105 protein-coding genes, 1 tRNA gene and 1 other RNA gene (1 of these 107 running past the window's edge) are annotated in these 114,107 nt (G+C 65.2%); 75 read left to right on the top strand and 32 right to left on the bottom strand.

Annotation, left to right across the window (positions count from 1 at the left end):
- The 7 genes from BN60_RS15015 to BN60_RS14985 form a co-directional block, all read left to right on the top strand.
- Positions 1–895, top strand: partial view of an AsmA family protein gene (locus BN60_RS15015; RefSeq protein ID WP_020696911.1) — the 3' portion only. It extends 1,130 nt beyond the left edge of the window; only the last 895 of its 2,025 coding nucleotides appear in the window; the start codon falls outside the window, past its left edge; it ends in the stop codon at positions 893–895.
- A gap of 130 nt (positions 896–1,025) precedes the next feature.
- Positions 1,026–1,754, top strand: coding sequence for an ATP12 family chaperone protein (locus BN60_RS15010; protein ID WP_020696910.1), 729 nt, complete (start codon positions 1,026–1,028; stop codon positions 1,752–1,754).
- Positions 1,751–2,623, top strand: coding sequence for a phosphonopyruvate hydrolase (locus BN60_RS15005; protein ID WP_020696909.1), 873 nt, complete (start codon positions 1,751–1,753; stop codon positions 2,621–2,623). The genes BN60_RS15010 and BN60_RS15005 overlap by 4 nt, the downstream gene beginning before the upstream one ends.
- Before the next feature lie 51 nt (positions 2,624–2,674).
- On the top strand, positions 2,675–4,207 hold the full coding sequence (locus tag BN60_RS15000) for an acyl-CoA carboxylase subunit beta (RefSeq protein WP_020696908.1): 1,533 nt from the start codon (positions 2,675–2,677) through the stop codon (positions 4,205–4,207).
- Complete coding sequence (locus BN60_RS14995) at positions 4,177–4,434, top strand: hypothetical protein (protein ID WP_148283430.1); 258 nt, start codon at positions 4,177–4,179, stop codon at positions 4,432–4,434. The genes BN60_RS15000 and BN60_RS14995 overlap by 31 nt, the downstream gene beginning before the upstream one ends.
- Before the next feature lie 149 nt (positions 4,435–4,583).
- The gene (locus BN60_RS14990; RefSeq protein WP_043285710.1) at positions 4,584–6,536 is read left to right on the top strand and encodes an acetyl-CoA carboxylase biotin carboxylase subunit; all 1,953 of its coding nucleotides are present in this window, start codon (positions 4,584–4,586) and stop codon (positions 6,534–6,536) included.
- Between the two features lie 16 nt (positions 6,537–6,552).
- Positions 6,553–6,834, top strand: a complete 282-nt coding sequence (locus BN60_RS14985; RefSeq protein ID WP_020696905.1) for an acylphosphatase — start codon at positions 6,553–6,555, stop codon at positions 6,832–6,834.
- Here BN60_RS14985 and lipB read toward each other — a convergent pair.
- Positions 6,812–7,606 carry a lipoyl(octanoyl) transferase LipB gene (gene lipB, locus BN60_RS14980; RefSeq protein ID WP_425357824.1) on the bottom strand — a complete coding sequence of 265 codons (795 nt, stop codon included), beginning with the start codon at positions 7,604–7,606 and terminating at the stop codon, positions 6,812–6,814. The genes BN60_RS14985 and lipB overlap by 23 nt on opposite strands.
- Between lipB and BN60_RS14975 the strand changes: the two genes are divergently transcribed.
- The 3 genes from BN60_RS14975 (at position 7,591) to mgtE (ending at position 11,421) form a co-directional block, all read left to right on the top strand.
- A tRNA-Leu gene (locus BN60_RS14975) sits at positions 7,591–7,675 on the top strand. The two genes, lipB and BN60_RS14975, sit on opposite strands and share 16 nt — an antisense overlap.
- A gap of 105 nt (positions 7,676–7,780) precedes the next feature.
- Positions 7,781–10,063, top strand: coding sequence for an NADP-dependent malic enzyme (locus tag BN60_RS14970; protein ID WP_020696903.1), 2,283 nt, complete (start codon positions 7,781–7,783; stop codon positions 10,061–10,063).
- Positions 10,060–11,421, top strand: a complete 1,362-nt coding sequence (mgtE, locus tag BN60_RS14965; protein ID WP_020696902.1) for a magnesium transporter — start codon at positions 10,060–10,062, stop codon at positions 11,419–11,421. Before BN60_RS14970 ends, mgtE begins: the two co-directional genes overlap by 4 nt.
- On the opposite strand, the gene BN60_RS14960 is transcribed toward mgtE, so the two are convergent.
- Positions 11,422–12,321 carry a LysR family transcriptional regulator gene (locus BN60_RS14960; RefSeq protein WP_020696901.1) on the bottom strand — a complete coding sequence of 300 codons (900 nt, stop codon included), beginning with the start codon at positions 12,319–12,321 and terminating at the stop codon, positions 11,422–11,424.
- 70 nt (positions 12,322–12,391) lie between these two features.
- Between BN60_RS14960 and BN60_RS14955 the strand changes: the two genes are divergently transcribed.
- From BN60_RS14955 to BN60_RS14920, 8 genes are all read left to right on the top strand, one after another.
- Positions 12,392–13,150, top strand: a complete 759-nt coding sequence (locus BN60_RS14955; RefSeq protein ID WP_020696900.1) for an enoyl-CoA hydratase/isomerase family protein — start codon at positions 12,392–12,394, stop codon at positions 13,148–13,150.
- Between the two features lie 70 nt (positions 13,151–13,220).
- Positions 13,221–13,673 carry a DUF2059 domain-containing protein gene (locus BN60_RS14950; RefSeq protein WP_020696899.1) on the top strand — a complete coding sequence of 151 codons (453 nt, stop codon included), beginning with the start codon at positions 13,221–13,223 and terminating at the stop codon, positions 13,671–13,673.
- Between the two features lie 30 nt (positions 13,674–13,703).
- The gene (locus BN60_RS14945; RefSeq protein ID WP_020696898.1) at positions 13,704–14,876 is read left to right on the top strand and encodes an isovaleryl-CoA dehydrogenase; all 1,173 of its coding nucleotides are present in this window, start codon (positions 13,704–13,706) and stop codon (positions 14,874–14,876) included.
- A 64-nt stretch (positions 14,877–14,940) separates the two neighbouring features.
- A complete protein-coding gene (locus BN60_RS14940) occupies positions 14,941–15,585 on the top strand; it encodes a TetR/AcrR family transcriptional regulator (RefSeq protein WP_020696897.1) in 645 nt (214 codons plus the stop codon).
- Complete coding sequence (locus BN60_RS14935) at positions 15,582–16,787, top strand: ABC transporter substrate-binding protein (protein ID WP_020696896.1); 1,206 nt, start codon at positions 15,582–15,584, stop codon at positions 16,785–16,787. The genes BN60_RS14940 and BN60_RS14935 overlap by 4 nt, the downstream gene beginning before the upstream one ends.
- 4 nt (positions 16,788–16,791) lie before the next feature.
- Positions 16,792–18,339 (top strand): acyl-CoA synthetase, encoded by a 1,548-nt coding sequence (locus BN60_RS14930; protein ID WP_020696895.1) that lies wholly within the window; start codon positions 16,792–16,794, stop codon positions 18,337–18,339.
- A gap of 8 nt (positions 18,340–18,347) precedes the next feature.
- Positions 18,348–19,022 carry a sulfite oxidase-like oxidoreductase gene (locus BN60_RS14925; protein WP_020696894.1) on the top strand — a complete coding sequence of 225 codons (675 nt, stop codon included), beginning with the start codon at positions 18,348–18,350 and terminating at the stop codon, positions 19,020–19,022.
- A 1-nt stretch (position 19,023) separates the two neighbouring features.
- Entirely contained in the window at positions 19,024–19,500 is a 477-nt protein-coding gene (locus tag BN60_RS14920; RefSeq protein ID WP_020696893.1) for a glutathione peroxidase, read from the top strand.
- 14 nt (positions 19,501–19,514) lie between these two features.
- Here BN60_RS14920 and BN60_RS14915 read toward each other — a convergent pair whose 3' ends face one another.
- Together BN60_RS14915 and BN60_RS14910 are read right to left on the bottom strand one after the other, a co-directional pair.
- On the bottom strand, positions 19,515–20,165 hold the full coding sequence (locus BN60_RS14915; protein WP_020696892.1) for a uracil-DNA glycosylase: 651 nt from the start codon (positions 20,163–20,165) through the stop codon (positions 19,515–19,517).
- 13 nt (positions 20,166–20,178) lie between these two features.
- On the bottom strand, positions 20,179–20,811 hold the full coding sequence (locus BN60_RS14910; protein WP_020696891.1) for a LabA-like NYN domain-containing protein: 633 nt from the start codon (positions 20,809–20,811) through the stop codon (positions 20,179–20,181).
- 144 nt (positions 20,812–20,955) lie between these two features.
- Between BN60_RS14910 and folK the strand changes: the two genes are divergently transcribed.
- The 8 genes from folK to era all read left to right on the top strand — a co-directional run bounded on the left by folK (position 20,956) and on the right by era (position 27,938).
- Complete coding sequence (gene folK, locus BN60_RS14905) at positions 20,956–21,471, top strand: 2-amino-4-hydroxy-6-hydroxymethyldihydropteridine diphosphokinase (RefSeq protein ID WP_215905910.1); 516 nt, start codon at positions 20,956–20,958, stop codon at positions 21,469–21,471.
- Positions 21,472–21,562: 91 nt separating this feature from the next.
- On the top strand, positions 21,563–21,925 hold the full coding sequence (gene rpoZ / locus BN60_RS14900) for a DNA-directed RNA polymerase subunit omega (RefSeq protein ID WP_020696889.1): 363 nt from the start codon (positions 21,563–21,565) through the stop codon (positions 21,923–21,925).
- 80 nt (positions 21,926–22,005) lie between these two features.
- The gene (locus tag BN60_RS14895; protein WP_020696888.1) at positions 22,006–24,189 is read left to right on the top strand and encodes a RelA/SpoT family protein; all 2,184 of its coding nucleotides are present in this window, start codon (positions 22,006–22,008) and stop codon (positions 24,187–24,189) included.
- 35 nt (positions 24,190–24,224) lie between these two features.
- Positions 24,225–24,977: a pyridoxine 5'-phosphate synthase gene (locus BN60_RS14890; RefSeq protein ID WP_020696887.1), complete on the top strand. Its 753-nt coding sequence runs from the start codon at positions 24,225–24,227 to the stop codon at positions 24,975–24,977.
- The gene (gene acpS / locus BN60_RS14885) at positions 24,974–25,375 is read left to right on the top strand and encodes a holo-ACP synthase (protein WP_020696886.1); all 402 of its coding nucleotides are present in this window, start codon (positions 24,974–24,976) and stop codon (positions 25,373–25,375) included. Before BN60_RS14890 ends, acpS begins: the two co-directional genes overlap by 4 nt.
- Before the next feature lie 108 nt (positions 25,376–25,483).
- Positions 25,484–26,308, top strand: coding sequence for a signal peptidase I (gene lepB / locus BN60_RS14880; protein ID WP_020696885.1), 825 nt, complete (start codon positions 25,484–25,486; stop codon positions 26,306–26,308).
- Positions 26,260–27,012: a ribonuclease III gene (rnc, locus tag BN60_RS14875; RefSeq protein WP_020696884.1), complete on the top strand. Its 753-nt coding sequence runs from the start codon at positions 26,260–26,262 to the stop codon at positions 27,010–27,012. The genes lepB and rnc overlap by 49 nt, the downstream gene beginning before the upstream one ends.
- On the top strand, positions 27,012–27,938 hold the full coding sequence (era, locus tag BN60_RS14870; RefSeq protein ID WP_020696883.1) for a GTPase Era: 927 nt from the start codon (positions 27,012–27,014) through the stop codon (positions 27,936–27,938). The genes rnc and era overlap by 1 nt, the downstream gene beginning before the upstream one ends.
- Here the strand turns inward: era and BN60_RS14865 are convergent, their stop codons facing one another.
- Positions 27,939–29,480 carry an alkaline phosphatase D family protein gene (locus BN60_RS14865; RefSeq protein WP_086002726.1) on the bottom strand — a complete coding sequence of 514 codons (1,542 nt, stop codon included), beginning with the start codon at positions 29,478–29,480 and terminating at the stop codon, positions 27,939–27,941.
- A gap of 43 nt (positions 29,481–29,523) precedes the next feature.
- Between BN60_RS14865 and recO the strand changes: the two genes are divergently transcribed.
- From recO to BN60_RS14830, 7 genes are all read left to right on the top strand, one after another.
- Positions 29,524–30,240 (top strand): DNA repair protein RecO, encoded by a 717-nt coding sequence (gene recO / locus BN60_RS14860; protein WP_020696881.1) that lies wholly within the window; start codon positions 29,524–29,526, stop codon positions 30,238–30,240.
- A gap of 53 nt (positions 30,241–30,293) precedes the next feature.
- Positions 30,294–32,534 carry a DNA topoisomerase IV subunit A gene (parC, locus tag BN60_RS14855; RefSeq protein ID WP_020696880.1) on the top strand — a complete coding sequence of 747 codons (2,241 nt, stop codon included), beginning with the start codon at positions 30,294–30,296 and terminating at the stop codon, positions 32,532–32,534.
- A gap of 2 nt (positions 32,535–32,536) precedes the next feature.
- Positions 32,537–33,343 carry an undecaprenyl-diphosphate phosphatase gene (locus BN60_RS14850; RefSeq protein WP_020696879.1) on the top strand — a complete coding sequence of 269 codons (807 nt, stop codon included), beginning with the start codon at positions 32,537–32,539 and terminating at the stop codon, positions 33,341–33,343.
- 91 nt (positions 33,344–33,434) lie between these two features.
- A complete protein-coding gene (locus BN60_RS14845; RefSeq protein WP_020696878.1) occupies positions 33,435–34,541 on the top strand; it encodes a TRAP transporter substrate-binding protein in 1,107 nt (368 codons plus the stop codon).
- 152 nt (positions 34,542–34,693) lie between these two features.
- Positions 34,694–35,800, top strand: a complete 1,107-nt coding sequence (locus tag BN60_RS14840; protein ID WP_020696877.1) for a TRAP transporter substrate-binding protein — start codon at positions 34,694–34,696, stop codon at positions 35,798–35,800.
- Positions 35,801–35,985: 185 nt separating this feature from the next.
- Positions 35,986–37,092, top strand: a complete 1,107-nt coding sequence (locus BN60_RS14835) for a TRAP transporter substrate-binding protein (protein ID WP_020696876.1) — start codon at positions 35,986–35,988, stop codon at positions 37,090–37,092.
- A 296-nt stretch (positions 37,093–37,388) separates the two neighbouring features.
- Entirely contained in the window at positions 37,389–38,492 is a 1,104-nt protein-coding gene (locus tag BN60_RS14830; protein ID WP_020696875.1) for a TRAP transporter substrate-binding protein, read from the top strand.
- 92 nt (positions 38,493–38,584) lie between these two features.
- On the opposite strand, the gene BN60_RS14825 is transcribed toward BN60_RS14830, so the two are convergent.
- The 11 genes from BN60_RS14825 to BN60_RS14780 all read right to left on the bottom strand — a co-directional run bounded on the left by BN60_RS14825 (position 38,585) and on the right by BN60_RS14780 (position 48,400).
- Positions 38,585–40,189, bottom strand: a complete 1,605-nt coding sequence (locus tag BN60_RS14825; protein WP_020696874.1) for a TRAP transporter large permease — start codon at positions 40,187–40,189, stop codon at positions 38,585–38,587.
- Positions 40,186–40,731 (bottom strand): TRAP transporter small permease subunit, encoded by a 546-nt coding sequence (locus BN60_RS14820; protein ID WP_020696873.1) that lies wholly within the window; start codon positions 40,729–40,731, stop codon positions 40,186–40,188. The genes BN60_RS14825 and BN60_RS14820 overlap by 4 nt, the downstream gene beginning before the upstream one ends.
- Before the next feature lie 158 nt (positions 40,732–40,889).
- Entirely contained in the window at positions 40,890–41,624 is a 735-nt protein-coding gene (locus BN60_RS14815; RefSeq protein ID WP_020696872.1) for an arginyltransferase, read from the bottom strand.
- A 78-nt stretch (positions 41,625–41,702) separates the two neighbouring features.
- Complete coding sequence (locus BN60_RS14810) at positions 41,703–42,305, bottom strand: DUF4126 domain-containing protein (RefSeq protein WP_020696871.1); 603 nt, start codon at positions 42,303–42,305, stop codon at positions 41,703–41,705.
- Positions 42,306–42,332: 27 nt separating this feature from the next.
- Positions 42,333–42,926, bottom strand: coding sequence for a recombination mediator RecR (gene recR / locus BN60_RS14805; RefSeq protein WP_020696870.1), 594 nt, complete (start codon positions 42,924–42,926; stop codon positions 42,333–42,335).
- On the bottom strand, positions 42,927–43,256 hold the full coding sequence (locus tag BN60_RS14800) for a YbaB/EbfC family nucleoid-associated protein (protein WP_020696869.1): 330 nt from the start codon (positions 43,254–43,256) through the stop codon (positions 42,927–42,929). It abuts the gene before it with no gap.
- Positions 43,256–45,055, bottom strand: a complete 1,800-nt coding sequence (locus BN60_RS14795; RefSeq protein WP_020696868.1) for a DNA polymerase III subunit gamma/tau — start codon at positions 45,053–45,055, stop codon at positions 43,256–43,258. The genes BN60_RS14800 and BN60_RS14795 overlap by 1 nt, the downstream gene beginning before the upstream one ends.
- Before the next feature lie 96 nt (positions 45,056–45,151).
- An RNA gene (ffs, locus tag BN60_RS29845) (signal recognition particle sRNA small type) lies at positions 45,152–45,246 on the bottom strand.
- A 78-nt stretch (positions 45,247–45,324) separates the two neighbouring features.
- The gene (locus BN60_RS14790) at positions 45,325–46,647 is read right to left on the bottom strand and encodes an LLM class flavin-dependent oxidoreductase (RefSeq protein WP_020696867.1); all 1,323 of its coding nucleotides are present in this window, start codon (positions 46,645–46,647) and stop codon (positions 45,325–45,327) included.
- A 52-nt stretch (positions 46,648–46,699) separates the two neighbouring features.
- Complete coding sequence (locus tag BN60_RS14785) at positions 46,700–47,431, bottom strand: SDR family NAD(P)-dependent oxidoreductase (RefSeq protein ID WP_020696866.1); 732 nt, start codon at positions 47,429–47,431, stop codon at positions 46,700–46,702.
- A 6-nt stretch (positions 47,432–47,437) separates the two neighbouring features.
- Positions 47,438–48,400 (bottom strand): Gfo/Idh/MocA family protein, encoded by a 963-nt coding sequence (locus BN60_RS14780; protein WP_020696865.1) that lies wholly within the window; start codon positions 48,398–48,400, stop codon positions 47,438–47,440.
- Between the two features lie 58 nt (positions 48,401–48,458).
- Between BN60_RS14780 and BN60_RS14775 the strand changes: the two genes are divergently transcribed.
- Entirely contained in the window at positions 48,459–49,643 is a 1,185-nt protein-coding gene (locus tag BN60_RS14775) for an aminotransferase class V-fold PLP-dependent enzyme (protein WP_083856118.1), read from the top strand.
- On the opposite strand, the gene BN60_RS14770 is transcribed toward BN60_RS14775, so the two are convergent.
- The 4 genes from BN60_RS14770 to BN60_RS14755 form a co-directional block, all read right to left on the bottom strand.
- Positions 49,640–50,089, bottom strand: coding sequence for an ester cyclase (locus BN60_RS14770; RefSeq protein WP_020696863.1), 450 nt, complete (start codon positions 50,087–50,089; stop codon positions 49,640–49,642). The genes BN60_RS14775 and BN60_RS14770 overlap by 4 nt on opposite strands.
- Positions 50,090–50,208: 119 nt before the next feature.
- The gene (locus BN60_RS14765; protein ID WP_020696862.1) at positions 50,209–51,315 is read right to left on the bottom strand and encodes an ABC transporter ATP-binding protein; all 1,107 of its coding nucleotides are present in this window, start codon (positions 51,313–51,315) and stop codon (positions 50,209–50,211) included.
- Positions 51,312–52,340, bottom strand: coding sequence for an extracellular solute-binding protein (locus tag BN60_RS14760; protein WP_020696861.1), 1,029 nt, complete (start codon positions 52,338–52,340; stop codon positions 51,312–51,314). Before BN60_RS14760 ends, BN60_RS14765 begins: the two co-directional genes overlap by 4 nt.
- A gap of 42 nt (positions 52,341–52,382) precedes the next feature.
- Positions 52,383–54,146: an ABC transporter permease gene (locus BN60_RS14755; protein WP_202949816.1), complete on the bottom strand. Its 1,764-nt coding sequence runs from the start codon at positions 54,144–54,146 to the stop codon at positions 52,383–52,385.
- 101 nt (positions 54,147–54,247) lie between these two features.
- Between BN60_RS14755 and BN60_RS14750 the strand changes: the two genes are divergently transcribed.
- From BN60_RS14750 to BN60_RS14710, 9 genes are all read left to right on the top strand, one after another.
- Positions 54,248–55,138, top strand: coding sequence for a polysaccharide deacetylase family protein (locus tag BN60_RS14750; RefSeq protein ID WP_043285678.1), 891 nt, complete (start codon positions 54,248–54,250; stop codon positions 55,136–55,138).
- 7 nt (positions 55,139–55,145) lie between these two features.
- The gene (locus tag BN60_RS14745; protein WP_020696858.1) at positions 55,146–56,618 is read left to right on the top strand and encodes a M81 family metallopeptidase; all 1,473 of its coding nucleotides are present in this window, start codon (positions 55,146–55,148) and stop codon (positions 56,616–56,618) included.
- A gap of 78 nt (positions 56,619–56,696) precedes the next feature.
- Positions 56,697–58,277: an ABC transporter substrate-binding protein gene (locus BN60_RS14740; protein WP_020696857.1), complete on the top strand. Its 1,581-nt coding sequence runs from the start codon at positions 56,697–56,699 to the stop codon at positions 58,275–58,277.
- Between the two features lie 22 nt (positions 58,278–58,299).
- Positions 58,300–59,241 carry an ABC transporter permease gene (locus BN60_RS14735; protein ID WP_020696856.1) on the top strand — a complete coding sequence of 314 codons (942 nt, stop codon included), beginning with the start codon at positions 58,300–58,302 and terminating at the stop codon, positions 59,239–59,241.
- 1 nt (position 59,242) lies between these two features.
- Positions 59,243–60,118, top strand: coding sequence for an ABC transporter permease (locus tag BN60_RS14730; protein WP_020696855.1), 876 nt, complete (start codon positions 59,243–59,245; stop codon positions 60,116–60,118).
- A gap of 2 nt (positions 60,119–60,120) precedes the next feature.
- On the top strand, positions 60,121–61,128 hold the full coding sequence (locus BN60_RS14725; RefSeq protein ID WP_020696854.1) for an ABC transporter ATP-binding protein: 1,008 nt from the start codon (positions 60,121–60,123) through the stop codon (positions 61,126–61,128).
- Positions 61,125–62,141: an ABC transporter ATP-binding protein gene (locus BN60_RS14720; protein ID WP_020696853.1), complete on the top strand. Its 1,017-nt coding sequence runs from the start codon at positions 61,125–61,127 to the stop codon at positions 62,139–62,141. Before BN60_RS14725 ends, BN60_RS14720 begins: the two co-directional genes overlap by 4 nt.
- An 86-nt stretch (positions 62,142–62,227) precedes the next feature.
- Entirely contained in the window at positions 62,228–63,571 is a 1,344-nt protein-coding gene (gene gdhA / locus BN60_RS14715) for an NADP-specific glutamate dehydrogenase (RefSeq protein ID WP_020696852.1), read from the top strand.
- 45 nt (positions 63,572–63,616) lie between these two features.
- Entirely contained in the window at positions 63,617–64,243 is a 627-nt protein-coding gene (locus BN60_RS14710) for a DUF1826 domain-containing protein (protein ID WP_020696851.1), read from the top strand.
- Between the two features lie 7 nt (positions 64,244–64,250).
- Here the strand turns inward: BN60_RS14710 and BN60_RS14705 are convergent, their stop codons facing one another.
- Positions 64,251–65,447 carry a pyridoxal-phosphate-dependent aminotransferase family protein gene (locus BN60_RS14705; protein ID WP_020696850.1) on the bottom strand — a complete coding sequence of 399 codons (1,197 nt, stop codon included), beginning with the start codon at positions 65,445–65,447 and terminating at the stop codon, positions 64,251–64,253.
- A gap of 101 nt (positions 65,448–65,548) precedes the next feature.
- On the opposite strand from BN60_RS14705, the gene BN60_RS14700 reads away from it, so the two are divergent.
- From BN60_RS14700 to map, 11 genes are all read left to right on the top strand, one after another.
- Positions 65,549–66,208: a GntR family transcriptional regulator gene (locus BN60_RS14700; RefSeq protein WP_215905908.1), complete on the top strand. Its 660-nt coding sequence runs from the start codon at positions 65,549–65,551 to the stop codon at positions 66,206–66,208.
- Complete coding sequence (locus BN60_RS14695) at positions 66,208–67,197, top strand: Bug family tripartite tricarboxylate transporter substrate binding protein (RefSeq protein WP_020696848.1); 990 nt, start codon at positions 66,208–66,210, stop codon at positions 67,195–67,197. Before BN60_RS14700 ends, BN60_RS14695 begins: the two co-directional genes overlap by 1 nt.
- Positions 67,155–70,118 (top strand): FAD-binding and (Fe-S)-binding domain-containing protein, encoded by a 2,964-nt coding sequence (locus tag BN60_RS14690; RefSeq protein WP_020696847.1) that lies wholly within the window; start codon positions 67,155–67,157, stop codon positions 70,116–70,118. Before BN60_RS14695 ends, BN60_RS14690 begins: the two co-directional genes overlap by 43 nt.
- A 117-nt stretch (positions 70,119–70,235) precedes the next feature.
- Positions 70,236–71,165 carry an NAD(+) diphosphatase gene (gene nudC / locus BN60_RS14685; RefSeq protein ID WP_043283946.1) on the top strand — a complete coding sequence of 310 codons (930 nt, stop codon included), beginning with the start codon at positions 70,236–70,238 and terminating at the stop codon, positions 71,163–71,165.
- A gap of 18 nt (positions 71,166–71,183) precedes the next feature.
- Entirely contained in the window at positions 71,184–72,320 is a 1,137-nt protein-coding gene (locus BN60_RS14680) for an NADH:flavin oxidoreductase/NADH oxidase (RefSeq protein WP_020696845.1), read from the top strand.
- A 199-nt stretch (positions 72,321–72,519) separates the two neighbouring features.
- Positions 72,520–74,682 carry an ATP-binding protein gene (locus tag BN60_RS30145; protein WP_020696844.1) on the top strand — a complete coding sequence of 721 codons (2,163 nt, stop codon included), beginning with the start codon at positions 72,520–72,522 and terminating at the stop codon, positions 74,680–74,682.
- 302 nt (positions 74,683–74,984) lie between these two features.
- Positions 74,985–75,875, top strand: coding sequence for an HlyD family secretion protein (locus BN60_RS31650; protein WP_281015332.1), 891 nt, complete (start codon positions 74,985–74,987; stop codon positions 75,873–75,875).
- Positions 75,876–75,877: 2 nt separating this feature from the next.
- Positions 75,878–77,008: an FUSC family protein gene (locus tag BN60_RS14665; RefSeq protein WP_043283945.1), complete on the top strand. Its 1,131-nt coding sequence runs from the start codon at positions 75,878–75,880 to the stop codon at positions 77,006–77,008.
- A 123-nt stretch (positions 77,009–77,131) separates the two neighbouring features.
- Positions 77,132–78,034 (top strand): DMT family transporter, encoded by a 903-nt coding sequence (locus BN60_RS14660; protein WP_020696841.1) that lies wholly within the window; start codon positions 77,132–77,134, stop codon positions 78,032–78,034.
- A 178-nt stretch (positions 78,035–78,212) separates the two neighbouring features.
- Positions 78,213–78,425, top strand: a complete 213-nt coding sequence (locus BN60_RS14655) for a ParD-like family protein (RefSeq protein WP_020696840.1) — start codon at positions 78,213–78,215, stop codon at positions 78,423–78,425.
- The gene (map, locus tag BN60_RS14650; protein ID WP_020696839.1) at positions 78,422–79,183 is read left to right on the top strand and encodes a type I methionyl aminopeptidase; all 762 of its coding nucleotides are present in this window, start codon (positions 78,422–78,424) and stop codon (positions 79,181–79,183) included. Before BN60_RS14655 ends, map begins: the two co-directional genes overlap by 4 nt.
- 13 nt (positions 79,184–79,196) lie before the next feature.
- On the opposite strand, the gene BN60_RS14645 is transcribed toward map, so the two are convergent.
- A complete protein-coding gene (locus BN60_RS14645; protein WP_020696838.1) occupies positions 79,197–80,489 on the bottom strand; it encodes an RsmB/NOP family class I SAM-dependent RNA methyltransferase in 1,293 nt (430 codons plus the stop codon).
- Between the two features lie 179 nt (positions 80,490–80,668).
- Between BN60_RS14645 and BN60_RS14640 the strand changes: the two genes are divergently transcribed.
- Entirely contained in the window at positions 80,669–82,384 is a 1,716-nt protein-coding gene (locus BN60_RS14640; RefSeq protein ID WP_020696837.1) for an ABC transporter ATP-binding protein/permease, read from the top strand.
- On the opposite strand, the gene BN60_RS28975 is transcribed toward BN60_RS14640, so the two are convergent.
- A complete protein-coding gene (locus BN60_RS28975) occupies positions 82,367–83,293 on the bottom strand; it encodes a hypothetical protein (protein WP_020696836.1) in 927 nt (308 codons plus the stop codon). The two genes, BN60_RS14640 and BN60_RS28975, sit on opposite strands and share 18 nt — an antisense overlap.
- A gap of 95 nt (positions 83,294–83,388) precedes the next feature.
- Here BN60_RS28975 and BN60_RS28970 point away from each other — a divergent pair, with 95 nt between their 5' ends.
- Both BN60_RS28970 and BN60_RS14630 read left to right on the top strand, forming a co-directional pair.
- Positions 83,389–84,021 (top strand): helix-turn-helix domain-containing protein, encoded by a 633-nt coding sequence (locus tag BN60_RS28970; protein WP_020696835.1) that lies wholly within the window; start codon positions 83,389–83,391, stop codon positions 84,019–84,021.
- A 3-nt stretch (positions 84,022–84,024) separates the two neighbouring features.
- Positions 84,025–84,510, top strand: coding sequence for a cupin domain-containing protein (locus BN60_RS14630; protein WP_020696834.1), 486 nt, complete (start codon positions 84,025–84,027; stop codon positions 84,508–84,510).
- On the opposite strand, the gene BN60_RS14625 is transcribed toward BN60_RS14630, so the two are convergent.
- From BN60_RS14625 to BN60_RS14605, 5 genes are all read right to left on the bottom strand, one after another.
- Positions 84,507–84,743, bottom strand: a complete 237-nt coding sequence (locus BN60_RS14625) for a hypothetical protein (RefSeq protein ID WP_020696833.1) — start codon at positions 84,741–84,743, stop codon at positions 84,507–84,509. The two genes, BN60_RS14630 and BN60_RS14625, sit on opposite strands and share 4 nt — an antisense overlap.
- A 35-nt stretch (positions 84,744–84,778) precedes the next feature.
- Complete coding sequence (locus tag BN60_RS14620) at positions 84,779–85,834, bottom strand: 2-oxoacid:ferredoxin oxidoreductase subunit beta (protein WP_020696832.1); 1,056 nt, start codon at positions 85,832–85,834, stop codon at positions 84,779–84,781.
- A complete protein-coding gene (locus BN60_RS14615) occupies positions 85,831–87,705 on the bottom strand; it encodes a 2-oxoacid:acceptor oxidoreductase subunit alpha (protein ID WP_051150133.1) in 1,875 nt (624 codons plus the stop codon). The genes BN60_RS14620 and BN60_RS14615 overlap by 4 nt, the downstream gene beginning before the upstream one ends.
- The gene (locus BN60_RS14610) at positions 87,690–89,504 is read right to left on the bottom strand and encodes an FAD-dependent oxidoreductase (protein ID WP_020696830.1); all 1,815 of its coding nucleotides are present in this window, start codon (positions 89,502–89,504) and stop codon (positions 87,690–87,692) included. The genes BN60_RS14615 and BN60_RS14610 overlap by 16 nt, the downstream gene beginning before the upstream one ends.
- 179 nt (positions 89,505–89,683) lie before the next feature.
- Positions 89,684–90,493, bottom strand: a complete 810-nt coding sequence (locus BN60_RS14605; RefSeq protein ID WP_020696829.1) for an AraC family transcriptional regulator — start codon at positions 90,491–90,493, stop codon at positions 89,684–89,686.
- Between the two features lie 72 nt (positions 90,494–90,565).
- Between BN60_RS14605 and BN60_RS14600 the strand changes: the two genes are divergently transcribed.
- From BN60_RS14600 to BN60_RS14565, 8 genes are all read left to right on the top strand, one after another.
- On the top strand, positions 90,566–91,759 hold the full coding sequence (locus BN60_RS14600) for an MFS transporter (protein WP_020696828.1): 1,194 nt from the start codon (positions 90,566–90,568) through the stop codon (positions 91,757–91,759).
- Between the two features lie 107 nt (positions 91,760–91,866).
- Positions 91,867–93,819, top strand: a complete 1,953-nt coding sequence (locus BN60_RS14595; protein ID WP_020696827.1) for an alkyl/aryl-sulfatase — start codon at positions 91,867–91,869, stop codon at positions 93,817–93,819.
- Positions 93,820–93,907: 88 nt separating this feature from the next.
- Positions 93,908–95,218: an ABC transporter substrate-binding protein gene (locus BN60_RS14590; protein ID WP_020696826.1), complete on the top strand. Its 1,311-nt coding sequence runs from the start codon at positions 93,908–93,910 to the stop codon at positions 95,216–95,218.
- Between the two features lie 58 nt (positions 95,219–95,276).
- Complete coding sequence (locus BN60_RS14585; protein WP_043283943.1) at positions 95,277–96,038, top strand: ABC transporter ATP-binding protein; 762 nt, start codon at positions 95,277–95,279, stop codon at positions 96,036–96,038.
- A 14-nt stretch (positions 96,039–96,052) separates the two neighbouring features.
- Positions 96,053–96,757 (top strand): ABC transporter ATP-binding protein, encoded by a 705-nt coding sequence (locus BN60_RS14580; RefSeq protein WP_020696824.1) that lies wholly within the window; start codon positions 96,053–96,055, stop codon positions 96,755–96,757.
- Between the two features lie 42 nt (positions 96,758–96,799).
- The gene (locus tag BN60_RS14575) at positions 96,800–97,681 is read left to right on the top strand and encodes a branched-chain amino acid ABC transporter permease (RefSeq protein ID WP_020696823.1); all 882 of its coding nucleotides are present in this window, start codon (positions 96,800–96,802) and stop codon (positions 97,679–97,681) included.
- Positions 97,682–97,695: 14 nt separating this feature from the next.
- Positions 97,696–98,652 (top strand): branched-chain amino acid ABC transporter permease, encoded by a 957-nt coding sequence (locus BN60_RS14570; RefSeq protein ID WP_043285660.1) that lies wholly within the window; start codon positions 97,696–97,698, stop codon positions 98,650–98,652.
- A complete protein-coding gene (locus BN60_RS14565; protein ID WP_020696821.1) occupies positions 98,645–100,240 on the top strand; it encodes a GMC family oxidoreductase in 1,596 nt (531 codons plus the stop codon). The genes BN60_RS14570 and BN60_RS14565 overlap by 8 nt, the downstream gene beginning before the upstream one ends.
- Positions 100,241–100,243: 3 nt before the next feature.
- On the opposite strand, the gene BN60_RS28965 is transcribed toward BN60_RS14565, so the two are convergent.
- The 3 genes from BN60_RS28965 to BN60_RS14550 are packed head-to-tail and all read right to left on the bottom strand — an operon-like array spanning position 100,244 to position 102,953.
- Positions 100,244–101,281 carry an adenylate/guanylate cyclase domain-containing protein gene (locus tag BN60_RS28965; protein WP_020696820.1) on the bottom strand — a complete coding sequence of 346 codons (1,038 nt, stop codon included), beginning with the start codon at positions 101,279–101,281 and terminating at the stop codon, positions 100,244–100,246.
- Positions 101,278–102,264, bottom strand: coding sequence for a threonine ammonia-lyase (locus BN60_RS14555; RefSeq protein WP_020696819.1), 987 nt, complete (start codon positions 102,262–102,264; stop codon positions 101,278–101,280). The genes BN60_RS28965 and BN60_RS14555 overlap by 4 nt, the downstream gene beginning before the upstream one ends.
- Positions 102,261–102,953 carry a haloacid dehalogenase type II gene (locus BN60_RS14550; protein ID WP_020696818.1) on the bottom strand — a complete coding sequence of 231 codons (693 nt, stop codon included), beginning with the start codon at positions 102,951–102,953 and terminating at the stop codon, positions 102,261–102,263. Before BN60_RS14550 ends, BN60_RS14555 begins: the two co-directional genes overlap by 4 nt.
- A 63-nt stretch (positions 102,954–103,016) precedes the next feature.
- Between BN60_RS14550 and BN60_RS14545 the strand changes: the two genes are divergently transcribed.
- Entirely contained in the window at positions 103,017–103,307 is a 291-nt protein-coding gene (locus BN60_RS14545) for a hypothetical protein (protein WP_043285654.1), read from the top strand.
- Complete coding sequence (locus tag BN60_RS14540) at positions 103,307–104,269, top strand: aldo/keto reductase (protein ID WP_020696816.1); 963 nt, start codon at positions 103,307–103,309, stop codon at positions 104,267–104,269. Before BN60_RS14545 ends, BN60_RS14540 begins: the two co-directional genes overlap by 1 nt.
- On the opposite strand, the gene BN60_RS14535 is transcribed toward BN60_RS14540, so the two are convergent.
- Entirely contained in the window at positions 104,266–106,449 is a 2,184-nt protein-coding gene (locus BN60_RS14535) for a lytic transglycosylase domain-containing protein (protein WP_020696815.1), read from the bottom strand. The genes BN60_RS14540 and BN60_RS14535 overlap by 4 nt on opposite strands.
- A gap of 80 nt (positions 106,450–106,529) precedes the next feature.
- Here BN60_RS14535 and dapA point away from each other — a divergent pair, with 80 nt between their 5' ends.
- The 8 genes from dapA to BN60_RS14495 all read left to right on the top strand — a co-directional run.
- A complete protein-coding gene (gene dapA / locus BN60_RS14530; RefSeq protein WP_020696814.1) occupies positions 106,530–107,408 on the top strand; it encodes a 4-hydroxy-tetrahydrodipicolinate synthase in 879 nt (292 codons plus the stop codon).
- A 34-nt stretch (positions 107,409–107,442) separates the two neighbouring features.
- Entirely contained in the window at positions 107,443–107,916 is a 474-nt protein-coding gene (gene smpB / locus BN60_RS14525; protein WP_020696813.1) for an SsrA-binding protein SmpB, read from the top strand.
- Positions 107,917–107,938: 22 nt separating this feature from the next.
- Entirely contained in the window at positions 107,939–108,610 is a 672-nt protein-coding gene (locus BN60_RS14520) for an SDR family oxidoreductase (protein WP_020696812.1), read from the top strand.
- A gap of 15 nt (positions 108,611–108,625) precedes the next feature.
- The gene (locus tag BN60_RS14515) at positions 108,626–109,762 is read left to right on the top strand and encodes an acyl-CoA dehydrogenase family protein (protein WP_020696811.1); all 1,137 of its coding nucleotides are present in this window, start codon (positions 108,626–108,628) and stop codon (positions 109,760–109,762) included.
- A gap of 240 nt (positions 109,763–110,002) precedes the next feature.
- A complete protein-coding gene (locus BN60_RS14510; RefSeq protein ID WP_020696810.1) occupies positions 110,003–110,968 on the top strand; it encodes a TRAP transporter substrate-binding protein in 966 nt (321 codons plus the stop codon).
- Between the two features lie 56 nt (positions 110,969–111,024).
- Entirely contained in the window at positions 111,025–112,632 is a 1,608-nt protein-coding gene (locus BN60_RS14505; protein WP_020696809.1) for a carboxyl transferase domain-containing protein, read from the top strand.
- 8 nt (positions 112,633–112,640) lie between these two features.
- Positions 112,641–113,423, top strand: coding sequence for an enoyl-CoA hydratase/isomerase family protein (locus BN60_RS14500; protein ID WP_043285651.1), 783 nt, complete (start codon positions 112,641–112,643; stop codon positions 113,421–113,423).
- The coding region (locus BN60_RS14495; protein ID WP_281015331.1) for a biotin carboxylase N-terminal domain-containing protein at positions 113,423–114,107 on the top strand (685 nt) is incomplete at its 3' end. The genes BN60_RS14500 and BN60_RS14495, both read left to right, overlap by 1 nt.

Raw genomic sequence — 114,107 nt, 5'->3', positions numbered from 1 at the left:
CACGGTCCGGCTGGGCGAGGTGGTGGGTCTCGGCGCAAAAATGCAGAACGCCTCCGTCACCCTGTCGTCGGGCGAGACGCGGTTCACGTTCAGGGCGGCGGGAACGGTCGGCGGTGGCTCGGCCGGCGTCGATCTCGTCTACGATCCGGCGGGGCGGCTCGGGCAGACGACCCTGACGGCGTCGGCCAATCGGGTTTCGCTGGGGGAACTCTCCTCGCTGCTGGGCCTCGATCTCGGCCTGCGCGACGCCGTCGCCGATATCGATCTGCGCCTGCGCGGCAGTGGCCGCACGACGCGAGATGCATTGAACTCGGCAAGCGGTTCGGTCGACATCGCGATCGCCAAGGGCGTTTGGCCGCGTAGTCAACTGACGAGCTGGCCGCTGGAGACCCAGCAGCTTCTGGGCGGGACCGATGCCGGCGTGCCGTTCAATTGCATCGCTGGCCGTTTCGACGTGAGCAGCGGTGTCGCCAACCTCCGGCGGATCGTCGTCGATACGCCGCGGGCGGTGCTGATCGGCGGCGGCTATGTCCAGATGAGGACCGAAGGGTGGGAGTTCATCGTCGCGCCGGAAGCGCGTGATGCCCAGGGGGCCGCGCTTGCCTCGCCGATGCGCATCAAGGGCGGCGCCGGGCGCCCCACGGCGAGTGCGCTCGAACCCGGTCTTTCCAAACTGTTGGTGGGCGGTGGCCCGATACCAAGCCTGGTCGCACAACTCGCGCAGGCGGCGCGCCAGGCCGGTGCAAACGCTTGCGCGGTGTTGGCGCCGAGGCTGGAAGCCCTGCGTCCGGGCCTGCGGGCACAGCTTCCGGTTCCTTCATCCGACGTGCGGCAACGAGCGAGTCGCCCGACGCACTCCCAGACTCCCCGTCCGCAGCGCAGTCAGAGCCGCTGACATCGGCCCGTGTCCCCGTCCGAGGGTCTTGTCGTCGGCAGGGGCAGGCGTGTAATCCCGTCGCCACATGCGGAGCCGGGGAAACGGGATTTCGCATCGTGGCCCCTGACTCTGAACCAAGCCGAGCTGGATGAAGCGCTTCTACAAGGAAACGGCGGTCGACGCTTGCGACGGTGGCTTTCGCGTGCTGCTCGACGGCAGGCCCATGCGGACGCCAGCCAAGGCCGTGCTGGTCGTGCCGACGCGCGCCCTGGCCGAGGCCATCGCCGGCGAATGGGCGGGGGTGCCTGAGAAAGAGGAAATCAAGACCGGCCTCCTGCCGTTGACCCGTCTTGCCGCGACCGGCCTCGATCGCGTGCCAGGGCAGCGCGAGCAGGTGATCGACGACACCGCCAAGTACGCGGGCTCCGACCTGCTGTGCTATCGCGCGTCCGATCCGTCGAGCCTGGTCGAGCGCCAGATGACGACGTGGCAGCCGCTTCTCGACTGGGCGGCCGAACGCTACGGCGCACGGCTTACCGTGGTCGAAAACATGTCGTTCGTGCAACAGCCTGCCGAGGCACTTGTAGCTCTGCGGGCGGCCGTGGCGGCGCATGGCGATATGGCTCTGTCCTCACTCTACAATCTCACGCACATCGCCGGCTCGCTGATCGTGGCGCTCGCCGTCGCGGAGCGACGCCTCACGGCGGAAGAAGCGTTTGCGGCCGCCCAGCTCGACGACCTCTATCAAGTCGAACGCTGGGGCGACGATCCCATTGCGGTCGAGCGGCGGACCGGCGTGCGCAACGACATTGCGGCAGGCGCCCGGTTCCTCGAGCTGCTGGAAGACACGCGGCTGCGCACCAGGGGGGAAGCATGACGCCAGGCAGGAAGTTTCGCGACGTGCTTGCCGAGAAGGGGCTCGTCGAGGCCATGGCATCGCACAGCCCGCTCTCGGCCATGCTTGCCGCGGAAGCGGGCTTCGATGCGATCTGGGCCAGCGGCTTCGAGCTGTCGGCCATGTACGGTGTGCCGGATGTCAGCGTCGTATCGATGACCCAGCACCTCGACATGACACGCGCCATGGCCGATCGCTCCGGCCTGCCGGTGGTGGCCGATATCGACACCGGCTTCGGCAACGCCATCAACGTGCTCTACGCCGTCGAGCAGTATGAGCGCGCCGGCGCCGCCGTGATCGTGATGGAGGACAAGAGCTTTCCCAAGGTCACCAGCCTGATCGCCGGTGGCCGCCAGGACATGGTCCGCATCGAGGAGTTCCAGGGCAAGATCGAAGCGGCGCGCGCCGCACGCCGCGATCCCGACCTGGTGATCGTTGCACGCACGGAAGCGTTGATCGCGGGCCTCGGCCAGGAAGAAGCGCTGAAGCGGGCTCGGGCCTACGAGGCGGCGGGCGCCGACATGATCCTGGTGCACTCCAAGCAGAAGACGCCGGACGAGATCGAGGCCTTCGTGCGCGCCTGGGATGGCAAGGCGCCGATCGCGCTGGTGCCGACGGCCTATCCGCAGATGACGGTGGCGCGCGTGAAGGAGCTGAAGAAGGTCGGCCTGCTGATCTGGGGCAACCATGCAATTCGCGCGTCGGTGGGCGCGATGCGGGCGACCTTTGCGCAGATCCGCAAGGAAGGCGGCATCCATGGCGTGGAAAGCCGGATCGCCACGGTCGACGAGGTTTTCGAACTACAGGGTATGAGCGCGGTCAAGGACAACGAGAAGCGTTTCCTCCGCTAGACGTGGTCGCGATATTGGCCGAAAACTGCTGGCAAGGGGCCGGAGATACGAATGCAGAAGATGTTGGAAGAACTCGAACTGAGGCGTGCCGCGGCGCGCCAAGGCGGCGGCGCAAGGCGCGTCGAGGCGCAGCATGCCAAAGGCAAGCTGACGGCGCGGGAGCGCATCGACGCGCTGCTCGATCCGGGCTCGTTCGAGGAATACGACATGTTCGTCGAGCATCGCTCGATCGACTTCGGCATGGAGACGCAGAAGATCCCGGGTGACGGCGTGGTGACCGGACACGGCACCATCAACGGCCGGCTGGTCTATGTCTTCAGCCAGGATTTCACGGTGTTCGGCGGCGCGCTCTCCGGCATGCATGCCGCCAAGATCTGCAAGATCATGGACACCGCCATGAAGGTCGGTGCGCCGGTGCTGGGGCTGAACGACTCCGGCGGTGCGCGCATCCAGGAAGGCGTGGACTCGCTGGCGGGCTATGCCGACGTGTTCCAGCGCAACGTGCTGGCTTCGGGCGTCATCCCGCAGATCTCGATGGTCATGGGCCCGTGCGCCGGCGGCGCGGTCTATTCGCCGGCCATGACCGACTTCATCTTCATGGTGAAGGACAGCTCCTACATGTTCGTCACCGGCCCCGACGTGGTGAAGACCGTCACCCACGAGACGGTGACGCAGGAAGAGCTGGGCGGCGCGCTGACCCACACGCAGAAGTCCGGCGTTTCCGACTTGGCCTTCGAGAACGACGTCGAGGCGCTGCTGCAGCTCCGCCGCTTCGTCGACTTCCTGCCGTCGAACAACCGCGAGAAGGCGCCGGTGCGGCCGACGCAGGATCCCATGGATCGCGAGGACTTCTCGCTCGATACGCTGGTCCCCGAAAATCCCAACAAGCCCTACGACATCAAGGAACTGATCCTGAAGGTCGTCGACGAAGGCGACTTCTTCGAGCTGTCGCCCGAATGGGCCGGCAACATCGTGGTCGGGTTCGGCCGCATGGCGGGCAAGACCGTGGGCTTCGTCGCCAACCAGCCGATGGTGCTGGCCGGCTGCCTCGACATCGACAGCTCGCGCAAGGGCGCGCGCTTCGTGCGCTTCTGCGACGCCTTCAACATTCCAATCGTCACCTTCGTCGACGTGCCGGGCTTCCTGCCGGGCACGACTCAGGAGTTCGGCGGCATCATCAAGCACGGCGCCAAGCTGCTCTACGCCTATGCCGAGGCGACGGTGCCGAAGGTGACCGTGATCACCCGCAAGGCCTATGGCGGCGCCTACGACGTGATGGCGTCCAAGCACCTGCGCGGCGACGTGAACTATGCCTGGCCGGGTGCGGAGATCGCGGTGATGGGCGCCAAGGGCGCGGTCGAGATCATCTTCCGCTCCGACATCGGTGACGCCGCCAAGATCGCCAAGCGCACCGAGGAATATCGCGAGAAGTTCGCCAATCCGTTCGTCGCCGCCAGCCGTGGCTTCATCGACGACGTGATCATGCCGCACGGCACGCGCCGGCGGATTTGCCGGGCGCTCGCCACGCTCGAGACCAAGAAGCTCGAGAATCCGTGGCGCAAGCACGGCAACGTGCCTCTGTGACGGTTGCCGTGGCAATGTCGGCGGCAGAGCGGGCGAGGCGTGCGCGGATCGTGCGGCTGCACATGATCGCGGGGCTGTTCACGCTGCTCGTGCTGATCGCCGTCAACGCCCTGGTCTCGTCCCGTTACCCCTGGTGGCTCTGGGCGTTCATCGCCTGGATACCCTTGATCGCAGCCCATACCGCCTGGTCGATGGGCATGTTTGAACGCAATAAAAAAGGATCCTGAGAATGGCCGCCAAGAAGAAGGTCGCCAAAGCTGCGCCCAAGGCCGTGAAGAAGCCCGCGACGAAGGCGGCCAAGAAGCCTGTGCCGAAGGCGAAGGTTGCAGCGCCCAAGGCGAAGGCCGCGGCGCCGAAAGCGACGGGCCCCAAGCCGCTGTTCGACAAGATCCTGATCGCCAATCGCGGCGAGATCGCCTGCCGCGTCATCCGCACCTGCAGGCGGCTCGGCATCAAGACGGTCGCGGTCTATTCCGAGGCGGATGCCGATGCGCTGCATGTGCGCCAGGCCGACGAGAAGGTCCTGATCGGCCCGCCGCCATCGGCACAGTCCTATCTGCTGATCGACAAGATCATCGACGCCTGCAAGAAGACGGGCGCTCAGGCGGTCCATCCCGGCTACGGCTTCCTCTCCGAGAAGGAAGCGTTCCAGAAGGCGCTGGCCGCCGCCGGCATCGCTTTCATCGGCCCCAATGCCCGGGCGATCTACGCCATGGGCGACAAGATCGAGTCCAAGAAGCTCGCCCAGAAGGCCGGCGTCAACACCGTGCCGGGCCATCTCGCGGCCATTCCCAATGCCGACGAGGCGGTGAAGATCGCGCAGAAGATCGGCTATCCGGTGATGATCAAGGCCTCGGCCGGCGGCGGCGGCAAGGGCATGCGTATCGCCTGGAACGATGCCGAGGCGCATGAAGGCTTCGGCTCGGCGACCAACGAGGCCAAGGCCTCGTTCGCCGACGATCGCGTATTCATCGAGAAGTACGTCGAGGAACCGCGCCATATCGAGATCCAGCTCATCGCCGACGGTCGCGGCAACTGCGTCTATCTCTGGGAGCGCGAGTGCTCCATCCAGCGTCGTCACCAGAAGGTGATCGAGGAGGCGCCCAGCCCCTTCCTCGACGCCAAGACGCGCAAGGCGATGGGCGAGCAGGCCGTCGCGCTGGCCAAGGCGGTCAAGTACAAGAGCGCCGGCACCGTCGAGTTCATCGTCGACAAGAACCGCAACTTCTACTTCCTCGAAATGAACACCCGCCTGCAGGTCGAGCATCCGGTGACGGAGCTGATCACCGGCCTCGACCTCGTGGAGCTGATGATCCGCGTCGCGGCCGGCGAGAAGCTGCCGTTCGAGCAGAAGGACGTGAAGATGAACGGTTGGGCCATGGAGGCCCGCCTCTATGCCGAGGACCCGTTCCGCAACTTCCTGCCCTCGACCGGCCGCCTCGTGAAGTATCGCGAGCCCAAGGCCGGCCCCGACGTGCGCGTCGACACCGGCGTCTACGAGGGCGGCGAAATCTCGATGTTCTACGATCCGATGATCGCCAAGCTCTGCACCTATGGAGAGACGCGCAACGACGCGATCGACCGCATGCGCCGCGCTCTGGACGAGTTCTACGTCCGCGGCGTGTCGCACAACATACCGTTCCTGGCGGCGCTCATGGCCCATCCGCGATTCGTCGCGGGCAAGCTCACGACCAACTTCATCGCCGAGGAATTCAAGGGCGGCTTCACGACCAAGGACCTGCCGCCACGCGATCCCGCGGTACTGGCCGGCATCGCCGCCGTGATCGACCGCATTCAGGGCCATCGCGCGGGGCTGGTCGAAGACGGCCGCACCGTCATGCTGAACCGCGAACCGATGGCCGTCCGCGTGACCGGCCAGGGAGCGGCATTCGCGGTCGAGGCCGGCGAACGCGCAATCGCCATCGAAACCAACTGGCTGCCGGGCGAGCCGCTGCTTCACGCCGTGGTCGATGACCAGCATATCGTGGTCCAGGTCGATGCCGTGGGCTCGGGCTGGCGCCTGGTTCATGAAGGCGGCCAGGCCGACGTGCTGGTCCTGACGCCGCGTCAGGCCGAACTCTATGCGCTGATGCCGGTGAAGGCCGCGCCCGATACGTCGAAGTTCCTGCTGTCGCCGATGCCGGGCCTGCTGGCGTCCGTTGCCGTTGCCGAAGGCCAGGAGATCAAGGCCGGCGAAGCACTGGCTGTCGTCGAGGCGATGAAGATGGAGAACGTGCTGCGCGCGGTGCGCGACGGCACGGTGAAGACCCTCCATGCCAAGGCCGGCGACAGCCTGCGCGTCGACCAGAAGATCATCGAGTTCGCCTAGGATCGGTGCGACGCCGATGGCATTGCAGGCACGCCTGACGATTACCGGCAGGGTGCAGGGCGTGGGCTATCGCGACTGGGCGGTGGCCACCGGACAGCGGCTTAGTCTCAGCGGCTGGGTGCGCAACCGCCGCGACGGCGCCGTCGAGGCCTTGATCGTCGGCGACGAGGCGGCAGTCGGCCGCATGATCGATGCCTGCCGGGCCGGGCCGGCCCTCGCGCGCGTGGACGGGATCGACGTCGAGCCGGTCGATCTCGATATTCTGCCGGACGGCTTTACGCGGCTGCCGACGGCCTGACGGCCGCTGCGGCCTGGCCGAACACCTCGTCGAAGGTCTCGGCCAGCGCGGCATCGAGATCGGCCAGGGTCACCGGCAGGCCGAGATCGACCAGCGACGTCACGCCATGCTCGGCAATGCCGCAGGGAACGATTCCCGCATAGTGCGAGAGGTCGGGCTCGACGTTGATCGAGATCCCATGAAACGACACCCAGTGACGAATGCGCACACCGATGGCCGCGATCTTGTCTTCACGCGGGCTGCCATCGGGCAGGGCGGGCTTGTCGGGGCGGACGACCCAGACGCCGACCCGGCCCTGCCGCCGTTCGGCCTTCACGTTGAAACGTCCGAGCGTGCGGATGGTCCAGTCTTCGAGGTCGGCGACGTAGCGGCGTACGTCCTGGCGGCGGGCCCGCAGGTCGAGCATGACATAGGCCACGCGCTGGCCCGGCCCGTGATAGGTGTATTGCCCGCCACGGCCGGCGACATGGACCGGAAAGCGCGCTGGCTGCAGCAGATCCTGTGCCTTGGAGCTGGTGCCGGCCGTATAGAGCGGCGGGTGCTCCAGCAGCCACACCATTTCGCCGGCATGACCGGCGCGAATGTCGGCGACACGCGCTTCCATGGCGGCCAGCGCCTCGTCGTAGGGGACCGCGCCATCGGAAATGCGCCATTCGGGGCTGTTCATTGTGGCAAAATCGGTACTTCTCGTCTCTTGTGCAAGGCCGCCTTGCCACTGGTGAGGCGATTTGGTATCCCCCGCGCCATCGAACCGGCGCGGCCATGGCGGAATTGGTAGACGCGCTAGCTTGAGGTGCTAGTGCCGCGAGGCGTGGAAGTTCGAGTCTTCTTGGCCGCACCAAACGCCGGTTCGATCGAAAAGGTAGCCTAAGGCCGCCGCCTGTTGGAAACTCCAACTGGCGGCCCTTTTTGTTTTGGCCGTGGCGCTCGAGAGGGGGAGACGAGCTTGGCGGATGAACTTACCGACGGCGCGCTCCGTTACCATCGCATCCCTCGACCCGGCAAAATCGAAGTCGTTCCGACCAAGCCGTTGGCGACCCAGCGCGACCTGTCGCTGGCCTACTCGCCCGGCGTAGCCGCTGCCTGCAACGAGATCGTGCGCGATCCCGCGACGGCTGCCGAGCTGACGGCACGCGCCAACCTGGTCGCGGTCGTTACCAATGGCACTGCGGTGCTGGGCCTCGGCGCCATCGGCCCGCTGGCTGCCAAGCCGGTGATGGAGGGCAAGGGTGTCCTCTTCAAGAAGTTCGCCGGCATCGACGTGTTCGACCTGGAGCTGGCGGAGCTCGACCAGGAGCGGTTGGTCGAGATCGTCGCCGCTCTCGAACCCACCTTCGGCGGCATCAATCTCGAAGACATCAAGGCGCCGGAATGCTTCTACGTCGAGCAGAAGCTGCGCGAGCGCATGTCGATCCCGGTGTTCCATGACGACCAGCATGGCACGGCCATCATTGTCGGCGCGGCGTTGCTGAACGCCCTGTCGCTGGTCGGCAAGGACATCGCCAAAGTGAAGCTGGTCGTGTCGGGGGCGGGCGCAGCGGCGCTGTCCTGCCTCGGCGTGCTGGAGAAGCTCGGCCTGCCGCGCGAGAACATCTGGGTCACCGACATTGCCGGCGTGGTCTGGAAGGGCCGCAACGAGCAGATGGACCCCTGGAAGGAGCGTTATGCCCGCGACACGCAGGCCCGCACCCTGGGCGAGGTGATCGGCGGCGCCGACGTTTTCCTGGGCCTCTCGGCGGCCGGCGTGCTGAAGCAGGACATGGTAAAAAGGATGGCGAGCCGGCCGCTGATCTTCGCGCTTGCCAACCCCAATCCCGAGATCACGCCGGAAGACGTCACGGCGGTACGCGACGACGCCATCATGGCGACGGGGCGCAGCGACTATCCCAACCAGGTCAACAACGTCCTCTGCTTCCCCTATATCTTCCGCGGCGCGCTCGATGTCGGCGCCACCACCGTCAACGATGAGATGAAGATCGCCTGCGTGCGGGCGCTGGCGGCGCTGGCGCGCAAGGAGCCGTCCGAGGTCGTGGCCCGCGCCTTCGGCGAACAGGCCGGCGGCTTCGGCCCCAACCAGATCATTCCCAAGCCCTTCGATCCGCGTCTGATCGTCGAACTGGCGCCGGCCGTCGCCAAGGCGGCCATGGACAGCGGCGTGGCGACCCGGCCGATCGCCGATTTCGAGGCCTATCGCGACCAGCTCAGCCAGTTCGTGTTCAAGTCCGGTCTGGTCATGCGGCCGGTCTTCGAACAGGCTCGCAGTGCGCCCAAGCGCGTGATCTTCAGCGCCGGCGAGGACGATCGCGTGTTGCGCGCCGTGCAGATCGTGCTCGACGAAGGCATTGCCCGGCCGATCCTGATCGGTCGCCCGGAAATCGTGCGCCGCCGTGCCGAGCGTCTCGGGCTCCGGTTCCAGCCGGGTATCGACGTCGAGCTGATCGATCCCTCCGACGATCCGCGGTACGACAGGTACTGGGGAGCCTATCACGCGCTGATGGAGCGGCGCGGTGTCACCGAGCCGACCGCGCGCAACCTGGTCCGGTCCAGCCCGACCCTGATCGCGGCCCTCGCGGTCCGCCTGGGCGATGCCGATGCGATGATCGCCGGCGCCTACGGCCGTTTCCGCACACACTTCAATCATGTGCGCGACGTCATCGGCCTCAAGGAAGGCGTGAAGAACATGGCGGCGCTCAGCCTGCTGGTGATGCCCACGCGCGCCCTGTTCATCGCCGACACCTACGTGAACTACGATCCCGATCCCGAGACCTTGGCCGAGATCACGCTGCTGGCGGCCGACGAAGTACTGCGATTCGGCATCCAGCCCAAAGTCGGCTTGATCTCGCATTCGAGTTTCGGAAGTTCCGATCATCCGTCGGCGCGCAAGATGGCTGCGGCGGTGAAAATCCTGCACGAGCGGGCGCCGTCCCTCGAAGTCGACGGCGAGATGCACGGCGACGCCGCGCTCGACGTCGACGTCCGCAACAATGTCTTCCCGCGCTCCAAGCTCAAGGAGCCGGCGAACCTCGTCATCTGTCCTTCACTCGACGCCGCCAACATTTCCTTTAATCTCCTAAAGAATGGCGCTGACGGCTTGCATATCGGCCCCATGTTGTTGGGAACCGATTTGCCGGCTCATGTGTTGACCCCGTCAGTGACAGCCCGCGGCATCCTGAACATGACGGCCTTGGCCGTCGTCGAGGCGCAGCGCCTCGCTGAGGCGCGTGGATGAGCGGCGAAAGCGATCTCCTCGATGAAGTGACGCCGGAACTCGTCCGGCGAGTCGAGGCGGCGCTTGCAGAAGAAAGGGCGGAGGAAGTCAGGGCGCTCCTGGCCGACCTCAGTGCCACCGGCCAGGCATCGATCCTCGAGCAGGTAGGAGAGGACGAGCGCGACAAGCTGGTCGGCATCCTCAAGCGCGACCTCGACCCCAAAGCACTGACCGAGCTCGACGAGGAAGTCCTCGAGGACGTTCTGGAGCAGCTCGACAGCAAGGAAATCGCAGCTGCCGCGCGCGAGCTGGAAGCCGACGATGCCGCGACCATCCTCGAAGATCTGCCGGAGGCGGAGCGGCAGGAGGTCCTGGCCGAACTATCGGCCCAGGATCGCGCCGAGATCGAGCAGGCGCTGGCCTTTCGGGAGGACACGGCCGGGCGCCTCATGCAGCGCTCGCTGGTCAAGGTTCCCGATGGCTGGACGGTGGGCCAGGTCATCGACTACTGCCGCGAAGCGACCGATCTGCCCGACGACGTTTACGACATTTTCGTCGTCGATTCCGATGGGCGGCTGCGAGGTTCGGTGCCGCTCGGCCGCATGCTGCGTACCAAGCGCCCGATCGGCATCCTCGATATCGCGGATCCCGACATTCCCTCGGTGCCGGTCACGGCGGATCAGGCCGAAGTGGCGCATCTCTTCCGCGACCAGAACCTGGTTTCCTGCCCCGTCGTCGACGACGAGAATCGGCTGCTGGGCGTGATCATGGTCGACGACGTGGTCGACGTGATCGACGAGGAAGCCGAGGAGGACATGCTGAAGATGGGCGGCGTCGGCACTGACGACATGCACGCGCCGCCCGTGCGCACCGTCCGGCTGCGGGCGCCGTGGCTGCTGGTCAACGTCGCGACGGCGCTCGTGGCCTCGTTCGTGATCGCCCAGTTCGAGGGCACGATCGAGAAGATCGTCGTTCTGGCCGCCCTCATGCCGATCGTCGCCTCGATGGGCGGCAATGCCGGCATCCAGACGGTGACGGTCACCGTCCGGGCGCTGGCCATGGGGGAGCTGACGGCCGCCAACGCCCTGCGTTTCATCGCCAAGGAAGCGGCCGTGGGCAGCATGAACGGGCTGATGTTCGCCTTCCTCCTGGCGGCCGGTGTCGTCATGTTGTTCGGCGACTGGCGGCTGGGCGGTGTCATCGCGGCGGCCATGATCTGCAATCTGTTTGCCGCGGCTCTCGCGGGATCGTTGATCCCGTTGGGCTTGCAGAAGTTCGGCGTCGATCCTGCGGTCTCCTCGACCGTCTTCCTGACGATGGTGACCGACGTGATCGGCTTCCTCACCTTCCTCGGACTGGCGACGATCTTCCTGCTGTAACTACCGGGCGAAGGCCAGGCGGGCATTGCCGCTGCGCTGGCCTGGCCAGGGATGGGCGAGCGCCGTGTCGCGCAACGTCTGCACCAGCTCGTTGTCGGCGTCTGCGCGCCACGCCAGGAAAACGCGCCGGTCGAGCGCCACCTCGCGGATCTCCGCGGTAACCAGACCCGGCCGCAGGAGCGAGCGTGGCATCAGGCTGACGCCGAGTCCCGCGGCGACGGCGGCGGCGCAGCGCTCCTCGTCGGGGGAGCTCAGGACCGCGCGCGGCCGCACGCCTTCGGCGGCGAACAGGCGCAGGGCATCGTCCTGCGCTTCGCAGGCCGCACGCAGGACGAAGACCGTGTCGGCCAGCTCCTTCAGCGACCAGCGATCGCGCGTCGCCACGCGATGCTCGGCGGCCGCGGCCAGTACATAAGGTTCGCGCCACAGCGCGACGGCGTTGGGCGCGTCGAGCGGGCCGCGCGCCGGAAAGAGCGCGGCGTCGCAGCGGCCGCGCCGCCAGCGATCGGCAACGGTGGCGGCCGTGCCCTCGGAGACTTCCGCCTCGAAGCCGGCCTGCTGCTGGGCCGACGCCAGCCAGTCGAGCGCCGCGGGGACGGGAAGGGTCGAGGCGATGGCGACGCGCAGCAGCCGGGCCCGGTGCGTCGATCGCGATTCGGCGCGGGCGAGTTGCCAGGCCTCGACCATGGCGCGGGCATGCGGCAGCAGGCGATGTCCCGCCGCCGTCAGGGCCGCACGCCGGCCGCGGTCGAACAGGCGGGCGCCGATTTCTTGCTCCAGACGGGCGATCCCTGCCGAAAGGGTCGGCTGGGTGACGTGGCAACGGTCTGCGGCCGTGGTGAAGCTTGCCGTCTCGGCCACCGTCAGGAAGTAGCGGATGAAGGACAGGTTCATCGACATAGACAATATCGATGACAATGAGTGAGACAATCGATTTTATCTATGATCTGTCTGCCTCTATGGTCGTGGCATGTCCCATCTCAGATCGACCCTCCACGACGACGGCATTGCCGTCGTGACCTTCGCCCGTCCGCCCATGAACGCCATGGACTCGGAAATGCTCGAAGAGATCGCCGCGCTGTTTGACCGGCTGGCATCGGACCGCGCCGTTCGCGCGGCCGTGCTGACCGGCGAGGGCAAGGCCTTCTCGGCCGGTCTCGACCTCAAGCTGCTGCCGACGCTCGATGCCGGCGCGCAGCATCGTCTGATCGCGGCGATGAACGACGGCTTTGGCACGCTCTACGCCTGGCCCAAACCGCTGGTCACGGCGATCAACGGCCATGCCATCGCCGGCGGCATGGTGGTGGCACTGTGCGGCGACTGGCGCATCGTCGCCGACGTTCCGCTGAAGGCCAGTTTTGCAGAAGTGAAGGTCGGCGTGCGGTATCCCGTGGCCGCCCTCGATGTAGCGCGCAGCGAGCTTGCGCCCACGGCCGCCCGTCGCATGGTCCTGTTCGGCGAGGAGCTCGATGCTGCCGGTGCGGTGGCCCTGCAAGTGTTTGACGAATGCGTGACGCCCGACACCTTGCTCGCGCGCGCGATCGCACGGGCACGCAAGGATGCAGCACTGCCGCCCGACGCTTTCGCCACGATCAAGCGCGAGTTGCGGTCGCCTGCATTGACGCGCATCGCCGCGGCACGCAATGGCCAGGCCGAGCCGCGTTACTTCTCCTGGCTTACCGAAGAGACGCGTGCCGCCGCTGCAGCGGCTTTGCGTGGCGCGGGCTGACGGGTGAGGCCGTCTGTGCGGCTTCGCTTCGGAGCGTGGGCGGGCTATCGTCCAGCCTCGGAGGCCATCGATGCGGGCGTTCAATCGTTTTCTGTGCGCGGTTGCGCTCGTGCTGTTCGCCCTTCCTGCGATGGCGCAGAACAAGGTGCCGCCCGACCGGGCGCTCGAAGCGCTGGTGAAGGCGACGCTGCTCACCTTCAACGATGCCAACGTCAGCGGCAATTACGACATCTTTCACGCCAAGGCCGCCAAGCCGTTCCGCGATCAGTTCACGCCGGAACAACTCAAGGCGACGTTCAACGAGTTCAACAAGAAGAGCATCGACTTCGACATCATCGCCGCCATGACTCCGATCTATGCGCCCAAGGCGGCGGTGGATGGTGACGGCAAGCTGATCGTGAAAGGCTATTTCCCGACGGAGCCGTCACGCCTCACTTTCGAGCTGGAGTTCATTCCGTCGGACGCCCAATGGAAGATGATCCGCATCTACGTGAAGACTGAACCGAAAACCGAAAAGAACTGAAACGACCAACAACAGCAGGCCCGTGACATCATGATTCCCAACGCAATGCCGCCGTTCGATTTCGGCCTGGGCGAGACCGCCGACGCGCTGCGCGAGCAGGTCCAGCGCTTCGCGGCCGCCGAAGTGGCACCGATCGCCGCCGAGATTGACAAGACCGATCGCTTCCCGCGCGAGCTGTGGCCCAAGATGGGTGAACTCGGCCTGCATGGCATCACGGTCGAAGAGGAATATGGTGGAGCTGGGCTGGGCTATCTCGAACACGCCCTGGCGGTCGAGGAACTCAGCCGCGCCTCGGCGGCGGTGGGCCTGAGCTACGGCGCGCACTCCAACCTTTGCATCAACCAGATCCGCCGCAACGGCAGCGATGAGCAGAAGCGGCGGTTCCTGCCGAAGCTCGTTTCTGGCGAGCATGTCGGGAGCCTCGCCATGAGCGAGACGGGGGCGGGCTCCGACGTCGTCTCCATGAAGCTGCGCGCCGACAAGAAGGGCGACCGCTATGTGCTGAACGGCACCAAGATGTGGATCACCAACAGTCCCGACGCGCAGGTGATCGTGGTCTATGCCAAGACCGATCCCGCTGCCGGGCCGCGCGGCATCACCACCTTCATCGTCGAGACCGACCGCAAGGGCTTCAAGGTCGCCCAGAAACTCGACAAGATGGGCATGCGCGGCTCCTCGACCGGCGAACTGGTCTTCGAGGATTGCGAGATCCCCGAGGAGAACGTGCTGGGCGCCGTCGGCAAGGGCGTCAATGTGCTGATGAGCGGCCTCGACTACGAACGCGCCGTGCTCGCGGCCGGTCCACTCGGCATCATGCAGTCGGCGATGGATATCGTGCTGCCCTACGTCCATGAGCGTCAGCAGTTCGGCCAGCCGATCGGCACTTTCCAGCTCGTGCAGGGCAAGCTCGCGGACATGTACACGACCATGAACGCCTGCAAGGCCTATGTGTACTCCGTAGCGCGAGCCTGCGACCGTGGCCAGACGACCCGCAAGGACGCGGCGGGAGCCATTCTCTACGCCGCCGAGAAGGCGACCCTGGTGGCACTCGACGCCATTCAGCTCCTGGGCGGCAACGGTTACATCAACGACTATCCGACGGGACGCCTGTTGCGCGACGCCAAGCTTTACGAGATCGGCGCCGGCACCAGCGAGATCCGCCGCATGTTGATCGGCCGCGAGCTCTTCGCCGAGACCGCCTGACGAAGCAGGGTTTGTTTGACGATGGGGGCGCTTTTTCGTACACGGTGTGTATGGAAAGTGCCCCGTGCCGCGTTATCTGACCGAAAAGGACATCGCGGACTTCCGCGCTGAGCTGTGTCGTGTCGCCACCGAGCGGTTTGCCCGCTTCGGCTACGAAGGCGTCACGATGCGCCAGCTCGCCGAGGCGCTGGGCTGCAGCCCCAAGACCCCATATCGCTATTTCAAGGACAAGGCCGACATCCTGGCGACGGTGCGGGCGCAGGCTTTCGCGGCTTTTTCCGATAATCTCGAAAAGGCTGCGGCATCGGCGGACGATCCGGCAACACGCGGCCGTCAGGTCGGGGCAGCCTATCTGCGGTTCGCAGAAGAGCATCCGCACGCCTATCGCATCATGTTCGAGATCGATCAGCCGATAGACGACAGCCACCCCGAGCTGGGCCCGACGGTGAAGCGAGCGCAGCAGCTCATCACGCGGCAGTCGGAAGAGATGGCTGAGGCCGGCCTGTTGGCCGTCGACCCGCGTCTGTTCGGCTGGGCCTTGTGGGCTGCCACCCATGGAGTGGTCATGTTGCGGCAGGCCGGCATGCTGAAGTCGGGCCCCGGCTACAAGGAGATCAGCCAGTTCATCGGCACGTTGATGCTGAAGGGAGCCTCGCCGCAGGCAGGCAAGAAGCCAGCCGGCGAGAAGAAAGGGAGAAAGAACGGATGAAACGCGGTGTAGTCGCCCTGATCGTGGCGGTTCAAATGGCGACGACGGCAGCCTTTGCTGAGAGTGGCAAGAAGTATGATCCCGGCGCGTCCGATGCCGAGATCAAGCTTGGTCAGACCATGCCTTACAGCGGGCCGGCCTCCGCGTTGTCCGGAGTCGGCAAAGGGCAGGTGGCCTACTTCAAGTACCTTAACGAAACGCAAGGCGGCGTGAATGGCCGCAAGATCAACCTGTTGTCGCTCGACGACGGGTATAGCCCGCCCAAGACCGTGGAGCTCACGCGCCAGCTCGTCGAGCGCGACAAGGTGTTCGCGATCGTCAATACGATCGGCACGGCGACCAACCGCACGACGCACCGCTATCTCAACCAGAAGAAGGTGCCGCAGTTCTTCATCCTGTCCGGCGCCGCGCAATGGAACGATCCGAAGAACTATCCTTGGACCATGATGGGCATGGTCGCTTATCAGACCGAAGGGGCGGTCTATGCGCGCAACATCCTGACCACGACCCCCAATGCGCGGATCGCGCTGCTGCGGCAGAACGACGATTTCGGCAAGGACTATGTCGAGGGCTTCAAGCATGCGCTGGGCGACAAGGCCCGCATGATCGTGGCCGAGGTGTCGTTCGAGACGACCGATCCGACCGTCGATGCCCAGATCATCCAGCTTCGCGCCAGCAACGCCGACGCCTTCTTCGTCGTGGCGACCGGCAAGCACGCCACGCAGGCGATCCGCAAGGCGCACGAACTCGGCTGGAAGCCGCAGATCTACCTGCCGGTCGGCTCAGCGTCGATTCCCGGTGTGCTGAAGCCGGCCGGCGCCGATGCCGCGACCGGGATCATCACCGCAGCGAACAGCAAGAGTGCGGGCGATCCGACCTGGGAAAACGACCCCGGCATGAAGGAGTATTTCGACTGGGCTCAGAAATGGGCGCCCGAACTCAATCCGCACGACTCCTTCGTCGCCGCCGGCTACTCCAATGGTTACATTCTGGCGCATCTCCTGCGCCAGGCGGGCAACGTGTTGACGCGCGAGAACTTCATGCGTCAGGCCACGAGCCTCAAGGGTTTCACGACGCCGCTCACTTTACCCGGTATTGTGATCGAAACCGGGCCCGACGATTATCTGCCCTATCAGTCGCTGCGCCTGCAGCGCTTCGATGGCACAAGCTACAAGCTGATCGGCGATGTGATCCGGGAGTAACGCCATGAACGCGGGTGCGATGGCTGGTGTAACGGCAGGCGATCGCTTCAGGGCCTGGAGCGAGATCCAGGTCAATGCGGCGCGGGCGGCGAGCGGACTCGCCGCGCTGGGCGTCGGCGAGGACAGCAGCGTTGCGCTGATGCTGCGCAACGACTTCCCGACCTTCGAGGTTAACATGGCGTCGGGTCAGCTCGGCGCCTATGCCGTGCCGATCAACTGGCATTTCACGCCCGAAGAAGCGAGCCATATTCTGCAGGACTGCGGCGCCAGGGTGCTGGTGGCGCATACCGATCTGCTGGCGCAGATCGCTGGGGGCGTTCCCGAGGGCGTGAAGGTGCTGGCTGTGCCGACGCCGCCAGAGATTGCTGCGGCCTACAATGTGCCTCCGGAGAAGTGTGCGGCGCCGGCCGGTGTGGAGCTGTGGCAGGATTTCGTCGCCGCCTCGCCACCGCGAACCGAGCCACCGAAGGCAGCGCGCGGCAGCATGATCTACACGTCGGGCACGACAGGGCGTCCCAAGGGCGTGCGGCGTCGGCCGAGTACGCCCGAGCAGCAGGCGGCGGCATCGCAGGAAGCCGCAATGTTCTGGGGCCTGAAGCCCGATCCCGGCGCTGTGATCCTGATGAACGGTCCGATGTATCACTCCGCACCGGCAGCCTACGGCATGGCAAGCGCCCGGCTTGGCCTGCACATGGTCCTGCAGCCGCGCTTCGAGGCCGAGGACATGCTGCGCCTGATCGACAAGCATCGGGTCAGCCACATGCACATCGTGCCGACCATGTTCGTCCGCCTGCTGCGCCTGCCGCAGGAAGTGCGCCAGCGCTACGACGTCTCCTCGCTGCGCTTCATCACCCACGGCGCCGCGCCCTGCGCGCCGGCCGTGAAGCGGCAGATGATCGAGTGGTGGGGGCCGGTGATCAACGAATACTATGGTTCTACCGAGACCGGCGTGGTCGTCTGGCACGGGTCGGAGGACGCGTTGCGCAAGCCCGGCACCGTGGGACGCATCGTGCCCGGCGGCATCCTACGTGTCGTCGACGAGGATGGGCAGGACGTGAAGCAGGGCGAGGTCGGCGAGATCTACGTCCGCGGCCCGCATCTCTCCGAATTCACCTACAACAACGACGACGCCAAGCGTCGGGAGGTCTCGCTGGGGGATCTCGTAACGGTCGGCGACGTTGGCTATCTCGACGCCGATGGCTTCCTGTTCCTGTGCGATCGCAAGCGCGACATGATCATCTCGGGCGGCGTGAATATCTATCCTGCCGAGATCGAGGGCACGCTGATCCAGATGCCGGGCGTGCGCGACTGCGCGGTATTCGGCATCCCCGATGAAGAGTTCGGCGAGCAGATTTGCGCCTATGTCGAGGCTCAGCCCGAGGCCGGCCTGGATGCCGGCCAGGTCCGCGCCTGGCTTGGCGAGCACCTGGCGCGCTACAAGGTGCCCAAGGTGGTAGAGTTCAGTGCGGCCCTGCCGCGCGAAGATTCGGGCAAGATCTTCAAGCGCAAGCTTCGCGCCCCATATTGGGAGAAGGCAGGCCGCAGCATCTAGGGAGTTCCATGGCCGACGACGACGTCACCCTGTTCGGTAAGCTCAAGAACAAGCTGATCGACAGCAAGCAGAAATGGGCCGAGGACGGCCGTCTGTTGACGGGCAAGACGGCGGCTCACTCCCAGCGCCTGCCGCCGGGCCAGCGCAAGGTCGACAACTGGCCGGTGCTCGATCTCGGCATCCAGCCCGAGATCCCCACGCACGCTTGGCGATTGTTCGTCGATGGCGAAGTCGAGAACCCACTGACCTGGAAGTGGGGCGAGTTCACCGACCTGCCGAAGACGCAACTGACCACGGACATCCACTGCGTCACGGCCTGGTCGCGCTACGACAACCGATGGGAAGGCGTGAGCGCCCGCGACCTGCTGGCGATGGTGAAGCCCAAGGCGTCGGCGGAGCATGTCATCTTCCACTCCTACGACACCTACAAGACGAACGTCCCGCTCGCCGACTTCTCGGCCGACGACGTGATGCTGGCCTGGAGCTGGAACGGCGAACCGATCAGCCGCGAACATGGCGGCCCGCTCAGGGTCGTGATTCCCAAGCTCTATTTCTGGAAGAGCGCGAAGTGGATCAAGCGCATCGAGTTCTCGGTGTTCGACAAGCCGGGCTTCTGGGAAGTCCGCGGCTATCACAACTACGGCGATCCCTGGCTGGAGCAACGCTACGACGAGGAGCCCTGACATGCCCGCCCATGATTTCAACTTCACCACGATTGACGGCAAGCCTCTCGAGATGAAGAGCTTGGCAGGGCATCCGGTCCTGCTGGTGAACGTCGCTTCTTATTGCGGGTTTACGCCGCAATACACCGATCTGCAGAAGCTGCATGACACCTATGGTCCGCGGGGTCTCGTCGTGCTGGGCGTACCGTCGAACGACTTCGGCGCGCAGGAGCCGCGCACGGAGCCGGAGATCGCCAAGTTCTGCGAATCGATGTACGGCGTCACCTTTCCGCTTACGGCCAAGCAGAAGGTGATCGGTTCCGATGCCCACGCCCTCTATCAGTGGATCGCGACGGAAGCAGGCGAGGGGGCGGCTCCCAAGTGGAACTTCCATAAGTACCTGATCGGCAAGGATGGCAGCCTGCTCGGCGCCTGGCCGAGCCGCGTGCGGCCAGGGGCGAGCGAGATCACTTCGGCGATCGAGTCGGCCCTCGGCTGAGAATCGTTCGAGGCTCAAGTCTCCAGCGAACTGCGCACGCCCTCGAAGACCTGATGGAACATCTCGGTCGTCAGGCGGCCGGTGTTCGTGTTGTAGCGCGAGCAATGATAGCTGTCGGCCAGCACAAGGCCGGTGGGCAGCTTGTGCAGGCGATTATGGACGAAGGGGTAGGCGCCCGCTGGCCGCACCGTCAGCGCGCGCAGGATCTGGTCGTGCGCGCCCTTGCCCAACGCCACCAGCACCCGCAGGTTCGACATGACGGCGAGTTCGGCCTGCAGGAACGGTCGGCACGCCGTGAACTCGACGGGCAGGGGCTTGTTCTCCGGCGGCAGGCAGCGCACGGCATTGGCGATGCGGCAGTCGACGAGACGCAGCCCGTCGTTCGGGTCGGCACGGTAGGTGCCCTGGGCAAAACCGAACTTCAGCAGGGTGGAGTAGAGCAGGTCGCCGGCATAGTCGCCGGTGAAAGGGCGGCCCGTGCGATTCGCGCCGCGCATGCCCGGTGCCAGTCCGACGATCAGAAGCCGCGCATCCAGCCGGCCGAACGACCGGACCGGCGCATTCTTCCAGTCGGCATGGAGGCCCTGCAGTTCATGCCGGAACCCGACGAGCCGGGGGCAGCGCGGGCAATCGAGCGGCGGCTCTTCGAAAGGTGATGCAACCACAGAAGCGTGCGGCCTAGGCCGAGCGCATCAGAGATTCGGAGGGGGCGTCGTCGTAATCGGCGTCTGCATCGCGTGCACCGCCGGCGGCGGCCGGCCGCGGGGCCCGTTCCGACGGGGTGCGGGCGATCAGCGGGGCGAGTTCCGAAAGCTCGATGAAGTCGTCGGCCTGACGGCGCAGTTCGTCGGCCACCATCGGCGGCGAGGACTTGATCGTGCTGACGACCGAGACGCGCAGTCCGCGCCGCTGTACGGCCTCGACCAGGCGGCGGAAGTCGCCATCGCCGGAGAACAGGATCACATGGTCGAGATGTTCGGCCATCTCGAGTACGTCGATGGCCAGCTCGATGTCCATGTTGCCCTTGATCTTGCGGCGACCCATGGCATCGGTGAATTCCTTGGTCGGCTTGGTGACCATGGTGTAGCCGTTGTAGTCCAGCCAATCGACCAGCGGACGGATTGGCGAGTATTCCTGATCCTCGACCAGGGCCGTGTAGTAGTAGGCGCGGACCAGCCGGCCCTTTTCACGGAACACCTTGAGGAGGCGGCGATAGTCGATGTCGAAGCCCAGGGACCGGGCGGCGGAGTAGAGATTCGCACCGTCGATGAAAAGCGCGACGCGCTCGTTTTCGTAAAAATTGCCCTTCATGGCGGCTATCCCTTTGAGAAATATGCGCATAGGGAGAATGAAAATTTATTCAGCCGGTGGAGTTCTGTAATCCCCGCCTCTCCCACAGCGATTGAAGTTTAGGTCTTTATCCCATAGTTCACAAGGGGTTGGAGGGATTTGCTGGTGGACAAACTGGACGGTGGAACAATCTTTGTGGGTGCTGGGGCCAACATGGCCCATCCAAACTACAGTTCGCCACGCGAGACGCTGGTGGCGGCTCTCCTGGAGCTGGGCCGCCGAAAGGTCGATGTGGTGCGCCATTCGCCTTGGTACCGGACGGCCCCCGTGCCGGTGTCCGACCAGCCTTGGTACGTCAACATCGTGGCCGAAGTTGCCACGGAGCTGCCGGCCGACGATCTCCTGCAGACTTTGCATGCCATCGAGGACGTATTCGGCCGCGTTCGCACGGTGCCGAACGCACCGCGGCTGATCGATCTCGATTTGCTCGATTATCGTGGGGAAGTTGCCCCGCCAGCGCCGGGGAAAGCCACGTTGCCGCATCCCCGGATGGCCGATCGGGCTTTCGTCCTGCGGCCGCTGGCGGATTTGGCGCCGGATTGGCGCCATCCGGTCACCGGGGCGTCCATCCAGGCGCTGCTGGCGGCCTTGCCGCCCGAGCAGGAGGTCCATCGCTTCTAGGGAGGCCCATGCCCTTCCGAAGCCTTTGGCCCCTTGTCTTTTGGCCGTGGGGGCGTATAACCCGCGGCTCCCGGGAATTCAGAGGTCCGCCATGGCGCGTGTTACCGTCGAAGACTGCATTTTGCAGGTGCCGAACCGTTTTGAACTGGTCATGTTCGCCGCCCAGCGCGCGCGTGATATCTCGGCCGGCGCCCAGATCACGCTCGATCGCGATCGCGACAAGAACCCCGTGGTGGCGCTGCGCGAGATCGCCGAGGTCAAGCTCGACCAGGCCACCCTCAAGGATTCGCTGATCTCGGGCATGCAGAAGCATGCCGATATCGACAAGCCCGAAGAGGTCAACGAGATGGCCGAGCTCGAGCAGGAGCTGGCTGCGGCGCTGGCGCAGGGCGGCGCCGAAGCGGCCCAGCCCAAGGCACTGCCGATGACCGAGGAAGACGACGTTACCGAATAGGTCGGGGCAGGGCCGAGCCCTGCTATTTGTGCAAACGTCGTGGAGTGAGCGCAATCGTCCCCATATAATGGGCGATTGCCATGATCCGTCAGTTTGAACTTGTCGAGCGCGTGCAGGCCTACGATCCGGATGCGGACGAGGACGTGCTGAATCGCGCCTACGTTTACGGCCTGAAAAAGCACGGTAACCAGCTCCGGGCTTCGGGCGACCCTTACTTTTCCCACCCCGTGGAGGTGGCGGGCATCCTGGCCGAGATGCGCCTGGATACGGCGTCTATCGTGACCGGCCTGCTGCACGACACCCTCGAGGATACCGACGCCACCCGCGACGAGATCGCCGGCATGTTCGGCGAGAACGTCGCCCGGCTGGTCGACGGCGTGACCAAGCTCAGCCGACTGGAGATCCAGTCCGAAAGCACCAAGGAAGCCGAGAACCTGCGCAAGCTGGTGCTGGCCATGTCGTCGGACATCCGCGTGCTGCTGGTGAAGCTTGCCGACCGTCTGCACAACATGCGGACGTTGCACCACATCAAGGAAGCGGCTCGCCGCAAGCGCATCGCGCGCGAGACGATGGACCTCTACGCCCCGCTAGCGTCGCGCATCGGCATGGAGAAGGTGAAGCGCGAACTGGAGGAGCTAGCCTTCGCCGAGCTCAATCCCGACGGCCGCGCCTCGGTGCTGGCGCGTCAGGGCTATCTGCGCGAGCGCGGCGACAAGCTGGTGCCGCAGATCGAGGCCGAGCTGGTCAGGACACTGGAGGAAGGAGGGCTCGAAGCGCAGGTGTCGGGGCGCGAGAAGACGCCCTATTCGATCTGGCGCAAGATGCAGACCAAGAACGTGTCGTTCGAGCAGCTCGCCGACATCATGGCCTTCCGCATCATCGTGGCCGACATCGCGCAATGCTACCAGGCGCTTGGCCTGCTGCATGGCCGCTATCAGGTGCTGCCGCAGCGCTTCAAGGACTACATCTCCGTCCCCAAGCCCAACGGCTACCGTTCGCTGCACACCGGCGTGATCGGCCCGCTCGGCCAGCGCATCGAAATCCAGATCCGCACCGAGGAGATGCAGGACCAGGCCGAGCGCGGCGTGGCGGCGCACTGGATCTACAAGCAAGGCGGACCCTCGACCGACGCACCGCAATATGCCTGGCTGCGCAGCCTGATGGACATCCTCGACAAGGCGCCCAATGCCGAGGAGTTCCTCGAGCACACCAAGCTCGAGATGTTCCAGGACCAGGTTTTCTGTTTCACGCCCAAGGGCAACCTGATCGCCCTGCCGCGCGGTGCGACGCCGATCGACTTCGCCTATGCCGTGCACAGCCAGGTCGGCGACACCTGCGTGGGCGCCAAGATCAACGGCCGCATGCTGCCGCTCCGAACGCAGCTCTCCAACGGCGATCAGGTCGAGATCGTCACGTCCAAGGCGCAGACACCGTCGCCGACCTGGGAGCGTTTCGTCGTCACCGGCAAAGCCAAGGCCGCGATCCGCCGCTTCATTCGCATTCGTCAGCGCGAGCAATACATCCAGCTCGGCCGGTCCCTGCTGGACAAGGCTTTCCACGAGGAAGGATACGAGGTCACGGAGAAGGGCCTCGACGGTGTGCGCGCCAACTTCAAGCAGGCAACGACCGACGATCTCGTCGCGGCCGTCGGCGCCGGTCTGACCGGCGCTCGCGAAGTGCTGACCGCTGTCTATCCGGGCCTCAAGCAGAATCGCAAAAGCGGCGCCGATGTCGTGCCGATCTCGCGCGCCCGCGCCAAGGCCGGCAAGGCGAGCAAGGCCGACGGTGCACGCGGCCGAGGCGAGCCGGGCCAGATCGCCATTCGCGGCCTGATCCCCGGCATGGCGGTGCACTTCGCGCGTTGCTGCCATCCGCTGCCCGGCGACCGCATCGTCGGCATCATCACCACGGGCAAGGGCGTCACCATCCATACAATCGACTGCGCGACGCTCGAAAGCTTCTCGGAATCACCGGAGCGCTGGATCGACGTCGGCTGGGACTCCGTCGGTGACGGCGAGGGTGGTGTCTATACCGGCCGGCTCAAGATTACGGTGGCAAACCAGCCAGGCAGCCTGTCGAGCCTCTCGACCGTCATTGCCCGCCACGAAGGCAATATCTCCAACCTGCGCATCGTCAATCGGTCGATGGATTTCTTCGACATGGTGATCGACGTCGAGGTTTCGGACGTGAAGCATCTCGCCGACATCACGGCGGCGTTGCGCGCCACGCCCGCCATCAACGCCGTCGAGCGCGCCCGCAATTGACGGCTCTCCCCATCTCCTCCCAGCGAAAGTAGCGTATGTCCGCGCCCAATCCTCTGCGTCTCGGCGTCAATATCGACCATGTGGCCACCGTGCGTAACGCGCGCGGCGGACATCTTCCCGACCCGCTGCGAGCGGCGCGGCTCGCCGAGGCAGCCGGTGCCGACGGCATCACGGCGCATCTCCGCGAAGATCGCCGCCATATCATAGACGCCGACATCGAAGGGCTGATGCGCGAGCTCAAGGTGCCGCTCAACTTCGAGATGGCGGCGACCCAGGAGATGGTCGACATCGCGCTGCGCCTCCGTCCGCATGCCGCCTGCATCGTGCCCGAGAAGCGCGAGGAGCGAACCACCGAAGGCGGTCTCGATGCTGCCGGCCAGCACAACCATCTGAAACCCATGGTCGCCCGGCTGCGCGATGCCGGCATCAGGGTGTCGCTGTTCATCGAGGCCGATCCGCGCCAGCTCGAGGCCGCCGTCACGCTGGGGGCGCCGGTCGTGGAACTGCATACCGGCCGCTATTGCGAGATCGAGGGCGCCGCCAAGCAGGCCGAACTCGCCCGTATCGCCAAGGCCGCAGCCCTGTGTGCCAAGCTTGGCCTCGAATGCCATGCCGGCCATGGACTGAGTTATGCCGATGTCGGCCCGATCGCGGCCATTCCCGAAGTACGCGAGCTCAACATCGGGCATTTCCTGGTAGGCGAGGCAATCTTCGTCGGCCTGGAAGCGGCGATCCGGGAAATGCGCCGGATCATGGATGCGGCGCGTGCGGGAGGGCTGTCCGCGTGATCCTGGGTATCGGCAACGACCTTTGCGATATCCGGCGGATCGAGAAGTCGCTGGAAAGGTTCGGCGACCGATTCGTGCAGCGAATCTTCACCGAGACGGAACAAAAAAGATCTGAAGGTCGCGCGACCCGCGCGGCAAGCTATGCCAAGCGTTTTGCCGCCAAGGAAGCCTGCTCCAAGGCTCTGGGGACGGGCTTGCGACGCGGTGTGTTCTGGCGTGACATGGGCGTCATCAACCAGCGTAGCGGCCGGCCCACCATGGCGCTGACGGGCGGCGCTCTGGCGCGGCTTCAGGAGATGACACCTGCCGGAATGTCGCCGCAAATCGACCTGACGTTGACCGACGAATACCCAATGGCCCAGGCAATCATCATCATTTCGGCGGTGCCGCAAACATGAACCAGGCACCGGGACCACTGGACTGCAGTGCGCAGATGCCTCAACCGGGGCGGGAGACACGGCCGGCCGGCCCTGCTATAGCCGCGGCTCGTTTAAACTGGAATGGCGATGACGGACGTGGCTGAACGGCGGAAGCGGGGGCAGGAGAAGGCCGGTGGCTGGGGCGAGACCGTCCGTACGGTCGTCTATGCCGTCCTGATCGCACTTGTCGTGCGAACGTTCGCCATCGAGCCCTTCAACATTCCCAGCGGATCGATGATCCCGACCCTGCTGGTCGGCGACTATCTGTTCGTCTCGAAGTATTCCTACGGCTACAGCAAGCATTCCTTCCCGTTCTCGCTTGGCGTGTTCTCGGGCCGCATCTTCGGCTCGCCGCCGGAGCGGGGCGACGTCGCCGTCTTCAAGTACCCGGGAGATCAGGGTCAGGGCGTCAACCGTACCGACTACATCAAGCGCATCGTCGGCATGCCGGGCGATCGCATCCAAGTCACGAACGGTATCCTTCACATCAATGGCAAGGCGGTCGATCGGCTTCGCTCCAGCGACTATGTGAAGGGCACGAACGGGCACTATCAGAAGGGCACCCTCTATCGCGAGACGCTGCCCAACGGCCGCAGCTACACCGTGCTCGAATATATGGACAACGGCATGGCCGATAACACGCCCGAGTTCCTGGTGCCGGCCGGCAATTACTTCGTCATGGGCGACAATCGCGACGATTCACTCGACAGCCGGACGCGCCTCATGCTGCGCGACTTCTCCGGTTCGACGCGCGATCGCGACCAGCTTGGCTGGTACGTGCCTTCGGAGAATCTCGTCGGTCGGGCCGAGTTCATCTTCTTCTCGCACGATCCATCGGCCGCGGGTTGGCTGGAGCCGTGGAAATGGCCCGAGGCAATACGCTGGAACCGCTTCTTCATGGCCATCCACTGAAGCCGACCGACGCCGATCTGGCGGCGTTGTCGGAAGGTCTGGGGCACGTTTTCGCACGTGCCGAATTCGCCGCCGAAGCGCTTACCCACCGCAGCGCACTCGACCGCCGTCCCGAGTTGAAAGCGGCCTTCCCGCAAGGGAACGAGCGGCTCGAGTTCCTGGGCGACCGTGTCCTGTCGCTGGCAATGGCGGACCTTCTGCTGAAGCGTTTTCCGCACGAGCGTGAGGGTGGTCTGGCGCGGCGACACGCGGCGCTCGTCAGAGCGGAGGCGCTGGTCGAGATTGCGACAGAAATCGATCTCGGTCCCCGTCTCCGGCTGGGCGATTCAGAACGTGCCCATGGTGACAGCATTCAGCCCAACATCCTGGCCGACGCCCTCGAAGCATTGCTGGGCGCCGTCTACCTCGATGGCGGATTTGAAAGCGCCGCCGCCTGCGTGCAGAAATTGTGGGGCAACCGGCTCAGCCAGCAAGGCGTGGCGCCGCCACGCGACGCCAAGACGGCCTTGCAGGAATGGGCTCAGGCGAGGCGCCTGCCGCTGCCGAGCTATCGTGAAATCGATCGCGAAGGACCGGCGCATGCGCCTGTCTTCGTCGTCGACGTGGCGATCAAGGGCCACGAGCCGGCACGTGGCCGCGGTGGCAGCAAACGCGAGGCCGAACGGCTGGCGGCTTTAACTCTTCTCGAACGGCTGGACCGGTGATGAGCGAACTTCCTACACGTGCTGGCTTCGTTGCCGTGGTCGGCGCCCCCAATGCCGGCAAGTCGACCCTGGTGAACGGGCTGGTCGGTTCGAAGGTGAGCATCGTCTCGCCCAAGGTGCAGACCACGCGCATGCGGGTGATCGGCATTGCGATGGCGGACATGCCCGATGGCACTCGCGCCCAGGTCGTGCTGGTCGATACGCCCGGCATCTTCCGCGTGGCCAAGCGCCGTCTGGAGCGGGCCATGGTTGCCGCGGCCTGGCAGGGTGCCGAGGATGCCGACGTCGTGGCGCTGGTGGTGGACGCCGAGCGCGGCATCGGGCCGGAGACCGAAGCCATCATCGAGCGGCTGAAGCAGTCGCGTGCGCCGCGTTATCTTGTCTTGAACAAGATCGATCTCGTGCATCGCGAAAAGCTCCTGGCGCTCACGGCCGAGCTCAACGCCCGCGTGCCCTTTGAACGCACCTTCATGGTGAGCGCGCTGAAGGCCGACGGCATCAACGATCTGCTGACGGCACTGGCTGCCGCCGTGCCGGCCGGGCCGTTCCTATATCCCGAGGACCAGGCAGCGGACCTCCCGTTGCGTCTCCTGGCGTCCGAGGTGACGCGCGAACAGGTCTTCCTGCAGCTTCATCAGGAGCTGCCCTACGAAGCCGCGGTCGAAACCGACAAATGGGAGGATCGGCCCGACGGCAGCGTGCGGGTCGAACAGACGATCCATGTCCAGCGCGACGGCCAGCGCGCTATTTTCCTGGGCAAGGGCGGGGCACGTATCAAGCAGATCGGCGCACGGGCACGCCACGAGCTCGGCCAGATGCTGGAGCGGCCCGTGCATCTCTTCCTGCATGTGAAGGTAAGCGAGCGCTGGGCCGACGATCCCTCGCACTATCGCGCCATCGGATTGGACTACGAGCCCAAGCGATAACTAGCTTGGCGCCAGTTCGAGCGTGTGCAGGATGCCGCCCGCCGCGTCGCGGTGGGTGACGGTCATCAGGCCCGTGCGGCCCTCGATCTTGACGTGGCCAAAATGGCAGGAGCCTTCCAACGGGGACAGGTCGATCCGGCTGGGCGTTTTCTGAAAGACGATCTGCGGCCCGAATGTACGATCGAACGCATTGGGGCCGAAGCCGCCGGCGCAGAGCGGCCCCGAGACGAATTCGTAGAACGGCGTGAAGTCCGAGAAGGTGGCCCGGGCCGGATCGTAGCGGTGCGTGGCGGGGTAATGCACGTCGGCAGTGATCCAGTGCACGTTATGAATGCCCTCGCGCTTGATGAAGGCCAGCAGGCCGGCGATCTCGAGTTCGCGCCCAAGCGGCGGCCCATCGTCGGCATTGGCCAGACCGTCGGCGCCGGTCTTTGTGCGCCAGTCGTCGTAGACGACGAGGCCCAGGGGCATGTCGGCGGCAACGATCTTCCAGGTAGCCTTCGAAGACTTGAGGGCGTGCTTCAGCCACGCGAGCTGCTCGTCGCCGAGATAGGCGGTGTTCGAGGCGGCAACCGTGTTGGGGCCGCGGAAGCTGCGCATGTCGAGGCGGAAGAGGTCGAGATGCGGGCCGAACGAGAAACGGCGATACAGCCGCATCGGTCCGTCGAGTCCGTCGGCCAGGGGCATGTATTCGCGAAAGGCGCGCTCCGACGCGATCGCAAGGGTGCGGGCGTCCTTCACTTTGTAGCGCGGGTCGGCGTCCAGCCGCCTTTCCCAGGTCCAGTTGTCGACCACCTCGTGGTCGTCCCACAGCGCGATCATCGGCACTTCGGCGTTGAAGCGGCGCAGGTTGTCGTCGAGGAAATTGTAGAGATGGTTGCCGCGGAACTCGGTCAGGCTTTCGGCGACCTTCGACTTTGCCTCCGTGACGAGGTTCTTCCAGAGGCGGCCATCGGGCAGCTTCTTCTCCGAGGCGAGGGGGTTGTCGGCGTAGATCGTGTCGCCGCAGTGGACGAAGAAATCGGGCGCGAGGCGGCGCATCGACTCGTAGATCGTCATGCCGCCGATGTCGGGGTTGATGCCCCAGCCCTGGCCCGCCGTATCGGCCGACCAGACGAAACTCGCGTCGGTATTGGACGCGGGGGCGCCGGACGCGGGCGGCATGCGGAAACGGCCGACGACCGGCTCGCTCAGGGTCTTGAGGTCGCCGAGGTCGAGGTACGCGACGCGATAGAAGACGGTCTGGCCCGGAGGTAGATCGCCGAGGCGGATACGGGACGTGAAGTCCGTCGCCTCCAGGGCCGACGGTCCTTCGACGCGCCGCGCGTCGGTGAAGTGCTCCGTCGTCGCATAGTCGACGATCATGCGAGCCGGCCGGTCGGCGCGGCTCCAGATCGTCGCCCCATCGGCCCCGACGTCGCCAGCCTGCACGCCCTGCAGGAGGCGCGGCCGGCTGGCCGTGGCGATCTGGGCGTAGAGCCGGGGCGGGAAGGCGGCGAGGGCACTGGCGCCCAGGATCGTGCGCCGTCTCAATCGGGACATGACCCAACCTAGCGCGATTTCGCCAAACGCGGCATACACGCGCATGGATTGGACCGACGACGGCATCGTGCTCACGGCGCGACCTCATGGCGAGAGCGGTCTCGTCGTGTCGCTGCTGACGCGCGAGCATGGTCGCCACGCGGGCTTCGTGCCGGGCGGCATCTCGCGCCGCGCCCGTCCTGTTTGGCAGTCAGGCAATCTCGTCGAGGTTGCCTGGCGGGCGCGGCTTTCCGAGCAGCTCGGCAACTATTCCGGCGAGCTGCGGGAAGCCCATGCCGCACAGGTACTCGACAGTGCAGTCGAACTGTCGGGACTCGCGGCCGCCTGCGCCGTCGTGGACGCCGCTCTTCCCGAGCGCGAACCACATCCGGCAATGTTCGATGGTTTTCGCGCCTTTCTTGGTGTCCTCGGCCATCCTGGCTGGCCGGTTCTCTATGTGCGGCTGGAACTGGGCCTGCTGCAGGAACTGGGCTTCGGACTCGATCTCGAGAAATGCGCAGCCACCGGGACAACGGAGGACCTGGCCTACGTCTCGCCCAAGACAGGCAGGGCAGTGTCGCGAGCGGCGGCAGGACCCTACAGGGAGAAGCTTCTGGCGCTGCCCGGGTTTCTTTCCACCGGCGGATTACCGTCCGATGACGATGAGTTGCGCCAGGGTCTCGACCTGACCGGCTATTTCCTCGAACGGCACGTGTTTTGGCCACACAACAAGCCCTTGCCTCCCGCGCGGTCGAGATTTATGGAGTCGCTCCAACGCTAGAATAACAATGGCCGTGGCGAAAATTTACGGCCGGTTCCCCTCACGTCCGGTAAATGGCAAAGCGCAACAACGTCGTCCCTCTCGCGGCGGTCAAGCCGGTCCAGTTCGGGCAAGCGCTCCAGGAGCGCTACCTGTCCTATGCACTGTCGACCATCATGTCGCGGTCGCTGCCCGATGTGCGCGACGGGCTGAAGCCGGTGCATCGCCGGCTGCTCTATGCCATGCGCCAGCTCCGGCTCGACCCCAACAGCGCCTTCAAGAAGAGTGCGCGCGTGGTCGGCGACGTGATCGGCCAGTATCACCCGCACGGCGACCAGTCGATCTACGACGCGCTGGTGCGGCTCGCGCAGGACTTCGCCGCCCGCTATCCGCTGATCGAGGGCCAGGGCAACTTCGGCAATATCGACGGCGATAACCCGGCGGCCATGCGTTACACCGAGGCGCGCCTCACCGCCGTTGCAGAGGCGCTGCTGGCGGGCATCGACGAGAATGCCGTCGACTTCCGGCCCAACTACGACGGTTCGACCGAAGAGCCGGTGGTGCTGCCGGGCGGCTTTCCCAACCTGCTGGCCAACGGTGCGGCCGGCATCGCCGTCGGCATGGCGACCTCGATCCCGCCGCACAATGCCGGCGAGCTGTGCGACGCGCTACTGCATCTCATCAAGACGCCGAACTCGCGCATCGAGACACTGGTCGACCTCGTGAGGGGACCGGACTTCCCGACCGGCGGCATCCTGGTCGAGCCGCGCGAGTCGATCGTCGAAGCCTACAAGACCGGCCGCGGCGCCTTCCGCCTGCGCGCCAAATGGGAAGTCGAGCAGCTTCCGCGCGGCCAGTACCGGATCGTCGTCACGGAGATTCCGTATCAGGTCCAGAAGGGCAAGCTGATCGAGCGGATCGCCGAGATCATCAACGCCAAGAAGCTGCCGATCCTCGAGGACGTGCGCGACGAGTCGGCCGACGACGTGCGCATCGTTCTGGAGCCGCGCACCGGCAACGTGCCGGCCGAGCTGCTGATGGAACAGCTCTTCAAGCTCAGCGACCTCGAGATCCGCTTCCCGCTGAACCTCAATGTCCTCGACAAGGACAACACGCCGCGCGTGATGAACCTGCGCGAGGCGCTGCAGGCCTTCCTGGATCACCGCCGCGAAGTGCTGGTGCGGCGTTCGACCTTCCGCCTGGCCGAGATCGAGCGGCGGCTGGAGATCCTGGACGGCTACCTGATCGCCTATCTGAACCTGGACAAGCTGATCAAGATCATCCGCGAGGAGGACGAGCCCAAGCCGAAGATGATCAAGGCGTTCGGGCTTACCGACCTGCAGGCCGAGTCGATCCTGAACATGCGGCTGCGCGCGTTGCGCCGGCTCGAGGAGTTCGAGATCCGTGGCGAGCACAAGAAGCTCACGGCCGAGCGCAAGGATCTCAAGGCGCTGCTGAAGGACGAAGGCCTGCAGTGGGAACGGGTCGCCGACGAAGTTCGGGAAACCAAGAAGAAGTTCGGCGGCAAGACCGAACTCGGGCGTCGCCGCACGGAGCTGGCCGATGCGCCGGCCGAGATCGAACACGCGATCGAGGACTTCGTCGAGCGCGAGCCGATGACGGTGATCCTGTCGGAGAAGGGCTGGATCCGCGCCGCCAAGGGCCATCTCGACGAGAAGGCCGCGGCGGACCTGAAGTTCAAGGAAGGCGATGGGCCACGCTTCGCCATCCACGCGCAGTCGACCGACAAGGTGCTGGTGTTCGGCACCAACGGTCGGTTCTACACCCTGGGCTGCGACCGGCTGCCCAGCGCGCGCGGCCATGGTGAACCGATTCGCCTGATGATCGAACTGGGCAACGAGCAGGACATCGTGCAGCTCATCGTCCTGAAAGGCGGCCGCAAGTTCTTCGTGGCGTCGGATGCCGGCCGCGGCTTCATCGTGCCGGAAGACGACGTGGTGGCGCAGACCAAGAACGGCAAGCAGGTCCTGAATCTCGCCGACAAGGAGAAGGCGCAGGCTTTCTCCATCGTACCCGAGGGGGCCGATTCGGCCGCAGCTCTCAGCGAAGGCCGCAAGCTGCTGATCTTCCCGCTGGATCAGGTTCCCGAAATGGGCCGTGGCCGCGGCGTGCTGCTGCAGAAATCCAAGGGCGACCACCTGTCGGATGCACAGGCCTTCAAGCTCTCGGAGGGGCTGCCCTGGGGCAACCGTGTGATCCCGGCCAGCGAACTGAAGTTCTGGCGCGGTGAACGTGCGCAGGCGGGGCGCATGCCAGAGAAGGGCTGGCCGCGGGCCAAACGGTTCAAGGACTGAGAATGGACCTGACGCTGATCTGGAAGGCGCTGCTGATCGGCGTTGTCGAAGGCCTTACCGAGTTCCTGCCGGTTTCGTCGACCGGCCACATCATCCTCGCCGAGGCAGTGCTGGATTTCCAGGGACCGCCCGGCAAGGTGTTCGAGATCGTGATCCAGCTCGGCGCGATCCTGGCGGTCTGTCTGCTCTACCGCCGCAAGATCTGGTCGACCGCAACCGGCGTGATCGAGCGCGAGAAACCTGCGCTACGCTTTGCGACAGCCGTCCTGATCGCCTTCCTGCCGGCGGCAATCGTCGGCGCCTTTGCGCACAAGTACATCAAGTCGCTGCTGTTCGATCCCATGGTGGTGGCGATCGCGCTCATCGTGGGCGGGATCGCGATCCTGGTGATCGAACGGTATGCGCAACGCCCGCGCATCAAGTCGCTCGACGAAGTCGATTTCAAGACCGCACTGCTGGTCGGGCTTTGCCAGTGCCTTGCCATGATCCCGGGTGTCAGCCGTGCCGGCGCCACGATCATGGGGGCGCGTGTTTTTCGCGTGGATCGTGCGACTGCGGCGGAGTTCTCGTTTTTCCTGGCGATGCCGACCATGCTCGGCGCGACCGTCTACGATCTCTACAAGAACTGGTCGCTCTTGAGCTGGGACCATGGCGGCATCATCGCCCTGGGCTTCATCTCGGCCTTCGTAGCCGCGTTCCTGGTGGTCGGCGCCTTCGTGCGTTTCATCAGCCGTCACGGCTTCACGGTCTTCGCCTGGTATCGCATTGCAGTGGGCGCATTGGCGCTCGCGTTATTGCTCATGCATTGAACCTTTTGCCTCGGGTGGCCTGCGTGTCATAAGGCGCGCAATTCGGGCGGCATGTCTTGCCGTTCCGCCACACGAGTGGAGTCCAGGTTCAATGCAACGTCGTAAGTTCATCCGCACGGCCGGCATCGGCACGGCCACTGTGGCAGCCGCCGGCACGCTGGCCGCGCCCGCCATCGCTCAGTCCTCGCCCGAATTGAAATGGCGTATGGCGTCGAGCTTCCCCAAGGCGCTCGACACGATCTTCGGCTCGGCCGAGATCTTCGCCAAGTACGTTTCCGAAGCGACGGACGGCAAGTTCCAGATCCGCCTGTTCGCGGCCGGCGAAATCGTCCCCGGCCTGCAGGTGGCGGATGCCGTGCAGAACGGCACGGTCGAGATGGGCCACACCGCGTCCTACTACTATGTCGGCAAGGACCTGACGTTCGCGCTCGACTGCGCGGTGCCGTTCGGTCTCAACGCGCGCCAGCAGGATGCGTGGATGAACTGGGGCGGCGGCCGCCAGCTCATGAACGACTTCTTCAAGGACTACAACATCTACGCCATTCCCTGCGGCAACACCGGCGCGCAGATGGGCGGCTGGTTCCGCAAGGAGATCAAGACCGTCGATGACCTCAAGGGCCTGAAGTTCCGCGTCAGCGGTTTCGCGGGCGAGGTGCTGACGAAGCTTGGCGTGGTGCCGCAGCAGATTGCCGGCGGCGATATCTATCCGGCGCTGGAGAAGGGCACGATCGACGCTGCCGAATGGGTCGGCCCCTACGACGATCAGAAGCTCGGCTTCAACAAGGTCGCGCCGTACTACTACTACCCCGGCTGGTGGGAAGCCGGCCCGCAGCTCTCGGCCTACGTCAACACCGCGAAGTGGGCGGAGCTGCCGAAGTCATACCAGGCGATCGTAGAAGCGGCTGCCGCCAAGGCGCACACCTCGATGCTCGCCAAGTACGACGCGCAGAACCCGAAGGCCGTGCGCGAGCTGGTTGCCGCCGGCACCAAGCTGATGCCGTTCTCGCCGCAGGTTCTGGAAGCCTGCTTCAACGCGACGAACGAAGTCTTCGCCTCGCTCAACGAGAAGAACCCGAAGTTCAAGAAGATCTTCGAATCGTGGAAGCCGTTCCGTGGCGAAGAGGTTCTGTGGTTCCGCGTTGCCGAGAACACGCTGGACAACTTCATGGCGCGCCAGTCGGCAGCCAACAAGCTCTGATCGGCCTGGTCCGAGACGACCCTGGAAACCCCGCTTCGGCGGGGTTTCTTTGTTTTTGGCCTCGTTGCGCCATGCGATAATTCTCCCACGCCAATAAGCGAACCCGCTTCGAAGAGGCGGGCCAAAGCAAGAAGTCCTAGGGAGAATCCAAGATGCGACGTCGCAAATTTCTGCGCACGGCCGGCGTCGGCGGCGCAACGATGGCCGCGGCCGGCACGCTCGCAGCGCCTGCCATTGCCCAGTCCATGCCCGAGGTGAAGTGGCGGATGGCGTCGAGCTTTCCGAAGTCGCTCGATGCGATCTACGGCGCCGGCGAGTTCTTCACCAAGCGCGTCGCGGCGCTGACCGACAACAAGTTCCAGATCCGCTCCTTTGCCGCCGGCGAGATCGTTCCGGCCCTGCAGGTCGTCGATGCCGTGCAGAACGAGACTGTCGAGTGCGGCCACACCGGCGCCTACTACTATGTCGGCAAGGATCCGACTTTCGCTTTCGACACGGCGTTGCCGTTCGGGCTGAATACCCGCCAGCACAATGCCTGGGTCTATCATGGCGGCGGGCTCGAGCTGATGCGCGAGTTCTACAAGGACTACAAGATGACGTCCTTCCTCGTGGGGCATACCGGCGCGCAGATGGGCGGCTGGTTCCGCAAGGAGATCAAGACGCTCGACGATCTGAAGGGGTTGAAGTTCCGCGTCGGCGGCTTTGCCGGTCAGGTCCTGGCGAAGCTCGGCGTGGTACCGCAGCAGATCGCGGCCGGCGACATCTATCCGGCCCTGGAGAAGGGCACGATCGACGCTGCCGAATGGGTCGGCCCCTACGACGATCTGAAGCTCGGCTTCTACAAGGTGGCGCCGTACTACTACTATCCGGGGTGGTGGGAAGGCAGTACGGCGATCTCGCTTTACTGCGGCGACAAGGCGTTCGAGGCCCTGCCAGCGGCCTACAAGGAGGCCATCTCGGTCGCGGCCGGCGATACCGTGGGCTGGTCCCTTGCCAAGTACGACGCGCAGAACCCACGCGCGCTGCGGGAGCTGATTGCGGGCGGCGCGAAGGTCCTGCCGTTTTCCCAGGCAATGATGGAAGCAGCCTTCAATGCCGCCAACGAGATCTATGCCGAGACGAGTGCGAAGAATCCGAAGTTCAGGAAGGTCTACGAGTCCTGGAAACCGTTTCGCGCCGAGGAAGTCCTCTGGTTCCGTGTCGTCGAGAACACCTTCGATAACTTCATGGCGCGTCAGTCGGCAGCCGGAAAGCTCTGATCGCAGGCCTTTGAAAAATAAGCGTAAAGTACGCTGGCTGCAGCCGTTCTCCGTTTGTCTTCAGGGGGGCGGCAACTAGCTTTCCATCCCCGTTGCGCTATGCGATAACCCGCCCATCGCAGAAGGCGGTTCGCGATGCAGAAGGCACGCGCTCAAAAGTAAGAAATCTAGGGAGTTATTTTCAGATGCAACGTCGCAAGTTCATGCGCACCGCCGGCATTGGTGGTGCGACAGTAGCCGCTGCAGGTGCGCTTGCGGCGCCTGCCATTGCCCAGTCCATGCCCGAGGTGAAGTGGCGCATGGCCTCGAGCTTTCCGAAGTCGCTCGACACGATCTTTGGCGCCGGCGAGTTCTTTGCCAAGCGCGTCGCGGCGCTGACCGACAACAAGTTCCAGATTCGCGTTTTCGCGGCCGGCGAAATCGTCCCGGGCCTGCAGGTCGTCGATGCCGTGCAGAACGAGACGGTCGAGTGCGGCCATACGGCGGCTTACTATTATGTCGGCAAGGATCCGACCTTCGCCTTCGATACGGCGCTGCCTTTCGGCCTGAACACCCGTCAGCACAATGCCTGGGTCTATCACGGCGGCGGGCTCGAGCTGATGCGCGAGTTCTACAAAGACTACAAGATGACGTCCTTCCTGATGAGCCACACCGGCGCGCAGATGGGCGGCTGGTGGCGCAAGGAGATCAAGACGCCCGAGGACATGAAGGGCGTGAAGATGCGAATCGGCGGTTTTGCCGGCCAGGTGATGACGAAGCTCGGCGTGGTGCCGCAGCAGATTGCCGGCGGCGACATCTATCCGGCGCTGGAGAAGGGCACGATCGATGCCGCCGAATGGGTCGGTCCCTACGACGATCAGAAGCTCGGCTTCAACAAGGTCGCGCCGTACTACTACTATCCCGGCTGGTGGGAAGGCTGCGCGGCGCTGTCGCTCTACTGCGGCGACAAGGCGTTCGACGCGTTGCCGGCGCCTTACAAGGAAGCCATTGCCGTGGCGTCTGGCGACACTGTGAGCTGGTCGGTCGCGAAGTACGATGCGCAGAATCCCAAGGCGCTGCGCGAGCTGGTCGCGGCCGGCACGAAGTTCCTGCCGTTCCCGCAGTCGGTGATGGAAGCCTGCTTCAACGCCGCCAATGAGCTTTATGCCGAGACGATCGCCAAGAATCCGAAGTTCAAGAAGGTCTTCGATTCCTGGAAGCCGTTCCGGAACGAAGAAGTCCTGTGGTTCCGTGTGGCCGAGAACACCTTCGACAACTTCATGGCGCGCCAGTCGGCTGCCAACAAGCTCTGAAACTTCCGGGCCCGGCCCGGTGAAAAGCCCCGCTTCGGCGGGGCTTTTTGCTGCCGCCGTTCTCGACGGCGCTCCATGAGACCTGTTTCGACGTGTCACGGCCGGAGTTTACGGGGCCGGAAAAGTGTAAAATCGAACCTTTGCGCAACTCTGCGCCCGGCGGACGCGGGGTTGCAAACATTGAATAGATTTAAAGGTTTTCGCAGGGGGGCGGCGCTTTTCAAACGGAATTCCGCGTGTCAGTCTCGCCTCGCAAAGGAAGGCCATGAGGGCCTTCTTATGGGAGGAAAAAAGAGATGAAGCGTAGAAAATTCATCAAGACCGCGGGCGTGGGTGCTGCGGGTGTTGCGGCCGTGACGACCGTCGCGGCGCCGGCCATCGCTCAGAGCATGCCCGAGGTGAAGTGGCGTCTGACGTCGAGTTTCCCGAAGTCGCTCGACACGCTGTATGGCGGCTCCGAACTCTTCGCCAAGATCGTCGGCGAGATGTCCGACGGCAAGTTCCAGATCCGGCCGTTCGCGGCAGGCGAGATCGTCCCCGGCCTGCAGGTCGCCGATGCGGTGCAGAACGGCACAGTCGAGGCCGGCCAGACCGCGGCCTACTACTATTTCGGCAAGCATCCGAACTTCGTGTTCGAGACCGGCCTGCCATTTTCGATGAACCAGCGCCAGTACTACGCCTGGCTGGAGTTCGGCGGCGGCCACGAGCTGATCAACGACTTCTACAAGGAGTACAACTTCCGCTCGATCACCTTCGGCGGCACGGGCTGCCAGATGGGCGGCTGGTTCCGCAAAGAGATCAAGTCCATGGAGGACATGAAGGGCCTGAAGTTCCGCGTCGGCGGTTTCGCGGGCCTCATCCTCACGCGACTGGGCGTGGTGCCGCAGCAGATCGCCGGTGGCGACATCTATCCGGCGCTGGAGAAGGGCACGATCGATGCCTGCGAATGGGTCGGCCCGTACGACGACGAGAAGCTCGGCTTCAACAAGGTCGCCAAGTACTACTATTACCCCGGCTGGTGGGAAGGCGCGTCGGTCGGCTCGCTCTACATCAACAACAAGGCATGGGACGAGTTGCCCAAGCCCTACAAGGCGATGGTCGAGGCGGCAGCTGGTCGCGTGACGGCCTGGATGGTGCCCAAATACGATGCCGGCAATCCGCCGGCGCTGCGTCGCCTGGTGGCGGCGGGCACCGAGCTGCGCCCATTCCCGCGTTCGGTCCTCGAGCCGTGCTTCCTCGAGGCGTACAAGTTCTACGATGAGCTCGCGGCCAAGGATCCGAAGTTCAAGAAGATCTACGACAGCCTGAAGGCGTTCCGCACTGACGAGAACCTGTGGTTCCGCGTCGCCGAGAATACCTTCGACAACTTCAATTTCTCGATGTCGGCTCAGGGGCGTTAAGCGTCGCGCGCGACGGAGCGAACCGGAAAAGGAAAGCCCCGCCTGAAAAGGCGGGGCTTTTTCTGGTCTTGCCCGGCGCGTTCCAGGCCCGGCTAGTTCTTGGGGGGAATACTGAAAACCGGCGGCGCCGTATCGTCCGAGGGCGGTGCCTCGATCTCGATCTTGACCTTGCTCGGGTCGATGCCGCTCGGCTTGTCCAGGAAGAAGGTCACGGTCTGCGGCACGAAGATCACGATCGCCACCATGACGAGCTGCAGCACCACCCAGGGGATCGAACCCCAGTAGATATCCGAGCTCTTCACTTCCTTCGGCGCGACACTGCGTAGATAGAAGAGGGCGAACCCGAACGGCGGGTGCATGAACGAGGTCTGCACGTTGACGCAGATCATGACGCCGAACCAGATCAGCGCGGCATCGGCACCGACCACCGGCGTCAGCAGCTTCTGCGCCACCGGCGCCAGCATCGGGATGATGATGAAGGCGATCTCGAAGAAGTCGAGGAAGAACGCCAGGAAGAAGACGAACAGGTTGACGACGATCAGGAAGCCCCAGACGCCGCCCGGCAGGTTCGACATCAGGTGCTCGACCCACTGGTTGCCGTCGACGCCCTGGAAGGTGATCGAGAAGCAGGTCGCGCCGACCAGGATGAAGGCCACCATCGCCGTGATGCGCATCGTCGCCTGGAAGGCCTGCACGATCAGGTCGCGCAAGTCCTTTACCTGCCAGGCTCGCCAGCACAGCCAGATGATGGCCGCGAACATGATGGTGAAGGCGATCTTGAAGGGGATCGACTTGAACGCGACCATGCCGATCAGGGCACCGATGATCGCCGCAGCGCAACCCGCACCGAACGTGATCCGGTCGAACTTGGTGAGCGGTGCGTTGCGTACGACGGCCAACACGATGGCGCCGATCGTGCCCATGGCGCCGGCTTCCGTCGGCGTCGCGAGGCCCATCATGATCGTGCCCAGCACCAGGAAGATCAGGACGGCGGCGGGAATGATGCCCCAGGCGCACTTGATTAGCAGGGCCTTGCCGAACAGCGTGCGCGGCACGGGCGGCAGGGCCTCGGGCTTTATCATGGAGAGGTAGAAGGTGTAGATCGCGAACAGGGCGATCTGCAGGAGCGACGGCCCCCAGGCGCCGAGATACATGTCGCCGACCGATCGGCCGAGCTGGTCGGCCAGCACGATCAGCACCAGCGACGGCGGCACGAGCTGCGTGATGGTGCCCGATGCGGCCAGCACGCCGGTCGCATAGCGCATGTCGTACTTGTACCGGATCATCACCGGCAGGGTGATGAGCGCCATCGCGATGACCTGCGCGGCTACGGTGCCGGTGATGGCACCGAGGATGAAGCCCACGATGATGGTCGAGTAGCCCAGCCCGCCCTTGATGGGGCCGAAGAGCTGACCCATCGATTCGAGCATGTCCTCCGCCAACCCGCATTTCTCCAGGATGGCGCCCATGAAGGTGAAGAACGGGATGGCGAGCAGAAGCTCGTTCGACAGGATACTGCCGAAGACACGCCCAGGGATGGCCTGCATGAAGGCCAGCGTGAAGTAGCCCATCTCGATCGACAGGAAGCCGAAGAAGAACCCGACCGCGCAGAGGGAGAAGGCGACCGGGTAGCCGATGATCATGAAGACCACCAGGCCGCCGAACATCAGCGGCGGCATCCACTCCAAGGGGATCATTGCGTGGGCCTCTCGTAGTGGGCTTCGAGACTGTCGACGGCATACCCATTGAGGAAGGCCACGCGCTTGATGAGTTCGGAAAGGCCCTGCAGGGCGACCAGGGCGAAGCCGACCGGCAGCACCAGCTTGATCGGCCAGCGCAGGAGGCCGCCGGCATTCGAGGAGTGTTCGAACACCTCGTAGGACTGCATGAAGAACGGCCAGCTCAGCCAGGCCAGGATGGCGCAGGTCGGCAGGAGGAAGATCAGCGTGCCGAGGATGTCGATCCAGAGCTGCCCGCGGCGGCTCAAGGTCATGTAGAAGAGATCGACGCGCACATGCTCGTTACGCTTCAAGGTGTACGAGGCGCCGAACATCACGATGACGGCGAACATATACCATTGCACTTCGAGCCAGGCGTTCGAACTGGTGTCGTATGCGTAACGCACCATGGCATTGCCTGCGCTGACCACACAGGCCAGCAAGACAAGCCAGTTGCAAATATACCCTATCTTCTCGTTTAACGCGTCGATCAGCGCGCTGAACTGCAGCAACAAGCGCATCCGTCCCCCTGCGTGCGAGTTATTTAATTTTCGACCGTCATCCGCTCTCGCTCACGGATGGCTTTTCTTAGCTTGGTCCGCCTAGCGACGCCAGCGGTCGGGAGTTTTTTCTGTTTTCCAAGGAGGTGCGTCAAGTTGCGCCACCGCCGTTGCACTGCCTATGTCGCAGGCAGTTCCATCCAGCCTTCGGGACCGAAGAACTCCAGCGGCCGGAAGGCCCGCTTGTAGGCCATCTTGCTGGAATCGGCGATCCAGTAGCCGAGATAGACGTAGGGCAGACCGCGTTTGGCCGCAGCATTGGCCAGCCACAGGATCATGTGCGTGCCGAGACCGCGGCGCGGGTCCTGTGGGTCGAAGAAGCTATAGACGGCCGAGACGCCGTTCGACAGCCAATCGACCAAACAGGCGCCAACCAGCCGGCCCTCGGCCGAATCGTCCCGGAATTCGACGATCGCCGTCTCGACGGGGCTCTCTTCGACCATGGCGCGATAGTCGTCGAAGTCCATGTCCGCCATGTCGCCGTCACGGTGACGCGTCAGTACATAGCGTGAGAAGAGCGAGAACTGCTCGCCGGTCGCCAGGGCCTGGGTTTCCACGGCATGGACATGCTCGTTGCGGCGCTGGATGCGACGCTGGGCACGGCTGGGATCGAAGTCACGAACCCGGATGCGCACCGGCACGCAGGCGCGGCAGCCATCGCACAGGGGTTTGTAGACGAAGTGGTGCGAGCGCCGGAAGCCGGCGTCGGTCAGCGTGTCATGCTGGGAGATCGCGTCCGGTCCGCTCAGTTCGGTGACGAGTTTCGTCTCCAGCCGGTGCGGCAGATACGGGCATCGCATCGCCGGCGTCGTGCGGAAGAACCGCAGGGTCTGGATGTTCTGGCGGATGAACATGTGCTGCCGGGAGTTTACCCCTCAGGCGGGCGAAGGAAAGCGGCAGTTGTTCCGCCAAAAGTCGAAGTCGTTGCCAATTCAGGGGCCCTGACGGCCTCGCGCCAGTCGGCGAAAGGGTGTCATTGCGAGCCTGATCAGCCGCGGCAGCATCCATATGAGGAGCACCACGAAGACAGCAAGCAGGCACAGAAAAGTGATTGGGTAAGCAATCGCGAGAGCCAGCCCGCCGATGACCGTTACGTCTTCGCCAAGCGATGCGGCGACGTTGCTGAAGGGTTCGGGCGAGGTGTTGATCAGGGCACGCGAGCCGGTCTTGGCGACATGTGTGCCGACGGCCAGCGTTCCGCCCAGCAGTCCCGCAATGACCGCAATTTCCGGACTGAGGCCGGTAGCCGCTGCATAGGCCAGCAGGAAACCCGCAGGGATGCGCACAAAGGTCTGAAGTGCATCGTTGATGCTGTCGACATAGGGGATCTTGTCGGCAAGGAAATTGAGCGCAAACAGCATAGCCGCCACGCCCATGACCCAGGGCGAGGCCAGCACCTGGAGGTCCTGGGGCAGGGCGACGAAACCCAGCCACTGGGCCACGCCCAGAACGAGGACTGCGGCATAGGTGTTGAGCCCACTTGCCCAGCCGGCGCCGAGCGCGACGGCGATGGCGGCCAGGGTTTCGGCGCTCATCGTGTTTCGGCGCTCATTGCTGGTGCTTCACAGGGCCCGCCGCGCCTTCAGCGCGGTCGCGAGCGTCCCGTCGTCCAGCCAGTCGAGTTCGCCCCCGACCGGCACGCCATGCGCCAGACGCGTCAGCGGCACGTTGAGTTCGCCCAATCTCTCCGCCAAGTAATGAGCAGTGGTCTGGCCATCGACGGTGGCGTTGGTCGCCATGATGACTTCGCGCACGCCGCCCGCCGCCACACGCTTGACGAGGGTTGCGATGTTGAGTTCGTCGGGCCCGATGCCGTCCAGCGCGGACAGCGATCCTCCAAGGACGTGATAGCGGCCCTGGAAGATCTTGCCGCGTTCCATGGCCCAGAGGTCGCCGACATCCTCGACGACGCAGATCAGGCCGGCGTCGCGTCGCGAGTCGGCGCAGATCGAGCAGGGATCGATGGTGTCGAGGTTGCCGCAAACCGTGCAGGCGCGAATGGCGCGCGCGGCATCGGCCAGCGCCGTACCCAACGGCTGCATCAAGGTCTCGCGTTTCTTCAGAAGATGCAGCGCCACGCGGCGAGCGGAGCGCGGACCCAGGCCGGGCAGGCGGCCCAGAAGCTGGATCAGCCGCTCGATCTCGGGACCATTCATCTAGAGCTTGAAGCCTGGAGGCAGGGGCAGCCCGCCGGTGATGTTGCGCATCTGCTCCTGCACGGTCTGTTCGACCTTGCCGCGCGCATCGTTGGCGGCCGCAACGATCAGGTCTTCGACCACGCCCTTGTCTTCCGCCTTGAACAGCGAGGCGTCGATCTCGACGCGCCGCGTCTCGTTCTTGCCATTGACTGTCACCTTGACCAGTCCGGCGCCCGAGGAGCCCACGATCTCCAGACGCTCCAGTGCGACCTGCAGCTCCTGCATCTTCTGCTGCATCTGCTGGGCCTGCTGCATCAGGCCGCCGAGGTCCTTCAACTTGTCGAACATCAGAACTCACTTTCGGGAATGTCGTCGTCGGCTGGATACTCATCGGCGGGTGGCGGCTCTTCGCCGACGAACTCGCCGAGACCGGCAACGAGGGATGTCTGGTCGCCCTTACGCCGGACGGCGTCGAGTTTGGCGCCCGGGAAAGTCTTGAAGATGGCCTGCACCACGGCATGGTTCTCTGCCGAGGAGCGCAGATCGTCAGCCTTGGTGGCTTTCTGATCCACGAGGGTCGGCTTGCCCTGGGCATTGGATACCGAGGCAAGCCAACGCCGTCCGGTCCACTGCGTCAGCAGTTCGCCAAGCCGGGCCGCGAGATCCGTCGGCGCCTTGGGCGTGGGCCGGAACTCGATCACGCCGGGCTCGCAACGCACCTCATGTACGTAGTGCATGAGGCTGTGCACCAGCCGGGCCTCTCTCTTGCTTTCGAACAGCGCGACAACTTCGGTGAAGGAGCGCGGCGCGGGCATTGCCTGCGCCGGCTGGGCAGCGACCGCCGTGGCGGGCTGTGTCGCAAGTCGCGCTGCTGCGCCACCACCACCACCACCACCACCACGCGGGGCCGGTGTGCCGACAGCCGCTCCATTTGTTGTCGCGGCGCCGCTCTGCAAAGCCTTGATGGCATCGGAGGGCGAGGGCAGGTCGGCGACATAGCAGAGCCGGATCAAAGCCATCTCGGCGGCGCGCTGCGGCGAAGGCGCTGCCAGCGTTTCCTGCAGGCCCTTCAGCAGCAGGGTCCAGGCGCGCGTCAGCGACGCCATGGAGAGCTTGCCGGCCATGGCGAGGCCCTGGGCGCGTTCGCTGTCCGCCGAGGCGGCGGCTGCTTCTGGCGCAATCTTCAGGCGCGTTACCCAATGGGTGAATTCGAGCAGGTCCTGCAGTACGACCACGGGGTCGGCACCGGCATCGTGCATCTCGCTGAGCGCCGCAAGCACGGCCGGCGCGTCGCCGCGCATCGTCTTTTCGAACAGTTCGAGCACGCGGCTGCGGTCGGCCAGCCCCAGCATGTCGCGCACCTGCGCGGCATCGACGACACCGCCGCCATGGGCGATCGCCTGGTCGAGCATGGACAGGCCATCGCGTACCGAGCCGTCGGCAGCCCGCGCCAGCAAGGTCAGCGCCTCGGGGGAGATTTCGACCTTCTCTTCCTGGGCGATGTGGCTGAAGTGCTGGACCAGCGTTTCCTGCGGCACGCGCTTCAGGTCGAAGCGCTGGCAGCGCGACAGCACCGTCACCGGCACCTTGCGGATCTCGGTGGTGGCGAACAGGAACTTCACATGCGGCGGCGGCTCTTCCAGCGTCTTCAACAGCGCGTTGAAGGCCTTCTCCGACAGCATGTGCACTTCGTCGATGATGTAGACCTTGTAGCGCGCCGAGACCGGGCGATAGCGCACGCCTTCGATCAGCTCGCGCACATCGTCGATGCCGGTGCGCGAGGCGGCGTCCATCTCGATCACGTCGACGTGGCGGTCCTCGGTGATCGCCGTGCAGTTGGCGCAGACGCCGCAGGGATCGACTGTCGGGCCGCCGGTGCCGTCGGGACCGACGCAGTTCAGAGCGCGGGCGATGATGCGCGCAGTCGTGGTCTTGCCGACGCCGCGCACGCCGGTGAGCATGAAGGCATGGGCGATGCGGCCCGTGGCGATGGCGTTGCGCAGGGTGCGCACCATCGCTTCCTGGCCGACCAGCGTGGTGAAATCGACGGGACGGTATTTGCGGGCGAGGACACGGTAGGGAAGTGCGGGTGCCGCGACGTCCTTGGTCCCAGTATCGGCACCAGTGCCTTTGGAGGCTTTCGCCATGGCGGTCCTACCCGGTGGTGCGCCGTGGCCCCTTCAGGCCCGGCGGTCGTCGCGCCTAGGCCGCCCGCCTTTCGCGGCGGCGCGCGCAAAAGAACGGGTGAGAGACCGGCATGACCCGAAGCGAATTCGTTACGGCTGCTTCCTTCCGGATCTGACCGGGTTGGCGACTGCTCCGCCCACACCGGCCCCTCGAGGGGGTTATATCAGGAGTCGGATGGCATCGCGCAAGGGCTGAGATGCGGCGTTTTCCCTACCCCGGCAACAAACGATCAACACCTTGATTCAGTGGAGAAATTTGCGGAATGGCTGCGTCGGTCGGAGACACGCCGCAGGCCCAGATGATCGCGTAGCGTCGTGCCGGTGTAGTCGGCGCGGAACAGGCCGCGTTCCTGGAGGATGGGAACGACCAGATTCACGAAATCGTCGAACGGACCGGGAAAGAAGGGCGGCATCACGTTGAAGCCGTCGGCCGCGCCGCACCGGAACCAGCGCTCCAGCACGTCGGCAATCTGTTCGGGCGTGCCGACGGGCAGGAGATGGCCGCGGGCCGCGGCCACTCGGTGGAAGAGTTCCCGGAGCGTGAGGTTCTCGCGTCGCGCCATCTGCAACAACAGGGCGGCCCTGCTCTTGAGATGTTCGGTTTCGGGGACGTCGGGAACGGGGCCGTCGAGAGGATAGACCGACATGTCGGCACCCAGTCGCTCGGAAAGAACGGTGAAGGCCTGCGCCGTGTCGATGTTGCGGTTCAACTCGGCAAAGATCTCGCGAGCCTCGTCCTCGGTACGACCGACGACGGGCATCACGCCGGGCATGATCAGCGCTTCGTTGGCACTGCGGCCCTGTTGGACAAGCTGCGCCTTCATGCTGGCGTAGAACGCCTGAGCTTCGCCCAGATCGTTCTGCGCCGTGAAGACGACGTCGGCGATGCGTGCGGCCAGCGCCTGACCGGGGCCGGAGGAGCCGGCCTGGATCAGCACCGGATGGCCCTGCGGCGAGCGCGGTACGTTGAGCGCGCCTTCGATGGTGAAGTACTTGCCCCTGAAATCCGGAATGTGAAGGCTGCCGGGACGGACGAACTGGCCGGCCTTCTTGTCTCCGATGAACGCGCCGTCGTCCCAACTGTCCCACAGGAGCCGACATGCCTCGACGAACTCCTCTGCGATCGCGTAGCGCTCGGCATGGGGCGGATGCCGGCGGCCGAACACGGCACTCGACTTGGCATAGGCCGTCGTCACGACGTTCCAGCCCGCGCGCCCACCGGAGATATGGTCGAGCGACGCGAAGCCGCGCGCCACGTGATAGGGCTCGGCATAGGTCGTCGAGGCAGTGGCGGCGAGGCCGAGCTTCTTCGTTCCCATGGCGAGTGCTGCCAGCAGGGTCAGCGGCTCGAACTTGCCGATGGTCGAGGGATGCTCGCCGTATCCCGTCGCGAAGCCGTCGCCCAGGAAGAACATGTCGAACTTGCCGCGCTCCGCCGTCGCCGCGATGTGCTGCATCAGGCCGAGATTGGGCCATCCTTCCACGGTCGCGTCGGGATGCCGCCAGCCGCCGACATGATGGCCGGGCGTCTGCACGAAGACGCCGAGCCGCATTTGGCGGTCTTGTGGTGGTTGGATGTCCCGTTTCATCTTTCAGCCTGTCCGATCAGTGTGCGAAGTAGTGCATACCGCCGTCGACCGGGATCACGGCGCCGGTGATGTAGCGCGCCGCAGGTGAGGCGAGGAAGGCGACGAGGCCCGCGACGTCTTCCGGCTCTCCGAAATAGCCGATCGGGACGTTGCGCTCGATGAAGCTGCGGCGAGCTTCCTCGGTCGGGTGCAGCTTCTGCAGGATCTGCTCGGAATTGATGCGGCCGGGCTGGATGGTGTTCACGGTCACGCCGTCGGCCGCGACATCGCACGACAGGCCCTTGGCCCAGAGATGAAGGGCGGCCTTGGCCGCGATGGCGGCATTCAGGCCGCGTGGCTCCATCGAGCCGCTGATGTTGATGATGCGGCCCCATTTGCGCGCCCGCATCGCCGGCAGCAGCGCCTTGGTGAGGAGCCGCGCAGCCGTGAAGTTCAGGGCAAACGCCTCCTCCCAGACATCTTCGCCGGCATCGGGTCCCGTCGGCCGGGAGCCGCCGGCGCAGTTGGCCAGAATGTCGATTGGACCCAGGGTCTTCGTGGCCTCGTCGACGATGCGTGCAATGTCCGTCGCACTGGTGACGTCGCCTGCGATGGAGGTCACGCCGTCGAGGTGGGCGATCTTGTCCGCACGCCGTGCTGTCGCGGCAACGCGGGCACCCTGTTGGGCGAGAAGCCGTGCGACGCCGGCGCCGATTCCGGAGCTTGCCCCGGTGACAAGGCAGGTCTTGCCGCGAAGTTCGTAGTCCATGTCACTTTAGAGCGTGACCGACTGGCCCCCGGCAAGGGCGCGTTGCGTTGCGAGGGACAGGTCGAGCGCTTCGATGGCTCGGTCTGCATCGAGGAAAGCGGGATCGGCGGTACCGTCAATGCAATCGATGAAACGGCGCAGCTCAGCGTCATAGGGATTGCGGCCTGCTATGGGCACTTCGGTGGGCGGCGTGCTGGTGGTTGCCACCGTGAAGGTGCTGTCTGGAACCGTGCCGACGAAGATGGTCTGCAACGTGAACACCGCACGCTCGAAGAGGGCTCTGAAACCGACCGTGAAGGGCGAGCCCGGCGGCATCAAGCCGCTTGCCGTGACGGTGGCATGTCGACCGTCGGCATAGTCGAGCAGGGCGGTGACGTCGCCGCCACCCGTGGCGGCCAGCCGCGCGGGACGGCCCATCAACCAGAGCAGGACATCGAAGTCGAACGTCATCAGTTCGATTGCGGGATCTGAATAGTGGGCTTTGCGTCCCGGCGCATCGGGATGCAGGTAGGAGCCCAGCCGCCAGGTCGAGAGTGTGACCAGGTGGCCGTGCTCGCCCGACAGTGTCGACGCCTTGACGTGCTCGTAGGCACCGACCGACCGCATGAGCAACCCGACCTGCAGCAGGCGCTTTGCCTTGCGGGCGGCGGCGCGCATTTCCTGCGCCCGATCCATCTCCAGGGCCATCGGCGTCTCGCAGAAGACGTGCTTGCCCTGGTCCAGCGCAGAGACGACGAACTCAGGGTGGAGTGCGCTGGGCAGGCAGACGTCAATGGCATCGACGTCGGGCCGGCCGATCAGGGAGCGGGCATCGTCGACAGGTTCGGACTTGCAGATCTCGGCGACCCGACGGGCACGGTCGAGGGTGCGCGCAAAGACGCCGACAACCTCGACGTCGGGCATGCCGGCATAGGCGCTTGCATGCACGGCGCCCATCGTCCCCGCGCCCAGGAGGCCGATCCTGATCATTGGCAAGGAGGCTATCGCAAATTGCCCTGTCCGGCGCCTCTTGCGCTAAGGTCGGTCGATGATAGGAATAGATCCCTACGCGGCGCTGGATGTACGGCGTCGCATCAACGCTGCGGGTGCGCTGACGCGGCTGGGTGGTGCGATAATGGCACCGGAAGTGGTCGAGGCGATGTCGGCGGCGTCGCGCGCGTCGGTCGATATCGGCGAGTTGCAGGATGCCGCGAGCCGGCGCATTGCCGAGGCGACCGGCGCAGAGGCCGGAATGGTGACGACGGGCGCTGCGGCGGCACTCACCTTGGCCGCGGCAGCAGCCATCGCGCGCTGGGACGTGGCCAAGATGGCGGCTCTGCCACACGCTGACGGCTTTCCGCGCGACATCCTGGTGCCGCGCACACAGCGCACCGGCTATGCCCATGCCTTGGCAGCGTCCGGCGCGCGGCTGGTCGATATCGGCCATAACGACCGCGGCACAGGGGCGGGTGTACGCGGCCTCGAAGCCTGGGAGATCGAGACGGCGCTCTCGCCCTCGGTGGTCGCGGTGTTCTTCTCGGTCAATGCCACGAGTCTCGCCGACCTGCCAACGGCGGCATCGGTCTGCAAAGCGCAGGGTATTCCTTTGATCATCGACGCGGCGGCGCAGTTGCCGCCCAAGGAGAACCTTCGCCGCTTCATTTCCATGGGCGCCGATCTGGTGGCTTTCTCCGGCGGCAAGGCGTTGGGCGGGCCGCAAGCCTCGGGCATTCTGGCGGGCCGGCGTGACCTCGTGGCCTCGGCGCTGTTGCAGCAGCTCGACATGGACGTGGCCCCCGACACCTGGACTCCGCCCAGGCTGGTCGATCGCGCCAACCTGCGGGGCGTGCCGCATCACGGCATCGGACGCGGGTTCAAGGCCGGCAAGGAGGAGATCGTCGGGCTGTTGACCGCGCTCGACCGGTTCATCGCGGCCGACGACGGAGCGGCCAATGCGGCTCTTCAAACGCGGCTCGAAGCCATTGCCGCTTCGTTGAACGGCTTCGACGTGACCCTTGTTCCTGCTGCGAGGACGGGCCGTGTGCCCGTGCTGGAGATCGCCGTGCGCGATGCGCTGGCGCTCAGCGCCCGCTTGCAGAAGGGCGATCCACCCGTGCATCTCTCCGAACGCCATGCCGCGCGGGGCGTGTTGACGCTCGATCCGCAGGTTCTGCTGCCCGAGCACGATGCGCCGCTGGCGGCGGCGCTTCGTGCCGGGCTTCAGTCAGGCTAGGCCGCTCGCAGGATGCCGAGCTGCTGCAGGGCGGTTACGCCGTCGTCGAGACCGATTTCCTCGGCGACCTTGCCGTCCTTGATGCGCAGGACGGTCGTGCCGGTGAAGCGCATCTCGCGACCGGAGGCCGCCGGCAGCGATCCGATCAGGAAATCGCTGAAGGCCGGGCCGGTGTGGGTGCCGCCGCCCTTCCATTGGCCGACGACATAGTCGCCTTCGGCGATGAGATCGGCCGCGCCGCCGAACTCCAGGTCGGGGAAGGCCTCGCGAAAGCCGACCATGAAGTTCTTCACGTCCTCGCGGCCACGACGGGGTGCGTGCAGCGAGTACTGCAGCAGGATGTCGGGAGCGGCGAGTTCGTCGACGATCTTGGGATTCCAGGGATTGCCCCAGAATTCCGCGAACCAGCGTCCGACGATTTCCTTGTTTTCCTGTTCCTTGGACATGATGACGATCCTTCGCGCTGTTGCGACCACGATTGGTCCGTGGCCGCACCATGTCCGTCGGAAGGGTTCGCCAATATCCGCCGGCGTCCGCGAATAAATTTCGCGGACGCGCTCGCGATTCAGTCGATCGCGGATTGACCTTCGTCGCGATAGGCCCAGCAGGTATCGGGCGGCAGGGTAAGAGCGACTTCGCCGTCCTGATGGCGGGCCGCCGTGCCGAGTTCCAGCACTTCGAGCTTCTGGCCGCCGAACTCGACGTCGTAGACCGTCTGCATGCCCTGGTAGCGGCGTTCGACGACGCGGCCGGTGAAGGCGTTTGTGGGGCCGCGCTCGCCGAGGCGGATATTCTCGGCGCGCAGGGCCACGCGCGCGCGATCGCCGGCGGCGAGGGTCTGCGGCGTCCAGGCTTCGATTCGGCCGGCCGCGCCGAGATCGATGGTCGCGCGTTCGCCCTGGCGTTCCAACACTTTGCCCAACAGCACGTTCGACGCGCCGGTGAAGTTGGCGACGAAGGAGTCCGCCGGCCTATTGTAGATCTCTCCGGGCGGAGCCATCTGCAGCAGCTTGCCGTCGCGCATGACGCCGATGCGGTCGCCCAGTACCACGGCCTCGGCCTGATCGTGCGTGACGTAGAGTCCGGTCATGCCGGTCTGCTTCAAAATGCGCCGCAGTTCGTCGCGCAGCCGGATGCGCAGCTTGGCATCGAGATTGGAGAGCGGCTCGTCGAGCAGCAGGAGCTGCGGCCGGTAGACCAGGCTGCGCGCCAGCGCAACACGCTGCATCTGGCCACCTGACAGCGACGTCACAGGCCGTTCGGCATAGTCGCCGAGACCGACCAGCTCGAGCGTCTCGTGCACTTTCGTGTCGACGTTCCCACTGCCGTTGCTGCTGCGACGGTGCTTCAGTGGATAGGCTACGTTCTGCTTCACCGTCATGTGCGGCCAGACGGCGTAGGACTGGAACACCATGCCGATGTCGCGCTCGCGCGGTGACACCAGCAGATTGCGCTCGGGTTCCGACACGACCCGGCCGCCGATCGAGATGCGGCCGCCGGTTGGGTGTTCGAGACCGGCGACGCAGCGCAAGGTCGTGGTCTTGCCGCAGCCCGAAGGCCCCAGCAGCACCACGATCTCGCCGGCCGGTACGTCGAAGTTCACCCCGTCCACGGCGGGTTTGCCCGCCGCGAACCGCTTTACGAGGTTCTCGATGAGAAGAGCGGAGCTCACTGGCGATAACCGTAGGTCTTGTTCCACTCCTCGATCCAGGTCGCGCGCAGCTTGGAGAACTGCTCGAAGTTCGGCACCCAGACCTTGATCTTCTTGGGGTCCCAGCCCTTCGGGAAGGCCGGCGGCTCCTTGAGAGAGGTGATGTTGCCGAGCTTGTTGATCATGAACGCCTGACCTTCCTTGGAGAGACGCCAGTTCATGAACAGCTTCGCGGCATTCGGGTTCTTCGACGCCTTGGTGATGCCGTCGGCGTAGGGGACGATGGGCACGCCTTCGGGGGCGAAGATGGCTTCGGCCGGAGCGCCGTCGACGATCTTCGTGTAGATGATGTTGTAGAGCAGGGGCGCGATCGAGACTTCGCCGCGCACCAGCGCGTCGGAGAGCGGGGCGCCCGACGGATAGAGCGCGATGCCGAGTTCGGCCTGCTTCTTCCAGTAGTCTTCGCCCATGACCTGACGCTCGAACATGATGCGCGTCCAGGTCGTGCCACCCGACGGTCCGATCACCTGACCGATCTGCTTGTTCTTGTATTCGGGCTTCAGCAGGTCGGCCCAGCTCTTGGGTGGGTTCTTCACGAGCTGCGTGTTGTAGGCGATGGCCCAGCCCAGGGTGACGCCCGGCCACAGCTTGGGCGAGACCAGTGCGTCGGGGCGATAGTCGGCAGCGTTCGGCGGGGCATAGTCCTGGAAGAGGTCGGCGAGCTCCAGCATCAGGCCGCGGTCGGAATGGTTCACGACGTCGGCGCCGAGCTTGCCGGCGGCTGCCTCGGTCTTGATGCGGGTGATGAGCTGGCCGCCCGGTGCGCGGACCATGGCTACCTTGATCTTCGGGAAGGTCTTGTTGAATTCCTTGATGACTTCCTGCTGCGTTTCCGCGAAGTCGGCCGTGTAGAGCGTGAGCTGGCCTTCCTTCTCGGCCGCCGCGATCAGCTCCTTGGAGCCGAACTGGCTCTGCGCCACTGCCGGCAGGCCGACAAGGCCTAGCGCCAACCCGATGGCGGTTGCGGTCATGGTCCTGCGATACATAGGCATATCCTCCATTGTCTTTAGTTTCGTCAGTTGAGTTGATCAGCCGGCTTTCGCAGTGCCCTGCGCGGCGTCGCGGGAAAGCCAGGTGGTGATTCCGAGCAGCACGGCCAGCAGTACCGTCTGCACAAGACTGAAGGCGGCAGTCTTGCCGACGTTTCCGCCCTCGTAATAGTCGAGCAGCAACACCGCCATCACGGTCGTGTCGCTGGTGTAGAGGAAGAGCGACGAGCCCAGCTCGCGGATCGCCAGCACGAACAGCAGCGTCATCGAGGCCACGACACCCGGCCGTGCCAACGGCAGCACGATGGTGCGGATGGTGCCGAGCATGCCGCGGCCGCAGATCCAGGCGGCTTCTTCCAGTTCCTTGTGGATCTGCATGAAGGAGGTCGAGAGCGCCTTCACGGTGTCCGGCATGAAGCGCGCGACGAAAGCCAACGCCAGAATCCAGATCGTACCGTAGAGGCCGCCGGGCAGACCGATCCAGGCCCAGAGATAGGCGACGCCGACGACGAGACCGGGAATAGCCACGGGCAGGGTCGCCAGCAGGTCGATCGAGCGGCGGCCGGAAACCTGGGTGCGGTTGACCGTATAGCCGATGGCAAAGGCCAGCGCGCCACCCACCAGGGCGGTCAGCACACCGACCTTCATGGTGTTCCAGATCGACAGCATGGTCAGCGGATTGTCGAACACGCTGTTGAAGTGCACCCAGCTATAGGCCCTGGCGTCGAACAGCGCGTCGAAATCCTTGATGAACAGGAACTTTCGGAAGGCGGCGATGATCAACGCGAGGGTCGGCAGCACGACGACCACGAAGATGTAGAGGAGCGCCAGGCTGAAAGTGAACCAGCGCCAGCGGCCAAGCTGCAGGGCACGTGGCCGGAAAGCCTTGCCGGCCACGGTGGCGAAGCTCTTGCCCGAAAGCACGCGCTGTTGCGCCCAGACGAGGATCGCCGTCACCACCATGAGAAGGATCGCGACTGCGGCGGCGGTGTTGTAGAGCGGCGGGCTCCAGGCAGTGAGCTTGAAGATGTAGGTCGTGAGGACGCTGATGTTGGCCGGCGCACCGAGGGCCGCGGGCACGCCGTAGATGCCCAGCATCACGACGAAAGAGAGCAGCGAACCCGCCAGGATCGCCGGCGCAATCAGCGGGAAGGTGACGGTGAACAATGTCGTGAAGGCCGAGGCGCCGGAAACTTCGGACGCTTCCTCGAGGCTCGGGTCCATGTTCCGCAGCGCCGAGGCGGTGAACATGTAGACGTAAGGCGCATAGTAGATGCCGAACACCAGGATCAGGCCCGACATCGAGTAGAAGTCGAAGCGGAAATCGATGCCACTCCACTTCAGCACGGTGTTGAGCAGCCCGGTCTTCGGCGAGCCCAGGATGCCCCAGGCGACGCCGGCGACCAGCGGTGGCACGAAGAGTGGGATCATGCTGGCGCCGGCGATGAAACCCTTGAAGGGCGTGTCGGTGCGCACGACGATCCAGGAGAAGGCGAGTCCGATCACCACGGCAAGGATCGTGCCGCCACCGCAGGCCGCCAGGGCATTGAAAAAGGCGAGGTGGACGTTCTCGTTGCCCAGAACGTCAATGAAGTGCTTCGCCGAAGGCCGGAAGGCGCCGAAGCCGTCGACCACCGGATTGGAGTCGCTCAGCGCGCCGAAGACAAGCATCAGCAGTGGATAGAGGACAAGGAAGGCGAGGACGATCAGAAGCGCGCCGACCCACAATGGCGCCCCCCACCGGCGGGGCGCCGGACGGACCTCTTCAGACGCAGGCAATGCAGCAGCACTCGTCGCCGTCAACGCTCGATTCCCTCCCACAATCGTCCGCAGGCGAGGCCGGCGGCTTCTTCATCGTTGGTGAAATCGTAGCCCATCGGCAAATCAGACGCTACGTTTTGCTGATGAAGCTTCGTTCTCACGATCGCTACGACTACGTACCCCTGCGCGGACGCAAGGATTACGCGTGGCCAGATAACCGCAGGCTGGCTGTTTATTTCGCCTTGAATCTCGAACATTTCACCTTTGGCGAAGGCCTGGGCGCCGAGCTGGTGCCGGCCGGACCTCAGCCCGACGTCCTCAATTATGCTTGGCGGGACTACGGCAATCGGGTCGGCGCCTGGTATATGCTCGACGCCTTCGATCAGCTCGATCTGCCAATGGCGGCGCTCGTGAACAGCGCCATGTACGATCATGCGCCGCAGCTCGTGGCCGCTTGCCGCGCCCGCGGCGACGAGATCGTGGGGCACGGCCGCACCAATGCCGAGCGTCAGGGCATCCTGGGCGAGGCCGAGGAGCGCCAGCTCATTGCGGAAGTGACCAGCCGCATCGCGAACGAAGAGGGGAAGGCCCCGGAAGGCTGGCTGGGCCCCTGGATATCGCAGAGCCGCGCAACGCCCGACGTGCTGGCCCATGCCGGCTACAGCTATCATCTGGACTGGTGCATGGACGATCAGCCCGTCTGGTTCCGCTGCCGCGACGGCAAGAAGATCCTCTCTGTGCCCTATCCACAGGAAGTGAACGACATTCCCTCGATCGTTGTCCGCAAGGATGGCGCCGAGCAGTTCGCCGATATCATCGTCGACCAGTTCGACGAAATGATGGAGCTGTCGCAAGCGCGGCCGCTCGTGATGGGCGTGGCATTACACGCCTATATCGTCGGTCAACCGCACCGGCTGCGACACCTCAAGCGCGCGCTCCGGCATATCGCCGCCCAGCGCGACGCGATCTGGCTCACCACCCCGGGCGCCATCGCCCGACACTGCATTTCCCTACCAGCCGGCACTGTCCCCTAGGAGTTCCATGCGTCTGTTCACGGCCACGCTCGCCACCGAGACCAACACCTTCTCTCCGCTCCCCACCAGCATCGAAAACTACCGCGAGTCGGTCTTCTTCCGGGCCAGCGAACATCCCGCCGATGCGCCGCGCATGTGTACGGCACCACTGTTCGTAGGGCGTGCCCGCGCCAAGGCGGAAGGGTTCGAGCTGATCGAAGGAAGCTGCTTTGCCGCCAGTCCCGCCGGCACGACCAACCGCGCCGACTACGAGACCATGCGCGACGAGATCCTGGACCAGCTCAAGGCCGCCCTCCCGGTCGACGGGCTGCTGCTCGGCCTGCACGGCGCCATGGTGGCGCACGGCTACGACGACGTCGAAGGCGACATCATCGAACGCGCGCGCGCCATCGTCGGTCCGAAATGCGTGATCGGCGTGGAACTGGATCCGCACTGCCATCTCACGCTGAAGCGCATCGCCGGCGCCGACATCGTCGTGCTCTACAAGGAGTTTCCGCACACCGATGTGGTCGAGCGGGCGGAAGACGTCCTCGATCTCGTTCTCGCCACGCTGCGCGGCAAGGTGAAGCCGGTGATGTCGGTCTACGACTGCCGGCAGATCCAGAGCTATCCCACGACCCTCCAGCCCATGCGCGGCCTGGTCGACCGCATCAAGGCGATGGAGGGCAAGAACGGCATCCTGTCGGTCTCGATCGCCCACTGCTTTCCCTACGGCGACGTGCCTGAAATCGGTACGCGCGTGCTGGTGATTGCGGACGGCGACAAGAAGAAGGCCGATGCGCTGGCGACAACCCTTGGCGAAGAGCTGGTGAGCCTGCGCGGCAAGACCCAGCCGCCGTCGTTCGACGTGGCTGCCGGCGTGAGCGAGGGTGTCGCCTTCAACGACCTGCCGGTGGTCATCGCCGATCCCGCCGACAATGCCGGCGGCGGCGCACCGTCGGACAATACCGATATCCTGCGCCATCTGATCGAGAAGAAGGTCGAGAATGCATGTCTCGGCCCGATCTGGGATCCGATTGCCGTGCGCCTGTGCTTCGACGCCGGCCTCGGCGCGAAGATAGGCCTCCGCTTTGGCGGCAAGATCGCGCCGAGTTCGGGACAGCCGGTCGATGCTGAGGTCGAGGTGATCGGACTCAAGCGCAATGCCTGGCAGAGCTTCGGACCGACACAGGTCTCGGTAGGCGATTGCGCCGCCGTGCGTATCGACGGCGTGGAGGTCGTACTGATTGCGAATCGCACGCAGGCAACCGGCCTCGAACTCTTCACCAACCTCGGTATCGATCCGCGCGAGCGCAAGATCGTGGTGGTGAAGTCGACCAATCACTTCATGGCGGCCTACGGCCCGATCGCCAAGAAGGTGATCTATGTCGAATCGAGCGGCCCGCTCCGACGCGATCATCGTAAGGTCCCTTACCAGAAGGTCGAGCGCCCGATCTGGCCGCTCGATCCCGATGCAAAGCCGCGCGGGCTGATCTTCTGACCCCGGCAACGTCGTCGTGCTGGACAAGGACGACGGCGGCTTTGCATACTCGGTGAGGGGAGTAAGGGAGACTTTCGTATGTTCAGGCGTATTCTCGCCGGTGCGCTCGCGCTGGCCGTGCCTTTTGCCGCCGCCGACGTGCAGGCGCAGGAAAAGGTGCTCAAGGCGGTGATGCACGCCGATGTGCGCGTCATCGATCCGGTGTGGACCACTCAGACGATCGCCAACATCCATGGCGCGCTGATCTACGACACGCTGTTCGGCAACGACGGCAACCAGAAGCCGCAGCCCCAGATGGTGGGCAAGTACGAGATCAGCCCCGACCGGCTCACCTATACCTTCACCCTGCGCGACGGGCTCAAGTTCCACGACGGCTCGCCGGTTACGACCAAGGACGTGATCGCCTCGCTGAAGCGCTGGGGCGCCAAGGATGGCGTCGGCCAGCGTCTGATGGGTTTCGTCACCAAGATGGAGCCGGTCGACGACAAGACCTTCACCATGGTCCTGCGCGAACCCTACGGCATGGTGCTGGAGTCGCTGGGCAAGAGCCAGAGCTCGATCGCCGCCATCATGCGCGAGAAGGATGCGCTTACCGACCCGCAGCAGCAGGTCAAGGAAGCAGTCGGCTCCGGTCCCTACATGTTTGCCAAGGATCAGTGGGTCCCGGGCAGCAAGGCCGTCTATCTCAAGAACAAGGACTACGTGCCGCGCACCGAGGCGCCGTCCTCCTTCGCCGGCGCCAAGATCCCCGGGGTCGATCGCATCGAACTGGTGTGGATTTCCGATCCGCAGACCACCATGTCGGCGCTGATCAACGGCGAGATCGACTTCTACGAGCAGCCGACCAACGACTTCCTGCCGATGCTCGAGAAGGCACGCGGCGTGAAGCTGATGAAGACCGGCAAGATCGACAGCACGCAGGGCATGATCCGGCTGAACCATCTCCACCCGCCGTTCGACAATGTGAAGGCGAGGCAGGCGATGTACTACCTGATCAACCAGGAAGACTTCCTGCGCACCATCGTCGGCGATCCGAAGTTCTACCGGGTCTGCAAAGGACTGCTGACCTGCGGCGGCCCCTACGAGAACGACGGCGGCAGCTACCTGATGAAGGAGTACAACCCGAAGAAGGCGCTGCAACTCCTCAAGGAGGCCGGTTACAAGGGCGAGCCGATCACCGTGCTTTCGGCTACCGATCACGCCACCATCACGCCGGCCACGCAGGTGCTGGTCCAGGCGATGCGCGAAGCCGGCATCAACGTCGACGCGCAGTCGATGGACTGGGGCTCGGTCGTGACGCGTCGCGCCAAGAAGGAGCCGCCCGCACAAGGCGGTTGGAACATCTTCGTCACGACGTCGGGCGGCGTCGGCTCGTCGAATCCGGTCCTGCACACCTGGATCGGCGCGGCCTGCGAGAAGGGCCTGTTCGGCTGGCCGTGCGATCCCGAGGTCGAGAAGCTGCGCAATGCTTTCGGCATGGCGGCGACCGAGGAGGAGCGCAAGAAGATCGCGAAAGAGCTGCAGACCCGCGCGATGGAGCAGGTCGTGTTCCTGCCGTTCGGTCAGTGGGATACGCCGATCGCCTTCCGCAGCGACAAGATCGACAACGTCGTGCCGAACACCGGCCTCGCCGTGCTCTGGGGTATTACCAAGAAGTGAAATCCGCTAAGCGTAACGGCGCATGACCTCCTATATCGTGCGCCGTCTCTTCGCCACCCTGCCGGTGATGGCGGTGGTGGCGCTGTTCGTCTTTTTCCTGCTGCGGTTCGCGCCGGGTGATCCCGCTGCGATCATCGCCGGCGACGACGCGACGGCCGAGTCGATTGCGGCCGTGCGCGCCAAGCTCGGACTCGACCGGCCGATGGTCGAGCAATTCGTCGTCTGGGTCGGGCAACTCCTGCAGGGCGACATGGGCGTGTCGATCTTCTCGAATCTCGCCGTGACCCGCCTGATCGCCCAGCGGCTGGAGCCGACGGTCGCGCTCACGCTCTCGACCCTGTTCGTGGCGGTGGCATTGGCCGTTCCCATCGGCGTCGTGGCGGCCTGGAAGGCGCGCAAGCTGGTCGATCGCCTGGCCATGGCCTTCGCCGTGCTGGGCTTCGCCATGCCGACCTTCGTGCTGGCCTATATCCTGATCTACTTCTTTGCCGTGCAATGGCAGCTCCTGCCGGTGCAGGGCTATTCGCCGATCCGGGAGGGCTTCTGGCCCTTTGTCGAGAGCCTGATCCTGCCCTCGGTGGCGCTGGGCATCACCTACATGGCGCTGATCGCCCGCATCACGCGAGCCTCGATGCTCGAAGTTTTGGCGCAGGATTATATCCGCACCGCCAACTCCAAGGGGCTGGCGACCGACCGCGTGCTGCTGCTGCACGCCTTGAAGAATGCCGCGGTGCCCATCGTGACGGTGATCGGCATCGGCATCGCGTTGCTGATCTCGGGCGTCGTCATCACCGAGACGGTGTTCAACATTCCGGGCCTGGGGCGCCTCACGGTCGATGCCGTGCTAAAGCGCGACTATCCGGTGGTGCAGGGGCTGATCCTGGTCTTTGCCGGCGCCAAGGTGCTGGTGAACCTGATCATCGACATTTCCTACGCTTTCCTCGATCCGCGGATTCGGTACTGACATGGCCGTTATCGCCGACGATCTCGACCTGCCGGTTGCCCGCCGCTTCTCGCTGTGGACGGCGGTGCGGCGCAATCCCACCATTGCCTTCGGCGCCACCCTGCTCGTGGCGTTGATCGTCATGGCGGTCTTCGCCCCCTTTATCGCGCCCAACGACCCGTTGAAGCTCTCGCCCGTGAACCGGCTGCGTCCGCCGTCGGAGCGCTGGTGGTTCGGCACCGACCAGTTCGGCCGGGACGTCTTTTCCCGCACGATCTACGGCGCACGCGTCTCCCTGATCGTCGGCCTCTCGGTGGCGGCCTTTTCGAGCGTGCTGGGCCTCGCGCTGGGCCTCGCCTGCGGTTACTTCCGCAGGGTCGACGGGTTTGTCATGCGCATCATGGACGGGCTGATGGCGATCCCCTCGATCCTGCTCGCCATCGCGCTCATCACCCTATCGCGGCCCGGCCTCGGCATCGTGATCGTGGCCATCGTCATCCCCGAAGTGCCGCGCATCGTGCGTGTGGTGCGCGCCGTGGTGCTGTCGATCCGGGCCCAGCCCTATATCGAAAGCGCCATCGCCGGCGGCACCAAGAACCTGAAGCTCCTACTGCGCCACGTGCTGCCCAACACGCTGGCGCCGCTGATCGTACAGTCGACCTATGTCTGTGCCTCGGCCATGCTGATCGAAGCGGGTCTGAGCTTCCTGGGCGCCGGCGTGCCGCCGGAAATTCCGAGCTGGGGCAACATCATCGCCCAGGGGCGCACCTACTTTCAGATCGCCCCCTGGACCATCCTGATCCCCGGTGCGTTCCTGGCCGTCACCGTGCTGGCAGTGAACCTGCTGGGCGACGGCCTGCGCGACCGGCTCGATCCGCGGCTGGCGAGGCGGCTCTGACCATGGCCGGAACCTCCATCCTCGAAGTCCGCGACCTGCACACGCAGTTTCGTACCCTGGACGGCATCGTCCGGGCGGTCGACGGCGTGTCCTTCCACGTCGAGCGCGGCGAGACCTTGGGCATCGTGGGCGAGTCGGGCTGCGGCAAGTCGGTGACGGCAATGTCGATCCTGCGGTTGATCCCGCCGGAGACCGGCCGCATCGCCTCGGGCTCGATCAAGTTCGAGGGCGAGGAACTCACGACACTCTCCGAGGAGGAGATGAAGCGCCTGCGCGGGCATCGCATCTCCATGATCTTCCAGGAGCCGATGACCTCGCTCAATCCGGTGCTTACGGTCGGCACGCAGATCGCCGAAAACGTCGTGCGCCATCTCAATGTGCCCTGGTCGGCCGCGCGCGACCGGGCGCGCGAGATGCTGGATCTGGTGCGCATCGCCGATGCCCGCCGCCGCCTCGACGAATATCCGCACCAGCTTTCCGGCGGCATGCGCCAGCGCGTGATGATCGCCATGGCGCTCTCCTGTGATCCGCAGGTGCTGATCGCCGATGAGCCCACGACGGCGCTCGACGTCACCATCCAGGCGCAGATCCTCGATCTCATGATCGAGCTCAAGGAAAAGACCGGCACGGCGATCGTGCTGATCACCCACGATCTGGGCGTCGTCGCCGAGACCACGGAGCGCGTCGTGGTGATGTATGCCGGCCGCAAGGTCGAGGAGGCGCCGGTCGAAGCGTTGTTCGCCGAACCGCTGCATCCCTACACGCGCGGCCTGATGCGGGCGATCCCGCGCCTCGATGTCGAGGCGGATGCCGCCGGCACGCGGCCGCGCCTGCAGGAAATTCCGGGGTTGGTGCCGATCCTCACCAAGCCGATCGTGGGCTGCGCCTTCGCGCCCCGCTGCGGCTTTGCCACCGATCGGTGCCGCCGCGACGCGCCGCCGCTGGTCGAGGGCGGCGCAGGCCACACCGTGGCCTGCTGGGAAGTCGAGCGCGTGAGAGCCTCGACATGAGCGACAAGTTCGATAGCCAGCCCGTCCTTCAGGTCGAGGGCCTCGTAAAGCACTTTCCGATCCACGGCGGCCTGCTGCAGCGCCGTGTCGGGGAGGTGAGGGCGGTCGACGGTGTTTCCTTCTCGATCCGTCGCGGCGAGACGCTCGGCCTGGTGGGCGAGTCCGGTTGTGGGAAGTCGACAATCGGCAAAGTCGTCCTGAAGCTGATCGAACCGACGGCCGGGCGCATCGCGCTGGGCGGCGAGGACATTACCCATCTCAAGCCGGGCGCCATGTGGCCGCATCGCCGGCGCATCCAGACGATCTTCCAGGATCCGTACTCCTCGATGAACCCGCGCCTGCCGTCGGGCACGATCGTGGGCGAGCCGCTGGAGAACTTCGGCATCGCCCGGGGCGCGGCGCGCGACGAGAAGGTGGCGCAGCTCTTCCGGCGGGTGGGGCTCCGGCCCGAGGCGATGCGCAAATTCGCGCACGAATTTTCCGGCGGCCAGCGCCAGCGGCTCGGCATCGCCAAGGCGCTGTCGGTCAATCCCGACGTGATCGTGGCCGACGAGCCGGTCTCCGCGCTCGACGTGTCGGTGCAGGCGCAGGTGCTGAACCTGCTGATCGACCTGCAGGAAGAATACGGGCTGGCCTATCTCTTCATCAGCCACGATCTCGCGGTGATGCGGCACATCAGCCACCGCATCGCCGTGATGTATCTCGGGCGCATCGTCGAGCTGGCGCCCAAGCGCACGCTCTTCACGCAGCCGCTGCATCCTTACACCGAGGCGCTGCTTTCGGCGGCGACCGCGCCTGACCCCAAGCGACGCCGCCAGCGCAAGCGCATCGTGCAGGGCGACGTTCCGAGCCCGGCCAAGCCGCCGCCCGGCTGCCATTTCCATACGCGGTGTCCCTACGCGGTCGCCGAGTGCAAGGTGACGGTGCCGCCGCTGATCGAAGTCGCGGAAGGCCATCACGTCGCCTGCCTGCGTCGTCCGGTCGGCGGCGATCCCGGTCCTCTCACGCCGTAGGTTCATTTCTGTGCGTCGTTGTGTCTCTTGCTTGAGCACATCTGCGGATGCTCCTCGGCCCCATGTCGACAGGAGTGCCAAGAGAAATGCTCGATGAGAAGCTGGAGCCGATTTTCGCCGATGTACTGCGCCGCAATCCCGGCGAAGAGGAATTTCATCAAGCGGTTCGCGAGGTGCTCGATAGTCTTGGCGCAGTGATCGCGAAACATCCCCACTATGCCGAGGACGCGCTGATCGAGCGCATCTGCGAGCCGGAGCGGCAGATCATCTTTCGCGTGCCGTGGGTCGACGACCGCGGCCACGTTCAGATTAACCGCGGCTTTCGCGTCCAGTTCAATTCTGCGCTCGGGCCCTTCAAGGGCGGGCTGCGCTTTCATCCGACGGTCTATCTCGGCACGGTGAAATTCCTGGGCTTCGAACAGGTCTTCAAGAATGCGCTGACGGGCATGCCGATCGGCGGCGGCAAGGGCGGCTCCGACTTCGATCCCAAGGGCCGCTCGACCGGCGAGGTCATGCGGTTCTGCCAGTCGTTCATGACCGAGCTGTCCCGCCATCTCGGCGAGTATACCGACGTGCCGGCCGGCGACATCGGCGTGGGCCAGCGCGAGATCGGCTACATGTTTGGCCAGTACAAGCGCATGAGCAATCGCTACGAGTCCGGCGTGCTTACGGGCAAGGGCCTGGCCTGGGGTGGTTCGCGGGTCCGCACCGAAGCCACGGGCTACGGCGCGGTCTACTTCGTCGAGCGCATGCTCGGCACGCGCGGCCAGAGCTTCGACGGCAAGAAGGTCATCGTTTCGGGCGCTGGCAATGTTGCCATCTACACGATCGAAAAGGTGGCGGAACTGGGCGGCAAGGTCGTCGCCTGTTCGGACTCCAACGGCTATGTCCTCGACGAAGCCGGCATCGACCTCGACCTCCTGAAGGAGATCAAGGAAAAGCGGCGCGGCCGGGTGGAGGATTACGCCAAGCAGCGCCGGGCAGGTGCGACCTACGTTCCCGGCGGTTGCATCTGGGACGTGCCCGCGGATATCGCCATGCCGTCGGCGACGCAGAACGAGCTGACGGGACGCGACGCGCGCACTCTGGTGAAGAACAAGGTGCTGGCGGTCGGCGAGGGGGCGAACATGCCCTGCACGCCCGAGGCGGTGCGGCTGTTCCTCGAAGCCGGTGTGCTGTTCGGGCCGGGCAAGGCGACCAACGCCGGCGGCGTGGCGACCAGCGCGCTCGAAATGCAGCAGAACGCCTCGCGCGATTCCTGGACTTTCGAGGCGACGGAAGAGCGCCTGGCCGGCATCATGAACGGCATCCACGACCGCTGCGCCGAAGTCGCCGACGAATACGGCTCGCCCGGCAACTACGTGCTGGGCGCCAACATCGCAGGCTTCATCCGCGTTGCCGAAGCCATGCGGGCGTTCGGCGTGGTCTGATGGGTTGGTTGACGGTACATGATGTTATAATGTACCAAATATCGGATGAACCTGGGATCCGGTTCGCCGATCGTCGAGGCTGGCGAAGAAGCCGTCCTCGACCGCATCGTCGATCAAGATGTTGCCCTTGCGGTGTGGGCACGGCCCGCTCCGTCGGGGCTTGCGGCATGGCTCGACGCTCTGCCGCCGGAGAAGCTGCCTGACGGCCGCTTCGTTGCCACGCCAGCCGAGGTGCCGGCGCAGTTCGCCGCGTTATGCGACGACGCCGATCTCGGTGACTGTCCCGCGCGTGCTTGCCTGATCGACGATGTGGCTGGTCTCGCGGCCAGCTTCGGCCGGATCTCCGGCGCGGCGCGTGTGGATCTCAGAATCGAAGCCCTCGACCATGACGGCTGCTGGCGCTTCCACCGCGACTATGTCGGTTTGCGCCTGAATGCGACTTATCGGGGCCCCGGTACGCAGTGGCCGCCGCTCGAGCAGGCCGCGCGGGCGTTGCGCGCGCAGCGGCGCTATCGCGGCGCGCTGAACGAGCTGCCGCGCTTTGCCGTGGGCCTGTTCAAGGGCGTGCAGCGGGCGAAGGCCGTGTCCGTAGTGCATCGTTCGCCGCCGCTTTCCGGCAGCGGCGTGACGCGGCTGTTCCTCTGCATCAACGAAGAATTCAGCGACGACTGAGGTTGCCTTAGTCGCGGCGTGCGCCCGGCGCGGTGTCGCGGAGGTAGGTGAGGGCAGCCTGGGCACCGCCCGTCTTGTGCGGGACCTTGGCCAGGCCCAGCGCCATCTCGACGCCCGACAGCGTGCCCATCAGCATCAGGTCGTTGAAGTCGCCGAGATGGCCGATGCGGAAGACCTTGCCCGCGACCTTGGTGAGGCCCTGGCCGAGCGACAGGTTGAAGTTCTCCAGGGCGACCTTGCGGAAGGCGTCGGCGTCGTGGCCTTCGGGCATCACGATGGCGGTCAGAGAGCCCGAATAGGCTTTGGGATCGCTGCACAGGATCTCCAGCCCCCAGCCGGTGACCGCGGCGCGCGTCGCCTCGGCATGGCGGGTGTGGCGGGCGAACACGGCGCCGAGCCCTTCCTCCAGCAGCATGTCGCAGGCTTCGTTGAGGCCATAGAGCAGGTTGGTGGCGGGCGTGTAGGGGAACCAGCCGTTGGCGTTGGACGCCAGCATCTCGTCCCAACCCCAGAAGGCCTTGATCATCTTGGAGGACTTCGAGGCTGCGACTGCCTTCTCGCTCACCGCATTGAAGGAGAGGCCGGGCGGCAGCATCAGGCCCTTCTGCGAGCCCGCGACCGTGACATCGACGCCCCAGGCGTCGTGACGGTAGTCGATCGATCCCAGCGAAGAGATCGTGTCGACCAGCAGCAGGGCGGGATGCTTGGCGGCGTCGATCGCGCGCCGGACGGCGGAGATGTCGCTCACGACACCCGTCGAGGTCTCATTATGGACGATACAGACCGCCTTGATGGCGTGGCCGGTGTCTTCCTTCAAGCGCTTCTCGATGGCCGCGGGATCGGCCGGCTTGCGCCAATCGCCACCCATAAATTCTGATTTGATTCCAAGCTTGTCGGCCATCTTCTTCCACAAGGAAGCGAAGTGGCCGGTCTCCCACATCAGCACCTGGTCGCCGGGCGACAGGGTGTTCACGAGGGCGGCTTCCCAAGCTCCCGTACCAGATGCGGGATAGATGATAACCGGTTGTTTTGTCTGGAAAACTTGCCGGACAGATCGCAGGATTTTCTTGGCCAACGCGTTGAACTCGGGGCCGCGATGATCGATCGTCGGATGATCCATCGCACGAAGAACGCGGTCTGGAACGTTGGTCGGCCCAGGAATTTGCAGGAAGTGACGGCCGCTCGGATGGGAGTTCAGGCGCATGATTTCAGCCTTTCCAACTGTTCACTTGCATTTTGTATACAATATGCCAAGTTGAGTCCAGACACATGGATGGCTCTTCCTTCCCCATCGCCCGATCGAGCTTGCCGGAGGCGGCGGCCGAGCGGCTGCGCACCCTGATCATCGAAGGCGGGTTGCAGCCGGGCGCCAAGCTGAACGAGCGCGAGCTCTGCGAACGGCTGGGCGTCTCGCGCACACCACTCCGCGAAGCCTTCCGTATGCTGGCCGCCGATGGGCTACTGGTTCAGCTTCCCAATCGCGGCGCGCAGGTCGTGGCCCTGTCGCCGGACGATGTACGGGATGGCTTCGAGGTCATGGCGGCCCTGGAGGGGCTGGCGGGGGAACTCGCTGTCGCCCGGGTGACCGATGGCGATATCGTCCATTTGCGCGCGTTGCAGGCGGAAATGGAGGCGGCGCATGCCCAGCACGATCTTCCAGCTTACTATCGCATCAACCGCGCCATCCATGACCGCCTGAATGCCATCGCCGGCAATGCGGTGCTGGGCCAGACCTACCGGATGCTCAACGCGCGCCTGCACGCGCTCCGCTTCCGCTCCAACCTCAATCGCGCGAAATGGGATCAGGCGGTTGCGGAACATCGTTCCATGATCGCAGCCCTTGCCGCGCGCGATGGCGCTGCGCTACGTGATCTCCTCATCCGGCACCTGCGGGCGAAGCAGCAGGCGGTGCTGGCTACGATGAATAATCAAGACAGTGAGATCCTTGAGGGAGGAAACGAATAATGACGTCGACTTTTTCCACGCGCCGCAATGCGCTGAAGCTCGGGCTTGCCGCCACCCTGGCGGCACCCGCGGTGGCGCGTGCCCAGCAGGGCTGGCCACCGCAGACGATCACCTGGGTCAACCCGTTCCCGGCCGGCGGCGGCACCGATGTCTTCGCGCGGCCGCTGGCTGCCCAGGTCGGTGAGCAGCTCGGCTGCCAGATCATCATCGACAACAAGGGCGGGGCAGGCGGCACGGTGGGCGCCTCGCAGGCCGCCAAGATGAAGCCCGACGGTTCCGTCTTCTTCGTCGGCGCCATCCACCACACGATCGCCCCGTCGATCTACAAGAACCTCGACTACGATCTGGAGAAGAACTTCGAGCCGATCACCATGGTGGCGCTGGTGCCGCAGGTGATCTCGATCAATCCCAGCAAGGTGCCGGTCAATACGGCCGCCGAGTTCATCGCCTACGTGAAGGCCAATCCCGGCAAGGTGAACTACGCCTCGGCCGGCGCCGGCACGGCGCATCATCTGGCGGGCGAACTGTTCAAGCTCGAAACCAAGACCGAGATCACGCACGTACCCTATCGCGGTGCGGGCCCCGCGATGCAGGACCTGCTTGCCGGCAATGCCGACATGATGTTCGACGGCATGGGCACCTCGGCGCAGCAGATCAAGGCAGGCAAGCTGAAGGGCCTTGCGGTGGCGACCCAGAAGCGCGTGCCGGAGTATCCGGACATGCCGACGGCGGCCGAGATCGGCGTGCCGAATTGGCTCGTGTCGACCTGGTACGGCCTGTGGGCCATCAAGGGCACGCCGCAGCCGATCGTCGATCGTATGTACGCAGAGGTGGTCAAGGCGCTGGCCAATCCGAAGCTCCAGACCATCTGGAAGGATCAGCTCGCGCAGGTCGGCGGCGAGAAGCCGGCTGACTTTGCCAAGCGCATCCGCACCGAAATCGAGAAATGGCAGAAGGTCGTCGCGGCGGCCGGGGTGAAACTAGACTGAGCACGCTCGAACAGAATCTTAAACGCACTCTCAAAGGCGAGGTCCTCTTCGACAGGGCCTCGCGTGGGCGCTACTCGACCGACGCCTCGATCTACCAGGTCGAGCCGGTGGGCATTGTCGTGCCACGCGACGAGACCGATCTCGGGCTTGCCATCGACGTGGCGCGCGATGCCAAGGCCGCGATCCTGCCGCGCGGGGCGGGGACCTCGCAGTGCGGCCAGACGGTCGGCGAAGCGCTGGTCATCGATTGCTCGAAGTACCTGCGCGAGATCGTGGGGTTCGACAAGAACAAGGCGCAGGTCACGGTGCAGCCCGGCGTGGTGCTGGACCAGCTCAACGCCTGGCTGAAGCCGCACGGGCTCTGGTATCCGGTCGATGTCTCGACCTCGGCGCAGTGCACGCTGGGTGGCATGGCCGGCAACAATTCCTGCGGCTCGCGCTCCATCCGCTACGGCAACATGGTTCACAACGTCGCCTCCATTGATGCCATCCTGGCCAGCGGCGAGCGGGCGCGCTTCGGTTCGGCGCGGCCCGAGGACATGCCGGCATCGGTCCGTGCCATTGCCGACAAGGTGGCCGAGCTTGCCTTTGCCGAGCGCGACGAGATCGAGCGCATGTACCCCAAGGTGCTGCGGCGGGTCGGCGGCTACAATCTCGATATCTTCTTTCCGCAGTCGGAGCGGCCCTACACGACCGACAATTCGGTCAATCTCGCGCATCTCCTGGTTGGCAGCGAAGGCACGCTCGCGGTCACCGAGCGGCTGACCTTGAAGCTCGCGCCAGTCCCGAAGCACAAGACGCTGGGCGTCGTGAACTTCACGAGCTTCTACAAGGCGATGGACAGCGCCCAGCACATCGTGAAGCTGAAGCCGGCGGCGGTGGAACTGGTCGACCGCACCATGATCGAGCTCGCGCGTGCCAATCCCGCCTTTCGCCCCGTCATCGAGCGGGCGCTGATCGGCAAGCCTGAAGCGATTCTGCTGGTCGAGTTCGCCGGGGAGGAGCGCGAGGACCAGCTTCGCGATCTCGCGCGGCTGGTCGAGCTGATGGGCGATCTCGGCATGGCGGGCAGTGTCGTCGAGATGCCGGAGCCCGGTCCGCAGGCCGCGCTCTGGGAGGTTCGCAAGGCCGGTCTCAACATCATGATGTCGATGAAGGGCGACGGTAAGCCCGTCTCCTTCATCGAGGACTGCGCCGTACCGCTGGAGCATCTCGCGGACTACACGCAGCGCCTCACCGATGTCTTCGAGAAGCACGGCACGAAGGGCACCTGGTATGCCCACGCCTCGGTCGGCACGCTGCATGTGCGGCCGATCCTCGACATGCGCCGCGAGGGTGCCACCAAGATGCGCGCCATCGCCGAGGAGGCGTCGGCCCTCGTGCGCGAATACAAGGGCGCTTATTCCGGCGAGCACGGCGACGGGCTGGTGCGCTCGGAATGGGTGGGATGGCAGTTCGGTCCGCGTCTCACCAAGGCCTTCGAGACGGTCAAGGACCTGTTCGATCCCCAAGGCATCCTCAATCCCGGCAAGATCGTGCGGCCCTCGCGCATGGACGATCGCAACCTCTTCCGCTTCAAGCCGGGGTACAAGACCATCGACTATACGCCCGCGCTCGACTGGTCGGCATGGAACGTCCAGAACGATCCGCGCACCGAGGCCCTGACCGAACCCGGCAGCGGCGGCGACAGCACTGGCGGCTTCGCGAAGGCTGCCGAGATGTGCAACAACAACGGCCATTGCCGGAAGTTCGACGCCGGCACGATGTGCCCGTCCTTCCGCGTGACCCGCGACGAGAAGCATCTGACGCGCGGCCGTGCCAACACGCTTCGGCTTGCGCTCTCCGGCCAGCTCGGGTCCGAAGCGTTGCGCTCCGACTATGTCGCCGCGGCGATGGACCTTTGCGTGAGCTGCAAGGGCTGCAAGCGCGATTGCCCGACCGGCGTCGACATGGCGCGCATGAAGATCGAGGTGAAGTCGGCGCGGACCATGGCGCGCGGCCTCACCTGGCGCGACCGGATGATCGGCGCCGTGCCGTCGATGGCACCGTGGGCGCGGCGGCTCCCCTGGCTGTTCAACGCGGCGTGGTTCGTGCAGAGCTATCTGGGCTTTGCGAAGCAGCGCCGTCTGCCGCAATGGCGCGGCGACACGTTCCTTACCACCACCGAGGTCGACGATCGTGACGCGACGGTGGTGATCTTCGCCGATACCTTCTCGAACAATTTCGAGCCGGAGATCCTGCACGACGCTCGCCGCGTGCTCACGGCTGCCGGCCACAAGGTGGCGGTGGCCTGGCCGACCCTGGGGGCGCCGGCGCTTTGCTGCGGTCGCACCTATCTTTCGACCGGCCAGGTCGAGCGGGCGAGGAGCGAGGGCAGGCGACTCCTGAACGCGCTCCGTCCCTTCGCCGTCAAGGGCGTGCCCATCATCGGGCTCGAACCCTCGTGCCTGTTCACCTTGCGCGACGAGTTCCTGGCGATGAATCTCGGCGAGGACGCCAAGGTCGTGGCCGACAACGCCGTGCTGTTCGAGGAATTCCTTGCCCGCGAGAAGCGGGAAGGCCGGCTGGCGCTCGATCTCAAGCCGCTGCGGGAAAAGACGGCGCTGCTGCACGGCCACTGCCATCAGAAGGCCTTTGGGGCGATGAGCGCGGTACAGGAAGTGCTGGGCCTGGTGCCCGATCTCAAGGTGACGCCCATCGAGTCGAGCTGCTGCGGCATGGCCGGCAGCTTCGGCTACGAGGCCGAGCATTACGAAACCTCGATGGCCATGGCCGAGCTGTCGCTGCTGCCGGCCGTGCGCAAGGCCGATGCCGATACGCTGGTCGTGGCCGACGGCACCTCCTGCCGCCACCAGATCGCCGACGGCGCCGACCGCCAGGCGCTGCACGTCGCCCAGGTCCTCGCCGCCGCGCTGGAGTAGAGGACCGCGCGCCGGCCCGTGGCAGTTGGTTGCGCAGGCCGGCATTGCGTCCCCTCGCGATGCAGAAGGCCCGGATTTATTGCGGTCCCGCCCTCGCTGTGGCACCGTCCGCGCCCTATGCAGAGACCAAGAAACCCCTATTCCAGCGCCGAAATCGACCGCTCTTCCCATGAGCGCGAGAACGACGAGCGCATGATCGAACTGGCGTCGTCAGGCGCGGCGCGGTTCGTCCCGATCGATACCGAGAGGAACCTGGTGAAGACCGGGGGCAACCCGGAGCCGGTGTTCCTCCAGGGCATGATGGCCAGGGCCGTCGTCAGTTCCAGCGAGACCAAGATCTTCCTCGGCTATGTCGAAGGCACGCCCTATTTCGCCGTCGACGTGACCGGCCTCGAAACGCCCCTGACCGAGATGGGCGAGTTCGTCGATCTGCGCCAGGTGGGTGCGCTGCTGTTCGCGCGCGAAGGATCGATCCTCGCCTATGCCCGCGGCATGACCTACTGGCATCGCCGCCATCGCTTCTGCGGCGTCTGCGGGTCGCCGACCCGCATCACGCGCGGCGGTCACGTGCGCATGTGCACCAACGAGTCCTGCAAGACGGAGCATTTTCCGCGTACCGATCCGGCGGTGATCATGCTGGTCCATCACGGCGACAAGTGCCTGCTGGGCCGCGGCAAGCAGTTCCCGCGCGGCATGCATTCGACCCTCGCGGGCTTCGTCGAGCCGGGCGAGAGTTTCGAGGATGCCGTCGCGCGCGAGGTCTACGAGGAAGTCCGGGTCAAGGTGAAGAACGTGACGTACCGTTCCTCGCAACCCTGGCCGTTCCCGGCCTCGGTCATGATCGGCTTCCACGCCGAAGCCGAGTCGCTGGACTTCACCGTCAACGAGGACGAGCTGGCGAGCGCGCGCTGGATGAGCCGCGAGGACCTCAAGCCGGAGAACCTGCCCAAGGACGGCTCCTTCTTCATGCCGCGCCGCGATTCGATTGCCCGCCGCCTCATCGAGGAATGGCTGGGTCACGAGGCCGGCCCTTCCATCAACGGCTGATCACACCGGGATAACAGCATGACCGCCCAACTCTTCACTCCTGTCGAGCTCGGCGGCGTCACGCTGCCCAACCGCATCGTCGTCTCGCCGATGTGCCAGTACTCCGCCGTCGACGGCAGCGCGCAGCCCTGGCATCAGGTGCACTACGGCATGCTCGCCATGTCCGGTGCGGGCCTGCTGTGCCTCGAAGCGACGCATGTCGAGCGCGAGGGCCGCATCACCCAGGGATGCCTCGGCCTCTACAGCGACGAGAACGAGGCGGCGCTGAAGCCGGTGATCGACTGGGTGAGGGGCTGGATGCCCGGCGTGAAGCTCGGCGTTCAGTTGGCCCATGCCGGGCGCAAGGCTTCGGCGCAACGGCCCTGGAAGGGCGGCGGACCGCTTACGCAGGCCGATGCCCCTGACCTTCCCTGGACCACCTATTCGGCCTCGGCGCTGCCTTACGATCCGGCCGCCAAGTGGCACACGCCGGTGGCGCTCGATAGCGTGGGCCTGAAGCGCGTGAAGCAGGCTTTCGTGGCGGCGGCGGAGCGCAGCGCCCGGCTGGGCTTCGACGTGATCGAGCTGCACGGTGCCCACGGCTACTGCCTCAGCCAGTTCCTCTCGCCGCTCAGCAATCACCGCACCGACGAATACGGCGGCACGATGGAGAAGCGGCGCCGCTTTCCGCTCGAAGTCTTCGAGGCTGTTCGCAGGATCTGGCCGGCCGAAAAGGCGCTGGGCATCCGGCTGTCGGCCGTCGAGTGGGTCGAGGGCGGTGTCACGATCGAGGATACGGTCGAGACCGCGCGCCAGTTGAAGGGGCTGGGCTGCGATTTCGTCGACGTGAGTTCGGGTGGCAACGCGCCGGGACAGAAGATCAAGATCGAACCCGGCTACCATGTTCCGTTTGCGGCCCGCATACGCCGCGAAGCCGGCATCAAGACCTGGGCGGTCGGGCTGATCACCGAACCGGAGCAGGCGGAACGGATCATCGCCAACGGCGAGGCCGACTGCACCGCGCACGCGCGGCCGTTCCTGCTCGATCCACGATGGGCCTGGAATGCCGCCCGCGCCTTGGGCGTCGAACCGCCGTCCCTGCCGTTGCCGGCGGTGCGCGCGACGACGATCCTGCCGTTCAAGCCTCAACACAGCGTGGCAAAGGCGGCGGACTAGCCGCGGATGTCGAATGCTCTCGCAGAGGGTTCATTTCTGATCCGGCCTGTCCCGGTCGATGCACAGGGGGATTGTCGGAAGTGCCACGCCGCGGGCGTGGCGGATGTCCATTCGTTTCCCAGGCCCTATAGTGCCGCCCGACTTTCGAAGTTCGTCTCGTCTCTGGTTGGGGCAGGGCCTTAGGTTCGATATGCGACGGATGCTGAAGCTGCGGACTTGGACGTTTCGCGGGACCACGGCTGCCGAAGCGTCGCTCGTGCTGCTGGCGGCAACGGTCGTCGTCCCGGTTTTCCTGTTCGTGGGGGCAAGCTGGCTCACCTACAACGACGTCCGCGAGCAGGCCGAGGAGCGTATGGCGCGTACGCTCGACCTGCTCTATGTGAACGTCGCAACGACGTTCGAGACCGGCTATCTCGTCGCGGCGAATGTCGCCGAGATCGTCGACGACTTCAGCAACGAAGCCATCAGGACAAACGAGCAACGGCTCCACGACCGTCTGCGCCGGCTGGTCGAGCCGCTGCGCCAGATCCAGAACGTCTTCGTAATCGACGAGCAGGGCGCGCCTCTGGTATCGGCGCGTAACTTTCCGCTGCCGACGGGGCTGATTGCGGCCGACCGTAGTTATTTCATCGCTCATCGCGACCGTGCCGAACGGCGGCACATCAGCGAGCCGATGAGGGGTCGGGTCAACGATGGGTATTTCTTCCAGTACAGCGAGCGGCGTGAAACGCCGGACGGCCGGTTCAACGGTGTCGTCGCGGTATCGATTTCGCCACGGTACTTCGTCGAGCGATTTGCCGAGGCGGCGGACACCAACCTCTTTACCGCTGCGCTGGTGAAGTCGGACGGCGAAGTGCTCGCCCGTTATCCTGCGGAAACCGAAACGCATCGCCTTGCGTCCGACAGCGGGTTCATGAAGGCGATAGCGGCGTCGCCGGAAAGCGGCGCCTATGCCACGCCGGCCTCTTCCTTCGACGGCCTCCGTCGTATCGTGATGTACCGCAAACTCGCGGATCTGCCTCTGTATGTCGTGCATGGATATGGCGAAGAGACGGTTACGAGAACCTGGCTCCGTCGCATGGCCTCTCACCTGGTCTTCGGGCTGCCGGCGACAATCGCCCTTTTCATTCTGGCATTGGTGGCCTCGCGCCGTGCTATCCGGCAGGACGAGGCGCTTGAGCAGCTTCGCACCGAGCAGATTCGTCGGGCGACTGCCGAGGAGAGCCTGCGGCAATCGCAGAAGATGACGGCGGTCGGCCAGCTGACGGCCGGCATCGCGCACGATTTCAACAATCTGCTGACGGGTATCGGCGGCGCCATCGAGATGGTGGGAAGGCGCGTGCCACAACCCACGCCGGACGTGACGCGCTTCCTCGACCTTGCCAGGACGGGCGTCTCGCGTGCGGCGTCACTGACGCAACGCATGCTCGCTTTCGCGCGCCAGCAGCCGCTGCAGATAGAAGCGATCGACGCGAACCGCATCGTTTCCGGCATGTCGGAGCTGTTGCGCCGGACAATCGGTGAGAAGATCAAGATCGAGACTGTCCTCGCAGGCGGGCTTTGGCGCGCGAAGGCCGACGTCGCGCAGCTCGAAAGCGCCATCCTCAACCTCGCGATAAATGCACGCGATGCAATGCCCGAGGGCGGCACGCTAACAATCGAGACAGCGAACAGTCATCTCGACGACGCCTATGCTGCAGCCAACGCCGAAGTAGTGCCCGGGCAGTACGTTATGATCGCCGTCTCGGATACCGGGACCGGCATGCCGCCGGAGACGGTTGCACGTGCCTTCGAACCGTTCTTTACGACCAAGGAGCGAGGGCAGGGGACTGGTCTGGGTCTCAGCATGTCGTTCGGCTACGTGAAGCAGGTCGGTGGGCACCTCAAGATCTACAGCGAGGTCGGGCGGGGCACGACGGTTAAGATCTACCTGCCGCGCGAGATGGGCGAGGCCGCAGCCGAGGTCGAACTGCAGCCACTCGCGCCCGAGACGGGAACGGGGACGGTCGTTCTTGTGGTCGAAGACGATCCGATCGTGCGCGAATTCGCCCTGGCGGCCTGCCGTGAACTCGGCTGCGTCGTCTACCAAGCGGCCGACGGCGAAGAGGCGTTGCGCGTGCTGGCGGCGCATGACGACATCCAGCTGCTGTTTACCGATGTCGGGCTGCCCGGCGGCATGAATGGCCGTCAGATCGCGGGCCTTGCAACGGAACGCCGGCCGTCGCTCAAGGTGCTGTTCACGACGGGCTACACAGCCAACGCCATTGTTCATCACGGTGTGCTCGATGCGGGCGTCAACTTCATCGGCAAGCCATTTTCCGTATCGGCACTGGCGGCCAAGATGAAGAGCATGGGCTTGTAAGCCCGGCTGCGCTATTTTCCCGAGCGATGCCGCCTGACAGTACCCCACCGCAACCACCGGCACCTGCCGAGGTATCTCGGAAACCTGAGCCACCCGCGCCGGTTGTCACTGCGCCCGCGTCAGCTCCCGAACCTGATCCGACACCGCAACCAAATCCGGTACCTCCGCCACCAGCGGATTTCGCGCCGACCGCCCCGCCGACCGGCCTGACGAAGCGCGAGACCAGCCGGTTGCACCGGCTGCTCCTTGTCGGAGGAACAATTCTTGCCCTTTTCATAATCTGGGAAGTCTTCACCTCCTACGTGGTCTACACGGACGACGCCTATGTGCGCTCCGATCTCGTCGCGCTGGCGCCGGAAATCACAGGCCGGATCGTCGCCGTCCATGTCGTCGACAACCAGACGGTCAAGAAGGGCGACTTGCTCGTCACCATCGATCCGGTGCCGTTTCAGCTCGTCGTCAACCAGACCAAGGCGCAGATCGAGCAGGCCAGGGCACTGCTGAAGTCTTCCCAGGAGGAGCTCAGCACGGCGCAGGCCGCCCTTGCGGCCTCGACCTCGGCAAACGTCTACGCAGCGCAGGAACAGGCGCGCTACGCCGATCTGGCCAAGAACGAGTACGCGCCGCGCGCCGAGCTCGATCGGGCCAACGACGAGCTGCGCCGCTCCCAGGCCGAGATGACGATCAGCCAGATCGCTATATCCAAGGCGCAGACCGGCATCGTGGCGCACCAGGCCGCCCTGGAGGTCGCCATCGCCGAGAACGCCACGGCACAATGGAAACTGGATCGCACGCGGGTCTTCGCGCCGGTCAACGGCACGATCACCAACCTGACCTTGCAGCCCGGTGACACCGCCAATATCGACGTGCCGATGATCGGCATTGTCGATTCCGATGCTTGGCGCATCATGGCCAACTACAAGCAGTACTACATCCGCGACTTCAAGATCGGCCAGACCGCCTGGGTGTGGCTGGACAGCGAGCCCTGGCGTTGGCATCGCGCAAAGATCACCGGCATTGCACGCGGCATCAGCCGCAATCCGGGGCCGGACATGCTTCTGCCCTATGTCGCGCCGACCACGGACTGGATCCGCCTGCAGCGCCGCATTCCCGTAACCATCGTCCTCGTCGACAAGCCGGACGAGTTCAAGCTCTACATGGGCGCCGATGCGCGGACGGTGATCTTCCCGTGAAGATGTCCTTCGCGCGTGGCGTGATCGAGGATTTCGCCGAAGGCGGCCGGATGGTCGATAAGACGCTCTCCGGCTTCTGGAAAGAGCTGAAGGAGCTGGGAACGAATCCCGCGCAAACGCGGCAAGGTTTCGTTGCCGCGGCTTCGGTGATCCTGTCGACGACCCTGGCGCTCGCGCTTCAGCTGGAGGCGCCGTGGTGGGTGGCGATCAGCGGATTCATGTCGTTGATGTCGACGGGCGCCGCTTCCGTGCGGCGCGGCCTCTTGCGCCTGACGGGGACGATTGCCGGTGCGGCGATCGGCTTCGTCATGGCGCGCTGGTTGCCGTACGATCACCTCGCCCTTTGTATATTCCTTGCCGCGATGACGGCGTTTGGCGTCATTGCCATGCAGGTCAGTCCCCATGGGCTGGCCTGGATGTTCATGTCGATCACGTCGAGCCTGGTGCTGCTCTCGAGCCTGAACGATCCGACGCAGGCCTTTCAGCTTGCCGTCTATCGCGTGATCGACGTCGCGGTCGGTGTCGGTTCCGCCATTGTCGTCGCCAATGTCCTGCAGGACTGGCATGCCGATCGCCCGCCCACTGCACCAGGGTGGCGCCATCTGCTGGGGGCGCAATGGCCCTCGGTGCTGCACGGCGTCCGGTCGGCGATCGCCGTCGTCGTCGTGCTGGAACTCTGGATCCTGATGAACCTGCCGGACGTGACCGAGATGGCGATCACCATTGCTGTCGTGATGGCCGCCCCGCTGATTGCCGACTCCGGCGTCAGCACCAGACATCAGGTTGCCGAGAAGTCGCTGCATCGATTCATGGGCTGCCTGTTCGGCGGTGTCGTCGCGCTGGCCTGTCTTGCCCTGCAGGTCGAGTCGTTCATCTGGTGGCTTGCGATGATCGCCGCGGTGGTCTGGGTCGGGATGCACATCCAGGTCGGCAGGCACGGCGTGGGCTATGTCGGCACGCAGTTCGCCTTCGTCTTCGTCATCACCATGATCCAGGGCGCCTCGCCGCCTGCCAGCATCATGCCGGGTATCGACCGGTTTGCGGGCATCACCGGCGGGCTCGGCATCCTAATGCTCGTGTCCCTGCTCCTGTGGCCGAGCGCGGAAGAGCTGAAGGAAGAACAGAAGCCTTAGCGCCACCGCTGGCACACTGCTTGCACGATGTCTGTCGTTTCGGAGCGCGATCTATGCAATTGGCAGGAGGGCGTAGTCCGATGCTGCACTTGCTCACGCGACGCCAATCGTTAGGTTGCAAAGATGAAGAGCGACGCGCCCCCGCCGGTGGACCGGACCCTGCGGGCCATTCTTTCCATCATCTTTTCAGTTCTTTGTTTTTCGGTCCTGAATGCAATCTCCAAGACGCTGAGCCAGACCTTTCCGGTCATCGAGGTCATCTGGGGCCGCTACGCCTTTGCCTTCATCTTCATGCTGGTGTTGTTTCTGCCGCAGAGCGGGATGAACCTGTTTCGCTGGCACAACGTGCCGAGCCAGATTGTGCGCGGCCTGCTGCTGTTCGCCTCGTCGTTCCTGTACTTCCACGGCATCGTCTATCTGCCCTTGGCGACGGCGGCGTCGATCTCGCTGACCAGCCCGCTGGTGGTGACGGCGCTCTCGTCGAAGTTCCTCGGCGAGCCGGTCGGCCCGCGTCGCTGGGCGGCCTGCGCCGTCGGCTTCGTCGGCGCACTGATCGTGGTGCGGCCGGGGCATGCCCATTTCGAGTGGCACTCGCTGCTGATCGTCGCCAGCACGCTCTGCAGTTCGCTCTACCAGCTCTTTTCGCGGCGCTACGGCCAGACCGAGCGGCCAGACGCATCGGCTACCATGGCGACGATCGTCGGCACGGTGGCGGCGGCTCCGCTGCTGCCCTTCGATTGGGTGACGCCGACGCTCGGCTGGCACTGGCTGCTGTTCGCCGGCATGGGCGTGATGGCGGGCGTGGGGCACTACTTCCTGACGATCGCCTACAGCCAGGCGCCGGCCGCGGTCGTGGCGCCGTTCAACTACATGCAGCTCCTGGGAGCGGCGCTCCTCGGCTACCTGGTGTTCCAGGACATTCCCGATTTCTGGACCTGGATCGGCGCTGCGGTGATCGTCAGCTCCGGCCTCTACCTCGGCCACGTCGAGCGTCAGAAGTATCGCGCGTTGGCCCGTAAGAAGTAGCGCTCAACCAGCGAGCGCGTTGACATCAGTTGGGTAAGCCGCCCGCTCAGGCCGCGGCCGCCATCGGGAGAATGGTCGAAGGCGGTGATCGCGGTCGTCACGGTCATTCCTGAGATTTTCCAATTTTGCATTGAATTCTTCATATATGAAACGTATACGATTCATATAGCGAGGAACGATGGGCATTGTGAACATAGAGGATGATCTGCACGAACAGGTGCGCCGCGCGAGCAAGGTGTCGTGCCGGTCGATCAACGCGCAGGCAGCCTACTGGATCAAGATCGGCATGCTCTGCGAAACCCATCCGACCATCCCGTTCACCGAGATCATCGAGCGTGAGTTGCGCGCGGCGGGCGTTGCCGCGCCCTCGCTGGCGGTGAACGATAGATGACCAAGCGGCCGGAGGAGGTGGCATTACTCGCCGAGTCCGGCCGCCTGCTGGCGTCGGTGTTCGTGATGCTCGATCGTACGCCGCTAATCGGCAAATCGACGCTCGAGATCGACGCGATGGTCGAGCGCTTTATCGTGCACGATCTCCAAGCGCGGCCGGCGAGCAAGGGCCAGTATGGCTACCGCTATGTGCTGAACGCGTCGGTGAACGACGTAGTCTGCCACGGCATGCCGTCGGCGACGGTGGTACTGCGTGAGGGCGACATCGTGAACTTCGACATTACGCTGGAGAAGAACGGCTATATCGCCGACTCCAGCAAGACGTATCTGGTGGGCGAAGTCGAGCCCGCGGCCAAGCGGCTGGTCCAGACGACCTACGATGCGCTATGGCGCGGTATCCGTGCGGTGCGGCCGGGTGCGCGATTGGGCGACATCGGCTTTGCCATAGAACGACACGCCAGTCGGTATGGTTATTCGGTGGTGCGCGAATATTGCGGCCACGGTATCGGCCGCGAGATGCACGAGGAACCGAACATCCTGCACTTCGGCCGCCCGGGAACCGGCCTCGCGCTCCGCGAGGGCATGGTCTTCACCATCGAACCGATGCTCAACCGCGGCCGACGCGACGTGCGCACTGAAGCCGACGGCTGGACGGTCGTGACAGAAGACGGCTCGCTGTCGGCCCAGTTCGAGCACACCGTCACCGTGACGGCGTCAGGTGTGTCAGTGCTGACGTTGCGGCCTGACGAACGCGGCTGAGAAACGCCGCGTCCTAAACCCGAACGGCTCTTCCGATGAAGAACCCATCGAGCCCGCCGCGATCAGGCCACATCGACGGCAGCGTTCGGACGTCGCCGTCCCGGGTGATCGCCGCTTCGAGCCCCGGCAGTTCTACGGGTTCGACCGGCACGCGGCGCAGGCGCTTGTCGCGGCCCAGCAGAGCCTTGAAACGAGCGGGGCCTTCGTCTTCCTGCAGCGAACAGACGGCATAGACCAGCATGCCGTCGGGCTTCAGCAGCTCCGTGGCATGCATCAGCAATCGATCCTGGGTGAGGGTGAGACGGCCCACATCCTCTTCGTCCTTCAGCCAGGCGATGTCGGGATGACGGCGCAGGGTGCCGGTGCCGGAGCAGGGAGCGTCGAGCAGCAGGGCATCGAAGGTCCGGCCGGGCGCCCACTTGCTGGCGTCGGCCGTCACCAGTTCCGCCGTCAGCCCGGCACGCGCCAGGTTCTCGCCAAGCCGCGTCATGCGGCGCGCGGAAATGTCGACGGCGGTAACGGTGGCGCCGGCAGCGCAGAGCTGCATCGTCTTGCCGCCGGGCGCAGCGCAGAGGTCCGCGACGCTCTTGCCGGCAATGTCGCCCAGCAGGCGCGCGGGCAGGGTCGCGGCGGCGTCCTGCACCCACCATGCGCCCTCGGCGAAGCCCGGCAGTTCGGTGATCGCGCCCCCGCCGAAGCGGCGCAGGGTGCCGGTCGGCATCTTCTCCGCCTCGAGCTGGCCCGCCCAGAAATCGGCATTGGAGCGCGGCGTCAGGTCAAGCGGTGCCTCGATCAGATGCGCGGCCGCAATGGCGCGGGTTTCCGCTTCGCCATAGGCGTCGGCCCAGCTCTCCCACAACCATTGCGGCGTGTTGAGATGAGCGGGGTCGCGATCGCCCATGAGGGCCGAGCCGTCGCGGCTGATCCGGCGCAACACGGCGTTGATCAGGCCCTTGAGGTGCGGCAGGCGGGCATCCTCGGCCAGGCGGACGGAGGTATCGACGGCGGCATGCGGCGGCGTGCCAAGGAAAAGGAGCTGGGCCGCGCCCAGACGCAGTATCTGCCGGCCGGCGGCGTTGGCACCTCCTAGCGGCCGCTCGATGAGGCCGGCCAGCGCTTCCTCGATTTCGCCCAGCCGGCGCAAAGTCGTGGCCAGCAGGAGGCGTACGAAGGCGCGGTCGCGCGGATCCAGGCCGGCAAAGCCCTGATGCCGCGACAGTGCGTCGTCGAGCGGTTGCCCCTTGTCGAGGCAGGCGACCAGCACATCGAGTGCGGCGCGGCGGGAGGCGAGCGAAGTAGCGTCCATTGTGCCGCGCTATAAACCCAGCCGACGCGCTTGTCATGGGCCAGTATGAAACAGTGGCCGGTTGCCGACGTCGCCCTTGCATCGCTCTGCGACGGATTGGCCGCGCGGCTATCCCTCTGATCGCGCTCTGGCTGCCCAGCGGGGTGTGAGGTTACTGTGCCGGCCGAAAGGATCTCGGCATGAAAAGCGTTGGCTCGTTCTTCGGGGATTGGTGGCGGCTCACCATCCCCTATTTCCGCTCCGAGGAGCGCTGGATCGCGCTGATCCTGCTGGCAGGAGCCATCGGGCTGACCTTGGCCAGCGTCTCGGTGAACGTGGCCTTCAGCGAATGGAACCGGCGCTTCTACGACTCCCTGCAGAACAAGAACGAGGCGGCGTTCTGGACCGAGATGATCGCGTTCGGCTGGATCGCGGCGCTCGCCATCTTCTTCGGCGTGGCGCGCGGCCTGGTCAGCCCGTATCTGCGGCTGCGCTGGCGACGGTGGCTGACGCGGCATTATCTCGGCCATTGGCTGGACGGCCGCGGCTACTACCGCATCGAGCTTGCACGCAAGGTCGACAACCCCGACCAGCGCATCGCCGAGGATCTGCGCCTGCTCGGCTTCTACACGATGACCCTGCTGCTGGGCTTCATCAGCGCAGTCGCCACGCTCGTGTCCTTTCTGATCATCCTCTGGATGCTGTCGGGGCCGCTGTCGCTGGCGCCCATCGGGATCGACATCACGATACCTGGCTACATGGTCTGGGCCGCGCTCATCTACGCCTTCTTCGGCACCTACTTTGCCAACCTGGTCGGGCGGCGCCTGATCCCGCTCAACTTCATGCAGCAGCGCTACGAGGCGAACTTTCGCTTCAGCCTGATCCGCGTGCGCGAGAACGCCGAGGGGATTGCCCTTTATCGCGGCGAGCCACGCGAAGCCGAAGTGCTCGACGCCCGTTTCACCGATGTCTTCAACAACACCTGGCGCGTGCTGGTGACGGAGCTGCAGCTCGTCTTCTATCAAATCGGCTACGGCCAGCTCGCCATCATCTTCCCGTACATCGTGACGGCACCCAAGTTCTTCGCCGGCGCGATCACGCTCGGCGTCGTGATGCAGACCGCCCAGGCCTTCGGCCAGGTTCAGTCGGCGCTGTCCTTCTTCATCGACAACTACACCAATGTGGCCGAGCTGAAGGCGGTGATGGAGCGTCTGCGTGGCCTGCAGGCCGCCATTGATGACAAGCCGACCGATGCCATCGCCGTCAAACCTACGACGGGAAGTGCGGATGTCGGCACCGCCGGCGTCGATCTAGCCTTGCCCAACGGTCAGAAGCTGCTGACCGACCTGAACCTCGTCCTGCCCAAGGGCACCTCGACGTTGATCACGGGCACCAGCGGCTCGGGCAAGAGCACGCTGTTCCGGGCGCTGGCCGGCATCTGGCCGTTCGGCAAGGGTGAGGTGCGGGTACCCGCGGGCGCCAGGGTGCTGTTCCTGCCGCAGAAGGCGTACATCCCCATCGCCACCTTGCGCGACGCGGTGAAGTATCCCGACGTCGAGTCCAAGGCGAGCGACGCGGAGATCGTCGACGCATTGAAAGCGGCCCAACTCGGCCATCTCGCCAGCCGGCTCGACGAAGAAGCGCATTGGAGCAACACGCTCTCCGGTGGCGAGCAGCAGCGGCTGGCCATCGCCCGCGCGCTGGTGTTCAAGCCCGACTGGCTGTTCCTCGACGAGGCCACCGCCTCGCTCGACGAGGCCAACGAGACGGCGGTCTACGGCGTGCTGAAGGAGCGATTGCCCGCCACCACCATCGTTTCCATCGGCCACCGCCCGTCGCTGAAGCAGTGGCACCAGCGCCAGCTCGTGCTCAATCGCAAGCCCGGCGAGACGGGAACCTTAAGCGTCGTGACCTGAGGAGCGGTTGAAGGTCAGGCCGGGCACGCGTTCCAGTGCGCGCTCGGCGTCGGCGATGGAGCGGGACTTCCAGGCATCGCGCACCCACCAGTGCCCGATATCGATGGTGGCCGAGCCGCCACCGCGTGCCGGCTCGAGCTGGGTGATGCGGACGAGGGACGTATCCGGCCCGCCCAGCACGATCGTATCGGTGCGCGTCGAGAGGTGCCAGCGCGCGCCGGTCTGATCGCTCCAGAGCGCGAAGCGCTTGTCGTCGAGCTGCCGGGCAATCGGTTGCGGCGTGTCGAGGATTTCGGGCGAATTCAGGCAGAGATCGTTGGCGCGCTTGGGGTCGTCCTGCGGGAAGACCCGCGTGTCGTACTGCACCGAGAAGAGCTGGACCTTGCCGGGGTTGAGCGCGGCTTGCGCCAGCGCGGCGTTGGCGGCAAGCCACGCCGGTTTCCACGGGGCCGCGGCGGCATCGAGGTCCCCCCAGCTTACATAGAGCTTGCCGATGCCGTCGCCGAAGGCCGACTCGCGGGGCGCACCGTAGAAAGAGACGCCGATCGGTCGGCCTCTTTTCTGCCAGCTGGCGTAGAGCACGACGTGACTCGACGAATGGATGTAGTCCGACGTCTCGTCGCGCTCGATCTCGCCCGGCATGCCGAGCTTGATCACGAGCTGGGCGAACAGGTCCTTGATCGGCACGCCGGTGTCGGCGAGTTCGTAGGCCACGGTGAGGATCGGCCGGTCGGGCCGCGGCGCCGTTACTTCAAGGCAGCGCGTGGTAAAGCCATAGGCTGCGACGCAGGGCAGGTCGCGGCTCGCGTAGCCGGTGCTCTCGAAGTCCGTCACGACCTCGTCGAAGCGCGTGCCCCAGGACACCAACGTGCCGTCGCCCAGGCGGAAGCCCTTTGTCATCTCGTCCATGGGGAGTGAGCTTACGCAGGAACGGCTGGGATAACGAGCTTTCCTAAAGAGAAAGAAAACTTGCCTTATATGAAAGACAGGCTCATCCTCCACGCATGGACAAGATTGCCCGTACCACCCAGGACATCGGCCGCCGGCTCCGCGCAGCGCGTGTGGGGGCGGGGCTGACCTTGGCTTCGGTGGCCCGTCAGGCTGGCGTATCGGAGGGCTTTCTCTCCAAGCTCGAACGCGGCCAGGCAGCGGCCTCGATTGCCAACCTGATCCAGCTTGCCGACGTGCTGGGGCTTGGCCTGCACGAACTGTTCCCGAGCGACAGTGCGCCTGCCAAGACGCGGGTCGCCGTGCATCGTGCCGACACAGGCGATCTCCAGGAGGTGGCGGCGACCGGGTATCGCTGGCGCCACCTCGGTGGCGGCGCGCCGCTCGATCGCATGGAAGTGTTTCATCTCGTGTTCCCGCGCGCGAAGGGGATGGCGACCACGGTTTCCCATCCCGGCCAGGAGCATTGCTACGTGCTGTCGGGTGAGGTGCTGTTTCATGTCGGGGATGCCCAGTACCGCCTGAAGGCCGGCGACGGCATCCTGATCGATTCCCAGCAACCGCACCGTGCCGAGAATGCCGGCCGTGGCCAGGCACAGATGCTGATGACGGTGGCGCGGCCGGCCGACGCCTCGGACGTGCCGGATTGGTGGCGTCTTTCTGCGACAACGACCAAGGAGGAAACATAAGCCATGAGCAAGCATGTTCCCGACACTACCCAGACCAACGCCGCACTGGGCACGGAACGAGAGGCCTCGCGGCGCGATCACAAGCCCTATCAGGTACGCCACCTCGACGAGATCGACTGGGAAACGATCCGCTGGCCCGGCGAGACCGGCAAGATGCTGTTCCATCCGCGGCCCGAGAGCCCGACCGAGCCCAACGCCGGTATCCTGCGACTTGAGCCGGGTGCGTATCACCCCGAGCACTATCACGGCTTCGCGCAGGTCTGGTTCGTGCTGAAGGGCGAGTTCAAGATCGACGGCCGGCTCTGCCCGCCCGGTACGATGCTCTATCATCCCGATCCGCATTTCGAGGGCGAGTTCCATACCGACACCGGCGGCGAGATCCTGATCGTGCAGTATCCCGGGCCGTCCACCGGCGAGCGGCCGATCTATGCCGGCCGCTTCAACATGGACAAGCGCAAGTCGGTCGCCGAGGAGCGGGTCGACCTCTAACTGACGGGCGGCTTGGGCGCTGGCTTCCAGAAGTGCAGGACCAGCCAGCCTCCGATTACGAATCCCGCGATGGCGCCGAGCGGCAAACCGACGGTGACGCCGCCCATCGCGGCCGAGCCTTCGAAGCCGCCCCAGACCGCCGTGAAGATGATGGCGAGCGCCATGGCGAGCAGGCCAGCGCCGACGACTGCGCCCAGAAGAGCGGCGGCAATCGCCAGAAGAACGCGGCCCATTGTTGGCCCTATCACTGCGGTGGCAGTGATGAGCGTCAGCGCAGCCCGGCGTTGATGCGGTCGAGCGCCGAGGTGCCGGGGCAGAGGTCCTTTGCCTCCAGCGTGTTCAGCGGCGCATCGACCGTGTTCAGGTTGTCGTGCAGGTCCTTCGGGCTCGGATCGACGTAGAGAAGGCCGGTCACGACCTCGCCGGCATGCATGCCTTCCTGGACACGCTTCATGGCGGCGACCTTGTCGGACGGGTCGTAGTCCTCGCCGAGCTTGCGCAGGCGCAGCAACGAACCGTCATGCTGCTGCACCGTGGTGACGGTGCCCGGTTCGTAGGCGGTGGTGATCTCCTCGCGACCCTCGATGAAGTCGACGCGGTTCAGCGCCTCGTTGTGTTCGCGCACATAGTCGTAGCTCTTGGTCGAGCCGGCGTGGTTGTTGAAGGCCACGCAGGGGCTGATGACGTCGAGGAAGGCCGCGCCCTTGTGCGCCATCGCCGCCTTGATCAGCGGCACGAGCTGGTGCTTGTCGCCGGAGAAGGAGCGGCCCACGAAGGTGGCGCCCATCAGGATGGCCAGCGACACCATGTCGATCGAGGAGTCGGAGTTGGCGACGCCCTTCTTGCTGATCGAGCCCTTGTCGGCAGTCGCCGAGAACTGGCCTTTGGTCAGGCCGTACACGCCGTTGTTCATGACGATGTAGGTCATGTTCACGCCGCGGCGCATGATGTGCGCGAACTGGCCGAGGCCGATCGAGGCGGAGTCGCCGTCGCCGGAGACACCCATATAGATCAGGTCGCGGTTGGCGAGGTTGGCGCCGGTCATCACCGACGGCATGCGGCCGTGCACGGTGTTGAAGCCGTGGCTGGCCCCCACGAAGTAGGTCGGCGCCTTGGACGAGCAACCGATGCCGGAGAGCTTGGCGACCTGGTGCGGCAGGATATCGAGCTCGTAGCAGGCCTGGATGATCGCGGCGCTGATCGAGTCATGGCCGCAGCCGGCGCAAAGCGTAGAGACGGCGCCTTCATAGTCGCGCCGCGTGTAGCCGGCCTTGTTCTTGACCAGCGAGGGATGATGAAGCCGGGGCTTGGCGATGTAGGTCATGACGCCGCCTTTTCGAACGAGACTACCTTGAATTGACTGAGCTTCTTGCCGATGTCGCCCGCGATGAAGCGCGCCGTGATCGGCGTGCCGTCGTAATGAAGGACGGGAACCAGCTTGCGCGCGTCGAGCGTGAATTCGCTCATCAGCATGGTGCGGAGCTGGCCGTCGCGGTTCTGTTCGACGACGAATACCTTCTCATGCTCGTGGATGAACTCCTCGACCGTCTGGGCGAAGGGGTAGGAGCGGACCCGCAACGCATTGACGTGGTTGCCGTCGGCCTCGAGATGGTCGAGCGCCTCGGTCATGGCCGGGCTGGTCGAGCCGAAGTAGATCACGCCGTAGCGCGTCGGCTTGGGCGAGGAATAGCGCAGCGGCTGCGGCGCGATCTTGGCGGCGGTGTGGAACTTCTTCTGCAGCCGCTCCATGTTGCGCACATAGACCGGGCCTTCCTCGCTGTAGCGCGCGAACTCGTCCTTGGTCGTGCCGCGCGTGAAGTAGGAGCCCTTGGTCGGGTGCGTGCCCGGATAGGTGCGGAAGGGGATGCCGTCGCCATCGACGTCGAGATAGCGGCCGAAGGTCTTGCCGGCGTCGAGGTCGGCGGCGGTCATGACCTTGCCGCGATCGAGCACGCGGTTCTCGTCCCAGGCGAACGGCTTGCAGAGGCGATGGTTCATGCCGATGTCGAGGTCGGTCATGACGAACACCGGCGTCTGCAGGCGGTCGGCGAGGTCGAGCGCGTCTGCGGTGAACTCGAAGCACTCGCGCGGGTCCTCGGGGAACAGCAGCACATGCTTGGTGTCGCCGTTCGAGGCGTAGGCGCAGGAGAGGAGATCGGACTGCTGCGTGCGTGTCGGCATGCCTGTGGAGGGGCCGCCGCGCTGCACGTTCACGATCACCGCCGGCACTTCGGCGAAGTAGGCGAGGCCGATGAACTCCGTCATCAGCGAGATGCCGGGACCCGAGGTGGCCGTGAAGGCACGCGAGCCATTCCAGCCCGCGCCGATCACCATGCCGATCGAGGCCAGTTCGTCCTCGGCTTGCACGATGGCGTACTTGGCCTTGCCGGTTTCCTTGTCGTGGCGGAGCTTCTTGCAATGGGCCTGGAAGGCCTCGGCCAGCGACGACGAGGGCGTGATCGGATACCAGGCGCAGACCGTGGCCCCGCCATAGACGGCGCCCAGTGCGGCGGCGCTGTTGCCTTCGACGAAGATGCGGTCGCCGACATTGTCGGCCTTGCGGACCTTGAGCTTCACCAGGTCGAGATCGACATGCTGCTTCACCCAGTCCCGGCCAAGGTTCATCGCCTTGACGTTGGAGTCGATCAGCTTCTCCTTGCCCTTGAACTGTTCGCCGAACAGCCGCTGGATCTCCTTCTCGTCGATGTCGAGCAGCACGGAGAGCGCGCCGACATAGATGATGTTCTTGAAGAGCTGGCGCTGGCGGGCGTCGGTGTAGGTGGCATTGGTGATCGCCGTCAGCGGCACGCCAATCACGTTGATGTCCTCGCGGAACATCGACGAGGGCATGGGCTTGGTCGAATCGTAGAAGAGATAGCCGCCCGGCTCGATCTCCTTGACGTCCTCGGCCCAGGTCTGCGGATTCATCGCAACCATCATGTCGACGCCGCCGCGCCGGCCGAGGTAGCCCTTCTCGGTGACGCGCACTTCGTACCAGGTCGGCAGGCCCTGGATGTTCGACGGGAAGATGTTGCGCGGGCTGACGGGCACGCCCATGCGCAGGATCGAACGGGCAAACAGTTCGTTGGCGCTGGCCGATCCCGAGCCGTTGACGTTTGCGAACTTGACGACGAAGTCGTTGACGGCAGCAATTGCCTGCGGTTTCACAGCGATTGGCCCTACATCTTGCGGCATGATTGCCCCGCGTGAGTCATTTCCATGTAGTACTTGCGCATATCCCACGCGCCGGTCGGGCAGCGCTCCGCGCACAACCCGCAGTGCAGGCAGACATCCTCGTCCTTGACCATCGCGCGGCCGGTCTTGAGGTCGTTGCCGATATAGAGGTCCTGCGTCGGATTGATCGCCGGCGCGTTGAGCCGGGTCCGCAGATCCTTTTCCTCACCGTTCTCGGTGAAGGTGATGCAATCCATCGGGCAGATGTCGACGCAGGCGTCGCATTCGATGCAGAGGCTGCCGGTGAAGACGGTCTGCACGTCGCAGTTCAGGCAGCGCTGCGCTTCCTTGAAGGCGAGCTGCGGATCGAAGCCGAGTTCGACCTCAGCCATGATGTCCTTGAGCGCTTCCTGCTTGGGACGGTGCGGGACCTTGAAGCGGTGGTCGATGGTCGGCGCGTTGTCGTAGCTCCACTCGTGGATGCCCATCTTCTGGCTGACCACGTTGACGCCGGGCGCCGGCCGTTCCTCGACATTCTCGCCCTGCAGGAACTTGTGGATCGAGATCGCCGCATCGTGGCCATGGGCCGCGGCCCAGATGATGTTCTTCGGGCCGAAGGCCGCATCGCCGCCGAAGAAGACGTTCTTCTTGGTGCTTTGCAGCGTCGTCTCGCCGAGCTGGGGCAGGCCCCACTTGTCGAACTCGATGCCGGCATCCTTCTCGATCCAGGGGAAGGCGTTCTCCTGGCCGATCGCCACAAGCACGTCGTCGCATTCGTAGAATTCGTCGGGCTCGCCCGACGGGACCAGCGAGCGGCGGCCCTTGGCGTCGTATTCCGCCTTCACCTTCTCGAACAGGACACCCTTGATCTTGCCACCCTCGTGCCGGACTTCCTTGGGCACCAGCATGTTCAGGATGGGGATGTCCTCGCCCATCGCATCTTCCTTCTCCCACGGCGAGGCCTTCATTTCCTCGAAGCCGGAGCGGACGATCACCTTGACGTCCTCGCCGCCGAGGCGGCGTGCGGTGCGGCAACAGTCCATCGCGGTGTTGCCACCGCCCAGGACGATCACGCGCTTGCCGATCTTGTCGATGTGGCCGAACGAGACCGACGATAGCCAGTCGAGGCCGATATGGATGTTGGCGGCGGCGTCCTTGCGGCCCGGTACGTCGAGGTCGCGGCCGCGCGGGGCGCCGGAGCCGACGAACACGGCATCATAGCCATCGCCCAGGATCTTCTTCATCGAGTCGACGCGCTGGTGGCGGAACTCGATGTTGCCGATGTCGGTGATGTAGCCGACTTCCTCGTCGATCACCGATTCCGGCAAGCGGAAGTGCGGGATCTGGGTGCGGATGAAGCCGCCGAGCTTGGGATCCTGATCGTAGATCACGATCTCGTAGCCCAGGACGGCGAGGTCGCGCGCGACGGTAAGGGAAGCGGGGCCGCCGCCGATGCAGGCGACGCGCTTGCCGTTCTTGGCCGGCGCCTTGGGCATGCTGGCCTTGATGCCGTCGTCGTCCTTGTAGTCGGCGGCGACACGCTTCAGGCGGCAGATTGCGACCGGCTCTTTCTTGCCCTTCACAAGGTTTTCGTCTTCGACGCGGCTGCGTCGGCACGCGGGCTCGCAGGGGCGGTCGCACGTGCGGCCGAGGATCCCCGGGAAGACATTGGACTTCCAGTTGATCATGTACGCGTCGGAGTACCGTCCGTGCGCGATCAACCTGATGTACTCGGGGACGGGCGTATGTGCGGGGCAGGCCCACTGGCAGTCGACTACTTTATGGAAGTAGTCGGGATTGGCGATATCGGTCGGCTTCAACAGGAACTCCAAGCGGCGGCGGAGCAACAGAACTCAGATAAATGACAGTTCAGATTACCCTAAATGGGGGCGGCATTGGGGGATTATTACCACTCAGCGTCAAGAACTGTGTGAGCTAACCACTTGCAACGTCGCATTAAATCCCCTCACGGGCCGGAGGGGTTTGTGGCGAGTTTCCCCTAGCGGGACGGCCTGTAGGCGCTGGGCGAAACGCCTGAGGCCCGGCGGAACATCGCGCTGAAGGCGCTGACGCTGTCGTAGCCGAGATCGAGCGCCACATCGGTCACCGTTTGGCCACCGCCCAGGCGTCCCATCGCCTCCAGGACCCGTGCCTGCTGGCGCCAGGCGCCGAAGGTGAGGCCGGTCTCGGCGACGAACAGGCGAGCCAGGGTCCGCGGGCTGGCGTTGGCCGACTGCGCCCACTCTTCGAGGGTACGCGGATCGCCCGGCTGCTCCAGCAAGGTCGTGCACAGACGCCGCAACCGCCTGTCGCGCGGCATGGGCAGGTGCAACGGCAGCGACTGCTCGTGATGCAGCTCGTCGAGGATCAACGCCACGACATGACCGGCCGCGCCTCGCTCGTCGTAGTGCATCGGGAGTTCCGTCGCGCGCACGATCAGCTCGCGCAGCAGCGGCGAGACCTTCAGCACGCGGCAGACCTCGGGCATGCCGGCGGCGGCATCGTGCCGGAGATAGAGCGTTCGCATGGTGACATTGCCCGACATGACGATGGAATGGCGGACACCGGCCGGCATCCAGAGCGCGCGCTGCGGCGGCACCACCCAGACGGCAGCATCGGTCGAGACGCGCATCGTGCCGACGGTCGCATAGATCAGCTGCGCGCGGGCATGGCGATGTGGCGCGATCTCGTGGCCCGCGGCGAAGTCCTTGGGCATGGCCGCGACCGCCCGCGGCACCCGCTGATAGTCCTCGGGATTCGTCGAGCGGGCGACTGCGAAGCGCAGGGCGGCTTGGCGATTTTGCGACATAAGTTGGCACTCTAGCGCAAGACAGCCAGCACAACCATGCCTACTCTGGTAGGTACCGGAGGAAGCGTAAAAATGAGTCACGGAAGCCCGACATCCATTCTGCTGAACATCGGCCATGCCATGGATCACTGGATCCTGGTGGTCTTCGCCTATAGCTGGGGCGTGATCGCGGGCGTCTGGGGCGTCGAATGGACGGAGCTGACGCCCTTCAACTACGGCGCGCTGTTCATGTTCGGCGCGGGCTCGCTCGTCAGCGGCCGCTTGGGTGACCTGTGGGGCCGCTGGATCATGATGGTGATCTTCTTTGCCGGCATGGGCGTCTCGGCGCTGATCATCGCGCTCTGCACCAACAAGTGGCAGATCGGCGCGGCGCTGACCCTGATGGGCGCCTTCGCCTCGATCTACCATCCGGTCGGCATTCCCATGCTGGTGCAGAAGGCGAAGAATCCCGGCTTCACGATCGGCGTGAACGGACTGGCCGGCAACATGGGCATCGCCATCGCCGCCGGCGTCTCGGTCTATATCGCCCAGCGCTTCGGCTGGCAGATGGCGTTCGTGATCCCCGGCGTCATCTGCCTGGTCTCCGCCGTGGCCTTCGTCCTCCTTGTGCCGCGCGAGGAAGAGGCGCCGGCCAAGCGCAAGGCCAAGATGCTCGACCTGCCGCCGTCGGTCATGGCGCGCGTCTTCAGCATCATGACCTTCACCGCGGTGACGGGCAGCATCATCTTCAACTTCACGACCAACGGAAACGGCGAGCTGCTGCGCGAGCGCGTGAAGGGTGCCGTGCAGGATCCCGCCGAGCTGGCGATGATGCTGTTCGTGATCTTCTCGCTGGCCTCTCTGGCGCAGCTTGTGGTCGGCAAGCTGATCGACCGCTATCCGCTGAAGAACATCTATCTGCCGATCGTGCTCCTGCAGGTGCCGCTGTTCCTGATCGCCTCGCAGGTGACGGACTGGGCCCTGTTCGTGACGGCGATCCTGTTCATGCTGCTGGTGTTCGGCGCCATCCCGTTCACCGACGCCATGATCGTGCGCTACATCGACGACCGCATGCGCAGCCGCGTCACCGGCGTGCGCCTGGCCATCGGGTTTGGCGTCAGCTCCATCGTCGTCGCGTTGATCGGCCCGGCGGTGAAGGATGCCGGCTTCCCGATCCTGCTGATGGTGCTGGCGGGCGTGGCCTTCAGCTCGTTCCTGGCGTTGTCGCTGCTGCCCAGCGAGCGCGACGTGCACAAGGCCTCTTCGTCGCTAAAGCCTGCGGAGTAGACGCCGCCCCGCGAGACCGGAGACTGGACCGGCGGGCCGAAGCGCAACAACATCGCGACCTCTTCCTCCGCGGACGTGGAGGAGGGACGTCATGAAAGGTTGTTGCTATGGCCGCTGGTTCCGCCGTTCCCGTTCCCGCCTCCCATCTCGACGTCGCGCGTGATGCCGAGCCTGCGACCCGAGCGGCAAATGCCGCGATGGCGGCGCGCCTGCCGTTTTCGGATACTGCGGATTTCGAGGCGGCCCAGCGCGGGCTGATCGCGCCAGTGCCCGGCGGCATGGTGCGTACGGCGGGCGGCACGGTGCTGTGGAACCTCGGCGAATACGCCTTCATCGACGGGGAGCTGGCGCCGGCCACGGTCAATCCCAGCCTGTGGCGCATCGCCCGGCTCAATCTCGCCAACGGCCTGTTCAAGGTCACCGACCGTCTCTATCAGCTGCGCGGCTTCGACATCGCCAACATGACGGTGATCGAAGGCGACAGCGGCCTGATCCTGATCGATCCGTTGACCACCGCCGAAGTGGCGAAGGCGGCGCTGGAGCACTACTGGGCGCATCGGCCGAAGAAGCCGGTGGTGGCCGTGATCTACACCCACAGCCACGTCGATCACTATGGCGGCGTGAGGGGCGTGGTCGACGAGGCCGATGTAAAGGCGGGCAAGGTCGAGGTGATCGCGCCGACCGGCTTCATGGACGCGGTGTCGGGCGAGAACGTGCTGGCCGGGCCGCCGATGATTCGTCGCGCGCAGTTCCAGTTCGGCTCGCTCTTGCCGCGCGGCGCGCGGGGCCAGGTCGATGCCGGCCTTGGCAAAGGGGTGGCGCGCGGTACGCCAGGTCTCATCGCGCCGACCCGGTCGATCGTGAAGCCGGTTGAAAAGCACACGATCGATGGCATCGAAATCGTGTTCCAGCTTGCGCCGGAAACCGAAGCACCGGCCGAGATGCACATGTTCTATCCGCAGCTCAGCGTGCTCAACATGGCGGAAAATGCCTGCCCGCTGCTGCACAACTTCATCCCGCTGCGCGGCGCCGTCGTGCGCGATCCCCGCATCTGGGCGAAGTATGTCGACGATGCGATCGCGCTTTACGGGCCGCAGACCGAGATCTTGATCGGCCAGCATCACTGGCCGACCTGGGGCCGTGAAAAGGTGATCGACTACCTCGAGGCCCAGCGCGATCTCTACAAGCACATCCATGACCAGACCCTGCGCTACATGAACAAGGGCTGGCGGCCGGCCGAGATCGCCGAGCAGATCGACCTTCCGCCGGGCCTGGCCGAGCGCTGGTCGGTGCGCGGTTACTACGGCACGGTGAGCCACAATGTGAAGGCGGTCTACCAGCGATACCTGAGTTGGTACGACGCCAACCCCTGCAATCTCCATCCGCTGCCGCCCGCACCGGCGGCGCGGAAGTTCGTCGAGTACATGGGCGGTGCCGCAGCCGTAATCGCGCGCGCGCGCGCAGACTTCGCCAAGGGCGAGTATCGCTGGGTCGCGCAGGTCATGAAGGAGGTCGTCTACGCCGAGCCGGGCAATCTCGAAGCGCGCGCGCTTTGCGCCGATGCACTGGAACAGATGGGCTATCAGGCCGAGTCGGCGACCTGGCGCAATGCCTTCCTCTACGGTGCGCAGGAACTGCGCCACGGCGTCTTCCAGGTGCCGGCGCGATCGACCATGGGCGCCGATACGCTGGCGGGCCTTGCGACCGACGTCTTCTTCGACCTGATGGCGATCCGCCTCGACGCTGCGAAGGCGGCAGGGCAGGCGATGGTGATCAACTGGCACTTCACCGACCGCCAGGAACGATTGGCGCTCACGCTGAAGAACTGCACCTTGACCCACCGCATGGGCGAGGAGGCGCCGGATGCCAGTGCATCGGTCACGACGACGCGCGCGACGATGGACGGCATCATCCTGCGTCGCACGACCGTTGCCGATGCGCTGGCAGGCGGTGCGATGAAGCTCGAGGGCGACATGTCCAGGCTCGCCGCGCTGTTTGCGATGATGGACCAGCCTGCCGGTATGATGTTCGACGTCGTTACACCAGGCGAAGGGCGCTGATAACGCGGAGATCGCTTGACATTATCCGTGCCGACCCTTGTGATGCGCACAACAAATGCACGCACAAGCGCGCTTGGGAGGAACGGAAATGTCCTGGACGATGGGTCGGCGCCTGCTTGGCGCGACGGTGGCGGCTGCGGCCGCCTTGGGCTTTGCGGCTTCGGCCGTAGCTCAGGAAAAGAAACTCAAGATCGGCGTCATCTACGACCTCACCGGCCCGCTGGCCGGCGGCGGCTCGGAGCTGCAGTACACCGGCGCCAAGATCATGATCGACGACTTCATCAAGAAGGGCGGGGTCGAAGGCTACAAGATCGAAGCGATCTATGCCGACGCCCAGAGCAAGCCGGACGTCGCGATCAACGAATCGGTCCGCCTGATCGAGCAGGAGAAGGTCGACATCCTGCTCGGCTTCTTCTCTTCGGCGCAGTGCGTGCCGGTGGCCGCCCGCGTCGAGCAGCTCAAGAAGTTCATGTGGATCACGACCTGCATCTCCTCGGCGGTGCTGGAGAACAAGAACTACAAGTACATCTTCCGCCCTCAGGCCAGCGGCAACCAGTTCGGCTTGATGACCATGGACTTCATCGCCAACAACGCGAAGGCCAAGTTCGGCAAGGAGCCCAAGGACCTGCGCGTGGCGATCATCCACGAGGACGGCGCCTACGGCGTGGACGTCTCCAAGGGTAACGAGGCCGGCGCCAAGAAGGCCGGTTTCAATGTCGTGCTGAAGGAAGGCTATGCCGCGACCGCGCCCGACCTGTCGTCGATGGTCACCAAGCTGAAGCGTGCCCGGCCGGACGTGATCTTCCACACCGGCTACAACCCCGACATCACGCTGTTTGCCCGCCAGGCGCGCGAGCAGGGGTTGAAGTTCGGCGCTCTCGTCGGCCATGGCGCGGGCTACGGCGTCTACGAGAAGCTCAAGGAAGGCATGGGCAGCGACGTCAACTACGTCTTCAACACTGACCCGATCTCGATCTGGCTCGCCAAGCCGGAAGGCCTCGATCCCAAGCTGCCGCCGGTCATCAAGATGGTCGGCGAGGAGTTCGACAAGGCCAAGCCCGGCATGGCGATCCGATCCGCCCATGTCGGCATGGCGGCCAGCAACGTCTATGTGCTGCTGACCGAAGTCGTGCCGCGCGCCATCAAGAAGTATGGCGGCGTCGATCCGGAGGCGCTGCGCAAGGCCGCTCTTGAGGTCGATCTGCCCGAAGGCGGCACCATGCTGGGCTTCGGCGTGAAGTTCCCGGCCGACGGTTCGATGGCCGGCCAGAACGAGCGCTCGTTTCCGGTCGTGATTCAGTACATCGACGACAAGTCGTACGTGGTGTGGCCGAAGAGCCAGGCGCAGCGCGAAGCCGTGCTGCCGCTGCCGAAAGGCACGACCTACAGCAACCAGTAGGGCGGGGCTGCCAGACTGCCGATCGGACGTAAACGTCGCGTCAGCGAGGGTATCGACAGTGCTAGTCGTAAATGGGCTGGTGAAGCGCTTCGGCGGCTTCACCGCCGTCAACAACGTGTCGTTCAAGGTCGAGAAGGGCGAGATTCTCGGTCTCATCGGCCCGAACGGCTCGGGCAAGAGCACCATCTTCAACATGCTCTCGGGGACCTTTCCGCCATCGGCGGGATCGATCTCCTTCGAGGGGCGCGAACTCTCGGGCCTGGCGCCGCATCGCATCATCAATGCCGGTGTCGGCCGTACTTTCCAGATCCCACGGCCGTTCCGCCGGCTCTCGATCTTCGAGAACGTGGCGCTGGCAGGCTACTACGGCCAGGGCAGCCATAGCGCCGCCAAGGCCAGCGAGGCGGCCGAGCGGGCGCTGGCCATGGTCGGGCTGCCGACCGATCGTGCCGCCAGCGTCGACGGGCTGGGTGCGGCCGGCCTCAAGAAGCTGGAGCTCGCCAAGGCTCTGGCGACGGCGCCGAAGCTTTTGCTGGCCGACGAAAGTCTCGGCGGACTCGACGAGAGCGAGATGGATCAGGCCGCCGACATGCTGCGCAAGATCCGCGACGAGCTCGGCATCACCATCATATGGGTCGAACACATCATGGGCGTGCTGATGCGCGTGGTCGATCGCGTCATGGTCCTCGACCATGGCGAGAAGATCTCCGAGGGCCTGCCGAGCCAGGTATCGAACGATCCGCGCGTCGTCGAAGTCTATCTCGGCACCGACGCCCATTCGACGCAGGCAGCCGCCGCCGCTGCCGAAGCGCGGCGCTGACGGGGATACTGGATATGCTCGAACTCAAGTCCGTCGATGCGGGCTACGGCAGCTTCCATGCGCTGTTCGGCGTCAATCTCGACGTCAAGGCGGGCGAGGCCGTCGGCGTGATCGGCCCCAATGGTGCGGGCAAGACGACGCTGATGCGGGTGATCTCCGGCCTGATCCGCCCGACCAAGGGCAGCATCGCGATGCAGGGCGCCAACGTGCTCACCACGCCCGCCCACAAGATCGTCGAACTGGGCATCGCCCATGTCCCCGAGAATCGCCGGCTGTTTCCACGGCTGACCGTCGAGGACAACCTCAAGATGGGCGCCTATATGCCGGCGGCCCGCGCCCGCTACGCCGAACGGCTGGAGTTCGTGTTCAACCTGTTCCCGCGCATGAAGGAGCGGCGTCATCAGCTTGCCGGCACCATGTCCGGCGGCGAGCAGCAGATGTGCGCCATCGGCCGAGCGCTGATGAGCGATCCGAAGCTGCTGCTGCTCGACGAGCCGTCGGCCGGTCTGGCGCCGGTCGTGGTGCAGCAGGTGTTCGAGCTGGTAAAGCGCATCCGCGCCGGCGGCCTGACGGTGCTGATCGTCGAACAGAACGTGCAGCAGGTGCTGCAGGTCGTTGATCGCGCCTATTTGCTGGAGGCCGGCTCGATCCGCACCTCGGGCACGTCGGCCGAGCTCCTGGCCAGCGACACGATTCGGCAGGCCTACCTCGGTGTCTAGTTCAAGCGGGTCGCGCGCCCGCGCTCCGATCTGGAGAAGGTGATGGGTTCATTTCTCGAAATCTTCGACATCTACCTCCTTGAAGCGGTCCTCAACGGCATCTTGCTGGGCGGCGTTCTGGCGTTGCTGGCGTTGGGCCTCAACCTCATCTTCGGCGTGATCGACGTGACATGGATCTGTTACGCCGAGCTGGTGATGATCGGCATGTACGGCATGTACTATCTCGTGCAGTACTACGGCCTGTCCTATTACGCTGCGGCGCCGCTTGCGATCCTGCTGGTGGCGGCGCTGGGCGCACTGCTGCACTTCCTGGTCATCGCGCCACTGCTCTCGTCTCCGCCGATCAACCAGCTCCTCGCGACGGGCGGCGTGCTGTTCGTGTTGCAGAGCTTCGCCACGGTCGCCTTCGGCATCGACTTCCGCAATCTCGGCATCCGTCTGCCGATCCTGACCCTGGGCGACATGCACCTCAGCTACTCGCGGCTGCTCGCCTTCGGCGCGGCGCTCATCGGCATGATCGTCGTCTATCTCTTCATGACGCGCACCTTTACCGGCACGGCCATCCGCGCCATCGCCCAGGATCGCCAGATCATGGCGCTGATGGGGGTCGACGCGAAGAAGATCTATGTCGTGACCTCGGCTCTGGGCGGGGCCCTGGCCGGGCTCGCGGCCTGCCTGCTGGTGCTGCAGTACGACGTGCATCCCTTCGTCGGCCTGTCGTTCGGTCCGATCACCTTCCTGATCTGCGTGCTGGGTGGGCTCGGCAATTTCGTCGGCGGCTTCGTTGCAGCCTTCCTGTTCGCCGAGATCATCTCGCTCGGCGGTCTCTTCTCCGACCTCGAGTGGGGTTACGTGCTGGCCTTCGCCTTCTTCATCGTGATGATGTTCGTCCGGCCTGCCGGTCTTCTGGCGAGGCGCTCGTGAACCTGCGCCAGTACATGCCCTGGATCGTCGGCGCGGCTCTGATCGCGCTGCCTTTCGTCTATCGCGATCCCTATCACCTGCACATCCTGATCCTCATCCTGATCTGGTCGTTCGCCTATACGTCGTGGGCGGTGATGGGGCGGTTCGGCCTGGTCTCGCTGGGCCATGGCGGGTTCATGGGCGTCGGCGCCTATGTGACCGTGCTGTTGTGGAACCACTTTGGCCTGACGCCCTGGCTCGGCATTCCGGCGGCGTTGCTTTGCTCCGGCGCCCTGGCAATGGTGGTGGCCTATCCCTGCTTCCGGTTTCGCATCACCGGACACTATTTCGCGCTGGTGACGCTCGCCCTGTCGGGCATCGTGCTGCAGGTCATCACCGCCACACGCAACCATACCGGCGGTTCGCTGGGTTACACGCCGGAACGTACCAAGGGTAACCATATCCTGGCATTGCAGTTCGACGACAAGGTCGTCTGGTACCTGATCGCCCTGGGCGTGTGGGCAGGCGGCCTGCTGATCTGGCACTGGATAGATCGCAGCATGAGCCGCTACGCCATGGAAGCGATCTCCGAGGACGAGGACGCGGCGGCGGCGGCCGGTGTTAACGTGACGGCAGAGAAATTGCGCATCACTGTCATTAGCGCGCTGATGACGGCGATGGCCGGTGCCCTTTACGGTCAGTATCAGATGTTCATTTCGCCCGACACGGTGAGCGGAATCGGCATTTCCCTGCAGATGGTCTTCGCGGCGGTCGTCGGCGGTATCTACGTGGCGCTCGGACCGACGGTCGGCGCGATCATCACCATTCTCCTCGCAGAGGCCCTGCGCATCGGTTTCGGCACCAAGGCCGTCGGCTGGGACAATCTCGTTTACGGCGTTCTGCTGGTCGTGTTCATCATCTTCCTTCCCAAGGGCATTCTTGGTAGCTTGCTGGCGAGTATCAAAACTCCCAGTAAGCGGCAGAATGGATGAATTCGACTTCGTAGTTGTCGGGGCAGGGTCTGCGGGCGGTCCGCTGGTCGACCGCCTGACTGAAAGCGGGCGATACAGTGTCCTTTTGCTCGAAGCAGGGCCGAACGACACCAGCCGCTGGATTTCGATGCCGCTCGGGTTTGCCAAGACCTTTCTCGATCCTGCGGTCAATTGGAAATACGTGACGGCGCCAGAGCCACGGCTCGACGGGCGGCGTATCTACTGGCCTCGCGGCAAGGTGGTGGGCGGCAGCAGTGCCATCAACGGCATGGTCTACATCCGCGGCCTGCCGTCGGACTACGACGGCTGGCGGCAGATGGGCAACGAGGGGTGGTCGTTCGACGATTGCCTGCCGTATTTCAAGCGGCTCGAGAGCTATCCTGGCGGCGAAACCGATCTGCATGGCGGCAACGGCCCCGTAAAGATTACGCAGGGCGAGTATCGCAACGAACTGAGCGACAGTTTCCTCGCCGCCTGCGCCGAAGTCGGCCTCCAGGCGACCGACGACTTCAATGGCGCCAGCCAGGAGGGCGCGGGCTACTATCACGCCACCATCAGCAGCGGCCGGCGCAACTCGACCGGCCGCGCCTACATCGCCGAGGCCCGCAAGCGCCCCAATTGCCGGGTGATCACCGACGCGATGGCCGAGCGCATCCTCGTCGAGAACGGCCGGGCCACTGGAATCGCCTACCGTACGAACGGCGAGAGCCGGACGGCGCGCGCGCGTCGCGAAGTGGTGCTGTGTTCGGGCGCGATCGGATCGCCGCAGCTCCTGCAGCTATCTGGCATTGGACCAGGGGCGCTGCTGTCGCAACTCGGTATCCCGGTGGTGCGCGACGTGCCGGGTGTTGGGGAGAACCTGCAGGATCATTGGGGCATCCGTTCCACCTACAGGACCTGGTGGCGACTCACCATCAACGACGACATCAATATGATGCATCGACGGGTGAGTGCCGCCGTCGAGTACATCTTGATGAAAACGGGGCCGCTGACGGCCAGCCCGGCCTTTGCCGGCGCCTTCACGCGCCTGATGCCGCAGTCGGCCGAAGCGGACACGCAGTTTCATTTCTTCCCCTGGTCGACCGACCGGATCGACCGGGGCCCCCACAAGTTCTCGGGATTCACCATCCTCGCGAACCAGTCGCGCCCAGAGAGCCGGGGTCATGTCCGTGTCGTTTCGCGCAATCCCGAGGACCATCCCGAGATCGTCGCCAACTATCTGTCGACGCCGAACGACCAGAACGCCGCTGTCGCGGCGATCAAGTTCACGCGCGTGCTGAGCCGCACGCCCGCTTTGTCCCGCATCATCACGGAAGAGCTGCTGCCCGGCTCCGAAGCCTGGACCGACGGCGACTTTCTCGACTACGCGAAGCGGGAGGGGCAGTCGGCCTATCACCCGGTCGGGACCTGTCGGATGGGGCACAATGCGGACTGCGTCGTCGATCCCCAGTTGCGCGTGCACGGGATCGAGCGCCTGCGCGTCGCCGACGGGTCGATCATGCCAACACTCGTGTCGGGCAACACCAATGCCGCTTGCATGATGATCGGTGAGAAGGCGGCCGATCTGATTCTGGCCGACGCGCGATAGATTTTAGTCGACGCGCGATAGCGCCGAGATACGGAGGGGTGCCGTCCGGCCGCGAATGGCCAGGGTCGGCAGCGGTGTGGCCTTGAGCCCGGCCGGCAGCTCGACGATTTGCAGCAGGTCCTGCGAGACGAGGGTGTCGTGCCCCAGGGCTTTCGCCGCGTCCAGCAGTCGGGCGGCGACGTTCAGCGTGTCGCCGACATAGGCGATCTCGCGCCGCACGTCGCCGATCTCGCCGGCGACGATCTCGCCGCAATGAAGCGCGGCGCGGAACGTCGGGACGACGCCATAGCGCTGGCGATAGTGCTCGGCATTGCGGGCAATCAGGTCGCGGGCCAGGAAGGGACAGGCGAGGCACTCGCCCTCGGCCAGCGCCGTATCGATCGGCCAGGTCAGGATCGCCTCGTCGCCGACGTACTTGTGGATTTCCGCTTCGCTCTCGAACGCCGCTTCGGCGATGTCGCGAAAGAAGCTGTTGAGCAACTCGTGGAAGCGGATAGAGCCCAGCGACTCGGCAAGACCCGTCGAGTCGCGCATGTCGATCAACAGAAACGCCCTTCGTTCCCGTCGCGGATGTACGTAGCGGCCGGTCAGTATGTTCTTCAAGGTCGAGAAGCCGAGCAAACCGCCCGTCTCGACGATCAGGTTGGCGAACAACGACATCGCGACGCCGAAGGCGATCGAACCACGAAAGGCCGGCGTGAGGGCGAAGGGATCCTCGTCCGGAGCGTGCGTCAGCACGCGCATGATCAACAGTCCGCCGACGATGACGACGACGTAGAACAGCGCCTTGATGGTGAAGAATGCCGCCCACGGCAGGCGCCGCAGGCGGCGCAACAGAGCGATGCGGCGGCCGCGGACTTCGGTGAAAGTGATCGGCGTGGCGATCAGCAGCGAAGCGAGGACGCCGTGCCATGCCCCCCTTATCGCCGACTCGTCCTCCGCCCCGACCGCATATCCGAAATAGGCGCTGATGACGGCGCTCGCGACGCTGAACCAGAGGAAGAACCGCCACTCGCGGCGGGCGCGCCGCGACAGGGTCATGCCTTGGCGCGGCCGAGAGCTCGCTTGAAGGTCTCGTGATCGACATTGCCGCCGGAGCAGACGACCGCGACGGCGCGGCCTTTGACCGGCAGCTTGCCCGTGAGTGCCGCCGCCAGCGCCACGGCGCCACCGGGTTCGACCACGAGCTTGAACTCGCGGAAGGCCAGTTCCATCGCGTCGAGCACCTCGTCGTCGCTGACGACAAGGCCCGGCCCCAGCACTTTCTGGGCGAGCGGGAAAGTGACGTCACCCGGCGTCGGCGCCAGCAGGGCGTCGCAGATCGAGCCCGACAGTTTCGCGTTCCTCTGCTTGGTGCCGGTGGCCAGCGAGCGCGCCAGGTCGTCGAAGCCCGCCGGTTCGCCGGCATGCACCGACGTCGTTGGGCTGATGCCCTTGACCCCGAGCGCGACGCCGGTCGCGAGGCCGCCACCCGAGCAGGGCGCGGCCACAGCATCGAGCGTGACCCCCAGCGCCTTGGCCTGCTCGGCGATCTCGATGCCCGCGGTGCCCTGGCCGGTCAGGATCCAGGGATGGTCGTAGGGCGGCACGATGGTGGCGCCGGTCCTGGCGGCGATGCCCTGGCCGATCTCCTCGCGGCTGTCCTTGACGCGATCGTAGAGGATCACTTCCGCGCCGCTGGCTTTGGTATTGGCGACCTTGAGGGCCGGTGCGTCGGACGGCATCACGATCGTTGCCTTCACGCCCAGCAGCCTGGCCGCTTCGGCGAGGCCCTGCGCATGATTGCCCGACGACCAGCCGACGACGCCCTTGGCGCGGTCGGCCTCGCTCATGGCGGCCAGGAAGTTGTAGGCGCCGCGCAGCTTGAACGAGCCGGTCCGTTGCAGGCACTCCGCCTTGATGAAGAGCCGGCCGCCCAACGCGCGGTTGACCCGCTCGTTCTCGAGCAGCGGCGTGCGGATCGTCACTCCGTCGAGGCGGCGGGCAGCGGCTTGAACATCGGCAAAGGTCGGCAACGAACTCATCGCGGAACACCTATCAGGTCGGGAAGCTCGGAAAGATCGCGGATTTCTCCCGCGAGGGCACCGGGCAGATTGTCGTTGGGCGCACCCGTCCGGTTCACCCACACGGCGCGAAAGCCGAACTGCGCCGCACCGTGGGCATCCCAGCAATTCGAGGAGAGAAAGCAGACCTTTGCTGGAGGCACGCCGCAACGCGCCTCGACCAGCCGATAGACGCGCGGGTCGGGCTTGAAGATGCCGACCTCGTCGACGCTCAGGACGGCTTCGAAGGCATCGGCCTGGCCGGATGCCGCCACCATCGGATCGAGCATCTCGGGATTGCCGTTCGACAGGATCGCCATCCGCATGCCGCCGCGCTTCAGGCAGGCGAGCATGCCGGGGACCTCCGGAAAGGGGGCGAGCGCCAGGTAGGCGCCCATCAGTTTCTCGCGCACGGCGGCGTTGCTGATGCGGTGCGCGGCCAGGCAATGATCGAGGGCCTCGCCCGTGACCTGCCAGAACTTGGCATAGGTGCCCATGCTGTTGCGCAGCCAAGTGTACTGGATCTGCTTGGTCCGCCACATCTCCGAGAGTGCCTCGGCGGACGGTCCGATCGCGCCGCGATGGCGGGCCACGGCCGAGTTGAAATCGAACAAGGTGCCGTAGGCATCGAAGACGCAGATCTCGATGCCGGCAAGGTCGGCGCCCATCATTGCTCTCCGGAGGTGAATGGACGTAGGCTCACTCGCATGTTTATCGCCATCGTTCAAATCCCCATGAGCAAGCGTCCGCGCGACGCCGTCGTCGATGCCGCGCGCAAATCCGCCCCAACCTATACGGCGCTCGGTGCCAAGGGGCTTCTGAAGAAATACTACCTCAACGGCGATGCAGGCGGTGGCGGCGTCTATCTCTGGGAATCCGAGGCCGCGGCCCGCGCCTGGTACACGCCGGAGTGGGAGAAGCGCATGGCGGCCGCCTTCGGTGCGACGCCGACCGTGACCTACTACGACAATCATGTTGTCGTGGACAACGAAGCGGGCAAGGTCCGCATCGAGGGTGAGTCCTGATGCAAAGGCGGCGTCTCGGACGCACCGGCCTCCAGGTCTCCGTTCTGGGTTATGGCGCCGGCGCGGTTGGCGGCCTGTTCACCAAGGGCGCTGCCGCCGACCAGGAACGCGCGATGGCGCGCGCGATCGAAGCCGGCATCAACTATTTCGATACAGCGGCGATCTACGGCAACGGCGAATCGGAGCGCAATCTGGGCCGCGCCCTGAAGGCGCTGAAAGCCAATGTCGTGGTCGGTACCAAAGTGCGTCTTGGCGCCGAGCATCGAAAGGACGTGGCGGGCGCCATCGTGCGCGGCATGGAAGAGAGTCTGAAGCGCCTGGGGCGAGACCATGTCGATCTCTTCCAGCTTCACAATCCGCTGGCGGCTCAGGACGCCGGCGACAAACTCGCGGTGGACATTGCCTTGGAGCAGGTCGTGCCCGCGATGGAGAAGCTTAAGGCGTCCGGCAAGACACGCTTCATCGGCTTCAGCGGTGTCGGCGAACCGGCGGCATTGCTGCGTGCCGTCGACTCGAAGCTCTTCGACACGGTGCAGGTCGTCTATAACGCGCTCAATCCCAGCGCCGGCGGACCAATGCCGGCCGGCACGCCAGGGCTCGACTATGGCCGTCTGCTCGACAAGGCGAAGGCTGCCGACGCGGGCACCATCGTCATCCGCGCCCTGGCCGGCGGTGCGTTGAGCGGCACGACGGACCGTCATCCGCTTGCCATGCAGGACGTGCCGCCGATTGGCTCGGCACCCGACTTCGCCTCCGATGTTGCGCGTGCCAAAGGGCTGGAACCGCTGGTGCGCGAAGGCGTGGCGGGCAGCCTGACCGAACTCGGCGAGCGCTTCGTCATCTCCCATCCCGCCGTGTCGACGATGCTGATCGGCTATTCGACCCTCGACCATCTCGAAGCCGCCATCGCGGCGGTCGAGAAGGGGCCGTTGCCTGACGCGGCGTTGAAGCGTTTGCGCTAGGAGCGGCCCAGCGCCGGCGGCACGGTGCGGACCTGGCCGTTCAGGCGATCGCGGTAGACGGTAGTACCTTCCATGATGCGCTGAACGTAGTCGCGCGTCTCGCGGAAGGGGATGCTCTCGATCCAGTCGACCATATCGATCTTGCTGGTGCGCGGATCACCCATGGACTCCATCCAGCGCGCGACGCGGTTGGGACCCGCATTGTAGGCGGCGAGCGCAATCTCGTAGGAGCCGCCGAAGCGTTGAAGCATCTCCGCGAGATACTGACTGCCGAGCTGGACGTTGTAGGCGGGATCGCGCGTCAGCCTGTCCTGGATGAAGGGCACGCCGAGCCGGCCGGCGACGTCGCGGGCTGTGCCGGGCAGGAGCTGCATCAGGCCGAGGGCGCCGGAGGACGAGACGGCGGCAGCGTTGAACGAACTCTCCTGCCGCGTCAGCGCCAGGGCGAGGGCGCGCTCGACCGAGCCGGTGGCACCGAGATCGACCACGGGGAAGGCTGCATCGAACAAGGTCACGCCGTTCTGCGGCGCGCGACGGGCGATGGTCAGGCCGACATCCGGACGCTTCAGGTCGAGGGCGAGCTGGGCCAGCAGCGCGGTTTCACCCGGTGCCTTCACCAGCCGGGCGAGCTGCAGCAGGAAGGGCGGCGTACGCTCGAAGTCGCCCGCCTGGCCGAGATAGCGCGCCATCGTGGCAAGGTCGCGCCCGTCGAGCGACTGGCGTTCTGTGGCTGTCGCGACCGGATCGCTGGGCAGCTTCGTGCTGCCGGCCGCTGCCTTGCGCGCGGCAAGCTGGCCGTAGAAGGTCTGGCCGTAGCCCGCGGCGCGGGCGTACCAGTTGCCCGCCTCCTTGGCGCGGCCGGCGGCTTCGTGCGCGCGGGCGAGCCAGTAGGCGCCGCGGCTCTTGGAAATGTCGGTCGTGACGCCGTCATGCAGCTTCTGGAAATGCTTCACCGCGTCGGCCGGCTTCTTGAGCTGGCGGAGCGCTACCCAGCCCGCGAGAAACTCCGCATCGGCGAAAGCGACGCCCTTGGTGAGGCTATGGCCCGACGCGACCGCGTAGGCATCGGCAGGCCGGTTCGCTGTCAGCAGATCGCGCGCGAGTTGATTGCGCTCGTTCCACCAGGCGTCGGGCAGATTGGTGGTGGGGCCGGCAAACGCCGCCTTGGCCTCGTCGAGATTGCCGGTGCGCCGCAGCCACTGCACGCGCTCCAGTCGCAGCGTGGGCTCGTTGAGCTTTGCGGCTGACACGTTGCGCAGGAGCTTTGCCGCATCGGCCGCCCGCGTTGCCATCGCGAGCCGCGCGCTGGCAACCGGCTGATAATCCGGCGGCAGCTTCGACAGAAGCTCGCGCGCCACCTCGACGCGACCGCTGCGCAGAATGCGGTCGAAGCGTGCGATATGGTCGGGCCCGGTCAGGAGCTGGGCGTAGCGGTTGAGGAAGTCGTTCTCGTCCGAATTGCGCAGGGTCGCATTCTGCCAAGTGTCACGCGCAAACTTGGTCACGTCGTTGGGGCTCGCGGCCTGTGCGGCTTCGAGACGGCGCATGTGGCCGTTGCTGGTGAGCGGCGGGAAGGCGGTGAAGTAGCGGACGATTTCCTGTGCAGGTGTTTCCGCCGCGATCCGCTCCTCGGCCTGGCGGCGCAGCACTTCGGGCTCCGGCCAGTCGCCATTCTCCCGCAGGAAGCGCCAGGTCGAAGCGAAATCGGCATCGGTCTTGGGAGCGGCGCGCAGGATGCTCCAGGTGATGTAACGGTCGAGCAGAGGCTGGCGGAAATTGGCAACCGCCGCGCGCGCATCGCTCCAACGGTTCTCGTCGATGGCCTTGAGAGCGGCGGTGAAGGCCGCAGCCTCGGCCGGGCTCAGCGGCTTGGCCGGCGTCGCAGCCTGGGCGACATCGCTGCTTTCGACCTGCGGCGGTGCGGCTTGCCGGGAGATCGGCGCAGGGGCGGTGGGGGTTGCCGGCGCCGGAACCGACGGAGGCGTGCTGCCATGGTCGGTCGGTACGCGCCGCAGGCCGGTGTTGGGGGCGCCGGAGACGGGCTGATCGCTGCCCTGGTCACGCAAATTCTGCGCGCTGGCCATGGAAGCCAGAGCAGGCGTTGCTGTCAGAAGAGCCAGCAGGAGGAGGGAGGACTTGTTCTTCTTCACCCAGGAATCGTAGGCAGGGAGTTGGGGCATCACAATGGCAAGTTGCTCACCTTGCGGGGGCCTAACCCGGGGCTTAGAGTGAATTTATCAAGGCAAAATCGGAGGAAGCCATGTTCACCGGGTCGCTCGTCGCGCTGATCACGCCGTTCAAGAACGGGTCGGTGGACGAGAAGGGATTCGAGAAGTTCGTGGCCTGGCAGATCGCCGAGGGCACCGACGGGCTGGTCCCGTGCGGCACGACCGGCGAATCGCCCACGCTCTCCATGGAAGAGCACAAGCGGGTCATCGACATCTGCATCCAGACTGCCAAGGGCACCGGCGTTCCGGTGATCGCCGGCACCGGCTCGAACTCGACCGACGAGGCGATCGAACTCACTCGCCACGCCAAGCAGGCCGGCGCCGACGCCGCCATGCTGGTCGTGCCCTACTACAACAAGCCGACCCAGGAAGGCCTGTTCCAGCATTTCAAGGCGGTGGCCGAAGCCGTCGATATTCCGATCCTGCTCTACAACGTACCGCCGCGGACCGGCGGCGACATGCAGGTCGACACCGTGGTGCGCCTGTCGCAGGTCCCGAACATCATCGGCATCAAGGACGCCAGCTACGACATGGCGCGGCCGACCCTGACCAAGCTCAAGGCCAAGAAGGGCTTTATCCAGCTTTCCGGCGAGGATGCGAGCGCCGTCGGCTTCCTGGCGCAGGGCGGCGATGGCTGCATCTCGGTGACGGCCAACATCGCGCCGCGCCTGTGCGGCGACATGCACGATGCCTGGAAGAAGCGCGACCTCGACAAGGTGTTCGAGATCCAGGACCGGCTGATGCCGCTGCACAAGGCGCTGTTCGTCGAGACCAGCCCGGGCCCGGTGAAGTACGGTGCCGAGCTGCTGGGGCAGTCGGCCGCCAAGATGCGTCTGCCTCTCGTCGAATGCACCGAGGCGACCAAGAAGCAGGTGCGCGAGGCGATGATCCACGCCGGCCTGATCAACTAGCCGATCTCCAGAGTCCCGATAGCACGAGCGTCCTGTGGCCAAGAAACCGGAACTGGACCGCACCGTTGTGGCCCAGAACCGCAAGGCGCGGCACAACTACTTCATCGAGGAAACCTTCGAGGCCGGCCTTGCTCTGACCGGCACCGAAGTGAAGTCGCTGCGCGGCGGGCGCAGTACGATCGCCGAGTCCTATGTGACGGAAGAAGGCGGCGAGGCCTGGCTGGTCAACGCCAACATCCCGGTCTACGCCTCCGGCAATCGTTTCAACCACGAGCCGCGGCGGCCGCGGAAGCTGCTGCTGCATCGCAAGCAGATCAACAAGCTGATCGGCGCCATCCAGCGCGAAGGCCGTACCGTCGTGCCGCTGCAGGTCTATTTCAATCCGCGCGGCCGCGCCAAGATCGAGATTGCCCTCGTCACCGGCAAGCAGGCGCACGACAAGCGCCAGTCCATCAAGGATCGTGATTGGCAACGCCAGCGCGCGCGGTTGATGTCAACCCGCCGCTGAACCTCCGAAGGAGAGTCCCCGCATGAGTACCGTTCTGATCACCGGCGCCGCGCGTGGCCTTGGCCTCGACTTCGTGAAGCAATACGCAGCCAAGGGCTGGAAGATCCACGCCTGTGCCCGCAAGCCTGAAGCGTTGAAGGACGTCGAGGGCGACATCCACGCCCACAAGCTCGAAGTCACCGACTACGCGGCGGTCAAGGCTCTGGCGGAGAAGCTGTCGGGCGAGCCGATCGACGTGCTGATCTGCAACGCCGGCATCTCTGCAGGAAGAGCCTCGGCTCTAGGCGAGATCGACCCGGCGACATGGCGCGAAGTTTTTGAGGTAAATGCCCTGGCGCCGTTGATGATGGCGGGAGCCTTCGTCGATCACGTCGCGCGGTCGAAGGATCGCAAGCTGGTGGCCATTTCGAGCCGCATGGGCAGCATCGCGAACAATGGCGGCGGCAGCTACGCCTACCGCGCCAGCAAGACAGCGTTGAACATGGAATGGAGCTGCGTCGCGCGCGATGTGGCGGCAAAAGGCGTGACCTGCGTGGTGCTGCATCCCGGCTGGGTGCAGACCGACATGGGCGGCGCGCAGGCCACGCTCACCATCGCCGAGAGCGTGCCGTCCATGGTGAAAGTGATCGACGGGCTGAAGCCCGCCGACAATGGCCGGTTCATCAATTACGATGGCAGCGCGATCGACTGGTAACCCGGGCGGAAGCCGATGCTGCTCAGCGAAGAACAGACCCTGATCCGCGACACTGCCCGCGCCTTTGCGCAGGAGCAGGTGCTGCCCAATGTCCGCGCCTGGGAGGCTGCGGGCGAGATCCCACGTGCGCTTCTCGCCGAGATGGGCCGCATGGGCTTCATGGGCATGTGTGTGCCGGAGGAATGGGGCGGTGCCGGCTCCGACATGGTCTCCTACGTCTTGGCGTTGGAGGAGATCGCAGCGGCAGACGGCGGCCTGTCGACGGTGATGAGCGTCAACAACTCTCCCGACTGCGCGGCGCTGCAGGCCTACGGTTCGCCCGAGCAGAAGGAGCGCTGGCTGAAGCCGCTGGCCCGCGGCGAGATGTTGGGCGCCTTTTGCCTGACCGAGCCGCACGCCGGTTCTGACGCCTCCAATCTCAAGACGCGCGCCGAACGCCGCGGCAACGGCTGGGTGCTGAACGGTGTGAAGCAGTTCATCACCTCGGGCCGTACCGCCGATGTCGCGCTGGTCTTTGCCGTGACCGATCCGGCGGCGCCCAAGCGCGGCATCTCCTGTTTCATCGTGCCAACCAAGACGGCCGGCTATCGCGTCGCCTCGGTGGAAAAGAAGCTCGGTCAGAAATCGTCCGACACCTGTCAGATCGCCTTCGAGAATTGCATGGTCGGGGCCGATGCTCTGCTCGGCGCGGAAGGCGAGGGCTATCGCATTGCGCTGGCCAATCTGGAGGCCGGCCGCATCGGTATCGCCGCCCAGGCCGTCGGCATGGCGCGGGCGGCGTTCGAGGCCGCACGCAACTACGCCAACGAGCGTGTAGCCTTCGGCACGGCGATCGCCAACCATCAGGCGGTGCAGTTCCGGCTGGCCGACATGGCGACCAAGGTGACCGTCGCCCGGCAGATGGTTCTGCATGCGGCAACGTTGCGTGCCGCTGGGCGCCCATGCCTCACCGAAGCCGCAATGGCCAAGCTATATGCTTCAGAAATGGCCGAGGAGGTGTGCTCGGCCGCCATTCAGATCCACGGCGGCTACGGGTACGTTTCCGACTACCTTGTGGAGAAGATCTGGCGGGATGTTCGCGTCTGCCAGATCTACGAGGGTACCAGCGACGTTCAGCGCATCCTGATCGGCCGCGGATTGGGTTCTTTGTAAGGCCCGTCTTTTCCTTGTTCCTGGCCCCGACGCGTGCAAAGCTTATCGGGTGTGTGAATAAGGCCGCAGAAGCGGTCGGGGGAGCTGGGAGAGCCGGGCGACGGATGGTCGGTCGTGCGCCGTAACTTAGTGAAAGTCATTGGCCTCGCCGCAGTGCTGGTTGCGGCGGCGGGACTTTTTGTCGCCCAGGATAAAGCCCAACCGCCTGGAAAAACTGGCGAATATGGGCGCGTCATCCAAATGCAGACAGCCTTCAGCCCGGCGCTTCCAGGCTCCGGCGATGGCGTTCGCGTCTTCACACGTACTGTCAAACACATGTCGGGCGGGGCCCTGGCCATCAAGATCATCGAGCCGGGGCGGGTGACGCCAACTGCCGATATGGTCGATGCCCTGCAGAATGGCGACCTCGAGGCCGCCTTCACCTGGTCAGGCTATGCCGCCGCCAAGGCGCCGGTATTCGGGGTCTTCGCCACGGTGCCGTTCGGCCCCGGCCCGGAGGACATGACCTCGTGGATGCTGGAGGGCGACGGCAGCCGCATCCACCGCGAGGCCTACGAGAAGCTGGGCATTGCCGGCATTCCGTGCGGGATCCAGGGTCCCAAGGGTGGCGGCTGGTTCCGCAGCGACGTCAACACGGTGGCCGACTTCAAGGGCCAGCGTCTGCGCTATGGCAAGATGGCTGCAGAAGTGATTGCCCGCATGGGCGCCGTGCCGGTCCCGCTGCCGCCGGGCGAGTTCTTTTACAAGTTGCAGCAAGGCGTCGTGGATGGCGGCGAGATGTCGACGCCCGCCATGGACGCCGCCCTGGGCTTCGACAAGCTCGGCCTGCCTTACTACATGCCGGGCTGGCAGCAGCCCTCGGCCGTGCTCGATTTCCTGATGCGCAAGGACAAATGGGCGGCGCTGCCGGCGGCGTTGCGGGTGCAGATAGAAACCGCTTGCCGGGCAAATATCGCCTGGATGCTGGGCCGCTCGCCCAATGTGCAGGCCATCGCGATGGAAAAGCTCAAGGCGTCGGGCGTCGTGATCCGCGAATGGTCGGCAGATGTGCTGGCCGCCTTTCGCAAGAACACCGAAATCGTGCTGAAGGAGCAGGCCGAACGCGATCCTGATTTCGGCGCGGCCCTCGCCAATCAGCGGGCTTTCGTCCAGCAGTCCGCGAGTTGGCGGGTCATGTCCCGCCTGCCGAACCCGCAGCAGCCCTAAACGAGCATAAGCGCTCGCTTGCACGGGGCCGCCGGTCCGGGCAGTTTTGCTCGGACATGACTGTACTTTCTTCCCAGATCGACACCCGTTCCGACACCTTCAAGCGCAATGCCGAGGCGATGCGCGCACAGCTCTCGGATTTGCGCCAGCGCACCGACCGGATCCGCCTGGGGGGTGGTGAGGACTCGCGCAAACGCCATGTGGCACGCGGCAAGCTGCTGCCCCGTGAGCGGGTGCGGGCGCTGCTCGATCCCGGTTCGCCGTTTCTCGAACTGTCGCCGCTGGCGGCGCTCGACATGTATGACAACGAAGCGCCCGGAGCGGGCGTGATCACCGGCATCGGCCGCGTCAGCGGCGTCGAATGCGTGATCGTCTGCAACGACGCCACCGTGAAGGGCGGCACCTACTATCCGATGACGGTGAAGAAACATCTCCGCGCCCAGGAAGTGGCGATGGAGAACCGGCTTCCCTGCATCTATATGGTCGATTCAGGCGGCGCCAACCTGCCGCAATGGCCCGAGGTCTTTCCGGACAAGACCCACTTCGGCCGCATCTTCTACAATCAGGCCAACATGTCGGCGCAGGGCATCCCGCAGATCGCCGTCGTGATGGGCTCCTGCACGGCCGGCGGCGCCTACGTGCCGGCGATGAGCGACGAGACCATCATCGTGCGCAAGCAGGGCACGATCTTCCTGGCCGGCCCGCCGCTCGTGAAGGCCGCGATCGGCGAGGTGGTGAGCGCCGAGGATCTCGGCGGCGCCGACGTCCATGCCCGCACCTCGGGCGTCGCCGACCACTATGCCCAGAACGACAGCCATGCGCTGGGCATGGCGCGGCGCATCGTGGCCAATCTCAACTGGAAGAAGAACCCCTCGGCATCGCTGCTGCCGCCGCGCGATCCGCTCTATGCCGCCGATGAGCTTTACGGCGTGGTGCCGCCGGACAGCCGCACGCCCTACGACATGCGCGAGGTCATTGCGCGCCTGGTCGACGGCAGCGAGCTCGACGAGTTCAAGCACCTCTACGGCACGACGCTCGTGACCGGCTTCGCCCGCATCTGGGGCTATCCGATCGGCATCGTCGCCAACAACGGCATCCTGTTCAACGAATCGGCGTTGAAGGCCGCGCACTTCATCGAACTGTGCGGCCAGCGCGGCATTCCGCTGCTCTTCCTGCAGAACATCACGGGCTTCATGGTCGGCCGCAAGTACGAAGCGGGCGGCATCGCTCGTGACGGCGCCAAGATGGTGACGGCGGTTTCGACCGTGAACGTGCCGAAGTTCACGGTGATCGTCGGCGGCAGCTATGGCGCGGGCAACTACGGCATGTGCGGCCGCGCCTACAGCCCGCGCTTCCTCTGGATGTGGCCTAGTGCGCGCATCTCGGTCATGGGCGGCGAGCAGGCCGCCAGCGTGCTCGCAACGGTGCGCCGCGACAATATCGAGGCCAAGGGCGGCGCCTGGTCGAAGGACGAAGAAGAGAAGTTCAAGCAGCCGATCCGCGACCAGTACGAGCGCGAGGGCCATCCCTACTACGCCACGGCGCGGCTGTGGGACGACGGCATCCTCGATCCGGCCGACACCCGCATGGCGCTGGCGCTGGGGCTCTCGGCGGCGATGAACCAGCCGATCGGTCAGACGAAGTTCGGCGTCTTCCGGATGTGATGCGGACCATGACGTCTTCCATCCTGACCAAGGTCGAAGGAGGCGTGGCGACGCTCACCCTCAACCGGCCGAAGGAAATGAACTCCTTCGACGGCGACACCGCCCGCATCATCATTGACACCCTCGAAGCGTTCGCGGCCGACGAGACCGTGCGCGTGCTGGTCGTTGCCGGCGAGGGGCCAGCCTTCTCGGCCGGCGGCGACTTCAACTGGGTGCTGACCTGGCCCGAACTCGACGCCATCACTCGGCGGGTCGGTGCCGATGCCATGATGGGCGCGGTGCAGGCGGTCTACGATTTTCCCAAGCCGTCGATTGCCCGCGTGCAGGGCGCAGCGGTGGGCGGCGGTGTCGGCCTGATGCTGGCCTGCGATTTTGCCGTGGCCTCGTCCACGGCCCGCTTCGGCTTGACCTCGGCGCGCAACGGCCTGCTGGCCGGTATCGCCATTCCGGTGTTGATCCAGGCGGTGGGGCCGCGCAAGGCGCGCCAGCTTCTGATGCATGGCGGGATCTTCGACGCCGCGACGGCCTTGCGGATCGGCCTGGTCGACCAGGTGGTGGATGCCGATGCGCTCGATGCCACCGTGGCGGAACTGGCTGGGGAGCTGAAGCGCGGGGCGCCGTCGGTACAGACGCTGGTCAAGCAGCTCGTCACCGAGATCGACGGCATGACGCACGACGCGCGGGTCGCCGACCTGATCGGCGAGCATGTTGCCGCGCAATGCATGACCGTAGAAGCGATCGAGGGCATGAGCGCCTTCCTGAACAAGCGTAAGCCGAGGTGGGCTGCCTGATGTTTTCCAAGATCCTGATCGCCAACCGTGGCGAGATCGCCTGCCGTGTCATCAAGACGGCGCGCCGGCTCGGCATCAAGACGGTAGCCGTCTATTCCGATGCCGACCGCAATGCCCGGCACGTCGCGATGGCTGACGAGGCCGTGCATATCGGCCCGTCGGCCGCCCGCGAGAGCTACCTCGTCGCCGAGAAGATCATCGACGCGGCCAAGCGGACGGGCGCGCAGGCCATCCATCCCGGTTACGGCTTCCTGTCGGAGAATGCCGGCTTTGCTGATACCTGCGCCAAGGCCGGCATCGTCTTCATTGGCCCGCCGCCCGCCGCCATCCGCGCCATGGGCTCCAAGAGCGAGGCCAAGAAGATCATGGAGAAGGCCAAGGTGCCGCTGGTGCCGGGCTATCACGGCGACGACCAGTCTCCCGAGCTGCTGGCCAAAGAAGCAGGCCGCATCGGCTTTCCCGTGCTGATCAAGGCGTCGGCCGGCGGCGGCGGCAAGGGCATGCGCGTGGTCGAGAGCGCCGACAAGTTTGCCGACGCGCTGGCGGGCGCTAAGCGCGAAGCGAAGGCCGCCTTCGCCGACGACCATGTGCTGGTCGAGAAGTATCTCACGCGGCCGCGCCACATCGAGATCCAGGTGTTTGCCGACAGCCAGGGAGGCTGCCTCTATCTCTTCGAGCGCGACT

Source organism: Reyranella massiliensis 521 (genome assembly GCF_000312425.1).
GTDB classification, from domain to species: domain Bacteria; phylum Pseudomonadota; class Alphaproteobacteria; order Reyranellales; family Reyranellaceae; genus Reyranella; species Reyranella massiliensis.
The sequence above is the reverse complement of the archived record's forward strand: the minus strand, read 5'-3'. Positions and strand labels throughout refer to the sequence as shown.

Excerpts from the sequence above, each read along its gene's own strand:
- BN60_RS14815 (WP_020696872.1), bottom strand. The coding sequence starts at position 41,624 with ATGTTCATCCGCCAGAACATCCAGACCCTGCGGTTCTTCCGCACGACG.
- BN60_RS14655 (WP_020696840.1), top strand. The coding sequence starts at position 78,213 with ATGGGCATTGTGAACATAGAGGATGATCTGCACGAACAGGTGCGCCGC.
- BN60_RS14690 (WP_020696847.1), top strand. The coding sequence starts at position 67,155 with ATGGCAGAAGGTCGTCGCGGCGGCCGGGGTGAAACTAGACTGAGCACG.
- BN60_RS14910 (WP_020696891.1), bottom strand. The coding sequence starts at position 20,811 with ATGAAGGGCAATTTTTACGAAAACGAGCGCGTCGCGCTTTTCATCGAC.
- BN60_RS14595 (WP_020696827.1), top strand. The coding sequence starts at position 91,867 with ATGGCCGCTGGTTCCGCCGTTCCCGTTCCCGCCTCCCATCTCGACGTC.
- BN60_RS14695 (WP_020696848.1), top strand. The coding sequence starts at position 66,208 with ATGACGTCGACTTTTTCCACGCGCCGCAATGCGCTGAAGCTCGGGCTT.
- recO (WP_020696881.1), top strand. The coding sequence starts at position 29,524 with ATGGATTGGACCGACGACGGCATCGTGCTCACGGCGCGACCTCATGGC.
- BN60_RS14935 (WP_020696896.1), top strand. The coding sequence starts at position 15,582 with ATGAAACGCGGTGTAGTCGCCCTGATCGTGGCGGTTCAAATGGCGACG.
- BN60_RS14955 (WP_020696900.1), top strand. The coding sequence starts at position 12,392 with ATGTCCCATCTCAGATCGACCCTCCACGACGACGGCATTGCCGTCGTG.
- mgtE (WP_020696902.1), top strand. The coding sequence starts at position 10,060 with ATGAGCGGCGAAAGCGATCTCCTCGATGAAGTGACGCCGGAACTCGTC.
- BN60_RS14620 (WP_020696832.1), bottom strand. The coding sequence starts at position 85,834 with ATGACCTACATCGCCAAGCCCCGGCTTCATCATCCCTCGCTGGTCAAG.
- BN60_RS14705 (WP_020696850.1), bottom strand. The coding sequence starts at position 65,447 with ATGCGCCTGAACTCCCATCCGAGCGGCCGTCACTTCCTGCAAATTCCT.
- BN60_RS14600 (WP_020696828.1), top strand. The coding sequence starts at position 90,566 with ATGAGTCACGGAAGCCCGACATCCATTCTGCTGAACATCGGCCATGCC.
- nudC (WP_043283946.1), top strand. The coding sequence starts at position 70,236 with ATGCAGAGACCAAGAAACCCCTATTCCAGCGCCGAAATCGACCGCTCT.
- rpoZ (WP_020696889.1), top strand. The coding sequence starts at position 21,563 with ATGGCGCGTGTTACCGTCGAAGACTGCATTTTGCAGGTGCCGAACCGT.
- BN60_RS14520 (WP_020696812.1), top strand. The coding sequence starts at position 107,939 with ATGAGTACCGTTCTGATCACCGGCGCCGCGCGTGGCCTTGGCCTCGAC.
- BN60_RS28975 (WP_020696836.1), bottom strand. The coding sequence starts at position 83,293 with ATGGACGAGATGACAAAGGGCTTCCGCCTGGGCGACGGCACGTTGGTG.
- BN60_RS14830 (WP_020696875.1), top strand. The coding sequence starts at position 37,389 with ATGAAGCGTAGAAAATTCATCAAGACCGCGGGCGTGGGTGCTGCGGGT.
- BN60_RS28965 (WP_020696820.1), bottom strand. The coding sequence starts at position 101,281 with ATGACCCTGTCGCGGCGCGCCCGCCGCGAGTGGCGGTTCTTCCTCTGG.
- BN60_RS14820 (WP_020696873.1), bottom strand. The coding sequence starts at position 40,731 with ATGCGCTTGTTGCTGCAGTTCAGCGCGCTGATCGACGCGTTAAACGAG.
- BN60_RS14515 (WP_020696811.1), top strand. The coding sequence starts at position 108,626 with ATGCTGCTCAGCGAAGAACAGACCCTGATCCGCGACACTGCCCGCGCC.
- BN60_RS14920 (WP_020696893.1), top strand. The coding sequence starts at position 19,024 with ATGCCCGCCCATGATTTCAACTTCACCACGATTGACGGCAAGCCTCTC.
- BN60_RS14750 (WP_043285678.1), top strand. The coding sequence starts at position 54,248 with ATGAAGCTTCGTTCTCACGATCGCTACGACTACGTACCCCTGCGCGGA.
- BN60_RS14840 (WP_020696877.1), top strand. The coding sequence starts at position 34,694 with ATGCGACGTCGCAAATTTCTGCGCACGGCCGGCGTCGGCGGCGCAACG.
- BN60_RS14730 (WP_020696855.1), top strand. The coding sequence starts at position 59,243 with ATGGCCGTTATCGCCGACGATCTCGACCTGCCGGTTGCCCGCCGCTTC.
- dapA (WP_020696814.1), top strand. The coding sequence starts at position 106,530 with ATGTTCACCGGGTCGCTCGTCGCGCTGATCACGCCGTTCAAGAACGGG.
- BN60_RS14510 (WP_020696810.1), top strand. The coding sequence starts at position 110,003 with ATGCAGACAGCCTTCAGCCCGGCGCTTCCAGGCTCCGGCGATGGCGTT.
- BN60_RS14735 (WP_020696856.1), top strand. The coding sequence starts at position 58,300 with ATGACCTCCTATATCGTGCGCCGTCTCTTCGCCACCCTGCCGGTGATG.
- BN60_RS14825 (WP_020696874.1), bottom strand. The coding sequence starts at position 40,189 with ATGATCCCCTTGGAGTGGATGCCGCCGCTGATGTTCGGCGGCCTGGTG.
- BN60_RS14605 (WP_020696829.1), bottom strand. The coding sequence starts at position 90,493 with ATGTCGCAAAATCGCCAAGCCGCCCTGCGCTTCGCAGTCGCCCGCTCG.
- BN60_RS14760 (WP_020696861.1), bottom strand. The coding sequence starts at position 52,340 with ATGTATCGCAGGACCATGACCGCAACCGCCATCGGGTTGGCGCTAGGC.
- parC (WP_020696880.1), top strand. The coding sequence starts at position 30,294 with ATGGCAAAGCGCAACAACGTCGTCCCTCTCGCGGCGGTCAAGCCGGTC.
- BN60_RS14925 (WP_020696894.1), top strand. The coding sequence starts at position 18,348 with ATGGCCGACGACGACGTCACCCTGTTCGGTAAGCTCAAGAACAAGCTG.
- BN60_RS14930 (WP_020696895.1), top strand. The coding sequence starts at position 16,792 with ATGAACGCGGGTGCGATGGCTGGTGTAACGGCAGGCGATCGCTTCAGG.
- BN60_RS15010 (WP_020696910.1), top strand. The coding sequence starts at position 1,026 with ATGAAGCGCTTCTACAAGGAAACGGCGGTCGACGCTTGCGACGGTGGC.
- BN60_RS14505 (WP_020696809.1), top strand. The coding sequence starts at position 111,025 with ATGACTGTACTTTCTTCCCAGATCGACACCCGTTCCGACACCTTCAAG.
- BN60_RS14540 (WP_020696816.1), top strand. The coding sequence starts at position 103,307 with ATGCAAAGGCGGCGTCTCGGACGCACCGGCCTCCAGGTCTCCGTTCTG.
- BN60_RS14645 (WP_020696838.1), bottom strand. The coding sequence starts at position 80,489 with ATGGACGCTACTTCGCTCGCCTCCCGCCGCGCCGCACTCGATGTGCTG.
- lepB (WP_020696885.1), top strand. The coding sequence starts at position 25,484 with ATGACGGACGTGGCTGAACGGCGGAAGCGGGGGCAGGAGAAGGCCGGT.
- BN60_RS14590 (WP_020696826.1), top strand. The coding sequence starts at position 93,908 with ATGTCCTGGACGATGGGTCGGCGCCTGCTTGGCGCGACGGTGGCGGCT.
- BN60_RS14985 (WP_020696905.1), top strand. The coding sequence starts at position 6,553 with ATGGCATTGCAGGCACGCCTGACGATTACCGGCAGGGTGCAGGGCGTG.
- BN60_RS14740 (WP_020696857.1), top strand. The coding sequence starts at position 56,697 with ATGTTCAGGCGTATTCTCGCCGGTGCGCTCGCGCTGGCCGTGCCTTTT.
- BN60_RS30145 (WP_020696844.1), top strand. The coding sequence starts at position 72,520 with ATGCTGAAGCTGCGGACTTGGACGTTTCGCGGGACCACGGCTGCCGAA.
- BN60_RS14945 (WP_020696898.1), top strand. The coding sequence starts at position 13,704 with ATGATTCCCAACGCAATGCCGCCGTTCGATTTCGGCCTGGGCGAGACC.
- BN60_RS14890 (WP_020696887.1), top strand. The coding sequence starts at position 24,225 with ATGTCCGCGCCCAATCCTCTGCGTCTCGGCGTCAATATCGACCATGTG.
- BN60_RS14895 (WP_020696888.1), top strand. The coding sequence starts at position 22,006 with ATGATCCGTCAGTTTGAACTTGTCGAGCGCGTGCAGGCCTACGATCCG.
- BN60_RS14710 (WP_020696851.1), top strand. The coding sequence starts at position 63,617 with ATGAACCTGGGATCCGGTTCGCCGATCGTCGAGGCTGGCGAAGAAGCC.
- BN60_RS14545 (WP_043285654.1), top strand. The coding sequence starts at position 103,017 with ATGAGCAAGCGTCCGCGCGACGCCGTCGTCGATGCCGCGCGCAAATCC.
- BN60_RS15005 (WP_020696909.1), top strand. The coding sequence starts at position 1,751 with ATGACGCCAGGCAGGAAGTTTCGCGACGTGCTTGCCGAGAAGGGGCTC.
- BN60_RS14835 (WP_020696876.1), top strand. The coding sequence starts at position 35,986 with ATGCAACGTCGCAAGTTCATGCGCACCGCCGGCATTGGTGGTGCGACA.
- BN60_RS14570 (WP_043285660.1), top strand. The coding sequence starts at position 97,696 with ATGCCCTGGATCGTCGGCGCGGCTCTGATCGCGCTGCCTTTCGTCTAT.
- BN60_RS14575 (WP_020696823.1), top strand. The coding sequence starts at position 96,800 with ATGGGTTCATTTCTCGAAATCTTCGACATCTACCTCCTTGAAGCGGTC.
- BN60_RS14535 (WP_020696815.1), bottom strand. The coding sequence starts at position 106,449 with ATGCCCCAACTCCCTGCCTACGATTCCTGGGTGAAGAAGAACAAGTCC.
- BN60_RS14865 (WP_086002726.1), bottom strand. The coding sequence starts at position 29,480 with ATGTCCCGATTGAGACGGCGCACGATCCTGGGCGCCAGTGCCCTCGCC.
- BN60_RS14845 (WP_020696878.1), top strand. The coding sequence starts at position 33,435 with ATGCAACGTCGTAAGTTCATCCGCACGGCCGGCATCGGCACGGCCACT.
- BN60_RS14770 (WP_020696863.1), bottom strand. The coding sequence starts at position 50,089 with ATGTCCAAGGAACAGGAAAACAAGGAAATCGTCGGACGCTGGTTCGCG.
- BN60_RS14720 (WP_020696853.1), top strand. The coding sequence starts at position 61,125 with ATGAGCGACAAGTTCGATAGCCAGCCCGTCCTTCAGGTCGAGGGCCTC.
- BN60_RS14630 (WP_020696834.1), top strand. The coding sequence starts at position 84,025 with ATGAGCAAGCATGTTCCCGACACTACCCAGACCAACGCCGCACTGGGC.
- BN60_RS14785 (WP_020696866.1), bottom strand. The coding sequence starts at position 47,431 with ATGGACTACGAACTTCGCGGCAAGACCTGCCTTGTCACCGGGGCAAGC.
- BN60_RS14550 (WP_020696818.1), bottom strand. The coding sequence starts at position 102,953 with ATGATGGGCGCCGACCTTGCCGGCATCGAGATCTGCGTCTTCGATGCC.
- BN60_RS14580 (WP_020696824.1), top strand. The coding sequence starts at position 96,053 with ATGCTCGAACTCAAGTCCGTCGATGCGGGCTACGGCAGCTTCCATGCG.
- BN60_RS14665 (WP_043283945.1), top strand. The coding sequence starts at position 75,878 with ATGTCCTTCGCGCGTGGCGTGATCGAGGATTTCGCCGAAGGCGGCCGG.
- BN60_RS14850 (WP_020696879.1), top strand. The coding sequence starts at position 32,537 with ATGGACCTGACGCTGATCTGGAAGGCGCTGCTGATCGGCGTTGTCGAA.
- rnc (WP_020696884.1), top strand. The coding sequence starts at position 26,260 with ATGGCCCGAGGCAATACGCTGGAACCGCTTCTTCATGGCCATCCACTG.
- BN60_RS14680 (WP_020696845.1), top strand. The coding sequence starts at position 71,184 with ATGACCGCCCAACTCTTCACTCCTGTCGAGCTCGGCGGCGTCACGCTG.
- era (WP_020696883.1), top strand. The coding sequence starts at position 27,012 with ATGAGCGAACTTCCTACACGTGCTGGCTTCGTTGCCGTGGTCGGCGCC.
- BN60_RS14555 (WP_020696819.1), bottom strand. The coding sequence starts at position 102,264 with ATGAGTTCGTTGCCGACCTTTGCCGATGTTCAAGCCGCTGCCCGCCGC.
- BN60_RS14615 (WP_051150133.1), bottom strand. The coding sequence starts at position 87,705 with ATGCCGCAAGATGTAGGGCCAATCGCTGTGAAACCGCAGGCAATTGCT.
- BN60_RS15000 (WP_020696908.1), top strand. The coding sequence starts at position 2,675 with ATGCAGAAGATGTTGGAAGAACTCGAACTGAGGCGTGCCGCGGCGCGC.
- BN60_RS14795 (WP_020696868.1), bottom strand. The coding sequence starts at position 45,055 with ATGGCGAAAGCCTCCAAAGGCACTGGTGCCGATACTGGGACCAAGGAC.
- BN60_RS14640 (WP_020696837.1), top strand. The coding sequence starts at position 80,669 with ATGAAAAGCGTTGGCTCGTTCTTCGGGGATTGGTGGCGGCTCACCATC.
- BN60_RS14745 (WP_020696858.1), top strand. The coding sequence starts at position 55,146 with ATGCGTCTGTTCACGGCCACGCTCGCCACCGAGACCAACACCTTCTCT.
- BN60_RS14625 (WP_020696833.1), bottom strand. The coding sequence starts at position 84,743 with ATGGGCCGCGTTCTTCTGGCGATTGCCGCCGCTCTTCTGGGCGCAGTC.
- BN60_RS14950 (WP_020696899.1), top strand. The coding sequence starts at position 13,221 with ATGCGGGCGTTCAATCGTTTTCTGTGCGCGGTTGCGCTCGTGCTGTTC.
- recR (WP_020696870.1), bottom strand. The coding sequence starts at position 42,926 with ATGAATGGTCCCGAGATCGAGCGGCTGATCCAGCTTCTGGGCCGCCTG.
- BN60_RS28970 (WP_020696835.1), top strand. The coding sequence starts at position 83,389 with ATGGACAAGATTGCCCGTACCACCCAGGACATCGGCCGCCGGCTCCGC.
- BN60_RS14960 (WP_020696901.1), bottom strand. The coding sequence starts at position 12,321 with ATGTCGATGAACCTGTCCTTCATCCGCTACTTCCTGACGGTGGCCGAG.
- BN60_RS14660 (WP_020696841.1), top strand. The coding sequence starts at position 77,132 with ATGAAGAGCGACGCGCCCCCGCCGGTGGACCGGACCCTGCGGGCCATT.
- BN60_RS14780 (WP_020696865.1), bottom strand. The coding sequence starts at position 48,400 with ATGATCAGGATCGGCCTCCTGGGCGCGGGGACGATGGGCGCCGTGCAT.
- BN60_RS14725 (WP_020696854.1), top strand. The coding sequence starts at position 60,121 with ATGGCCGGAACCTCCATCCTCGAAGTCCGCGACCTGCACACGCAGTTT.
- BN60_RS14775 (WP_083856118.1), top strand. The coding sequence starts at position 48,459 with ATGATAGGAATAGATCCCTACGCGGCGCTGGATGTACGGCGTCGCATC.
- map (WP_020696839.1), top strand. The coding sequence starts at position 78,422 with ATGACCAAGCGGCCGGAGGAGGTGGCATTACTCGCCGAGTCCGGCCGC.
- gdhA (WP_020696852.1), top strand. The coding sequence starts at position 62,228 with ATGCTCGATGAGAAGCTGGAGCCGATTTTCGCCGATGTACTGCGCCGC.
- BN60_RS14800 (WP_020696869.1), bottom strand. The coding sequence starts at position 43,256 with ATGTTCGACAAGTTGAAGGACCTCGGCGGCCTGATGCAGCAGGCCCAG.
- BN60_RS14790 (WP_020696867.1), bottom strand. The coding sequence starts at position 46,647 with ATGCGGCTCGGCGTCTTCGTGCAGACGCCCGGCCATCATGTCGGCGGC.
- BN60_RS14810 (WP_020696871.1), bottom strand. The coding sequence starts at position 42,305 with ATGAGCGCCGAAACCCTGGCCGCCATCGCCGTCGCGCTCGGCGCCGGC.
- BN60_RS14500 (WP_043285651.1), top strand. The coding sequence starts at position 112,641 with ATGACGTCTTCCATCCTGACCAAGGTCGAAGGAGGCGTGGCGACGCTC.
- BN60_RS14565 (WP_020696821.1), top strand. The coding sequence starts at position 98,645 with ATGGATGAATTCGACTTCGTAGTTGTCGGGGCAGGGTCTGCGGGCGGT.